The 110,484-nt window shown below is 71.2% G+C and carries 107 protein-coding genes, 2 tRNA genes and 2 pseudogenes (1 of these 111 only partly in view); 55 read left to right on the top strand and 56 right to left on the bottom strand.

Going from position 1 to position 110,484, the window contains the following annotated elements:
- From AC2D8W_RS10765 to AC2D8W_RS10750, 4 genes are all read right to left on the bottom strand, one after another.
- Positions 1-1,420, bottom strand: partial view of a class I adenylate-forming enzyme family protein gene (locus AC2D8W_RS10765; RefSeq protein WP_484671841.1) — the 5' portion only. 308 nt of this gene lie to the left of the window's left edge; the window shows 1,420 of its 1,728 coding nt (coding positions 1-1,420); it begins with the start codon at positions 1,418-1,420; the stop codon falls past the left edge of the window.
- Between the two features lie 101 nt (positions 1,421-1,521).
- Positions 1,522-2,850 (bottom strand): acyl-CoA dehydrogenase family protein, encoded by a 1,329-nt coding sequence (locus AC2D8W_RS10760; protein WP_484671541.1) that lies wholly within the window; start codon positions 2,848-2,850, stop codon positions 1,522-1,524.
- A 128-nt stretch (positions 2,851-2,978) separates the two neighbouring features.
- Positions 2,979-3,434, bottom strand: coding sequence for a DUF488 domain-containing protein (locus AC2D8W_RS10755; protein WP_367118778.1), 456 nt, complete (start codon positions 3,432-3,434; stop codon positions 2,979-2,981).
- Positions 3,427-4,011 carry a TetR/AcrR family transcriptional regulator gene (locus AC2D8W_RS10750; protein ID WP_484671540.1) on the bottom strand — a complete coding sequence of 195 codons (585 nt, stop codon included), beginning with the start codon at positions 4,009-4,011 and terminating at the stop codon, positions 3,427-3,429. Before AC2D8W_RS10750 ends, AC2D8W_RS10755 begins: the two co-directional genes overlap by 8 nt.
- Before the next feature lie 122 nt (positions 4,012-4,133).
- On the opposite strand from AC2D8W_RS10750, the gene AC2D8W_RS10745 reads away from it, so the two are divergent.
- Positions 4,134-5,006 (top strand): alpha/beta fold hydrolase, encoded by an 873-nt coding sequence (locus tag AC2D8W_RS10745; protein ID WP_484671539.1) that lies wholly within the window; start codon positions 4,134-4,136, stop codon positions 5,004-5,006.
- Here AC2D8W_RS10745 and AC2D8W_RS10740 read toward each other — a convergent pair.
- The gene (locus tag AC2D8W_RS10740; RefSeq protein ID WP_484671538.1) at positions 4,995-5,906 is read right to left on the bottom strand and encodes a thioesterase family protein; all 912 of its coding nucleotides are present in this window, start codon (positions 5,904-5,906) and stop codon (positions 4,995-4,997) included. The two genes, AC2D8W_RS10745 and AC2D8W_RS10740, sit on opposite strands and share 12 nt — an antisense overlap.
- 49 nt (positions 5,907-5,955) lie before the next feature.
- A complete protein-coding gene (locus AC2D8W_RS10735; protein ID WP_484671537.1) occupies positions 5,956-6,225 on the bottom strand; it encodes a hypothetical protein in 270 nt (89 codons plus the stop codon).
- 126 nt (positions 6,226-6,351) lie between these two features.
- Between AC2D8W_RS10735 and AC2D8W_RS10730 the strand changes: the two genes are divergently transcribed.
- The gene (locus AC2D8W_RS10730; protein WP_484671536.1) at positions 6,352-7,176 is read left to right on the top strand and encodes a cytochrome b/b6 domain-containing protein; all 825 of its coding nucleotides are present in this window, start codon (positions 6,352-6,354) and stop codon (positions 7,174-7,176) included.
- Positions 7,173-7,967 (top strand): molybdopterin-binding protein, encoded by a 795-nt coding sequence (locus tag AC2D8W_RS10725; RefSeq protein ID WP_484671535.1) that lies wholly within the window; start codon positions 7,173-7,175, stop codon positions 7,965-7,967. The genes AC2D8W_RS10730 and AC2D8W_RS10725 overlap by 4 nt, the downstream gene beginning before the upstream one ends.
- A gap of 722 nt (positions 7,968-8,689) precedes the next feature.
- Here the strand turns inward: AC2D8W_RS10725 and AC2D8W_RS10720 are convergent.
- Positions 8,690-9,745, bottom strand: a complete 1,056-nt coding sequence (locus AC2D8W_RS10720) for a 1,9-bis(guanidino)-5-aza-nonane synthase (protein ID WP_484671534.1) — start codon at positions 9,743-9,745, stop codon at positions 8,690-8,692.
- A 97-nt stretch (positions 9,746-9,842) separates the two neighbouring features.
- A complete protein-coding gene (locus tag AC2D8W_RS10715; RefSeq protein WP_484671533.1) occupies positions 9,843-11,114 on the bottom strand; it encodes a type III PLP-dependent enzyme in 1,272 nt (423 codons plus the stop codon).
- A gap of 326 nt (positions 11,115-11,440) precedes the next feature.
- Between AC2D8W_RS10715 and phnC the strand changes: the two genes are divergently transcribed.
- Genes phnC through phnE form a run of 3 tightly spaced genes read left to right on the top strand, consistent with a single transcriptional unit; the run spans position 11,441 to position 14,051 of the window.
- A complete protein-coding gene (gene phnC, locus AC2D8W_RS10710; protein ID WP_293485881.1) occupies positions 11,441-12,235 on the top strand; it encodes a phosphonate ABC transporter ATP-binding protein in 795 nt (264 codons plus the stop codon).
- A complete protein-coding gene (gene phnD / locus AC2D8W_RS10705; protein ID WP_484671532.1) occupies positions 12,232-13,245 on the top strand; it encodes a phosphate/phosphite/phosphonate ABC transporter substrate-binding protein in 1,014 nt (337 codons plus the stop codon). Before phnC ends, phnD begins: the two co-directional genes overlap by 4 nt.
- Positions 13,242-14,051 (top strand): phosphonate ABC transporter, permease protein PhnE, encoded by an 810-nt coding sequence (gene phnE / locus AC2D8W_RS10700; RefSeq protein WP_293485885.1) that lies wholly within the window; start codon positions 13,242-13,244, stop codon positions 14,049-14,051. The genes phnD and phnE overlap by 4 nt, the downstream gene beginning before the upstream one ends.
- Positions 14,052-14,278: 227 nt before the next feature.
- Here the strand turns inward: phnE and AC2D8W_RS10695 are convergent, their stop codons facing one another.
- From AC2D8W_RS10695 to AC2D8W_RS10680, 4 genes and pseudogenes are all read right to left on the bottom strand, one after another.
- Positions 14,279-14,491, bottom strand: coding sequence for a hypothetical protein (locus AC2D8W_RS10695; protein ID WP_484671531.1), 213 nt, complete (start codon positions 14,489-14,491; stop codon positions 14,279-14,281).
- A 60-nt stretch (positions 14,492-14,551) separates the two neighbouring features.
- Positions 14,552-15,034 carry an NUDIX hydrolase gene (locus AC2D8W_RS10690; RefSeq protein ID WP_484671530.1) on the bottom strand — a complete coding sequence of 161 codons (483 nt, stop codon included), beginning with the start codon at positions 15,032-15,034 and terminating at the stop codon, positions 14,552-14,554.
- 99 nt (positions 15,035-15,133) lie between these two features.
- Positions 15,134-16,231, bottom strand: coding sequence for a glycosyltransferase family 4 protein (locus AC2D8W_RS10685; RefSeq protein ID WP_293482134.1), 1,098 nt, complete (start codon positions 16,229-16,231; stop codon positions 15,134-15,136).
- A 129-nt stretch (positions 16,232-16,360) separates the two neighbouring features.
- A pseudogene (locus tag AC2D8W_RS10680) lies at positions 16,361-16,543 on the bottom strand (TetR/AcrR family transcriptional regulator); the annotation flags it as partial.
- A gap of 179 nt (positions 16,544-16,722) precedes the next feature.
- On the opposite strand from AC2D8W_RS10680, the gene AC2D8W_RS10675 reads away from it, so the two are divergent.
- A complete protein-coding gene (locus AC2D8W_RS10675) occupies positions 16,723-17,358 on the top strand; it encodes a TetR/AcrR family transcriptional regulator (RefSeq protein ID WP_484671529.1) in 636 nt (211 codons plus the stop codon).
- On the opposite strand, the gene AC2D8W_RS10670 is transcribed toward AC2D8W_RS10675, so the two are convergent.
- The 4 genes from AC2D8W_RS10670 to AC2D8W_RS10655 all read right to left on the bottom strand — a co-directional run bounded on the left by AC2D8W_RS10670 (position 17,359) and on the right by AC2D8W_RS10655 (position 22,849).
- Positions 17,359-18,351 (bottom strand): D-2-hydroxyacid dehydrogenase, encoded by a 993-nt coding sequence (locus AC2D8W_RS10670; protein ID WP_484671528.1) that lies wholly within the window; start codon positions 18,349-18,351, stop codon positions 17,359-17,361.
- A gap of 45 nt (positions 18,352-18,396) precedes the next feature.
- Positions 18,397-20,508 (bottom strand): redoxin domain-containing protein, encoded by a 2,112-nt coding sequence (locus tag AC2D8W_RS10665; protein WP_484671527.1) that lies wholly within the window; start codon positions 20,506-20,508, stop codon positions 18,397-18,399.
- A 111-nt stretch (positions 20,509-20,619) separates the two neighbouring features.
- Entirely contained in the window at positions 20,620-21,030 is a 411-nt protein-coding gene (locus AC2D8W_RS10660; RefSeq protein ID WP_484671526.1) for a VOC family protein, read from the bottom strand.
- 70 nt (positions 21,031-21,100) lie between these two features.
- The gene (locus tag AC2D8W_RS10655) at positions 21,101-22,849 is read right to left on the bottom strand and encodes a DUF885 domain-containing protein (protein WP_484671525.1); all 1,749 of its coding nucleotides are present in this window, start codon (positions 22,847-22,849) and stop codon (positions 21,101-21,103) included.
- Here AC2D8W_RS10655 and AC2D8W_RS10650 point away from each other — a divergent pair.
- The 3 genes from AC2D8W_RS10650 (at position 22,848) to AC2D8W_RS10640 (ending at position 24,989) form a co-directional block, all read left to right on the top strand.
- On the top strand, positions 22,848-24,320 hold the full coding sequence (locus AC2D8W_RS10650; protein WP_484671524.1) for an amino acid permease: 1,473 nt from the start codon (positions 22,848-22,850) through the stop codon (positions 24,318-24,320). The two genes, AC2D8W_RS10655 and AC2D8W_RS10650, sit on opposite strands and share 2 nt — an antisense overlap.
- Positions 24,320-24,769 (top strand): hypothetical protein, encoded by a 450-nt coding sequence (locus AC2D8W_RS10645; RefSeq protein WP_484671523.1) that lies wholly within the window; start codon positions 24,320-24,322, stop codon positions 24,767-24,769. The genes AC2D8W_RS10650 and AC2D8W_RS10645 overlap by 1 nt, the downstream gene beginning before the upstream one ends.
- Before the next feature lie 76 nt (positions 24,770-24,845).
- A complete protein-coding gene (locus tag AC2D8W_RS10640; protein WP_484671522.1) occupies positions 24,846-24,989 on the top strand; it encodes a hypothetical protein in 144 nt (47 codons plus the stop codon).
- Positions 24,990-25,097: 108 nt separating this feature from the next.
- On the opposite strand, the gene rfbD is transcribed toward AC2D8W_RS10640, so the two are convergent.
- Positions 25,098-25,985, bottom strand: coding sequence for a dTDP-4-dehydrorhamnose reductase (gene rfbD, locus AC2D8W_RS10635; RefSeq protein ID WP_484671521.1), 888 nt, complete (start codon positions 25,983-25,985; stop codon positions 25,098-25,100).
- Between the two features lie 174 nt (positions 25,986-26,159).
- Here rfbD and AC2D8W_RS10630 point away from each other — a divergent pair, with 174 nt between their 5' ends.
- On the top strand, positions 26,160-27,635 hold the full coding sequence (locus tag AC2D8W_RS10630; protein WP_484671520.1) for an MATE family efflux transporter: 1,476 nt from the start codon (positions 26,160-26,162) through the stop codon (positions 27,633-27,635).
- 16 nt (positions 27,636-27,651) lie between these two features.
- Here the strand turns inward: AC2D8W_RS10630 and AC2D8W_RS10625 are convergent, their stop codons facing one another.
- On the bottom strand, positions 27,652-28,875 hold the full coding sequence (locus AC2D8W_RS10625; RefSeq protein WP_484671519.1) for a serine hydrolase domain-containing protein: 1,224 nt from the start codon (positions 28,873-28,875) through the stop codon (positions 27,652-27,654).
- A gap of 90 nt (positions 28,876-28,965) precedes the next feature.
- Between AC2D8W_RS10625 and AC2D8W_RS10620 the strand changes: the two genes are divergently transcribed.
- Positions 28,966-29,745: a crotonase/enoyl-CoA hydratase family protein gene (locus tag AC2D8W_RS10620; RefSeq protein WP_484671518.1), complete on the top strand. Its 780-nt coding sequence runs from the start codon at positions 28,966-28,968 to the stop codon at positions 29,743-29,745.
- Here AC2D8W_RS10620 and AC2D8W_RS10615 read toward each other — a convergent pair.
- The 3 genes from AC2D8W_RS10615 to AC2D8W_RS10605 form a co-directional block, all read right to left on the bottom strand.
- The gene (locus tag AC2D8W_RS10615) at positions 29,742-30,977 is read right to left on the bottom strand and encodes a pentapeptide repeat-containing protein (protein ID WP_484671517.1); all 1,236 of its coding nucleotides are present in this window, start codon (positions 30,975-30,977) and stop codon (positions 29,742-29,744) included. The two genes, AC2D8W_RS10620 and AC2D8W_RS10615, sit on opposite strands and share 4 nt — an antisense overlap.
- Positions 30,978-31,044: 67 nt before the next feature.
- Positions 31,045-31,998 carry a magnesium transporter CorA family protein gene (locus AC2D8W_RS10610; protein WP_484671516.1) on the bottom strand — a complete coding sequence of 318 codons (954 nt, stop codon included), beginning with the start codon at positions 31,996-31,998 and terminating at the stop codon, positions 31,045-31,047.
- A 62-nt stretch (positions 31,999-32,060) separates the two neighbouring features.
- Complete coding sequence (locus AC2D8W_RS10605) at positions 32,061-32,735, bottom strand: CHAP domain-containing protein (protein ID WP_293482132.1); 675 nt, start codon at positions 32,733-32,735, stop codon at positions 32,061-32,063.
- Between the two features lie 504 nt (positions 32,736-33,239).
- Between AC2D8W_RS10605 and AC2D8W_RS10600 the strand changes: the two genes are divergently transcribed.
- Complete coding sequence (locus tag AC2D8W_RS10600; protein WP_484671515.1) at positions 33,240-34,013, top strand: TerC family protein; 774 nt, start codon at positions 33,240-33,242, stop codon at positions 34,011-34,013.
- A gap of 238 nt (positions 34,014-34,251) precedes the next feature.
- Here the strand turns inward: AC2D8W_RS10600 and AC2D8W_RS10595 are convergent, their stop codons facing one another.
- The gene (locus tag AC2D8W_RS10595) at positions 34,252-36,405 is read right to left on the bottom strand and encodes a primosomal protein N' (protein ID WP_484671514.1); all 2,154 of its coding nucleotides are present in this window, start codon (positions 36,403-36,405) and stop codon (positions 34,252-34,254) included.
- Positions 36,406-36,472: 67 nt separating this feature from the next.
- Here AC2D8W_RS10595 and fsa point away from each other — a divergent pair, with 67 nt between their 5' ends.
- Genes fsa through AC2D8W_RS10580 form a run of 3 tightly spaced genes read left to right on the top strand, consistent with a single transcriptional unit; the run spans position 36,473 to position 38,732 of the window.
- A complete protein-coding gene (gene fsa / locus AC2D8W_RS10590; protein WP_484671513.1) occupies positions 36,473-37,126 on the top strand; it encodes a fructose-6-phosphate aldolase in 654 nt (217 codons plus the stop codon).
- Positions 37,127-37,140: 14 nt separating this feature from the next.
- On the top strand, positions 37,141-37,821 hold the full coding sequence (locus tag AC2D8W_RS10585) for a DUF484 family protein (protein WP_484671512.1): 681 nt from the start codon (positions 37,141-37,143) through the stop codon (positions 37,819-37,821).
- Positions 37,806-38,732, top strand: coding sequence for a tyrosine recombinase XerC (locus AC2D8W_RS10580; protein WP_484671511.1), 927 nt, complete (start codon positions 37,806-37,808; stop codon positions 38,730-38,732). Before AC2D8W_RS10585 ends, AC2D8W_RS10580 begins: the two co-directional genes overlap by 16 nt.
- A 7-nt stretch (positions 38,733-38,739) precedes the next feature.
- Here AC2D8W_RS10580 and AC2D8W_RS10575 read toward each other — a convergent pair whose 3' ends face one another.
- The 10 genes from AC2D8W_RS10575 to AC2D8W_RS10530 all read right to left on the bottom strand — a co-directional run bounded on the left by AC2D8W_RS10575 (position 38,740) and on the right by AC2D8W_RS10530 (position 48,833).
- On the bottom strand, positions 38,740-39,024 hold the full coding sequence (locus AC2D8W_RS10575) for a hypothetical protein (RefSeq protein WP_484671510.1): 285 nt from the start codon (positions 39,022-39,024) through the stop codon (positions 38,740-38,742).
- Complete coding sequence (locus AC2D8W_RS10570) at positions 39,021-39,263, bottom strand: hypothetical protein (protein WP_484671509.1); 243 nt, start codon at positions 39,261-39,263, stop codon at positions 39,021-39,023. Before AC2D8W_RS10570 ends, AC2D8W_RS10575 begins: the two co-directional genes overlap by 4 nt.
- Positions 39,264-39,349: 86 nt before the next feature.
- Positions 39,350-39,790, bottom strand: a complete 441-nt coding sequence (locus tag AC2D8W_RS10565; protein WP_484671508.1) for a GNAT family N-acetyltransferase — start codon at positions 39,788-39,790, stop codon at positions 39,350-39,352.
- Positions 39,772-41,178 (bottom strand): dihydrolipoyl dehydrogenase, encoded by a 1,407-nt coding sequence (gene lpdA, locus AC2D8W_RS10560; RefSeq protein ID WP_484671507.1) that lies wholly within the window; start codon positions 41,176-41,178, stop codon positions 39,772-39,774. Before lpdA ends, AC2D8W_RS10565 begins: the two co-directional genes overlap by 19 nt.
- Before the next feature lie 77 nt (positions 41,179-41,255).
- Positions 41,256-41,618, bottom strand: a complete 363-nt coding sequence (locus AC2D8W_RS10555; protein ID WP_484671506.1) for a hypothetical protein — start codon at positions 41,616-41,618, stop codon at positions 41,256-41,258.
- Between the two features lie 24 nt (positions 41,619-41,642).
- Positions 41,643-42,914 carry a 2-oxoglutarate dehydrogenase complex dihydrolipoyllysine-residue succinyltransferase gene (odhB, locus tag AC2D8W_RS10550; protein WP_484671505.1) on the bottom strand — a complete coding sequence of 424 codons (1,272 nt, stop codon included), beginning with the start codon at positions 42,912-42,914 and terminating at the stop codon, positions 41,643-41,645.
- 62 nt (positions 42,915-42,976) lie between these two features.
- The gene (locus AC2D8W_RS10545) at positions 42,977-45,928 is read right to left on the bottom strand and encodes a 2-oxoglutarate dehydrogenase E1 component (protein WP_484671504.1); all 2,952 of its coding nucleotides are present in this window, start codon (positions 45,926-45,928) and stop codon (positions 42,977-42,979) included.
- 102 nt (positions 45,929-46,030) lie between these two features.
- Positions 46,031-46,909: a succinate--CoA ligase subunit alpha gene (gene sucD, locus AC2D8W_RS10540; RefSeq protein ID WP_484671503.1), complete on the bottom strand. Its 879-nt coding sequence runs from the start codon at positions 46,907-46,909 to the stop codon at positions 46,031-46,033.
- Between the two features lie 2 nt (positions 46,910-46,911).
- The gene (gene sucC, locus AC2D8W_RS10535) at positions 46,912-48,111 is read right to left on the bottom strand and encodes an ADP-forming succinate--CoA ligase subunit beta (protein ID WP_293482979.1); all 1,200 of its coding nucleotides are present in this window, start codon (positions 48,109-48,111) and stop codon (positions 46,912-46,914) included.
- 173 nt (positions 48,112-48,284) lie between these two features.
- Positions 48,285-48,833 carry a DUF2306 domain-containing protein gene (locus tag AC2D8W_RS10530; RefSeq protein ID WP_293482978.1) on the bottom strand — a complete coding sequence of 183 codons (549 nt, stop codon included), beginning with the start codon at positions 48,831-48,833 and terminating at the stop codon, positions 48,285-48,287.
- Between the two features lie 159 nt (positions 48,834-48,992).
- On the opposite strand from AC2D8W_RS10530, the gene AC2D8W_RS10525 reads away from it, so the two are divergent.
- From AC2D8W_RS10525 to AC2D8W_RS10515, 3 genes are all read left to right on the top strand, one after another.
- Entirely contained in the window at positions 48,993-49,748 is a 756-nt protein-coding gene (locus AC2D8W_RS10525; RefSeq protein WP_293482976.1) for a LytTR family DNA-binding domain-containing protein, read from the top strand.
- Positions 49,749-49,967: 219 nt separating this feature from the next.
- Positions 49,968-51,221 (top strand): hypothetical protein, encoded by a 1,254-nt coding sequence (locus AC2D8W_RS10520; protein ID WP_484671502.1) that lies wholly within the window; start codon positions 49,968-49,970, stop codon positions 51,219-51,221.
- A gap of 71 nt (positions 51,222-51,292) precedes the next feature.
- Complete coding sequence (locus tag AC2D8W_RS10515) at positions 51,293-52,075, top strand: lysozyme inhibitor LprI family protein (protein WP_484671501.1); 783 nt, start codon at positions 51,293-51,295, stop codon at positions 52,073-52,075.
- A 102-nt stretch (positions 52,076-52,177) separates the two neighbouring features.
- On the opposite strand, the gene AC2D8W_RS10510 is transcribed toward AC2D8W_RS10515, so the two are convergent.
- On the bottom strand, positions 52,178-52,582 hold the full coding sequence (locus tag AC2D8W_RS10510; RefSeq protein ID WP_484671500.1) for a GFA family protein: 405 nt from the start codon (positions 52,580-52,582) through the stop codon (positions 52,178-52,180).
- Positions 52,583-52,657: 75 nt separating this feature from the next.
- Here AC2D8W_RS10510 and AC2D8W_RS10505 point away from each other — a divergent pair, with 75 nt between their 5' ends.
- Entirely contained in the window at positions 52,658-53,494 is an 837-nt protein-coding gene (locus AC2D8W_RS10505) for an SDR family oxidoreductase (RefSeq protein WP_484671499.1), read from the top strand.
- Between the two features lie 41 nt (positions 53,495-53,535).
- Here AC2D8W_RS10505 and AC2D8W_RS10500 read toward each other — a convergent pair whose 3' ends face one another.
- A complete protein-coding gene (locus AC2D8W_RS10500) occupies positions 53,536-54,081 on the bottom strand; it encodes a GNAT family N-acetyltransferase (protein WP_484671498.1) in 546 nt (181 codons plus the stop codon).
- 79 nt (positions 54,082-54,160) lie between these two features.
- On the opposite strand from AC2D8W_RS10500, the gene mutS reads away from it, so the two are divergent.
- The 7 genes from mutS to AC2D8W_RS10465 all read left to right on the top strand — a co-directional run bounded on the left by mutS (position 54,161) and on the right by AC2D8W_RS10465 (position 62,017).
- Positions 54,161-56,851 carry a DNA mismatch repair protein MutS gene (mutS, locus tag AC2D8W_RS10495; RefSeq protein WP_484671840.1) on the top strand — a complete coding sequence of 897 codons (2,691 nt, stop codon included), beginning with the start codon at positions 54,161-54,163 and terminating at the stop codon, positions 56,849-56,851.
- Between the two features lie 2 nt (positions 56,852-56,853).
- Positions 56,854-57,357, top strand: a complete 504-nt coding sequence (locus AC2D8W_RS10490; RefSeq protein WP_484671497.1) for a YdcF family protein — start codon at positions 56,854-56,856, stop codon at positions 57,355-57,357.
- 28 nt (positions 57,358-57,385) lie between these two features.
- Positions 57,386-57,739: a hypothetical protein gene (locus AC2D8W_RS10485; RefSeq protein WP_293484658.1), complete on the top strand. Its 354-nt coding sequence runs from the start codon at positions 57,386-57,388 to the stop codon at positions 57,737-57,739.
- 2 nt (positions 57,740-57,741) lie between these two features.
- Positions 57,742-59,418, top strand: a complete 1,677-nt coding sequence (locus tag AC2D8W_RS10480) for a hypothetical protein (protein WP_484671496.1) — start codon at positions 57,742-57,744, stop codon at positions 59,416-59,418.
- A 47-nt stretch (positions 59,419-59,465) separates the two neighbouring features.
- Positions 59,466-60,230: a class I SAM-dependent methyltransferase gene (locus AC2D8W_RS10475; RefSeq protein WP_484671495.1), complete on the top strand. Its 765-nt coding sequence runs from the start codon at positions 59,466-59,468 to the stop codon at positions 60,228-60,230.
- The gene (locus tag AC2D8W_RS10470) at positions 60,227-60,826 is read left to right on the top strand and encodes an HAD family hydrolase (protein WP_484671494.1); all 600 of its coding nucleotides are present in this window, start codon (positions 60,227-60,229) and stop codon (positions 60,824-60,826) included. The genes AC2D8W_RS10475 and AC2D8W_RS10470 overlap by 4 nt, the downstream gene beginning before the upstream one ends.
- A 498-nt stretch (positions 60,827-61,324) precedes the next feature.
- Positions 61,325-62,017: a P-loop NTPase family protein gene (locus tag AC2D8W_RS10465; RefSeq protein WP_484671493.1), complete on the top strand. Its 693-nt coding sequence runs from the start codon at positions 61,325-61,327 to the stop codon at positions 62,015-62,017.
- A 197-nt stretch (positions 62,018-62,214) separates the two neighbouring features.
- Here AC2D8W_RS10465 and AC2D8W_RS10460 read toward each other — a convergent pair whose 3' ends face one another.
- Genes AC2D8W_RS10460 through AC2D8W_RS10450 form a run of 3 tightly spaced genes read right to left on the bottom strand, consistent with a single transcriptional unit; the run spans position 62,215 to position 65,315 of the window.
- Positions 62,215-62,613, bottom strand: coding sequence for a Zn-ribbon domain-containing OB-fold protein (locus AC2D8W_RS10460; protein ID WP_484671492.1), 399 nt, complete (start codon positions 62,611-62,613; stop codon positions 62,215-62,217).
- 3 nt (positions 62,614-62,616) lie between these two features.
- Entirely contained in the window at positions 62,617-63,813 is a 1,197-nt protein-coding gene (locus AC2D8W_RS10455) for a thiolase domain-containing protein (protein ID WP_484671491.1), read from the bottom strand.
- Between the two features lie 17 nt (positions 63,814-63,830).
- A complete protein-coding gene (locus tag AC2D8W_RS10450; RefSeq protein WP_484671490.1) occupies positions 63,831-65,315 on the bottom strand; it encodes an AMP-binding protein in 1,485 nt (494 codons plus the stop codon).
- Between the two features lie 180 nt (positions 65,316-65,495).
- Here AC2D8W_RS10450 and AC2D8W_RS10445 point away from each other — a divergent pair.
- From AC2D8W_RS10445 to AC2D8W_RS10435, 3 genes are all read left to right on the top strand, one after another.
- A tRNA-Ser gene (locus AC2D8W_RS10445) sits at positions 65,496-65,585 on the top strand.
- 220 nt (positions 65,586-65,805) lie between these two features.
- Positions 65,806-66,528 (top strand): BLUF domain-containing protein, encoded by a 723-nt coding sequence (locus AC2D8W_RS10440; protein WP_484671489.1) that lies wholly within the window; start codon positions 65,806-65,808, stop codon positions 66,526-66,528.
- Positions 66,525-67,238, top strand: a complete 714-nt coding sequence (locus AC2D8W_RS10435) for a Crp/Fnr family transcriptional regulator (protein ID WP_484671488.1) — start codon at positions 66,525-66,527, stop codon at positions 67,236-67,238. Before AC2D8W_RS10440 ends, AC2D8W_RS10435 begins: the two co-directional genes overlap by 4 nt.
- Positions 67,239-67,272: 34 nt before the next feature.
- Here the strand turns inward: AC2D8W_RS10435 and AC2D8W_RS10430 are convergent, their stop codons facing one another.
- The 4 genes from AC2D8W_RS10430 to AC2D8W_RS10415 are packed head-to-tail and all read right to left on the bottom strand — an operon-like array spanning position 67,273 to position 69,065.
- Positions 67,273-67,737, bottom strand: a complete 465-nt coding sequence (locus tag AC2D8W_RS10430; protein ID WP_484671487.1) for a hypothetical protein — start codon at positions 67,735-67,737, stop codon at positions 67,273-67,275.
- A 9-nt stretch (positions 67,738-67,746) separates the two neighbouring features.
- Entirely contained in the window at positions 67,747-68,313 is a 567-nt protein-coding gene (locus AC2D8W_RS10425; RefSeq protein ID WP_484671486.1) for a response regulator, read from the bottom strand.
- Between the two features lie 21 nt (positions 68,314-68,334).
- Positions 68,335-68,676, bottom strand: a complete 342-nt coding sequence (locus AC2D8W_RS10420; protein ID WP_484671485.1) for a hypothetical protein — start codon at positions 68,674-68,676, stop codon at positions 68,335-68,337.
- Positions 68,677-68,678: 2 nt separating this feature from the next.
- Positions 68,679-69,065: a response regulator gene (locus tag AC2D8W_RS10415; RefSeq protein ID WP_293482401.1), complete on the bottom strand. Its 387-nt coding sequence runs from the start codon at positions 69,063-69,065 to the stop codon at positions 68,679-68,681.
- A 340-nt stretch (positions 69,066-69,405) separates the two neighbouring features.
- Here AC2D8W_RS10415 and AC2D8W_RS10410 point away from each other — a divergent pair, with 340 nt between their 5' ends.
- From AC2D8W_RS10410 to AC2D8W_RS10400, 3 genes are all read left to right on the top strand, one after another.
- Positions 69,406-72,438, top strand: coding sequence for a hybrid sensor histidine kinase/response regulator (locus AC2D8W_RS10410; RefSeq protein ID WP_484671484.1), 3,033 nt, complete (start codon positions 69,406-69,408; stop codon positions 72,436-72,438).
- Complete coding sequence (locus AC2D8W_RS10405; protein WP_293482403.1) at positions 72,435-72,914, top strand: chemotaxis protein CheW; 480 nt, start codon at positions 72,435-72,437, stop codon at positions 72,912-72,914. The genes AC2D8W_RS10410 and AC2D8W_RS10405 overlap by 4 nt, the downstream gene beginning before the upstream one ends.
- 83 nt (positions 72,915-72,997) lie before the next feature.
- Entirely contained in the window at positions 72,998-74,947 is a 1,950-nt protein-coding gene (locus AC2D8W_RS10400; RefSeq protein ID WP_484671483.1) for a methyl-accepting chemotaxis protein, read from the top strand.
- A gap of 95 nt (positions 74,948-75,042) precedes the next feature.
- Here AC2D8W_RS10400 and AC2D8W_RS10395 read toward each other — a convergent pair whose 3' ends face one another.
- The 3 genes from AC2D8W_RS10395 to AC2D8W_RS10385 all read right to left on the bottom strand — a co-directional run bounded on the left by AC2D8W_RS10395 (position 75,043) and on the right by AC2D8W_RS10385 (position 77,502).
- The gene (locus AC2D8W_RS10395; RefSeq protein WP_293482284.1) at positions 75,043-75,636 is read right to left on the bottom strand and encodes a DUF3501 family protein; all 594 of its coding nucleotides are present in this window, start codon (positions 75,634-75,636) and stop codon (positions 75,043-75,045) included.
- Positions 75,636-77,018: a (Fe-S)-binding protein gene (locus AC2D8W_RS10390; RefSeq protein WP_484671482.1), complete on the bottom strand. Its 1,383-nt coding sequence runs from the start codon at positions 77,016-77,018 to the stop codon at positions 75,636-75,638. The genes AC2D8W_RS10395 and AC2D8W_RS10390 overlap by 1 nt, the downstream gene beginning before the upstream one ends.
- Positions 77,019-77,085: 67 nt before the next feature.
- Positions 77,086-77,502, bottom strand: a complete 417-nt coding sequence (locus tag AC2D8W_RS10385) for a rubrerythrin family protein (protein WP_293482286.1) — start codon at positions 77,500-77,502, stop codon at positions 77,086-77,088.
- Positions 77,503-77,648: 146 nt separating this feature from the next.
- On the opposite strand from AC2D8W_RS10385, the gene AC2D8W_RS10380 reads away from it, so the two are divergent.
- Entirely contained in the window at positions 77,649-77,840 is a 192-nt protein-coding gene (locus tag AC2D8W_RS10380) for a hypothetical protein (RefSeq protein ID WP_484671481.1), read from the top strand.
- Here AC2D8W_RS10380 and AC2D8W_RS10375 read toward each other — a convergent pair.
- The 3 genes from AC2D8W_RS10375 to AC2D8W_RS10365 form a co-directional block, all read right to left on the bottom strand.
- Positions 77,837-79,474, bottom strand: coding sequence for an alpha/beta hydrolase family protein (locus AC2D8W_RS10375; protein ID WP_484671480.1), 1,638 nt, complete (start codon positions 79,472-79,474; stop codon positions 77,837-77,839). The genes AC2D8W_RS10380 and AC2D8W_RS10375 overlap by 4 nt on opposite strands.
- A 58-nt stretch (positions 79,475-79,532) precedes the next feature.
- Positions 79,533-80,105 (bottom strand): alpha-ketoglutarate-dependent dioxygenase AlkB, encoded by a 573-nt coding sequence (locus tag AC2D8W_RS10370; RefSeq protein ID WP_484671479.1) that lies wholly within the window; start codon positions 80,103-80,105, stop codon positions 79,533-79,535.
- Positions 80,106-80,187: 82 nt separating this feature from the next.
- Complete coding sequence (locus AC2D8W_RS10365; protein WP_484671478.1) at positions 80,188-80,547, bottom strand: hypothetical protein; 360 nt, start codon at positions 80,545-80,547, stop codon at positions 80,188-80,190.
- Between the two features lie 162 nt (positions 80,548-80,709).
- On the opposite strand from AC2D8W_RS10365, the gene AC2D8W_RS10360 reads away from it, so the two are divergent.
- Positions 80,710-81,240, top strand: coding sequence for an SAM-dependent methyltransferase (locus AC2D8W_RS10360; protein WP_484671839.1), 531 nt, complete (start codon positions 80,710-80,712; stop codon positions 81,238-81,240).
- Here AC2D8W_RS10360 and AC2D8W_RS10355 read toward each other — a convergent pair.
- Both AC2D8W_RS10355 and AC2D8W_RS10350 read right to left on the bottom strand, forming a co-directional pair.
- Positions 81,237-82,016: an alpha/beta fold hydrolase gene (locus tag AC2D8W_RS10355; protein WP_484671477.1), complete on the bottom strand. Its 780-nt coding sequence runs from the start codon at positions 82,014-82,016 to the stop codon at positions 81,237-81,239. The genes AC2D8W_RS10360 and AC2D8W_RS10355 overlap by 4 nt on opposite strands.
- A gap of 11 nt (positions 82,017-82,027) precedes the next feature.
- Positions 82,028-83,290, bottom strand: a complete 1,263-nt coding sequence (locus AC2D8W_RS10350) for an LLM class flavin-dependent oxidoreductase (RefSeq protein WP_484671476.1) — start codon at positions 83,288-83,290, stop codon at positions 82,028-82,030.
- Positions 83,291-83,499: 209 nt separating this feature from the next.
- On the opposite strand from AC2D8W_RS10350, the gene AC2D8W_RS10345 reads away from it, so the two are divergent.
- From AC2D8W_RS10345 to AC2D8W_RS10320, 6 genes and pseudogenes are all read left to right on the top strand, one after another.
- The gene (locus AC2D8W_RS10345) at positions 83,500-83,712 is read left to right on the top strand and encodes a DUF2061 domain-containing protein (protein WP_484671475.1); all 213 of its coding nucleotides are present in this window, start codon (positions 83,500-83,502) and stop codon (positions 83,710-83,712) included.
- 14 nt (positions 83,713-83,726) lie between these two features.
- Positions 83,727-84,158, top strand: coding sequence for a Dps family protein (locus tag AC2D8W_RS10340; RefSeq protein ID WP_293483270.1), 432 nt, complete (start codon positions 83,727-83,729; stop codon positions 84,156-84,158).
- 1,138 nt (positions 84,159-85,296) lie between these two features.
- Positions 85,297-85,410 (top strand): annotated as a pseudogene (locus tag AC2D8W_RS10335) (PEPxxWA-CTERM sorting domain-containing protein); the annotation flags it as partial.
- Between the two features lie 280 nt (positions 85,411-85,690).
- Positions 85,691-86,260, top strand: a complete 570-nt coding sequence (locus AC2D8W_RS10330; protein ID WP_484671474.1) for an NUDIX domain-containing protein — start codon at positions 85,691-85,693, stop codon at positions 86,258-86,260.
- A 135-nt stretch (positions 86,261-86,395) separates the two neighbouring features.
- Complete coding sequence (locus AC2D8W_RS10325; protein ID WP_293483263.1) at positions 86,396-86,668, top strand: usg protein; 273 nt, start codon at positions 86,396-86,398, stop codon at positions 86,666-86,668.
- A 33-nt stretch (positions 86,669-86,701) separates the two neighbouring features.
- Positions 86,702-88,312, top strand: coding sequence for a peptide ABC transporter substrate-binding protein (locus AC2D8W_RS10320; RefSeq protein WP_484671473.1), 1,611 nt, complete (start codon positions 86,702-86,704; stop codon positions 88,310-88,312).
- Here the strand turns inward: AC2D8W_RS10320 and AC2D8W_RS10315 are convergent.
- Positions 88,303-88,599: a glycine zipper 2TM domain-containing protein gene (locus AC2D8W_RS10315; protein WP_484671472.1), complete on the bottom strand. Its 297-nt coding sequence runs from the start codon at positions 88,597-88,599 to the stop codon at positions 88,303-88,305. The genes AC2D8W_RS10320 and AC2D8W_RS10315 overlap by 10 nt on opposite strands.
- 170 nt (positions 88,600-88,769) lie before the next feature.
- On the opposite strand from AC2D8W_RS10315, the gene AC2D8W_RS10310 reads away from it, so the two are divergent.
- The 5 genes from AC2D8W_RS10310 to AC2D8W_RS10290 all read left to right on the top strand — a co-directional run bounded on the left by AC2D8W_RS10310 (position 88,770) and on the right by AC2D8W_RS10290 (position 93,059).
- Positions 88,770-89,963 (top strand): MFS transporter, encoded by a 1,194-nt coding sequence (locus AC2D8W_RS10310; protein WP_484671471.1) that lies wholly within the window; start codon positions 88,770-88,772, stop codon positions 89,961-89,963.
- Positions 89,964-90,042: 79 nt separating this feature from the next.
- Positions 90,043-90,405: a c-type cytochrome gene (locus tag AC2D8W_RS10305; RefSeq protein ID WP_484671470.1), complete on the top strand. Its 363-nt coding sequence runs from the start codon at positions 90,043-90,045 to the stop codon at positions 90,403-90,405.
- Between the two features lie 84 nt (positions 90,406-90,489).
- Positions 90,490-90,669: a hypothetical protein gene (locus tag AC2D8W_RS10300; RefSeq protein WP_484671469.1), complete on the top strand. Its 180-nt coding sequence runs from the start codon at positions 90,490-90,492 to the stop codon at positions 90,667-90,669.
- Positions 90,670-90,680: 11 nt separating this feature from the next.
- A complete protein-coding gene (locus AC2D8W_RS10295; RefSeq protein ID WP_484671468.1) occupies positions 90,681-91,106 on the top strand; it encodes a CBS domain-containing protein in 426 nt (141 codons plus the stop codon).
- Positions 91,107-91,766: 660 nt separating this feature from the next.
- Entirely contained in the window at positions 91,767-93,059 is a 1,293-nt protein-coding gene (locus tag AC2D8W_RS10290; protein ID WP_484671467.1) for a metal-dependent hydrolase family protein, read from the top strand.
- 81 nt (positions 93,060-93,140) lie between these two features.
- Here the strand turns inward: AC2D8W_RS10290 and AC2D8W_RS10285 are convergent, their stop codons facing one another.
- The gene (locus AC2D8W_RS10285; protein WP_484671466.1) at positions 93,141-96,047 is read right to left on the bottom strand and encodes a TonB-dependent receptor domain-containing protein; all 2,907 of its coding nucleotides are present in this window, start codon (positions 96,045-96,047) and stop codon (positions 93,141-93,143) included.
- A 368-nt stretch (positions 96,048-96,415) separates the two neighbouring features.
- On the opposite strand from AC2D8W_RS10285, the gene AC2D8W_RS10280 reads away from it, so the two are divergent.
- From AC2D8W_RS10280 to AC2D8W_RS10270, 3 genes are read left to right on the top strand one after another with little or no spacing between them, the layout of a single operon-like run.
- Positions 96,416-96,751 carry an STAS domain-containing protein gene (locus AC2D8W_RS10280; RefSeq protein ID WP_293480998.1) on the top strand — a complete coding sequence of 112 codons (336 nt, stop codon included), beginning with the start codon at positions 96,416-96,418 and terminating at the stop codon, positions 96,749-96,751.
- Positions 96,751-97,731 carry an MBL fold metallo-hydrolase gene (locus AC2D8W_RS10275; RefSeq protein WP_484671465.1) on the top strand — a complete coding sequence of 327 codons (981 nt, stop codon included), beginning with the start codon at positions 96,751-96,753 and terminating at the stop codon, positions 97,729-97,731. The genes AC2D8W_RS10280 and AC2D8W_RS10275 overlap by 1 nt, the downstream gene beginning before the upstream one ends.
- Positions 97,706-99,850 carry a CHASE2 domain-containing protein gene (locus AC2D8W_RS10270; protein ID WP_484671464.1) on the top strand — a complete coding sequence of 715 codons (2,145 nt, stop codon included), beginning with the start codon at positions 97,706-97,708 and terminating at the stop codon, positions 99,848-99,850. Before AC2D8W_RS10275 ends, AC2D8W_RS10270 begins: the two co-directional genes overlap by 26 nt.
- Before the next feature lie 16 nt (positions 99,851-99,866).
- Here AC2D8W_RS10270 and AC2D8W_RS10265 read toward each other — a convergent pair whose 3' ends face one another.
- Both AC2D8W_RS10265 and AC2D8W_RS10260 read right to left on the bottom strand, forming a co-directional pair.
- A complete protein-coding gene (locus AC2D8W_RS10265) occupies positions 99,867-100,448 on the bottom strand; it encodes an OmpA family protein (protein ID WP_484671463.1) in 582 nt (193 codons plus the stop codon).
- Positions 100,445-100,882 carry a FecR family protein gene (locus AC2D8W_RS10260; RefSeq protein WP_484671462.1) on the bottom strand — a complete coding sequence of 146 codons (438 nt, stop codon included), beginning with the start codon at positions 100,880-100,882 and terminating at the stop codon, positions 100,445-100,447. Before AC2D8W_RS10260 ends, AC2D8W_RS10265 begins: the two co-directional genes overlap by 4 nt.
- Positions 100,883-100,946: 64 nt before the next feature.
- Here AC2D8W_RS10260 and AC2D8W_RS10255 point away from each other — a divergent pair, with 64 nt between their 5' ends.
- The 3 genes from AC2D8W_RS10255 to AC2D8W_RS10245 all read left to right on the top strand — a co-directional run bounded on the left by AC2D8W_RS10255 (position 100,947) and on the right by AC2D8W_RS10245 (position 103,567).
- On the top strand, positions 100,947-101,333 hold the full coding sequence (locus AC2D8W_RS10255; RefSeq protein WP_484671461.1) for an ATP-binding protein: 387 nt from the start codon (positions 100,947-100,949) through the stop codon (positions 101,331-101,333).
- 85 nt (positions 101,334-101,418) lie between these two features.
- Positions 101,419-102,429, top strand: a complete 1,011-nt coding sequence (locus AC2D8W_RS10250) for an HWE histidine kinase domain-containing protein (protein ID WP_484671460.1) — start codon at positions 101,419-101,421, stop codon at positions 102,427-102,429.
- 46 nt (positions 102,430-102,475) lie between these two features.
- Positions 102,476-103,567: an alkene reductase gene (locus AC2D8W_RS10245; RefSeq protein WP_484671459.1), complete on the top strand. Its 1,092-nt coding sequence runs from the start codon at positions 102,476-102,478 to the stop codon at positions 103,565-103,567.
- A gap of 172 nt (positions 103,568-103,739) precedes the next feature.
- Here AC2D8W_RS10245 and AC2D8W_RS10240 read toward each other — a convergent pair.
- Both AC2D8W_RS10240 and cpdR read right to left on the bottom strand, forming a co-directional pair.
- Positions 103,740-103,814 (bottom strand) — tRNA-Val (locus AC2D8W_RS10240).
- 66 nt (positions 103,815-103,880) lie between these two features.
- Positions 103,881-104,237, bottom strand: a complete 357-nt coding sequence (gene cpdR, locus AC2D8W_RS10235) for a cell cycle two-component system response regulator CpdR (protein WP_293481013.1) — start codon at positions 104,235-104,237, stop codon at positions 103,881-103,883.
- A 116-nt stretch (positions 104,238-104,353) separates the two neighbouring features.
- Between cpdR and AC2D8W_RS10230 the strand changes: the two genes are divergently transcribed.
- Positions 104,354-105,259, top strand: coding sequence for an N-formylglutamate amidohydrolase (locus tag AC2D8W_RS10230; protein WP_484671838.1), 906 nt, complete (start codon positions 104,354-104,356; stop codon positions 105,257-105,259).
- A gap of 3 nt (positions 105,260-105,262) precedes the next feature.
- On the opposite strand, the gene AC2D8W_RS10225 is transcribed toward AC2D8W_RS10230, so the two are convergent.
- Positions 105,263-107,464 carry an ATP-binding protein gene (locus AC2D8W_RS10225; RefSeq protein WP_484671458.1) on the bottom strand — a complete coding sequence of 734 codons (2,202 nt, stop codon included), beginning with the start codon at positions 107,462-107,464 and terminating at the stop codon, positions 105,263-105,265.
- A gap of 95 nt (positions 107,465-107,559) precedes the next feature.
- Between AC2D8W_RS10225 and AC2D8W_RS10220 the strand changes: the two genes are divergently transcribed.
- Together AC2D8W_RS10220 and typA are read left to right on the top strand one after the other, a co-directional pair.
- Positions 107,560-108,249 carry a response regulator gene (locus AC2D8W_RS10220; protein ID WP_484671457.1) on the top strand — a complete coding sequence of 230 codons (690 nt, stop codon included), beginning with the start codon at positions 107,560-107,562 and terminating at the stop codon, positions 108,247-108,249.
- Positions 108,250-108,529: 280 nt separating this feature from the next.
- On the top strand, positions 108,530-110,365 hold the full coding sequence (gene typA / locus AC2D8W_RS10215; RefSeq protein ID WP_484671456.1) for a translational GTPase TypA: 1,836 nt from the start codon (positions 108,530-108,532) through the stop codon (positions 110,363-110,365).
- Positions 110,366-110,484 lie beyond the last annotated feature (119 nt).

The raw sequence follows: 110,484 nt of genomic DNA, 5'->3' as shown, positions 1-110,484 counted from the left end.
CGCGGATCAGCATGTCCTTGGCGCGGTCGATGATGAAGAGGAAGCCCTCCTCGTCGATGCGCGCCAGGTCGCCGGTGCGCAGCCAGCCCTCCTGGAAGGTCTCGGCCGTGGCCTCGGGCTTGTTCCAGTAGCCCTTCACGACCTGGGGCCCCTTGACCCACAGCTCGCCCACGCTGCCGGCGGGCAGCACGGTCTTCCCGTCGGCCGGGTCGCGGATCTGCATCTCGCCCACGGGGGCGGCCGGGCCCGCGCTGTCGGGCCGGTTCAGGTAGTCCTGCCCCAGATGGCTGGTGAAGGTGGCGGTGGTCTCGGTCATGCCCCAGCCGTTGCCCGGCTGGCTGCCGGGGAACACCTCGGCGATCCGCCGCACCAGTTCCGGGGCGGACGGTGCGCCGCCGTAGCTGACGGTCAGCAGGGTGGAGAGGTCGTAGTTGGCCCGCGCCGGGTGCTCGATCAGCTGCCAGGCGATCGTCGGCACGCCGCCGGTGGACGAGACCTTCTCGTCCTGGATCAGCCGCATCGCCGGTTCGGCGTCCCAGCGGCGCATGAGGACGATCTTGCCCCCGGCGCTCATCGTCGGCCCCAGCGTCGCCGAGAGGCCGGTGGCGTGGAACATCGGCACGACCAGCAGCGTCACCCGCTGCGGTAGCCTGGTCGCGTCCATCTCGGGGAGCGGCTCGCCGGCGCGGAGGAAGTTGCGGGCCGCCGCGACGCCGCTCGCCCCCAGGTTCGACGTCATGTTGCGGTGCGTGCCCAGCGCGCCCTTGGGCCGGCCGGTGGTGCCCGAGGTGTAGAGGATGGTGGCGTCGTCCTCCGGATCGAGCGGGACGTCGGGGACCGCCTGCTCGGGCAGCCGCCCCCAGTCGTTCACCGGGCCGATGACATCCTCCAGCCGTTCGGTCCGCGGCGTGGCCGGCGCGCCGGCGTGGCGGGTCACATACACCTTCTCCAGCCCGGACAGGCCGGGCAGGAAGTCGGCGATGCGGTCCAGGCGCTCGTCGTCCACGAAGGCGATCTTCGTTCCGGAGTCGGCCAGGCCGTACTCCAGCTCGGGGCCGGTCCACCAGGCGTTCAGCGGGGTCACGATCGCGCCCGCCAGCACGCCGGCCCAGAAGCACACCGGCCACTCCGGCAGGTTGCGCATGATCACGGCGACGCGGTCGCCCTTCTTCACGCCGTCGGCGATCAGCCGGTGGGCCAGCGCGATCGTCGCGCGGCCGAAGCTGTCGTAGGTGGCCCGGTCGTCCTCGTAGACCAGGAACTCGCGGTCCTTGAACCGCTGGCCGTTCAGGAACACGTCGCGCAAGGTCGGCGGGGCGTTCTTCCACGTCCGCGTGGGGACGCCGCGGATCACCCGTTCCTCGATCTCGAACGGCGCGCCCGGGGCGGTGAGGCGGGCGTGCGCCTCCGCGATCGACATCACGGGCCAGGGCTTCTCGGACACAGGGCTACCTCAACAGCGTCATACCGGATCGGCCTGGGGCCGTCCGGGATGACAACTCTATTGTGCCCTTGGGGAAATCAAGCGGTCTCGGCCTCGCGGCGGCGCCCGGCGTAGTGCGCCTTGATCTCCTCCAGCTCCTTGGCGAAGCGCTTCTGGGCTTCGTCGCGCAGCTTCGGGATGTGGTAGCTGGGGAATAGGTCGTTGTCGGGCTGGTAGTCCTTCAGCACCTGCTTGGCGAGCGTCACCTTGTGGACCTCGGTGGGGCCGTCGGCGATGCCCATCACCAGCGCCGAATTGACCATGTGCATGAAGGGCATCTCGTTCGAGACGCCCAGCGCGCCGTGCAGGTGGGCCGCCTTGGTCGCCACGTCGTGGTAGACCTTGGGCATCGCCACCTTGATGGCCGCGATGTCCTTGCGGACCTTGTTGTAGTCCTTGTGCTTGTCGATCAGCCAGGCGGTGCGCAGCACCAACAGGCGGAAGCTCTCGACGGCGATCCAGGAGTCGGCGATCTGCTCCTGCACCATCTGCAGGTCCGAGAGGCGGCCGTCGCGCGTGGTGCGGCTGACGGCCCGGCGGCACATCAGGTCCAGCGCGTGGCGGCAGGCGCCCACCGTCCGCATGGCGTGGTGCACGCGCCCGCCGCCCAGGCGCACCTGGGCGATCACGAACGCCGCGCCGCGGTCGCCCAGCAGGGCGTCATAGGGCAGGCGCACGTTGCTGTAGCGGACATAGCTCTCGTTGCCGCCGCCGATGGTCCCGCCCGCGCCCACGGCGACGTTGCGGATGATCTCCACGCCGGGCGTGTCGGTCGGCACGAGGAAGATCGAGGTGCGGCGGTAGGGATCCTTCGCGTCGGGATCGGTCACCGCATAGAGCACCAGCACCTTGGAATGCTGGGCGTTGGTCGAGAACCACTTCTCGCCGTTGATGACCCACTCGTTCCCGTCCAGGACGGCGCGGGTGCGGAACGTGAGCGGGTCGGAGCCGCCGGTGGGCTCGCTCATGGAGAACGCAGAGCGGATCTCGCCGTTCAGCAGCGGCCAGAGGTACTTCTCCTTCTGCGCCTCGGTGCCGTAGTGGGCGATGATCTCGGCGTTGCCCGAGTCCGGCGCCTGGCAGCCGAAGATCAGCGGGGCCAGGCCGTTGCGCCCCAGCTTTTCGTTCATCAGCGCCAGCTTCAGCTGGCCGAAGCCCTGGCCGCCCAGCTCGGGACCCAGGTGACAGGCCCAGAGCCCGGCGTCCTTCACCTTCTGCTGCAGGGGCTTGATGAACTTCTCACGGCCCTGCGACGACCACGCCGCCATGCCCAGGTGGCTGAGCGGCTCGACCTCCTCGCGCATGAGGTCCTCGATCCAGTCCAGCTTCTTCTGGAACTCGGGATCGGTCTCGAAATCCCACGCCATCGCGCGCCTCCCAGCCGCCTCCGGCTTCGCGCCGGCTTTCGTATATCGGGTACGCTAGGACGGTCTCAGCCGAGAATCAAACGCCGTTCGAATGCCCGTGCGCGCCGGCCTCGCCACGCGGCCGGCCCCTAAAGCGTCGAGGGCTGCAGGTTCTCCACCGCGAAGTCGGCCGCCTCGAGCATGTGCTCAACCAGGATCGAGCGGTGGCAGCCCCGGTGGTCCGCCTCGTAGCAGAGCAGCGCCGCCTTGCGGTCCCGGGCGATCTCGATCGCCTGGGCCAGCTGCAGCCGGGCGGCGGGCTCGGCCATGTGCGCCTCGTAGATCTCGCGCATCTCGGCGGTCCGCCCGCGGCGGGCGGCCATGCGGCCCTCCTTCGGCGTCCCCAGCTCGCGCAGGTGCACATAGGCGATCCCGGCGTCCTGCAGGCTGGCCGAGAGGAGCCCCTTGGAGAAGCCGGCGCGCCGGGAGGCGGCCACGGCGCGCACGTCGATGAGCACCTCCACCCCGGCGGACTTCAACGTCTCGATCACCTTCGCCTGCGGAGCGCTCTCGTAGCCGATCGTGGCCAGCGGGATCCTAGTCATGGCCCTTCATATGGGCCTCGATCAGCGTATCCGCAGCGTGGCCGGCGGCCGCAGCCGGACCCTCCGGTCCGAAGATCTGGTGCGACACCCAGGCGCCTTCGAGCAGCAGCAGCAGGCCGTCGGCCAGCTTCTTCGGCCGCCGCGCGCCCATGGCCTTGGTCATGGCGCGCAGCCGATCGCGCAGCGCGGCCTTCTGCGCCACCGTCACCTGGCGGCCGGGGTGCGCGGCGTCCGGATGCTCCACCGCCGCGTTGCTGAGCGCGCACCCGCGGAAGTCCGGCGCCTCGACCTGCCCGGCCAGCGCCGAGAACACCGCGGCGAGCTGCGCCCGCGGATCGTCGGGAAACCGGGCCGCGGCGGCCTCGAACCGCGCCCACAGCGCCTGGGCCTGCCCCTCCAGGAACGCGGCGATCAGCTGGTCCTTGGAGGCGAAGGCCCGGTACAGCGTCGGCTTCGTCGCGCCCGCGCGGGCCGCGATCTCGTCCACGCCGACCGCGCGCGTGCCCTGCCGGTAGAAGAGCTCGCCCGCCACGGCGAGGATGCGGTCCGAGGCCTTCGGCGCGGGCAGGTCGGGCATGGGCGGCCTCGGGGGCGGGGCGGGTGGATCGCGCGATGTCGCCAGACGGCGCGCCGCTTGCCAAGGCCGTTCGGGCGGCCGCCGCTTTTCTGCCCTCGGGGAAGCAAGCTAAGACCGCCCCCATGAACGCGATCGTCGACTACCAGCCGACGCCGCGCCGCATCGCGCTCCCCGGGCGGGGCGGCGAGATGGCGGTGCTGGACTTCGGGCCCCGCGGCCGTCCCGTGGACGTGGTCTTCTCCCACGCCAACGGCTTCAACGGGCGCACCTACCGGACCATCCTCGCCCCGCTCGCCGGGGACGTCCGGATGCTGGCGCTGGACCTGCGCGGGCACGGCGCCTCGACCCTGCCGGCGGTGACCGAGGGCCGCCAGGGATGGCACGAGTTCCGCGACGACCTGCTGGCACTGCTGGCCGCGGAGGCGGACGGGCCCGTGGTCCTGGCCGGGCACTCGATGGGCGGCACGACCAGCCTGCTGGCCGCCGCGGCCGAGCCGGAGCGCGTCCGGGCGCTGGCGCTGTTCGATCCGGTCATCTTCGACCAGGCGCGCGCCGCCCAGGACATGGTCGGCGACAACCCCCTGGCCAGCGGCGCCGACCGCCGCCGCGCCGTGTTCCCCGACAAGGCCGCCGCCATCGCCGCCTACACCAACAAGGGCGGCTTCCGCACGTGGCGGCCCGAACAGCTGGCGGACTACGTCGAGGCCGGCTTCGCGCCGACGGCCGACGGCCAGGTGACGCTCACCTGCGCCCCGGCGTGGGAGGCGTCCAACTTCCGGATCCACAACTACGACGCCTGGGCCGCCTTCCGCGCGGTGCGCTGTCCCGTGCGGATCCTGCGGGCCGAGCACGGCTCCACCGCGCGCATCGACGACAACCTGGCCGATCTCGCGGCGATCGGGGCCAAGGTCGAGGTCGTCCCCGGCACGACCCATTTCCTGCCCATGGAGCGCCCGGATCTGGTGCGGCAGGTCCTGCGCGAGCTAGTGGGATAGCTCCGGCGTCCACCGGCTCTTCGCCGCCGCCAGTTCCTCGTCGCTCATCGCGATCATCTTGCGGGTGTTGAGGTCGAAGGCCACCGAGATCGCCTCGGCGGTGGCCCACGGCCGGCCGCTCCCGGGGTCCAGCACCCAGTGGAAGATGCGCTGGATGCGCGCGTCGCCGCCCTGGAAGCCGGAGTGCAGCGCCACCCGGTCGCCGGCCCGCGGCCAGGCGTGGTGGATCAGCCGGTACTCCAGCGCCGCGCCGCCGCGGCCGCTCTCGCGCGGGCCCGGCCGCTGGCCGAAGAACAGGTGCGGCATGGCCAGCGACAGGCGCTGCATGACGCCCTCGGTCCGCAGCCGCCCGAAGGGGTCGCAATCCTGGGCCAGCACGGCGCCCAGGCCGGTGCGCGGAAGCCCCAGCGCCTCGGCGCGCGCCAGCGACGCCTGGGGCGCCGCCAACCGATCCAGTGCGATGGACCGGGGTCCGCCGCCCTCGGGGACGACGGCGGCCAGCGCCTCGGCGCGCCGGCGCGTCCGCTCGGGCCACGGAAAAGGGCGGCCTTCCCGCGCGGTCGCATGCGCCACGACCGTCTGGAAGGTGGCCGCCATGTCGCCGGTCGGATGCCGCAGGACGAACAGGAGCCGCGCCTCGTCGTCCGTCATCTCGAGCACGCCGCCGCTCATGGTCAGGGGCGTGTTCATGTGCGCCTCGCGCAGGAAGCGCACGTACTGCTCGCGGACGATCAGCGTGGCCTCGGCGGCCGGGCTGAAGGCCTGCGGCAGGCCCAGTTCGGCCGCCATGACAGCCAGGGCCTCCATCGACTTCGCCACGTAGAAGCCGACGTTTAGGTGGCCCATCGCATCGCATTCCCACGCCGCGACGCTGCCCCGCCAGACCTCGATCTCCGCCACGCCCGCGCTCCCGTGTGGCGGGGAGCTTACGGGCGTGCGGATTGCGCCGCTAGCGTTTGCCTTCGACGGGGTCGCCGCCCCGGCCGAGCCGGCTCTCGTCCGCCGAGGTCCCGGGCCCGCCGTCGCCCGCGCCCTGGCGGGGTTCGGGGTTGTCGCCGCCGCCCTCGAAGCTCCGCGGCTCCACCGAGTCGTCCTTCTTCACCGAGGGATACCGCTCGGCGCCCGCGTTGCCGGGGGCGGCGTTCAGGGGCTGGGCCGCGTTGTCCTTGCGGCCCTGCGTCTGGATGTGGTCCTCGTCGGCCGGCCGTTCGTCGCCCATGGCGCGCTCCCTTTCAGATGGCGGTGTCATCCAAAGCGCGATCCGGCAGGGTATCGTTCCGATGCGCTTTTTCGGCTCGCGGCGGGCGCCGGTGCGAGGCAAGTTGCGCCTGGGCGGGAGGGACGCATGGCGGACAAGACCAAGGTGATGATCCGGCGGCACACCCTGGTGACGCGGATCACCCACTGGCTGAACGTGCTGGCGGTCAGCCTGCTCCTGATGACCGGGCTGCAGATCTTCAACGCGCACCCGGCGCTCTACTGGGGACACGCCTCCACCTTCGCCGATCCCTGGCTGTCCATGAGCAAGCAGGAGATCGGCGGCGAGGCGCGCGGGATCACCCGCATCGGCGACGCGACGTTCGACACGACCGGGGTCCTGGGCTGGTCCGGCAAGCCCGGCGCGCGCGAGGCGCGGGGCTTCCCGGCCTGGGCCACCGTGCCCAGCTGGCGCGACCTGGCGAGCGGCCGGCGCTGGCACTTCTTCTTCGCCTGGCTCTTCGTGATCAACGGCCTGGTCTACTGGCTCTGGGGGCTGCTGGGCGGCCACATCCGCCGGGACGTCCTGCCCACGCGCGCCGAGCTCTCGCCGCGCCACATCCTGCACGAGATCGGCGCGCACGCGCGGCTGAAGTTCCCGAAGGGCGAGGCGGCGCGATCGTACAACGTGATCCAGAAGGCGACCTACCTGGCGATGATCGTGGTCGTGCTGCCGGTCATGGTGCTGAGCGGGCTCTCGATGTCGCCGGGCTTCAACGCCACCGTCCCGGGGCTGATCGACCTCTTCGGAGGCCGGCAGGGGGCGCGGTCGGTCCACTTCATCTCGGCCGGGCTGATCGTCGCCTTCGTGCTGGTGCACGTGGCGCTCGTGGTGCTCTCCGGCTTCTGGAACAACATGCGCTCGATGATCACCGGCCGCTACGCCATCGAGGTCGAGGGAGGCAAGGCATGACCACCAACCGCCGCGGATGGCTGGGCGCCGCCGGCGCCTCGCTGGCGGGCCTCTGGCTCACCGCCTGCGACAAGCTCGCGAACGACCCGAAGGTGAACGGCGTCCTGCAGAAGGCCGAGGGCTGGACGATGCGGGCCCAGCGGGCGCTCACCGACCGCAAGGCCCTGGCGCGCGAGTTCTCGCCCGCCGACATCTCGCCCGACTTCCGCGCCAACGGCACGACGCGCCCCGACAGCTACGAGTACGAGACGCTGCTGGCGGGCAACTTCGCCGACTACCGCCTCGCGATCGGCGGCCTGGTCGAGCGGCCGCTGGAGCTCAGCATGGCCGAGCTGCGGGCGCTGCCGTCGCGCACGCAGATCACGCGCCACGACTGCGTCGAGGGGTGGTCCTCGATCGGCAAGTGGAAGGGCGCCCGCCTGGGACCGCTCCTGGACCGCGCGGGGCTGAAGCCGAACGCGCGCTACATCGTCTTCCACTGCGCCGACAGCCTGGAGCTGACGCTGGACGGGACGGGCCAGTACTACGAGAGCATCGACCTGATCGACGCCTACCACCCGCAGACCATCCTGGCCTACGAGATGAACGACGCCACGCTGCCGGTCAGGCACGGCGCGCCCATCCGCCTGCGCGTCGAGCGCCAGCTCGGGTACAAGCACGCCAAGTACGTGATGCGCGTCGAGGCGGTGGAGCGGCTCGACGCGGTGGACGCCAACGGCCAGACGGTCCTCGGCCGCGGCAAGGGCGGCTACTGGCCCGACCGCGGCTACGAGTGGTACGCGGGCATCTAGGGCGCGCGGCCTCAAACCCTGTCATCCCGGTTTCGCCGCAGGCGAAGACCGGGACCCATAGACTCCGTGGGTCCGGAAGGGGCGCGGCGGCGGCGGTGGCGGGCCGCCTCCGCCATCGGGCGCGTATGGGTCCCGGTGTTCCGCTTCGCGGAAACCGGGATGACAGCTGGGAGGGTGGGGCGCTACCCCAAACACTGTCATCCCGGTTTCGCCGGAGGCGAAGACCGGGACCCATAGACTCCGTGGTTCCGGAAAAGGCGCGGCGGTGGCGGTGGCGGGCCGCCTCCGCCATCGGGCGCGTATGGGTCCCGGTGTTCCGCTTCGCGGAAACCGGGATGACAGCTGGGAGGGTGGGGCGCTACCTCAAACCCTGTCATCCCGGTTTCGCCGCAGGCGAAGACCGGGACCCATACACTCCGTGGGTGCCGAAGGGGGCGCGGCGGTGGCGGTGGCGGGCCGCCTCCGCCATCGGGCGCGTATGGGTCCCGGTGTTCAGCTTTCGCGGAAACCGGGATGACAGCTGGGAGGGTGGGGGCGCTACCCCAAACACTGTCATCCCGGTTTCGCCGGAGGCGAAGACCGGGACCCATAGACTCCGTGGTTCCGGAAAAGGCGCGGCGGTGGCGGTGGCGGGCCGCCTCCGCCATCGGGCGCGTATGGGTCCCGGTGTTCCGCTTCGCGGAAACCGGGATGACAGCTGAGAGGGCGGTTCCGCGAGGTGTCTACGACTTCGCGAAGAGATCCGCCCAGCGCGGCTTCTTCCGGGCCTTGTGGGCGCCGCGGTGGAAGGCGTCCGAGGCGATCAGCGGGACCACCGTGGTGGCCTCGGCGAACACCATCTGCTCCCAGGTCACGTCCACCTTGCCCCAGGAGCAGGCCTCCTTGAGTGTCGAGGACGAGCAGGCGCCGTCACGCACGTCGGCCACCGTGATCTGGACGGCGTACTTGTGCATGTCCACCTCGTGGCCGAGGATCTCGGCGCAGACGACAGTGTCCTGGGCGAAGTTCTTCGGCACGCCGCCGCCCACCATGAAGAGGCCCGTCGCGCCGGCCTTCAGCTTGATCTGGGTCAGCTCGCGGAAATCGGCCACGGCGTCGATGGTCAGGTAGGGCTTGCCCGCCTGCATCCGCTCGACCTGGTGCTTCACCAGCCCGAAGCCCGCCGAGGAGTCCACGAACGCCGGGCAGAAGATCGGCACGCCTTCGCGGTAGGCGGTCTCGACCAGGCTGTCCTTCTTCTTGGCGTTGCCGTCCGCCAGCCACTTGCCCATCTCGTGGATGAACTCGCGGCTGGAGTACGGGCGCGGCTCCAGCATCTCGCAGAGCTGGTAGATCGTGGCGTCGCACGCCTGCAGCTCTTCCTCGTCGATGTAGGTGTCGTAGATGCGGTCGATGTAGAGCTCGCGCAGGTCGCGATCGTCCACGTTCGACTGGGCCTGGTAGTGCTTGAAGCCGAGGGCCTCGAAGAAATCCATGTCGACGATCGAGGCGCCCGTGGCGACCACCACGTCGATCATCCCGTGCTTCACCATGTCCCGATAGATGTGCATGCAGCCGCCCGCCGAGGTGGAGCCGGCGAGCGTGAGCCAGGTCGAGCAGTCCTTGTCTTCCAGGCTCATCGACCAGATGTCGGCGGCGCGCGCAGTGTCGCGGCTGGTGAAGCTCATCTGGCGCATGGCGTCGATCACCGGGCGGGCGTCGTACTGGTCGATCGCCACGTGCTCGACGGTGTTGGCCAGCAGCTCGGCCTTGCGGTTCGTGGTCTGGGGAGCGTTCATCGCTAGGTTTCCCTCTCGAAGGTGACGCCCGTCCAAAATGAAAAGGCGCGGCCGGGACGGAGCGACCGGCCGCGCCTGTAGTCCTTCGGTGGCAGTCCTACCGGCGGCGGCGCTTCTTGCCGGCCGCGCCCTTCGGGCGGCTCAGACGCACAACCTTGCGCTCCTCCGCCTGTTCCTCGCGGGGGCGGCGGATCACGCGGCCGGCGAGGCCGAACATCGAGGCCATGGGGGCGTCGGACACCTCCACGATCTCGGCGTCGCCGAAACCGTTGAAGTTCGTCTTCATCGCCACGCCATAGGCGCCCAGCATGCCGATCTCCACGTAGTCGCCTTCGCGGATGTCCTCGGGCAGCCAGAACGGGCCCGGCATGTGGTCGATGGAGTCGCAGGTCGGCCCGTAGAAACGAAAGGGCCGGAGCGGTCCTTCGACCTCATGCGCCTGCGCGCCCTCGCCGCGGTAGAGCTTCACCGGAAAGGGCCACTTCATGTGCGCCGCATCGAACAGCGAGCCGTAGCTGCCGTCGTTGAGGTACACCGCGTCGCCCTTCTTCAGCTCGACCTTGGTGAGGATGGACGAGGCTTCGGCCACCAGCGCCCGGCCGGGCTCGCACCACAGCTCGGTCTCCTCGTGCACGCTCATCTCGGCGAAGCCGCGCTGGATCGAGTCGACGTAGTCGGCCATGTCCGGCGGAATCATCCCCGGGTAGACGGACGGGAAGCCGCCGCCCACGTCGACGATGTCGACCATGACGCCGGCGCGCACGATGGCGCGCTGGGCCTGGGCCATCGCCGCCTGGTAGGCGGTCGGCCGCATGCACTGGCTGCCCACGTGGAAGCTCACGCCCAGCTTGCCGCTGGTGGCGCGCCGCGCGGCCAGCAGCAGGGCCGGCGCCTCGTGGCCCTCGACGCCGAACTTGCCGGCGAGCGAGTACGTGGCGCCCTCGGCGCTGACCGCCAGCCGGACGACCAGCGTCAGGTCCGGCGCGCCGTCGGTGGCCTCGAGGATCTTCGCCAGCTCCTCATGCGTGTCGAGCGCGAAGGTCTTCACGCCGAAGCGGTGGTACGCCTCGGAGATCGCCTTGCGGCTCTTCACCGGATGCATGAACGCCATGCGCGCGCCGGCGGCGAACTGCGCCACCAGCTCGATCTCGCGGATCGAGGCCACGTCGAACGAATTCACCCCGTTCGCCGCCAGGGTCTCGATGACCCACGGCGAAGGGTTCGCCTTCACGGCGTAGAATACGTCGCCTTGAAAATTGTCCTGGAACCAGCGCGCCGCTACGGCCACCACGCCCGGCCGCGCAAAGGCGACAGGACGCTCCGGGGACCGCTCGCGGACCAGGTCCAGGGGCGTATGGTACGTGTGCACCTCACGCAACCCCCAACGGATTGTTGAACCCAGACCGGCGTTAGCAGCGCTTTTGAGGACATCGGGTCCGCCGGAAGCCGCGCAAATAGGGGCAACGGACCGGGATGTAAAGCCTTCGTGTCGCCGCGGGCCTGAGGGGGTCCGCGCGATCGCCGCCCCGACGCGCCGCCCGGGCGCCGCGCGGCGCGGGCTTTGCGGTCATCCGGCGGCCATTCCTGCGGCCTTTGCGCCGCACGGCCGCCGCTTGCGCGGGGCGCGCTGGACCGCAGCCCGGGAGGCGTGCCATGAAGCCCCGTTTGCCTGACGGGAAAGCTCCGACCGCCTCCATGACCGACGCCGCGGTTCTGTCGATACGGAACGCCTCCAAGACCTTCGGCCAGCGCCGCGCCCTCGATGGCGTGTCGCTCGACGTCCACAAGGGCGAGATGATCGCCCTGATCGGTCCCTCGGGCTCCGGGAAGTCCACCCTGCTGCGCTCGATCAGCGCTTTGCAGACGATCGACGCCGGGCCGGGCGAGATCGTGGCCTTTGACAGCCCCGTCCAGAAGGACGGCCGGATCGCCGGCGACGTGCGCAGGACCCGCACGCGGATCGGCATGATCTTCCAGCAGTTCAACCTTGTGGGCCGGCTGTCGCTGTTCACCAACGTCGCCCTGGGCTCGCTGGGGCGGATCGGGTTCCTGCGCGCCGCCTTCGGCCTCTGGCCTGCCGAGACCAAGCAGGCGGCCATGGCGGCGCTGCATCGTTTCGGGCTGGCCGAGTACGCCGCCCAGCGGGCCAACACGCTGTCCGGCGGCCAGCAGCAGCGCGCCGCCATCGGCCGCGCGCTGGTCCAGAAGGCCAAGATCATCCTGGCCGACGAGCCCGTCGCCTCGCTGGACCCGGTCTCGGCGCGGCGCGTGATGGAGATCCTGCGCGAGCTGAACGACAACGACGGCCTCACCGTCATCGTCACCCTGCACCAGGTGGACTACGCCCTGCGCTACTGCCGCCGGGTGGTCGCGCTGAAGGCCGGCAAGGTCGTCTACGACGGCGCGCCCGCCGGGCTCGACAAGTCCCGCCTCATCGACATCTACGGCCCGGAATTCGAGGACGTCTTCTGGGAAGGAGCGCCGACATGATCCGCCGCACCCTCATGCTCTGCGCGGCCGCCGCGCTCGCCCTGGCGGGCTGCGGCAAGCCCGCCGAGAACGCCGGCGGCGGCAGCGCCCCCGGCGAGCTCACCTTCTCCATCCTCTCGGCCGAGAACCAGGCCTCGATGGAGCCGCTCTGGACGCCGCTCCTGAACGACCTGGCGGCGGCCACGGGCGTGAAGGTGAAGCCCTATTTCGCCACCAACTACACCAGCCTGGTGGAGGCCATGCGCTTCAACCAGGTGCAGATGGGCTGGTTCTCGGCCTCGCCCGCGCTGTCGGCGGTGCGCCGCGCCAACGGCGAGGTCCTGGGCCGCGTCGTCGACGCCGGCGGCGACGCCACCTACAAGTCGGTGATCATCGTCCGCAAGGACAGCGGCATCACGCTCGAGAAGCTGCTCGCCTGCGACAAGACCATCAACTTCGGCATCGGCGACACCCAGTCCACGTCGGGCACGCTGGCGCCGCTGACCTACCTCTTCACGCCGCGCAACATCGAGCCGGCCAAGTGCTTCAAGTCGGTGCGTTCGGCGAGCCACCAGGCCAATGCGTTCTCGGTGGCCAACGGCGTCCTGCAGGCCGCGACCAACAACTCGGTCGGCATGCTCTTCTTCGCCCGGCAGAACCCGGCCCTGGCCGACAGGGTCCAGGTGATCTGGGAGAGCCCGCCGCTGCCCGAGAGCTCGATCGTGGTCCGCAAGGACATGGATCCGGCGCTGAAGGAGAAGATCCGCCAGTTCTTCCTGACCTACGGCACGGGGACCGACGCCAAGGCCGAGAAGCAGCGCGAGGTGCTGAAGGGGCTCGCCTACGGCGGCTTCCGGCCGGCCGACAACAGCTACCTGAACCCGGTGCGCGAGATGGAGGCGGGCGAGGCGCTGGCCGCCGCCCGGCGCTCGGGCGACGCCGGACGGATCGCCAAGGCGCAGGCCGAGTTCGACAAGGTCCGCGCCGAGACCGCCCAGGCCCAGGCCATCGAGCCCGCGACCGCCCCATGAGCGAGACGACGTCGCCCGCCGCCATCCCGCCGCCGCCCCGGCGCACGCTGCGCCAGCGCGTGCCCGACATCGTGATCTGGGGCACGCTGGCGGTCCTGCTGATCATCGCCTTCGGCCCGGCCGAGCTCTACAAGCTGCCGCTCCTGTTCACCCAGTCGTCGAACATGGTGGAGCTGGGCCGCGGCTTCACGTCGCCCGACTTCACTCAGTGGCAGCTCTACGTCTCCAAGATGTGGCAGACGATCCAGATGGCGATCTGGGGCACGTTCCTGGCCATCATCACCGCCACGCCGCTGGGCCTGCTGGCCTCGCGCAACATCACGCCCGCCTGGATCCAGTGGCCGATCCGCCGGGCGCTCGACATCGTGCGCTCCATCCCGGACCTGGTGATCGGGATGATCTTCCTGGTGGCCGTGGGGCCCGGTCCGCTCGCGGGCGTGATGGCGCTGGCCATCGGCACCTCGGGCGTGCTGGCCAAGCTGTTCTCCGAGGCCGTCGAGTCGATCGACCGCGGGCCCGTCGAGGGCGTCCGCGCCACCGGGGCGGCCAAGCTGCACGAGGTGATCTGGGGCGTGATCCCACAGGTGGCCCCGCTGTGGACCAGCTATGCGCTCTACCGGTTCGAGTCCAACAGCCGCAGTGCGACGGTGCTGGGCCTGATCGGCGCCGGCGGCATCGGCCAGGTCCTCTTCGACAGCCTGAACGCCTTCAACTACTCGGCCACCGCGGCCATCGTGGCGGTGATCATCGTCGCCGTGATCGGCATCGACATGCTGAGCCAGGCCATCCGCAGCCGGCTGCTCTAGGGTCCTTCCCGCACGAGCCGGGACCCCTATCAGCACGCCCACCCTCCCAGCTGTCATCCCGGCTTCGGCAAAGCCGAAAGCCGGGACCCATACGCGCCCGATGGTCGTGGCGGCCCGCCGGCGCCACCGCCGCGCCCCCTCCGGAACCACGGAATCTATGGGTCCCGGTCTTCGCCTGCGGCGAAACCGGGATGACAGCCGATGGTCGGACGTTGTTGACGGAGTTCTCAATCCAGAGCGCGTTCCTGGCCCTCGGCGTCCGCCAGCACGCGCAGGCCGGCGGCGCGCGCGATCTCCAGGGCGGCGATGGTCCGGATCGTCGCGTCGTCCGGCTCGTCGCCCCCGTCGAACAGGGTCAGCAGCCGCCGGTCGACGGCCTCGATGAAGCGGCGGATGGCGCCGGCGTCCGGCAGGTGGGTGCGATGGGCTCCGGCGGTCATGGCTGGCCGACTAGACGCCGGGGCCCGGCCCCACCTTGAACTGCGTCAAACCCGGCCGCGTCAGCCGCGGAATTTGGCCAGCAGCGCCTTGAGCTCGGGCTCGTCCACCAGCCGCGCGGCTTCGGCCGGAGTGGTCCAGTTGCGGTCGCGCTCGGCCATCTCGGGCCAGATGTCCCGCTCCTCGGCCACCTCCATGGGGAAGACCTGCACGCGCACGTGCTGGGTGCGGCCCGACCGCAGGCGCTTGTCGTAGTGGTAGACGCCCAGGCTGCGGCGGCGCGGCTCGCCCACGACGCCCGCCTCCTCGAACGCCTCCTGGGCGGCGCAGGGCCCGGGCTCCTTGTCCTTCATGGGCCAGCCCTTGGGGATCACCCAGCGGCGGGTCTCCCGCGAGGTGATGAGCAGGACCTCGACCTCGCCGTCCTCGCGCCGGCGCCACGGCAGCGCGGCGTACTGGGTCCGCGGCTCCCGGTCGGGTTCGGGACGAACTCTGTCCTGCTTCTTGCCCAACGGCGCGCTGAGGCTCCCGTGTGATTCGATCATGAGAACGAGCGTCGAGCGGGCGGGTTTACGCGCGGTTGCCGGGCGCGCCAACCGCATTGTCATAAAAGTGTCACGCGGCCCGGCGCCGGACCCCTGCGATCAGGCGGCCTCGGGCCTGCGGCGGCGCACGCGGGCCAGGCGCCTCAGGCGGCGCCAGAACCGGGTCTTCTCCGGCTCGGGATACGGCTCGAGGTTCTTCACGAAGTCCTCGGCGCAGGCGCGCCAGGAGAACGTCTCGGCGAACGCCCGCACGGCCCGCCGGTCGAGGTCCAGGCACTGCAGGCAGGCCTCGCGCAGGCCTTCGGTGGCGGTGAGGGCCAGGACGCCCGCGCCCGATCCCGGGATCAGGTCGATGGGGCCCGGCGCGGGGTAGGCCGCCACCGGCGTCCCCGACGCCATGGCCTCCAGGATCACCAGCCCGAAGGTGTCGGTGAGCGAGGGGAAGACGAAGACGTCGGCGCACCGGTAGTGCTGCGCGAGCTCCTCGCCCTGCTTCGAGCCGGTGAAGACCACGTCCGGATACTTGGGCTTCAGCTCCTCCAGCTGCGGCCCGGGGCCCACCACGACCTTCGAGCCCGGCAGGTCCAGCGCCAGGAAGGCCTCGATGTTCTTCTCCACCGCCACCCGGCCCACGTAGAGGAACACCGGCTTCGGCAGGTGGGCGAAGATGTCCGCCTCGCCCTCGGCCCGGGGCCGGAAGACCTCGGTGTCCACGCCGCGCGACCAGTTGGAGATGTTGCGGAAGCCGTGGCGCGACAGCTCCTCTCGCATGGTCGGCGTGGCGACCATCAGCCGGCCGGACGGCTTGTGGAACCATTTCATGTACGCATAGCCGGCGGCCAGCGGCAGGGGCAGGCGGGCCGAGACGTACTCCGGGAAGCGGGTGTGGTAGCTGGTCGTGAAGGGCAGCTTCCATTCCACGCAGATGCGCCGCGCGGCCAGGCCGATCGGTCCCTCGGTGGCGATGTGGATGGCCTCGGGCTCGAAGGCCTTGAACAGCTCCTGCACCGGCTCGTAGACGCCGATCGCCACCTTGATCTCGTTGTAGGTGGGCAGCGGGAAGGTCTTGAACTGGCCCGGATGGATCACCTCTACCGTGTGGCCGATCGCCTGCAGCTCGCTCACCACCCGCGTGAGGGTGCGGACCACGCCGTTCACCTGCGGCTCCCAGGCGTCGGTGGCGATCAGGATCCGCAGCGGACGGGTCGGGTCGCGCTGGGCGGTGATCGCCTCGCGCAGGCGCCGGTCGGTGCGAGGGGCGGGCTTGGGCCGCTCGGGCTGGCCGAAGGCCTCGGACTGCATCCAGGCCCAGAACGCCCCCAGGAGGGCTTCCTTGGTCGGGAAATGCCGGTAGACGGTCCGCTCGCCCACGCCCGCGTCGCGGGCGATCTCGGCGAAGCTGAGGTCCTCGAGGCTGCGGGTCTCGAGCTGACGGCCGACGGCGCGCAGGATCTGGTCGCGGGTTTCCGCCCGCTGGCGGTCGCGCAGGTTCGGCAGGGGGGTTTTCATGACAGTCGAACTGTCATCGCTTCTCCGGGCAAGTCAATGCAGCTCGGCAGGCGCCGGGCGGCCCAGGCGCCCGGAATTTGCGCCGCCCTTGCGGGAGAGGGGGGCGAAAGACCACCTAGCCTCTTGGCAGGCGCGCCCGCCGCGTGCCTAGGGAGCGTCAGGTTCCCGACGTGGATTCTATGGACGCCAGCCCTACCACCGCCCGCGCGACGCCCAAGTCCCAGCGCACGCGCACGCGCATCCTGGACGCGGCGATGCGCCTGTTCGCGGAGATCGGCTACCACGCCGCGAGCAATGCGGTGATCGCCGACGCGGCGGGCCTCACGCGCGGCGCCATGCTCTACCACTTCGCCGGCCGCGAGGAGCTGGTCGAGGCGGCCATCGCGCATATCGAGTCGACCCGGGCGCGCCTGTCCGAGGAGGCGGCCGCCCAGCCGGCCCCCGGGGTGGACGCCGCCGAGCACGCCATCGACGTCTACTGGGCGCTCCTGCAGCAGCCGGCGTTCGTCGCCTTCGCCGAGCTGGAGGCCGCCGCACGCACCGATCCGATGGTCCGCGAGCGCCTGGCTGCGGCCCGCAGCGCCTTCGACCACGCCCAGCTGGGCGGCGTCCGGTTCGGGGCGATGGTGCAGGCCGGCGACGACCCGCGCTTCCAGACCAGCCGCGACCTCGGCCGCTTCCTGCTGGAGGGCCTCGCCAAGGGCTCGCTCACCTACGACGAGGCCGCGCGGCGCGAACGCCTGCTGATGGTGGTGAAGCGGGCGGTGCGCATGCTGAACCGCAAGGGCGACCTGCACGACCTCTGGCCCGAGTAGTCAGCCGCCGGCCAGGACGTCCTTCGGGTCGGCCACGCCCTGCAGCGGTTCGCCGGCCAGGAAGCGGCGCAGGTTCTCCAGGAAGGTGGCGTCGTTGCGCACGGGGTTTCCGGCGCTCATGCCCGACGCGTGGGGCGTCAGCGTCACCTGCGGGTGGTCCCAGAACGGGCTGTCGGCGGGGAGCGGCTCGGTCTCGAACACGTCCAGCACCGCGTGCGCCGGGCGCCCCGCCGCCAGCGCCGCCAGCAGCGCGGGTTCGTCCACCAGCGCGCCGCGGCCCACGTTCACCAGGATCGAGCCTGGCTTCATCCGGGCGAACGCCGCCGCGCCGGCCACATGCCGGGTCTCGGCCGTCGCGGGCGCGGCGAGCACCCAGACGTCGGCGTCCGGCAGCAGGTCCGGCAGCGCCGACGGCGGCGCGATGGCGTCGGCGCAGGGCTCGGGCGCGGGATTGCGGCGCACGCCGGTGACATGGGCGCCGAACGCCTGGGCGCGCCGGGCCACGCCCTGGCCGATGGCGCCGAAGCCGAAGATCACCCAGCGCGTGCCGGCGACCTCGCGGAAGGGCCGGCGGGTCCATTCGTGCGCCGCCTGGGCGGCCCGGCGCCGGGCGCCGTCCTGCAGCACGTCCAGCACGCCCCACATGACATAGTCGGCCATGCCCACGGCCTGCCCGTGGCTGGTGGTGAGGCTGGCGCCCTTCTCCACGATCCGCCCGAACACCGGGTTGTCGAACCCGGCCGCGCCGCTCTGCATCCAGCGCAGGCGCGGCGACTTCAGGGCCGCGGCCATGAACGGCCGGCCGGCGCCGGAGAAGAACGTGTCGGGGTTGGCCCAGGCCGCGTCGGGGTGCGCGTCGTCGACGCTCACGGGCGCGCCCGCGAGCCGGATCTGGCCATCGTCGTCGATCAGCAGCAGCTCGAGGGCCGCGCCAAAGGCGTCGAGGGCGGCCCGGTTGCGGGCGTAGGACTTCTCGTGGAGCAGCAGGCGCATGGGTTTCTCCCCGGCCGGTGGTCTAGCCGGGGAGAGGCCGTTCCGCTACCGCCCGCCGCCGCCGCCGCCGCCGCCGCCGGCCGCGGGCTTGGCCACCGGCGCCGGAGCGGCCGGCTGTTCGGCCGACTGCTGCTGGCGACGGCGCATGTTGCCCATCATCTTCAGGGCCGCCTGCAGCTCGCCGTTCTCGACGCCGCCCGACTTGTCCTGGTCCATCTGGGCGAAGAACGGCTTCAGCCGGTCGCCCAGCTCGCCGCGGAACTCGGCGACCTGGATCTTGCCGTCCAGGTTGTCGTCGAACATGCCCATGAGGCGGCTCTGGTCGACGAGCTGGTCGTAGTTCACCTGCTTGGCCGCCGTCTCCTCGGTCCACCGGTAGCGGATGGCCGTGTAGAACATCTCCTCCCAGGACTGGTCGCCCCAGACGATCGTCTTCGTCGGGTCCGGGTTGGCCGGGTTCTGCTTGGAGTTGTCGTACCAGTAGTTCGCGACGAGCCGCGAGCCGGCGGGGATCTTCACCGGCTCGGCGAAGGTGTACTCGCGCTGCCAGTTGAAGTCGTAGCGCGGCATCGCCAGCAGGCGCTTCTTCGTGCCGTCGGGCAGATGCACCCAGAGGTCCGAGGCGTAGCCGCGGTAGTGGGCGTGCGGGAACGCCGAGTACAGCAGCATATCCTTCGGGATCTCGAGGTAGGCCGTCTCCTTGTGACGCGCCGCGCCGGCGGGGATGCGGATCGAATTGTCCACGATCACCGAGTTGCGCATCATCAGCTCGGGCTTCTCGCCGTCCTTGTAGAAGTAGAGGCCCAGCAGGGACTTGTCGGTCGCCTCCTTGCCGAAGGGCGTGTAGTGCGCCTGGAAGCCCACGGCGCCGCCCGGCGGCAGGTAGGTGCCGACGTTCTTGGGCCACAGCGTCGCCTCGGCGCCCACCGCGTAGCCGCCCATCGACGCGCCCCAGCGGCTCTCGTTGCCCTTGCCGTCCTTCGGCACTTCCGTGAGGTAGCCCGACAGGAAGTGGTGCACGCCCTGGCGCGAGCCGACCACATAGCTGGACGCCTTGACCCACTTGCCCTCGGTGAGCGGGTTGGCGACCACCGGCCGCTGGTAGTCCACCACGCCCGAGGCGGGGATGGTGTAGGCCGGGATCTCGAGCACCAGGTCCGGCTTGCCCAGCGGCCACTCGGTCACCTTGCGCTTCTTCGCGTTGGAGGCCAGCACGTCGGGACCGTCGCCGCGCGGCGCGCCCTGCTCGACCCACTTCACCAGCGTCTTGATCTCGGTGGGCGTGAGGCTCTTGTCGTCGTCCCACTTGCCCACGTGGGCGTCCACGTTCCACGGCGGCATGCGGTCGGTGCGGATGACCTCGCGGATCATCGGCGAGAAGCCCTTCACCATCTCGTAGCTGGACATGGCGAACGGGCCGATGCCGCCCTCGGTGTGGCAGCTGGCGCACTTCTTCTCGAGGATCGGCGCGACCTGCTTGACGTACGAGATCTGGGCGACCTTGCCGCGCTCGGGGAAGTCGATCAGGCAGCCGCGGGACTGCTGCGTGGCCTGCACGACCGGCCGGCCGGCCAGCGCCGCCTCGATGGCGTCGGTCGTCCAGGTGTGGTCGGCCTTGGCCTTCTGGGCGCCGTAGTCGAGCCGGTCGTCCAGCGGGCCGCGGTACAGGATCTTCCAGGTCTTGGGATCGACCACGAAGAACTCGCCGGTGCGCGTCACGCCCAGCTGCTCGCCCACCAGCTGGTGGGCGTCCTTCAGGATCGGCACGTCGAACCCGTATTCGGCCTTCTCGGCGGCGATCGCCTCCATGCTGTCCTGGACGGCGGAGTTGACCATCAGGAACTGGACGCCCTGGCCCTCGTACTTCGCCTTCAGCTCCCGGATCGCCGGGGCGAGGTTGCGCACGATGGGGCAGCCGTTCGCGTGGCTGATCAGCACCACCAGCTTGGCGTCGGTGCGGTAGAGCTCGTGGCCCATGTAGTCGGTGTCGGCGAGCATGAAGTTGTCGACCGAGACCGGCGTCGCGACGCCCGCCACGGCCGAGGCCGGAGCCGCGTTCGCGAACGCGTTGGGCGCCTGGCCGTCCGTGGTGCAGCCGACAAGCAGCGCACTGGCCGAGGCGGTCGCCGCCAGCATCGAAAGGCGGGCCTTCGTCATCCGGTATCCTCCCCAGGGATCCCGCCGGGTTGGGTCCTGGCGGGTCCGTTCGAATTTGATTGCTACGTCAGATCATAGTCGAGCAGATGCGCGTTGCATCATTATTTCTAATCAATGTTCAGATGGCGAACGGCGCCGGATCGGGGCGCCCGGCATCGCGTAGGCGCACAGCTTGTTGCCGTCGAGGTCGCGGAAGTACGCGAGGTACAGTCCGCCCCCGCGGACCCCGGGAAGACCTTCGCAGGCGCCGCCCAGTTCGAGACCCTTGGCGTGGAAGCGCTCGACATCCTCGCGGGTGTCGAAGATGAACGCGAACATCGAGCCGTTCCCCACCGTCGCCGGCCGGCCGTCGAACGGGCCCAGGACGCCGAAGTTGGGCCCGGCGGCGGTCCCGTACACGCGACCGCCCGTGGGATGCTCGAAGATCGGCTCCAGTCCCGCCAGGGACAGCAGGGCGTCGTAGAACGCCTTCGCCTCCTCGAGGCGGTTCGAGCCCACCGTGCAGTACGTCAGCGCACCCATGTCCGCCCCCCAGAAGGCCCCAGCTTAGCAGCCGGGCGCGCGGGCGTTCCACCCGGACCCGACGCCGCGGCTAGCGCGCCGCCTCCGCAGCGGTCCAGGCCTCGATGCGCTGTTCCAGCAGGCCGAGGGGCAGGGGGCCGGCCAGCAGGACCGCGTCGTGGAACCGGCGGATGTCGAAGCGGTCCCCGAGCTGCCCGCGCGCCCGCTCGCGCAGCTCCAGGATCTTCATCTGCCCCACCTTGTAGGCCAGCGCCTGCCCCGGCCATCCCACGTAGCGGGCCAGTTCCACGTCGATGTTCAGCGGGGCGAGGGCCGTGTTGTCGGTGAAGCACGTCTTCGCCTGGGCCACCGTCCAGCCCTTCCAGTGGATGCCGGTGTCCGCCACCAGGCGGCAGGCGCGCCACATCTCCATCGAGAGCATGCCGAAGGTCTCGTAGGGGTTCCGGTAGAGGCCCATCTCGCCCGCCAGGCGCTCGGCGTAGAGCCCCCAGCCCTCGGTGAAGGCGGTGACCCCGGCGTTGCGGCGGAACGCGGGCACGCCCTCCAGCTCCTGCGCCAGGGCGATCTGGGTGTGGTGGCCGGGCTGCGCCTCGTGCGCCGCCAGCGCCGGCATCTCGAACAGCGGGCGCTGGTCGAGGTGGCTGGTGTTGACGATGTGGCCGCCCGCGACGCCCTGCTTCGGCGCGCCCTCGAAATAGCGGGCCGAGGTGTAGCCCTCCTCGATTTCGGCCGGCACGGGCCGCACCCCGAAGGGCAGCCGGGGCAGGCGGCCGAACCAGCGCGGCATCTGGTCGTCCACCCGCTTGTCGAACCAGGCGGTCTTCTCGAGCAGCTCCTCGCGGGTGCGGGCGTAGAACCGTGGGTCGGTCCGCAGGAAGCGGATGAAGGCGGACAGGTCGCCCTGGAAACCGGCCTCCGCCTTGACCTCCTCCATCCGGGCGCGGATCCGCGCCACCTCGGCGAGGCCCAGCTCATGGATCTGGTCGGGCGTCATCGCGGTGGTCGTGTGGTCGGCCACGAGCCAGCGGTAGTAGGCTTCGCCGCCCGCCAGCGTCCGCGCCCCCAGCCCCTTGCGGCTCGCGGGGAGGTATTCGCGCTCGAGGAACTCGGCGAACCGGCGCTGGGCGGGCCGGATCCGGTCGCGGATCACCGCCTCGGCGGCGGCCCGGAGTTCGGCGGCCCGCTCGGGGGGCAGCTTCGCGGCGGCGAAGGGCTTCAGCAGCGGATCGGTCCCCACCGGCGCGCCCGCGGCGGCCCGGGCGCGCTTCAGCACCGCCTCGCCGGTGGTCGCGGGCTGGGTGAAGCCCGTGCGCACGCCGCGCCGGGCGTTCTCGATGTTCTGGGCGTAGTAGCCCGGCAGGGCGCGAAGGCGGGCGATCCAGGCCTCGGCGTCGGCCTCGCTGTCGAGCGGCGTGGTCGAGGCGTAGTAGTTCATCTCGATGTCGAAGCCGCTGTCGCTGTTGAACGGCATCCGCGCCTCGTCGAAGGCGAGGCTCTTCAGGCGGCGGTCGAGGGTCCAGGCCAGGAATTCGCGGTTCAGCCGGGCCTCGGGCGACAGGCCGGCCGGGTCGATGGCCGACAGCCGCGCCTGGAACGCCTCGTAGGCGGCGCGGCGCTGCAGGTCCGCGGCGAGCGAGGCGTCGGGCAGCCGCGCCAGCGCCCCCCGGTCGCCCTCCCGGCCGGCGGTCACCGGATCCTGCCCGAGGGCGTAGGCCTCGTAGTCGGCGACCAGCCGGTCGAGCGGCCGGTCCTCGGCGAGGGCGGGCGTGAACGCGGGGACGGCGAACGCGAGGGCGAGCACGAACAGGAGACGGCGCATGGCCGGCAGGCTCGCGCGCATCGCCGCCAGCGGCAAGGCTTGGCACTGCGTCGCGACGCAGGCCAAATGGGCCGGTCGAACAGGGGCGTCCATGAACTTCCTGACGCGGATCAAGCCGCTGGAGCACGCCTCGGCGCACGACGGCCGCCGGCTGAAGGCGACGCTGGGATGGCCGCACCTCATGGCGCTGGGCATCGGCGCCATCATCGGGACCGGCATCTACACGCTCACGGGCGTGGCCGCGGGCCTGGCCGGGCCCGCCGTCATCCTGTCCTTCGCCGCCGCCGGGCTCATCTGCGCGCTGGCCGCGCTCTGCTATTCCGAGATGGCCAGCCTGACCCCCCAGGCCGGAAGCGCCTACACCTACACCTATGTGACCCTGGGCGAGGGCCTCGCCTGGATCGTCGGCTGGAGCCTTATCCTCGAGTACACGCTGGTCTGCAGCGCCGTGTCCGTGGGCTGGTCGGGCTACGCCTCGGGCCTGCTGCGCGGCTGGGGCGTCCCGGAGATGTTCCTCGACAAGGGGGTCATCGACCTGCCCGCCGTGTTCATCGCCCTGGTGGTGACCGGCGTCCTCCTGATCGGCACCCGCGAGAGCGCGCTGATCAACTTCGTCCTGGTGTGCGTGAAGCTCGTCGCCCTGGCGGTGTTCGTGGCCTTCACCCTGCCGCACTTCGACGCGGCGAACTTCGGCGACTTCGCCCCCTTCGGGTACGGCGCGCACGAGATCGACGGCAAGAAGTACGGGGTCATGGGCGCCGCGGCGATCATCTTCTTCGCCTTCTACGGGTTCGACGCCATCTCGACCGCGGCCGAGGAGGCCCGGAACCCGCGCCGCGACCTCACCATCGGCATCGTCGGCTCGATGGCGGTCTGCACCCTGATCTACATGGTGATCGCCGCCTGCGCCCTGGGCGTGGTCCCCTACGAGCCCTTCTCCCGCAGCTCCGAGCCGCTGGCCTATGCGCTGAAGGCCCTCGGGCAGAACACCGCCGCCGAGCTGATCGCGGGCGCGGCGGTCGTCGCGATGCCGACGGTCATCATGGTGTTCATGTTCGGCCAGAGCCGGGTCTTCTTCGCCATGGCGCGGGACGGCCTGCTGCCGGCGCGGCTCGCCACCGTCGATCGCCGCGGCGTCCCGGCGGCGGTGACGATCCTGACCGGCGTCATCGCCGCGGTCATCGCCGGGATCATGCCGCTGGACGAGATCGCGTCCCTGGCCAACGCCGGCACCCTGGCCGCGTTCATCGCCACCGCGTTCGCCGTGATGGTCCTGCGGCGGCGGGATCCGGCGCTGGAGCGCCCGTTCGTGACGCCGCTGGTCTGGATCGTGGCCCCCGCGACGGTGGCGGGCTGCCTCTGGCTCTTCAGCAGCCTGCAGGCGAAGACGATCCTCTTCTTCTTCATCTGGAACGCCGTGGGCGTGGGCGCCTATCTCGCCTACGGCCGGCTGCGGAGCCGCCTGGCCTGATGTCCGCCGCACCTCCAGCCAAGGCCGTGGCCGCCCGGGCGGCGGCCCGCCACAGCGCCGACTACGTCCTGCGGTCGCTGAACCTGCTCGGGCAGCTCTCGGGCGGCCACCTCCTGACGGGCCTGGTGTCCCTGGCCCTCACCCAGGCCAACGTCGCCCACCTGATGACGAAGGGGGGCTACACCGAGATCGACGACATCCCGCCGGACGCCGAGCGTCGGCCGGTCAGCGTCCTCTCGCTGGCGGCGTCCCTGGGGCTGCCCTACGAGACCACGCGCCGGCACGTGGAGATCCTCATCCGCGGCGGCCACTGCGTGCGCGTCAAGGGCGGCGTGATCACCCCCGCGAGCGCCCTCGACACCGACCTCCATCGCGAGTTCCTGGCCGCCAACCTCGCCAACCTGCGCCGCCTCTACCGCGGCCTCCACGCCCTGGGGCTGGAGTTCTAGCGCCTGCCCGTTTCGGGCGCCTGCCGCCCCGCCCGCCGCGAGACAGCCGCTATACTCCGTGCCGGGAGGCTGCGGCATGAGCTGGACGACGATGCTGACGCTGTCCGCGCTGGCGGGGATCTTCGCGGCGGTTGTGGTGTGGCTCCAGGAGGGTCCGCCTGCGGGCCCGGCGGGGCCTGAGGTCGCCGCGACCCGGGCCGCAGGCGCCGGCAGCCGCTAGAGCGCGTTCCGAAAAGTGGGAACCGGTTTTCGGATCCGAACGCGCTCAAGATATTGATCTAGAGCCTCATTTTCCCGTTCAGACGGTTCCGTCTGAACGGGTGAGGCTCTAGGTCGCCGCTCTCAGCTCGGCCAGGATCTCGCGCAGGGCGTCCTGCCACGGGCGCGGGCGCACGCCGTAGACGGCCTCGAGGCGGCCCAGGTCCATGGTGGCGCGCAGCGGCCGCCGGGCCGGGGTGACGTATTCGGCTGTGGTGGTGGGCGCGACCTCGGGCCCGGACTCGCCCAGGGCCGCGGCGAAGATCGCCTGGGCGAAGCCGCGCCAGGTGACCTCGCCTGAGTTCGCGAAATGCACGACGCCGAACGCCGGATCGCCGGCCGGCGCCGCGGCGAGCCGGGGCGCGATCGCCAGGATGAAGCCCGCGAGATCGGCCGCGCTGGTGGGCCGGCCCGACTGGTCGTCCACCACCTTCAGCGGGTTCCCCGCCGCCGCCACCCGCAGCATGGTCTTGATGAAGTTCTTGCCGTGCGGCGAGACCACCCAGGACGTGCGGATGCTGAGCGCGCGCGGGTTCGCCGCCGCCACCGCCCGTTCGCCCGCCAGCTTGGAGGCGCCGTAGACGTTCAGCGGGTTCGTCGCCGCGTCCTCGCGATAGGGCGCGCCGCCCGCCCCGTCGAAGACGTAGTCGGTGGAGACGTTGATCACCGCCGCGCCCACCTCGGCCGCCGCCGCCGCGATGGCGCCGGGGCTCTCGGCGTTCACCGTGAAGGCGAGATCCCGCTCGGACTCGGCCTGGTCCACGGCCGTGTGCGCGGCGGCGATCACCACCAGACCGGGCCTGTGCCGGCGCACGGCCTCGGCCGCCGCGGCGGGGTCGGCGAGGTCGGCGTCGGCCCGGCCCAGCGCGGTGACCGTCACGTCGTGGGCGGGGGCCTGGCGCAGCAGCTCCAGCCCGAGCTGGCCCGTGGTTCCGAACTGCAGGATCTTGAGGCTCATGGGCGCGTCATAGCGGGAACGCCGGCCGGCTCAAACGGCGGTGCGCCGACACGCCGCTTGTGTGCCGCAACGGCGCGCCCGTAGAAGCGGTGCGAGCCAGGAGAGGAATCGGCCGTGGAGGGAAGCGGCGGCGGGGCGATGCGCGGGCCCGGCGGAATGCCGGGCGGCCGGCGCATGCCCGATCTCACCACCGGGCCCATCGGCAAGACGCTGATCCTGTTCGCCCTGCCGGTGATGGGCTCGAACATCCTGCAGTCGCTGAACGGGACGGCGAACGCGGTCTGGGTCAGCCATGTGCTGGGCGAGGCGGCGCTGACGGCCATCTCGAACTCGAACCAGATCTTCTTCCTGATGCTGGGCGCCATGTTCGGGATGAGCATGGCCGCCAACATCATGATCGGCCAGGCGGTGGGCGCGGGCGACCGCGACCTGGCGCGGCGGGTCGTGGGCACCGCCACGCTCTTCTTCCTGGCGCTGTCGACGGTCGTGGGCGCGCTGGGCTACACGCTCACCCCGGCGATCCTCACCGGCATGGCCACGCCGCCCGACGCCAAGCGCGACGCCATCGCCTACCTGCGGGTGATCTTCACCGCGATCCCGATCCTCTACGCCTTCACCTTCCTGATGATGGCCCAGCGCGGCGCCGGCGACTCGCGCACGCCCTTCTTCTTCTCGCTCGTGGCGGTGGGGCTGGAGGTGACGCTGAACCCGCTGCTGATCATGGGGGTCGGCCCGTTCCCCCGCCTCGACATCGTGGGCTCGGCCACCGCCACCCTGATCGCCCAGAGCACCACGCTGGCCGTCATGGTCACGCACCTCTACCGCCGACGGAGCATCCTGGTGCTGACGCCGGCGGAGTGGCGCAGCTTCCGGCCCGACTGGGACGTGGTGAAGAACCTGGTCTTCAAGGGCCTGCCGATGGCGTTCCAGATGATCGTCATCAGCCTGGCGGCCGTCACCATGATGAGCCTGGTGAACGGCTACGGCTCGACCACCGCGGCCGCCTACGGCGCCGCCGTCCAGGTGTGGACCTACGTCCAGATGCCGGCGATGGCGCTGGGCGCCGCGGTCTCGTCCATGGCCGCCCAGAACGTCGGCGCGGGCAACATGGAGCGCGTGGGCAAGATCGCCCGCGTGGGCGTCATGTACGCCGCCATCTTCTCGGCGACGCCCATCGTGATCATCTACCTGCTGGACCCGATCATCCTGCAGGCCTTCCTGCCGGCCGGCAGCCCCTCGCTGCCCATCGCCGTGCACATCAACTCCATCGTGCTCTGGGGCTTCATCCCCTTCGGCATGGCGTTCATCTTCTCGGGCATCGTGCGGGCCACCGGCGCGGTCTGGCCGCCGCTCCTGGCCATGATCATCGCCCTGTGGGGCGTGCGGGTGCCGCTCGCCAACGTGCTGGAGCCGATGCTGGGCGCCGACGCGGTGTGGCTCAGCTTCCCGGCGGGCAGCCTCGTGTCGCTGCTGCTGGCGGCGGCCTACTACCGCTGGGGCGGCTGGCGGAAGTCGCGGATGCTGCCCACGACGCCGCACGGCGAGACGCTGGACACCGGCATGGCCCCGCCGTCCGGCGTCGAGGAGACCGAAGTCGCCGCCGAGGCCGCAGCACGCGCGCCCGAGAAGGAGACCGAGAAGGCCCGCTAGGCATCGCGCCGGAAGGCTATCCCGTGGTCTCCATCAGGGCGGCGTAGGTCAGCGTCCGCAGCTCGCGGCGGATCGGGTAGGTCGAGCTGGGCAGCAACTGGGTCATGAACACCGCGGTGATCTCCTCCACGGGGTCCACCCAGAAGGCGGTCGAGGCCGCGCCGCCCCAGTAGAACTCGCCCACGCTGCACGGAATCAGCGTCTGCGGCGGGTCGAACACCACCGCGAAGCCCAGGCCGAAGCCCACCCCGGCGTTGGTGCTCTCCGAGAACAGCGAGCGCGACAGCTGGGTCAGGTCCCCGCCGCCCGGCAGGTGGTTCGAGGCCATCAGGTCGACGGTCTTCGGCGCCAGGATCCGGGCCCCGTCCAGCTCGCCGCGGTTCAGCAGCATGTTGGCGAACCGCAGGTAGTCGGCCGTGGTGCCCACGAGACCGCCGCCGCCCGACAGCAGGCTGGGCGGCGCGAGATAGGGGCTCTTCTGCGGATCGTCCTGCAGCTTCGTCCCGCCGCCCGGCTGGGCGTCGTAGCAGGCCGCGAAGCGGCTCCGCTGGTCGTCGCGGACGTGGAAGCCGGTGTCGACCATCCCCAGCGGCTCGAAGATCCGCTCGCGGTACACCTCGTCCAGCGGCTTGCCGGCGATCTTCTGCACCAGGTAGCCGCACACGTCGGTCGAGACCGAATAGTTCCAGGCCTCGCCCGGCGAGAACTCCAGCGGGACCTTGGCCATCAGCTGGATCATGGTCTCCAAGTCGTGCCCGCCGTGCATCGCCTCGAGCTTCAGCCGGCGATACGCGGCGTCGATGTTGGTGCGGTTCTGGAAGCCGTACGTCAGCCCCGAGGTGTGGCGCAGCAGGTCCACCACCTGCATCGGCCGGGCGCAGGGCGTCGTGAGGTAGGGGCCCGTTCCAGCCGAGAAGACGGCCAGGTCGCTCCACTCGCAAATGTGCCGGGCCACCGGATCGTCCAGCGCGATCGCGCCTTCCTCGACCAGCTGCATCAGCGCGACCGACGTGACCGGCTTGGTCATGGAGTAGATGCGGTAGACGGTGTCGTCGGCGATCGCGACGCCGCGCTCCGGGTCCTGCTGGCCGAGCAGCGTCTGGTGGACCACCTCGCCGCGGCGGGCGAGGACGAAGTGGGCGCACGGCAGCCTGCCGGGACCGACGTACTTCTCCTGCAGGAACCGGTCGATGCGCGCCAGCCGCGCCGACGAGAACCCCAGCTTCTCGGCCTTGTTCATGCCGCGCCCTCCCTTTGGAGGCGGCATTTGCCCTTGCCTTCCCGCCCCCCGCAAGCGCCACGATGGGGGCCAGCAAGGGAGGATCCGGCGATGACCACCGTGAGCGTCGAGCACGACGGACGCATCTGCATCGTCACCGTCGAGCGCCCGGAGCGGCGCAACGCCTACGACGGCGACACCGCGCGCCGGCTCTACGACGCCTTCAAGGCCTTCGACGCCGACGAGGGCCTGGACGTCGCCGTGCTGACTGGGCGCGGCGGGTACTTCTGCGCCGGCGCCGATCTGAAGGCGATCGCCGGCGACGGGCGGCGGGCCGACGCCAACCCGATCCGCCCGGACGGCGACCTGGGCCCGATGGGCGTCACGCGCCTGCGGCTGGGCAAGCCGGTGATCGCCGCGGTGGAGGGGCCGGCGGTGGCGGGGGGCCTGGAGGTGGCGTGCTGGGCCGACCTGCGCGTGGCGGCCGAGGGCGCGACCTTCGGGGTCTTCTGCCGGCGCTTCGGCGTGCCGCTGATCGACCTGGGCACCGTGCGGCTGCCGCGGCTCATCGGCCACTCGCGGGCGATGGACATGATCCTCACCGGCCGGCCCGTGGGCGCCGCCGAGGCGCTGGCGATGGGACTCGCCAACCGCGTCGTGCCCGACGGCGAGGCGCTCGCCGCTGCGGTGGCGCTGGCCAGGCAGCTCTCGGCCTTCCCGCAGCTCTGCATGCGCAACGACCGGCTCTCGGCGCTCGCCCAGTGGTCCCTGGACTGGGACGAGGCGACGGCCTTCGAGGTCCAGGTCGGCCTCGAGACCCTGCGCACGGGCTCGCACGTCGAAGGCGCGACCCGTTTCGCCGGCGGCCAGGGCCGCGGCGGGGCGTTCTAGATCTCCAGCTCCGCGCCGGCCAGGTCGCAGCCGGCGAGGCGCGCGCCGTCCAGCTCGGCCTCGAGGAAGCGCGCGCGGGGCGCGCTTGCGCCGCGCAGGTCGGCGCCGCGCATCGAGGCGCGGGAGAAGTCGGTGCGGACGAAGCGGTTGTCGCCGATGGCCAGCGGACCCATCTTCGCGCCCCGCAGATCGGCGCGGGCAAGCTGGGCGTGGGTGAACCGCGCGCCGCGCACGTCCGCGTCGCGCAGGTTGGCGCCGCGGAGGTCGCAGCCCGAGAGGTCGGCGCCCTGGAGCTGCACCCCCTCCATGTCGAGGCCGAAGAAGATCGAGCGCGGCGCCGCCAGGCCCGAGAGCCGCCGCTTCTTCAGCGACCTCAGCGGCCGGAAGTCCACGTCGGCGAGCTTGGTCACCTTGCCCTGCCGCCCGCCCGAGTCGCAGAAGGCCTCGTGTTCGGCCACGACCTCGCTCAGCGATTTGTCGTCCACGTAGAAGATGGGCGGCGGCGCGCGCAGCACGCCCGTGAGGTCGGCGTCGTCCAGCCGCGCCTGATTCAGGTTCACGCCGTTCAGCACCGCCCGCTTCATGGACGCGCCGGTGAGGTCCGCCCCGCCCAGGTCGGCGTTCGAGAGGTCCGCGCCGTCCAGGACCGCGCGCATCAGCTTGGCGCCCGTCAGCACCGCGCCCGAGAGGTTCGCGTCGGTGAAGTCCGACGTCATGGCGACCGCGCCGGTCATCTGCGCGCCGGCGAGGTTGGCGCCCGACAGCACGGCGTAGTTCAGCTCGCCCGGGCGGTGCTCATGACGCAGGATGCGGAAACCGTCCAGCTTGTCCTGCAGGGCGATCCGCCCCTCGCGCAGGTCGCAGCCGGCGAGCTCGGCGCCGGCCAGGTTGGCGCCGCGCATGCACGCGCCGCGCAGGTCGGCCCGCTTCAGGTTCACGTGGCGCATGTCGGCTTCGCGCAGGTCTGCGCCGAACAGGATCGCGCGGGAGAAGTTCGAGCGGGCCAGGGTCGCGCCCGAGAGCTTGGCGCCCGTCAGGTCCGCGTCCCTCAGGTCGACGCCTTCGAGGCTGCAGTTGGCCAGGTCCGCATAGTGCAACGCGAGCCGCCGGCCGCCCGATCGGCCGGACAGGTAGCGCTGATGCGCGTCGAGCGCCTCCCGCAGGGCGTGGACGTCGAGCGCCGTATGATGCTGTTGAGGTGCGGACGACATGAAGGCCTTCGCGTTCACCATGCCGCCCGCGCTTTAAGGATGGGTTGCGCGACGTCCTTAAGCGAACCTTGAGCGCAACTTGCGGTGGCTAGAGCCAGCCCCGCTGCTTGAACCAGAGCACTGGGACCACGCCGGCCACGAGCATGAGCAGGAGGGCGAAGGGGTAGCCCGCCATCCAGGCCAGTTCGGGCATGTGGGCGAAGTTCATGCCGTAGATCGAGGCGATCAGCGTCGGGGGCATGAAGGCCACCGCGGCCACCGAGAAGAACTTGATGATCCCGTTCTGCTCGATGGTTATGAGGCCCAGCGCCGCGTCGAGCAGGAAGGCGATGTGGCTCGACTGCTGGCCCGCGTTCTCGGTGAGCGACTGGACGTCGCGCTTCAGCGACTCCAGGTGCGCCCGGCTCTCCTCCTCCCCGGCGATCTCGCTGGAGAGGCTGGCGAAGCTGAGCGCCCGCGAGAGGCTGACCAGCGAGTTCCGGACCAGCGAGGTCACCGACTGGGCCTGGGCGAGGCCGGTCAGGAGCGGCCGGAAATTGCCGGCGGGCGGCCTGTGGAAGATGGCGGTGGAGACGTCCTCGACCCGGTCGCCCATGTCGTCGAGGGTGCGGGCGAGCCGCTCCACGATGGCCTCCCAGAGGCCCATCAGCATCGCGGCGCCGGTGGCCGGATCGCCCTCCGCCGCGCGTTCGCCGAAGACAGTGAAGGCGCGGAGGTTCTCGTAGCGCAGGGTCACCAGCACGCCCTTGGACAGGACGAAGGTGGCCGGCGTGGCGAACGGATGGTCCTCGTGGCTTCGCGCGATCAGCGTCGAGGTCATGAAGGTCGCGCCGTGCTCCTGGTAGAGCCGGCTGGACGGCTCCAGCGCCTGCATCTCCTCGATGGTGGGGAGATCGACCCCCAGGGCCGTCTCGACGGCGACTTCCTCCTCGCGCGTCGGCTTGACGAGGTCGATCCAGACCACGTCCGCCTCGGGCGTCCAGCCCGGCGCGAGCGCGGTGACCTGGCTCTGGCCCTTGCCGCGCTGGAAGACGTAGAGCATGCGCGATTCTCCGCCCGGTCCCTTTCAGACCGTGCGCCCGCGCGGGCGTCAACCGCCGGGGGTCAGCGGGAGGACGAGTCCGAGCGCGTGGCGGCGGCGATGAGCGCGGCGATCCGGTCGGTGGAGTCCGCGGCCTGCGACAGCAGGCTCATCGGGCCCTGGCCGGGCCGCACGGCGCTGGCCATCTGCGAGGCGGCGGACTGGGCCACCGCGATCGCGCCGTTCTGCAGGCGGCTGACGCCCGAGGCGGCCAGGACACGCGCAGAGGCGTCCTGATAGATGAAGCCGTGCGTCGGATAGGTGGAGCCGCCGAGGTCGCGGTTCGGGTCGTACCAGACCTTCACCTCGCTCCAGTCGCCCGCCGGCGACACGTCGATGACCGTGACGTCCTTCTCGACCTTGCCGCGCGAACCCTCGATCGGGCTCCAGTTGGCGTGGGTGATCTGGATCACGCGGTCGGTGAGCACCTGGCTCACCACGGCCACGTGGCCCAGGCGCATCCGCTGGGTCGGCTTGAACGCCAGGACGGCGCCGGTCCGCGGCGTGAAGCCGGTCTCGTACTTGCCGGCGGCCTGCTGCCACCAGGTCCGGGCGTCACCGAAGATCTGGATGCCGGAGATCAGGCGCGCGAAGGGCACGCACTGCCAATAGGTATCGGCCACAGCTCCTGCCGGAGCGAGAGCGACGAACGCCGCGGCGGCCAGGGAACCCCAAAGGGTCCGCGTCCGTTTGCGCATTGATCGGAAACTCCCCGCACTGACAGGTGAAGGGGTAACCGTATCCTGCTTCAGTGAAAAGAGGGTTTACGCATCGCGGCGCGATGTCGCGGCTGGATTATCCACAGCCCGCGGCAGACATGCGCCTGCCGCAGCATCGCGCCCGCTCAATCACATCCCGAATTGGCGCAGTATTTGTCGCTGTTCGAAGAAAACTATTGGCGAACACCGCCTATCGAGTTCGTATTTGAGCTGTAGGCAACTCGAATTCGGACCCTGGGTTAACCGTTGATTTCCTAATATTAGCTTTGTCTCGCGAAAGCGTAACAATGCGAAACAAGAGCTCGCGATCCCTGGCCAAGGCTTCGCGCGAATTCCCCCAAGAGGAGAATCCGCCGCTTCACAAACCCTTGAGCGGAGGCGCCGCTGTGCAAAAAACCGGCGCCGCAAAGGAACTTCGTCCGGGCCCTAGCCGTCGGAAGCGGAGCCACTAGATAGGGCGCTGGGGAATTTTCGGAGAGATCGATGGATATCGCCGCTCTGGTCAGCGACCCGGCCGCTTGGGCTGCGCTCGTCACGCTCATCGTGATGGAGGTGGTGCTGGGGATCGACAACCTCATCTTCATCTCGATCCTCTCGAACAAGCTGCCCGAGCATCAGCGCCAGCGGGCGCGCCGCATCGGGATCGCGCTCGCGCTGATCATGCGCCTGGCCCTGCTCTCCACGCTGGCCTTCATCGTGGGCCTGGTGCAGCCGGTGTTCTCGATCCCCTGGGATCCGCCGGGCGACATCGACCTCACCTTCTCCTGGCGCGACCTGATCCTCATCGCCGGCGGCCTCTTCCTTGTCTGGAAGGCCACCACCGAGATCCACGAGAAGGTGGATCCGCAGGACACCCATGGCCTGCTGAACACCAAGGCGCCGGTCGTGAACGGCCTGGGCGCGGCGATCTTCCAGATCATCCTGCTGGACCTCGTCTTCTCGATCGACTCGATCCTGACGGCCGTGGGCATGACCGAGCACCTGCCGATCATGGTGGCGGCGGTGGTGATCACCGTGGCGATCATGCTGGTGGCGGCCGATCCGCTGGCCAACTTCATCAACAACAACCCCACCGTCGTGATGCTGGCGCTGGGCTTCCTGCTGATGATCGGCGCGGTCCTGATCGCCGACGGCTTCGGGATGCACGTGCCCAAGGGCTACATCTACGCCGCCATGGCCTTCTCGGCGGGGGTCGAGGCCCTCAACATGCTGGCGCGACGGAAGAAGCCCACGGCCGAGGACAAGCTCCTGCACTGACCGCGACCCGGGGGGGGGGGATCGCTGGCGTCTTCTCCTCCCGGCTGTCATCCCGGTTTCCGCGCAGCGGAAGACCGGGACCCATAGACTCCGTGGGTCCGGATAAGGCGCGGCGGCGCCGCCCGCGGGCCGCCACAGCCATCGGGCGCGTGTGGGTCCCGGTTTTCGCCTGCGGCGAAACCGGGGTGACAGGGTTAGGGGGCTCACGCGGACGCGCCTCCCACCGATCCCCCCACCGCTACAGGAAGCTGTAGGGGTCGATGTCGATGGCGACGCGCACCTGGCCCGGCGGCTTCACGCGGGCGCGCCACGCGGCCATGTAGGCCGAAAGGTCGACCCCGCGGTCGGCGCGGACCAGGAACCGCTTGCGCCGCCGGCCGCGCACCAGCCCCAGCGGGGCGTCCGCCGGGCCGTAGACCTCGACGCCCGGCGTGTTGGGGGCGACCTCGGCCATGCCGCGCACGAAGACGTCCAGCTGGGCGGCGTCGGGGCCCGAGGCGATCACCGCCGCCAGCCGGCCGAAGGGCGGCAGGCCCGCCAGCTCCCGCTCGGCCATCTCGGCGGCCACGAAGGCGTCGCGGTCCTGCGCCTTCAGCGCCTGCATCACGGCGTGCTCGGGGGCGTAGGTCTGGAGCAGCGCACGGCCGGGCCGGTCCTTGCGGCCCGCCCGCCCCGTGGCCTGGGCCAGCAGCTGGTAGGTCCGCTCGGCCGCCCGCAGGTCGCCGCCGCGCAGGCCGAGGTCGGCGTCGACCACGCCCACGAGGGTGAGCTTGGGGAAGTTGTGGCCCTTGGCCGCGGCCTGGGTCGCCACCAGGATGTCGATGTCCCCCGCCGCCATCGCCTCCACCAGCCGCCGGGCCTCGCGCGCGTCGAACACCGTGTCCGAGGAGAAGACCGCGATCCGCGCCTCCGGGAACAGCGTCCGCGCCTCCTCCTCCACGCGTTCCACGCCGGGGCCGATGGAGACGAGGCTGTCCTTCGCCCCGCAGTGGGGACAGGCCGCCGGCTTCGGCATGGAGAACCCGGTCAGGTGGCACACCAGCCGGCCCGTGTAGCGGTGCTCCACCAGCCAGGAGTCGGTGTCGGGCGCGGTCATCCGCTCGCCGCAGGCCTTGCAGAGCACCAGCGGCGCGTAGCCCCGGCGGTTCAGGAACAGCAGCGTCTGCTCGCCGCGCTCCCAGGTCTCGGCCATGGCGCGCACCAGCGGCGGGGAGAGCCAGCGGCCGCTCTCGGGCGGAGTCTCGCGCAGGTCGATCAGCTCGATGTCCGGCAGCCGCGCCGTCCCGTGCCGGGCGGACAGCCGCAGCCAGCGGTAGCGGCCCGTCTCGGCGTTGCGCAGGCTCTCCAGCGAGGGGGTGGCCGAAGCGAGCACCACGGCCGCGTCCTCGATCCGGCCGCGCACCACGGCGAGGTCGCGGGCGTGGTAGATGAAGCCGTCCTCCTGCTTGAACGAACCGTCATGCTCCTCGTCGACCACGATCAGCTTCAGGCGGCGGAACGGCAGGAACAGCGCCGAGCGGGCGCCCACCACGATGCGGCAGCCGCCGTCGGCGACGCCTTCCCACACCCGCCGCCGGGCGGGCGGCGCGACGTCCGAGTGCCACTCGCCGGGCGCCGCGCCGAAGCGCGCCGTGACCCGGGCGATCACGGCCTGGGTGAGCGCGATCTCGGGCAGCAGGATCAGCACCTGGGCCTCTGGATCGGCCGCCAGCGCCGCGGCGGCGGCCTCCAGGTAGACCTCGGTCTTGCCCGAGCCCGTGACGCCGTCGAGCAGGGTGACGCCGAAGCCGCCGAGCGACGACGACAGCGCAGAGGCCGCCGCCGCCTGGCTGTCGCTCAGCGCCGCGCCGCGCCGCGTCAGGTCCGGCGGCTGGAAGCCTGCGGCGGGGACCACGTGGTCGAGCGCCAGGACGCCCTCGTCGATCAGCCCCTTCACGACGCCCGCCCCGACGCCGGCCGCCCGCGCCAGGTCCGCCGGGGGCATGGGCGCCGTCGCCGCCTCGAGCACCTTCGCCCGGGCGGGCGTCGGCCGCGCCGGGGCCGCGCCGGTGGCCCGCACCACGCGCTGGGGCCGCGCCTTCGGCGCGCGCGCGCCGCGCAGCGCGATGGCCAGTGGCTGGCCGGGCGCGTCCACGGCGTAGCGCGCGGCCCACTGCACGAACTCCAGCGTCCCCGGCGGCAGCGGCGGCTCGTCCAGCCGCTCGGCCACCGGCTTCAGCGGCCGGTTCCCGCCCGCCGCCTCGCGCAGCTCGGCGACCACGCCGCGGATCAGCCGCGGCCCCAGGGGAACGGCCACCTGGTCCCCCGCCGCCAGGCCCATGCCCTCCGGCTCGGCGTAGTCGAACGCCTCGGGGAGCGGCATCGGGATCAGGACGGAGGCGATTCGGCTCATTGGCGCGGGCGGTTTGATCCCGAGCCCTTCGCAGCTACAAGCGGCCGGAACAAGAGATTGGGACACGATGCAGCTCTTCCTCGACACCACGGACACCGCCGTCCTGAAGGACCTCGCCGCCACGGGCCTCGTGGACGGCGTCACCACCAATCCCTCCCTGATCGCCAAAAGCGGACGCAACATGCTGGAGGTGATCGGCGAGATCTGCGCGATCGTCCCCGGTCCGGTTTCGGCCGAGGTGGCGGCCATGGACACCGCGGGCATGCTCGCCGAGGGCCGCAAGCTGGCGGGCGTCGCCTCCAACGTCGTCGTCAAGGTGCCGCTCACCCGCGAGGGGCTGACCGCCACCGCCGAGTTCGCGGCCGAGGGCATCCAGACGAACGTGACGCTGTGCTTCTCGGCGGCCCAGGCCCTGCTGGCGGCCAAGGCGGGGGCCACCTTCATCAGCCCGTTCATCGGACGGCTCGACGATCACGGCGCCGACGGCATGGACCTGATCACCGAGATCCGCGCCATCTACGACAACTACAGCTTCGACACCGAGATCCTGGCCGCGTCGATCCGCACGCCGGCGCACGTGACCCAGGCGGCCCTGGCCGGCGCCGACTGCGCCACCATCCCGCCCGACGTCTTCCAGGCGCTCTTCAAGCATCCGTTAACCGAACGCGGGCTCCAACAGTTCATGGCTGACTGGACCAAGACCGGTCAGTCCATCCTGTAGAGGCTTGAGGTGACATGGACGGGTCGCAGGGGGAACTGTTCGCAAGCCACCCGGTGGACCCGTCCGCCGTCCGCCGCTTCCTGGCGGACAACCCCGACTTCCTCAAGGCCGACGCCGGCCTGCTGGCCGAGCTGGGCCTGACGGTCGCCACATCCAATGTGGTCGAGTTCGCGCCTCTGGCGCGCGTGCACGCCGCCCACCAGGAAGAGGCCAAGCAGCGCCAGCTTCTCGAGGAGGTGGCGCGGGCCAACTTCAACGCCCAGGCCCAGACCCACGGGGCCGTCGTCGACCTGCTCGACGCGCGCAACAATTCCGACCTCGCGCGCCGGGTGGACGAGCTGGCCCGGGCCCGGTTCGGGCTGGCCGCCGGCGTGATCGCGCTCGAGTGCGAGGGCCTGCCGCCCGCCGGCTGGCGCGGCCTCGTCCCGGGTCAGGTCGACCTCATCCTCGACGGCCCGCACCGCCTCGCCCGCATGGGCTTCGCGCCGACGGCGCTGGGCCTCTTCGGCGACGACGCCGGCGACATCGCCTCCATGGCCATGGTCCGCATGGCGATCTGGGAGCCGGCGCGGCAGGGCCTGCTGGCCTTCGGATCTCACGATCCCGACGGATTCACGCCCGAGATGGGCAGCGAGCTGGTCGCCTTCCTCGCCCGGGTCGTGGAGCGCACGGCCGAGCGATGGCCGCTGCTCTGAGCGCGAGCCAGGCCCGGGACGCCTGGCTGCAGCACCTGGCGCACGAGCGCCGCGCCTCGCCGCGCACGCTGGAGGCCTACGGCTTCGCCGCCGCGCGCTACCTGGCCTTCCTCGAGCGGCACCGCGGCGAGCCGCCCTCGGTCGCCGACATGGCCGGCGTCACCCCCGCGGAGGTCCGCGCCTGGCTCGCTCACCTGCGCAGCGGCGATCGCCCGCTGTCGCCGCGCTCGCTCAGCCAGTCGCTGTCGGCCATCCGGACCTTCCACCGCTTCCTCGACCGCCGCCTCGGCGCGCCCAACGCCGCGATCGCCCTGGTGCGCGGCCCGCGCGTCAAGCCGGGCGCCCCGCGGCCGGTGACCGAGGACCAGGCGGCGGGCCTGCTGGCCGAGCCGGCGCTCGACCCCGACCGCGAGGGCTGGGAGGCCGCGCGCGACGAGGCCGTGCTCACGCTCCTCTACGGCTGCGGCCTGCGGATCTCGGAGGCGCTCGGGCTGAAGCGGTCGGACGCCCCGCTGCCGGAAACCCTGCGCATCACCGGCAAGGGCGGCAAGACGCGGCTGGTCCCGGTGCTGCCCGCGGTTCGCGCGGCGGTGGACAGCTATCTCGCCGCGGTCCCCTTCGTGCTGGACCCGGACGGCCCGCTGTTCCGCGCCCGGCGCGGCGGCGCGCTCAGCCCGCGCCACGTGCAGGCCACGGTCCAGGTCCTGCGCAGCCGTCTCGGCCTGCCGGCCAGCGCCACGCCGCACGCGCTGCGCCACTCGTTCGCCACGCACCTGCTGGGCGCCGGCGCCGACCTGCGCTCGATCCAGGAGCTGCTGGGCCATGCGTCGCTCTCGACGACGCAGCGCTACACCGAGGTCGACGCGGCGGCCCTGTTGGGCGCCTACAACGCCGCTCACCCGCACGCCTGATGGGCCGTCAGTCGGCGATGCGCGCCACGTGGTTCGGGCCCCCGTCCATGGTGCGCATCAGGAGGCAGGGGCGCGTCCGCCTCTCGACCTCGCGCACCGGGATCCGGCTGCCGGTGATCAGGATCCGCTCCGTGCGGGTCCGCTGTTCGGTGTCGGAGACGTAGTAGGGCGCGGGGCGGCAGCGGATGGGGGCGTGGTCCACGTCCCGGGCCGTGGGGCGGACCGGCGGCGGCTGCGGCGGGGGCAGCGGCGCCGGGGTCAGGGCCAGGACGAGGACGGCCAGGATGCTCACCGGCTCCCGCCCAGCAGGCAGGCCTCGCCCATCGGCATCTCGATCAGCTTCTTGACCCGCTCGTTCGGGTCCGGCCGATGCAGCAGCGCGCGCTCGTGCGAAACCTGCAGCCGCCCGGCGTCCGTGCAGAGCCGCTTCGGCGCCCTGGCGCCCGGGTCCAGAAGCGTCTGCGCGGCCACGGCCGGGCGCGCGTCCGGGGCGAAGCTCATGGCGGCGGCGGCGACGATCGTGACGAGCATTGCGGCCTCCCATTACGCAACCTCGCCAAGCTGCCACCGGTCGGCAGATGCGCCAAGTTACGCTTCGGTCACCTAACGCGCGGCCGTCAGCCGATGACGAAACGCAGCCAGGCGACTCCGCCGTCCTCCCCCGCCTCGGTGCATCGGAACCCCTCGCGCACGTAGAACGCCTGGGCGCCGCGGTTGGCGGTCTGGCACTTCAGCTGCAGCCGGCCCCCGGCGGCCGCGATCACGTGGTCCAGCAGCGCCTTGCCTACGCCGCGCCCGCGCGCGTCCACATAGAGCGAGTGCAGGAACGCCTGCGGCCGGTAGAGCGCGGCGAGGCCCAGGAGGCGGCCGTCCTCCACGGCCACGAAGACCTCCTCCTCGCGGGCCGCCGCCAGGAAGTCCTCGGCCCTGTGCCGGTCCCTCGGCAGCCAGGTGAACGTCTCCTGCAGCACGCGCACGTAGAGCTCCGCGCAGGCCGCCAGTTCCTCCGGCCGCGCCCTGCGGATCGTCAGGCCCTGGCTCAGGCCTGCATCGTCCACCCTTCGACTCCCATCGAGGCCTGCCGCACGGCCTCCGAGCGCGTCGGGTGCGGGTGGCAGGTGCGGGCGATGTCCTCGGAAGCGGCGCGGAACTCCATCGCGACGCAGCACTCGCCGATCATCTCGGAAACGCTGGGTCCGATCAGGTGCGCGCCCAGGATCTCGTCGGTCGCCGCGTCGGCGAGGATCTTCGCGAAGCCCTCGGTCTCGTGGTTGATCTTGGCGCGGCTGTTGGCGGTGAAGGGGAACTTGCCGACCTTGTAGGCGCGGCCCTCGGCCTTCAGCTCCTCCTCGGTCTTGCCCACCCAGGCCACCTCGGGGGTGGTGTAGATCACGCCGGGGATGACGCCGTAGCTCACGTGGCCGGCCTTGCCCGCCAGGCGCTCGATGCAGGCCACCGCCTCCTCCTCGGCCTTGTGCGCCAGCATCGGCCCGTGGGTCACGTCGCCGATCGCCCACACGCCCGGCGCCGAGGTCTTCCAGTGGTCGGTGGCGATGAAGCCGCGCTTGTCGGTCTCGATGCCGACGGTCTCCAGCCCCAGGCCCTGGGTGTAGGGGCGGCGGCCGATGGCCAGCAGCACGTAGTCGGCGTCCAGCGTTTCGGCCGCGCCTCCCGCCACCGGCTCGAAGGCGAGGCTCACGCCGGTCTTCGACGCGGTCGCGCCCGTCACCTTCATGCCCAGCTTGAAGGCGATGCCCTGCTTGGTGAGCGCGCGCTGGAAGGTCTTGGCCACCTCGGCGTCCACACCCGGCGTGATGCGGTCGAGGAACTCCACCACCGTCACCTTGGCGCCCAGCCGGCGCCAGACCGAGCCCAGCTCCAGCCCGATGATCCCCGCGCCGATCACCACCAGGTGGCCCGGCACCTCCGGCAGCGCCAGGGCGCCGGTGGAATCCACGATGCGCTTCTGATCCACGGTCACGCCGGGCAGCGACGACGGCTCCGAGCCGGTGGCGACGACGATGTCCTTGGCGCTGAGCGTGGCCGTCACCTTGCCGTCCGCGTCCAGCACCTCGACCTTGCCGGGTCCGGCGATGCGGCCCGCGCCCTTCACCCAGTCCACCTTGTTCTTCTTGAACAGGAACTCGATGCCCTTGGTCAGAGCCGTCACCGACTCGTCCTTCTGGGCCATCATCTGGGGCAGGTTGAGCTTCGGCGTCACCTCGATGCCCAGCTTGGCGAACTCCGAGCCCGCCGCGGCGTACAGTTCGGAGGCGTGCAGCAGCGCCTTCGACGGCATGCAGCCGACGTTCAGGCACGTGCCGCCCAGCGTGCCGCGCATCTCGACGCAGGCGGCCTTCAGGCCCAGCTGGCCGGCGCGGATCGCGGCGTTGTAGCCGCCGGGACCGCCCCCGATGATGACGACGTCGTAGGAGGTCTCAGCCATGGTCTGCCTGTGGGTCTCGAGTGGCCGGGCAACCTAGGCCCGGGCGAGGCGAGGTCAATCGCATAGGAGCGGCGTCCTCAGTCGGAGTCCGGCGGATCGTCCGCCAGGGGGCGGCGGCGGGCGCCCGCCAGGTAACCCAGAGCCGGCGCCAGCAGCCCCAGGAGCACGGCGACACCGAACCCCAGCCCGGCCCGCGTCGCCTCGCTGCGTGCCGGCGTGAACGCCTGGCGCGAGCCGGCGATGAAGGCGCGCGCATCGGCTGCGTCCCGCTCCGGAGCGAAGAGGATGAAGCCGCCCAGCGCCAGGTTCATGTACCACTCGACCTGGCCGAAGTGCTCGTTCTGCAGGAACACGGGCATCCCGGACGCGCGAAGCGCAGCGGCTGCGCTCTGCGCCTCGGTGAGGTCGAGGAAGCGGGCCACTTCGACGAGGTCGGCCATATGGCCAAGGTGGCGGCTCCGGCCTCAGACGTCCAGCAGCAGGCGCTGCGGGTCCTCGATGGCGTCCTTCACGTGTACGAGGAACGTGACCGCGCCCTTCCCGTCGACGATCCGGTGATCGTAGCTGAGCGCCAGGTACATCATCGGGCGGACCACGATCTGGCCGTTCACCACCACCGGCCGCTCCTGGATCTTGTGCATGCCCAGGATGCCGGACTGCGGCGGGTTGAGGATCGGCGTCGACATCAGCGAGCCGTAGATGCCGCCGTTCGAGATGGTGAAGGTGCCGCCCTGGAGGTCGTCCATGGACAGGGCGCCGTCCCGCGCCTTGCGGCCCAGCTCGCCGATGGCCTTCTCGATCTCGGCCAGGCCCATGGCGTCCGCGTCGCGGACCACCGGCGTGACCAGGCCCTTCTCCGTGCCGACGGCGACCGAGATGTCGTAGTGGTTCTTGTAGATGATGTCCGTGCCGTCGATCTCGGCGTTGACGTCCGGGACCTGCTTCAGCGCGTGGATCACCGCCTTCACGAAGAAGGACATGAAGCCCAGCTTCACGCCGTGCTTCTTCTCGAAGACGTCCTTGTACTGGTTGCGCAGCGCCATCACGCCCGACATGTCCACCTCGTTGAAGGTGGTCAGCATGGCGGCGTTGTTCTGGGCCTCCTTCAGCCGGCGCGCGATGGTCTGGCGCAGGCGGGTCATCTTCACCCGCTCCTCGCGGGCGTGGACCTCGCGGGGCGCGGCCGGCGCGGGCGCCGGCGGCGGGGCCTTGGCGCGGGCCTCGAGGGCCGCCAGCGCGTCGCCCTTGGTCACGCGGCCGTCCTTGCCCGAGCCGGGGATCGACGCCGGGTCGAGGTTGTTCTCGGCGGCCACGCGCTGGGCCGACGGCGCGAGCACCTTCTCGGCGGCGGGGGCCGAGGTGTCCGGAATGGGGGCGGAGGTCGGCGGGGCCTTGCCCGGCGTCGGCTCGGGCTGCAGCTCGCCGGCGGGGACCGGCGTGGGCGTGGACGACGGGGCCGCGGCCTTGTCGCCGCCGTTGGCCTTGGCGGGCTGGGCGGCGCCGCCCTCGCTGATCTTGCCCAGGACCGCGCCCGGCTCGACGGTCGCGCCTTCCTCGGCGGTGATCTCGGACAGCACGCCGTCGGACGGCGCGGCCACCTCCAGCGAAACCTTGTCGGTCTCGAGCTCCACCAGGATCTCGTCCTTGCGGACCGCCTCCCCCGCCTTCTTGGTCCAGCGGGCGACCGTCGCCTCGGTGACGGATTCACCCAGCGCTGGGGTCATGATGTCGGCCATGGGGGTGGGGGCTCCTCGGGTCTCGGACACTCAAACGGCGGTGGGGCGGGGTCGGCGCCCTTTTAGGCGAAGGCTTCCGTAAGGAAAGCCTCCAGTTCCTTCAGGTGGCGGCTCATCAGGCCGGCGGCGGTCGACGCGGAGGCGGGGCGGCCGACGTAACGGGCGCGCTTGGCCTTCACGTTCATCCGCTCCAGCGTCAGCTCCAGCCAGGCGTCCACGAACTGCCATCCGCCCATGTTCTTGGGCTCCTCCTGGCACCAGACCAGCTCGGCGTTCCGGAAGCGCTTCAGCTCGTTGGTGAGCGACTTCAGCGGCCACGGATAGAACTGCTCCAGGCGCAGGATGTAGACGTCGTCGCGACCGGTCTTCGCCCGCTGCTCGACGAGATCGAAGTAGACCTTGCCCGAGCAGACGATCACGCGGGTGATGGCGTCGTCCGGCTTCAGGGTCACGCCGCCCACGTCGCAGCCCGCCTCGGCGCCGTCCACCAGCACCCGGTGGAAGCCGGTGCCCGCGACCATGTCCGAGAGGTTCGAGACGGCCCGCTTGTGGCGCAGCAGGCTCTTGGGCGTCATCACCACCAGCGGCTTGCGGTATTCGCGCAGCAGCTGGCGGCGCAGGACGTGGAAGTAGTTCGCGGGGGTCGTGCAGTTGACCACCTGCATGTTGTCCTCGGCGCAGAGCTGCAAGAACCGCTCCAGGCGCGCCGAGCTGTGCTCCGGCCCCTGGCCCTCGTAGCCGTGCGGCAGCAGCATCACGAGGCCGCTCATCCGCAGCCACTTGCGCTCGCCCGAGCTGATGAACTGGTCGATGACCACCTGGGCGCCGTTCACGAAGTCGCCGAACTGGGCCTCCCACATGGTCAGCGTGTCGGGATCGGTCAGCGAGAAGCCGTACTCGAAGCCCAGCACCGCCTCTTCCGAGAGCGCCGAGTCCAGCACCTCGAAGTGCGCCTGGCTGGGCCCGAGGTTGCGCAGCGGGAAGTAGACCTCCTCGGTCTTCTGGTCGATCAGTCCCGAGTGCCGCTGGCTGAAGGTGCCGCGCACGCTGTCCTGGCCCGACAGACGCACCGGGTAACCCTGGTCCAGCAGCGTGGCGAAGGCCAGGTGCTCGGCGGTCGCCCAGTCGATGCCGGCGCCGGTCTCGATCGCCTCGCGCCGGGCGGCGACCACGCGCTCCACGGTCTTGTGGACCGTGATCCGCTCGGGGATCGAGGTCATCTTGCGGCCGAGGTCGAGCAGCTTCTGCTTCGACACGCCCGTGGCGTAGCGTTCGTCGCCGGACGCCAGCTTCACGCTGGACCACTTGCCGTCGAGCCAGTCCGCCTTGTTGGCGTTGTAGGCCTTGCCGCCCTCGAACTCGTTGTCGAGGAAGGTGTCGAACTCCTTCACCCAGCCGTCCACGTCGGCCTGGCTGCAGACGCCCTCGCCGATCAGCCGGCTGGCGTAGAGGTCGCGGACCGAGGGGTGCCCCTTGATCTTCGCGTACATCAGCGGCTGGGTCATCGTCGGGTCGTCGCCCTCGTTGTGACCGAACCGCCGGTAGCAGAACATGTCGACCACCACGTCCTTGCCGAACAGCTGGCGGTACTCGGTGGCCACCTTGGCGGCGAAGGTGACAGCTTCCGGGTCGTCGCCGTTGCAGTGGAAGATCGGGGTCTCGACCATCATCGCCACGTCGGTGGGATAGGGCGAGGACCGGCTGTTCTTCGGGCTGGTGGTGAAGCCGATCTGGTTGTTGACCACGAAGTGCATGGTCCCGCCCACGCCGTAGCCGCGCAGGCCCGACAGCGCGAAGCACTCCGCCACCACGCCCTGGCCCGCGAAGGCCGCGTCGCCGTGCAGCAGCAGCGGCAGCACGTGGCTGCGGCCCGCGCTCGGGGTCTCGCGCAGCGTGAAGGCCTGCTTGGCGCGCGCCTTGCCGATGACGACGGGGTTCACGATCTCCAGGTGCGACGGGTTGGCGGTCAGCGACAGGTGCACCTCGTTGCCGTCGAACTCGCGGTCCGAGCTGGCGCCCAGGTGGTACTTCACGTCGCCCGAGCCCTGCACGTCGCTGGGCAGCGACGAGCCGCCCTGGAACTCGTGGAAAATCACGTGGTACGGCTTGCCCATCACGGCGGCGAGCACGTTCAGGCGGCCGCGGTGCGGCATGCCGATGACGATGTCCTTCACCCCCATCGCGCCGCCGCGCTTGATGATCTGCTCCAGCGCCGGGACCATCGCCTCGCCGCCGTCGAGGCCGAAGCGCTTGGTGCCGGGGAAGCGGCGATGGAGGAAGGCCTCGAAGCCCTGCGCCTCGATCAGCTTCTTCAGGATGGCGACCTTGCCCTCCTTGGTGAAGTTGATCTCCTTGTCGCGGCCCTCGATCCGCTCCTGCAGCCACGCCTTCTCCTTGGGATCGGAGATGTGCATGTACTGGACGCCGAGGTTGCCGCAGTAGGTGCGGCGCAGGATCGCCAGGATTTCCCGCACCGAGGCGGTCTCCAGGCCCAGCACGTAGTCCAGGAAGATCGGACGGTCGAAGTCGGCCTCGGCGAAGCCGTAGGTGGCGGGGTCCAGCTCGGAGGCGTCGCCGGGCGTGGTGGCGATGCCCAGCGGGTCAAGGTTGGCCTTCAGGTGGCCGCGCATCCGGTAGGCCCGGATCATCATGATCGCGCGCAGGCTGTCCAGCGTGGCGGCGCGGACCTCGTCGACCGAGGCGGTCGGCTTGCGCGCCTCGATGGTCTTGCCGAGCTTGGCCTCGACCGCGGGCCAGAGCCCGTCGATGGCGCTCATCCAGTCCGGACGGGCGATGGGAGCGGCGGGCTTGGTCCACGCCGGGGGCTGGGCGGCGCGCTTGACCGCGTCGGTCCCGTCCGAGAGCGAGGCGAAGAACGCCTGCCAGGACGGCTCGACAGAGCCGGGGTCGCTGGCCCACTTTGCGTAGAGGTCCTCCACGAAGGCCGCGTTGCCGCCGTAGAGGAATGAGGTCTCGGCCAGAACGTCGTTGATCAGGCCTGCGTCGTCCGCCATCTCGTTCGCCTTTCGGCCCTTCGTTTCCGCGGGCGGGCCCCACGGACTTCGGAGAGAAGGAGCCGAGCGCGGACCGCCCTAGTACCTATGTCGCAGGCCGCCTCAGCGGCCCTTGAGCACCTCGACCAGCGTGGTTCCGAGCGCCGCCGGCGACGGGGAGACGCGGATGCCCGCGGCCTCCATCGCGGCGATCTTGTCCTCGGCTCCGCCCTTGCCGCCCGAGATGATCGCGCCCGCGTGACCCATGCGCCGCCCAGGCGGCGCGGTGCGTCCCGCGATGAAGCCCACCATTGGCTTCTTCTTTGGTGAATTCTTGATGAACTCCGCCGCGTCTTCTTCGGCCGAACCGCCGATCTCGCCGATCATGATGATCGACTCGGTGTCGTCGTCGTCGAGGAACATGGAGAGCACGTCGATGAACTCGGTGCCCTTGACCGGGTCGCCGCCGATGCCGACGGCCGTCGTCTGGCCAAGGCCTGCCTGGGTGGTCTGGAACACGGCCTCGTAGGTAAGCGTGCCCGAGCGCGAGACAACACCCACCGAGCCCTTCTTGAAGATATTGCCCGGCATGATGCCGATTTTGCACGCATCCGGGGTCAGCACGCCGGGGCAGTTGGGCCCGATCAGCCTGGAATTCGAGCCGGCCAGGGCGCGCTTCACGCGGATCATGTCCACCACCGGGATGCCCTCGGTGATGCAGACGATCAGCGGCACCGCGGCGTCGATGGCCTCGAGGATCGAGTCCGCGGCGAAGGCCGGCGGCACGTAGATCACGCTGGCGTCGGCGCCCGTCTGCCGCACGGCGTCCTCGACGGTGTCGAACACGGGCAGGCCGATGTGGGTGGTCCCGCCTTTGCCGGGGGTGACCCCGCCGACCATCTTGGTCCCGTAGGCGATGGCCTGTTCGGAGTGGAACGTCCCCTGGGCGCCGGTGACGCCCTGGCAGATGACGCGGGTTTCTTTGCCGATGAGGATGGACATTCTTACTTACCGCCCCGCACGGCCTTGACGATCTTCTCGGCGCCGTCGGCCAGGTCGTTGGCCGCGATCACGTTCAGCCCGCTCTCGTTGATGATCTTCTTGCCCAGCTCGGCGTTGGTGCCCTCCAGGCGCACCACCAGGGGCACGTTCAGGCCCACCTGCTTCACCGCGCCGATGACGCCGTTGGCCATCACGTCGCAGCGGGCGATGCCGCCGAAGATGTTGACCAGGATCCCCTTCACGTTGGGGTCGGCCATGATGATCTTGAACGCCGCCGTCACCTTGGCCTCGTCGGCGCCGCCGCCCACGTCCAGGAAGTTCGCCGGCTCGGCGCCGTAGAGCTTGATGATGTCCATGGTGGCCATCGCCAGGCCCGCGCCGTTGACCATGCAGCCGATCTCGCCGTCGAGGGCGATGTAGCTCAGGTCGTACTTGTGGGCCTCGATCTCCTTGGCGTCCTCCTCGGTCTCGTCGCGGAGCGCCTGGACGTCCTTGTGGCGGAAGAGGGCGTTGGAATCGAAGCTGACCTTGGCGTCGAGCACCCGCAGCTGGTCGTCGGCGGTGACGATCAGCGGGTTGATCTCCAGCAGGCTCATGTCCTTCTCGACGAAGGCCTTGTAGAGCTGCTCCAGCAGCACCCGGGCCTGCTTGGCCAGGTCGCCCGAGAGCTTCAGCGCCGCCGCCAGCTTCAGGCCGTGGTAGCCGCGCACGCCGGTCAGTGGGTCGATGGAGAAGGTGACGATCTTCTCGGGCGTCTCGTGGGCGACGTCCTCGATGTTCATCCCGCCCTCGGTGGAGGCGACCACCGAGATCCGGCTCGTCTCGCGGTCCACCAGGAGCGACAGGTAGAACTCCTTGGCGATCGCGGCGCCTTCCTCGATGTAGAGGCGGTTCACCTGCTTGCCCTTGGGCCCGGTCTGGTGCGTCACCAGCACGCGGCCCAGCATCTCCTGGGCGTTGGCCTTGACGTCGTCGACCGACTTGACGACGCGGACGCCGCCCTTGGCGTCGGCCCCCAGGCCCTCAAAGCGGCCCTTGCCGCGCCCGCCGGCGTGGATCTGGCTCTTCACGACGAAGACGGGTCCGCCCAGCTTGTTGGCCGCCTCGACGGCCTCGTCGACCGTGAAGGCGGGATACCCGCGCGGGACCGCGACGCCGAACTCCGCGAGGACGGCTTTGGCTTGGTGTTCGTGGATGTTCATGAGGCCTTGGGACGGCTTGTCATTGCTTCGCCGCAGCGGCGAGTGAACGGGGCTTATAGGCGCCGGTCCTGGCCCTGACAACCGCGCGGACGGCCGAAAAGCCGCCCGCCGCGCACGAGGCTGACGCGAGGTCAGCCCGCCTGCGCGCGGCGGGCGCAAGGCTCGGGCTTGGGTTACCCGAAGAACATCATCCAGAGCGTGCGCCCCGGAAGGAAGGCGATGAAGACGTTGATGGCGAAGCCGCCGTAGAACAGGCCCATCATGTGCCGGCGATGGCGGGCCACCACATGCCGCTTCGCCGCGATGACCGCGATCGGCAGACCCAGCAGCACCCAGGCCGTCAGCAGGTGCAGCAGCGACCAGGTCCCGTTGTTGAGGCTGGTGATGAAGAGCGTCGCCCCGGCGGTGACGCCGACCAGGCTCACCCAGACCCATCCCGCCACCCGGTGGAAGGTCCGCCCCTTGCGCACCGCCATCAGGACCGCGCCCAGGACGAGCGCGGCGAGCGCGGTCAGCAGGTGGATCTTGATCGGCAGCGACAGCCGGTCCCACAGCGCCAGGTCGGGCGCATGCAGCTGCGCCTGGCCCGCCATGCGCAGGATCGCCGGCCCGGCCGGACCCATGGCGGCCCCGACCACCAGGACGGTCGCCGTCATGCTGAGGGCGAACCAGGCGCCGAAGCCCAGCGGCTTGCGGGTCGGCGTTTGCGAAATCGACGACATATTCTATCTCCGGACTTGGCGGGCGGCGCTCTCGTCGCGCCGCCGTCGTTCGGGATTTGCGGCGTTGCGGATCGGGGTGCGAGCGGGGATGCGCAGGCTGACGGAACGGCTTCGCGAACGGACGCCCGGCGCCGTTCACGCATCGCGAGCGGCGGCCCGATGAACCGCCTCCTCGCCCGCTTCACGCCCTACGACCAGCTCCAGGGCTACCTGCGCGGCGCGGCGATCGCGCTGGTCTCGGGCCTCTTCCTCAGTCTCTCGGGGGCGTTCGGCACCGACGATGCGCCGCTCACCCGGCGGCTCGCCTACTGGATGCTCCTGATGGGGCTGGGCTACCTGTGGGGCGCGTTCGTGGCGCGGTTCTTCTTCGGCGGGAAGGCGCGCGAAGGGAACCTGTGGCTCAACGGGCTGATCGCCTCGGTGGTGATAGCGATCCCGTTCACGGCCGTGGTCTGGCTCACCTCGCGGGCGCTGTTCGACAGCACCACCCCGCTCGCCGCCCTGCCGATCCTGTTCGGCTCGGTCTGGATGGTCTCGGTGGCCATCACCTTCATCAACCTCCTCGTCGAGCGGCCGCGCGTCACCCACGCGACGCCCGCGCCGCCGAAGTTCCTCGACCGGCTGCCGCTCAAGCTGCGCGGCGCGGAGGTCTGGGCGGTGGAGGCCGAGGACCACTACCTCCGCCTGCACACCTCCAAGGGCCAGGACCTGATCCTCATGCGCCTGGCCGATGCGGTCACCGAGCTCGAGGGCATCGAGGGCGCCCAGGTCCACCGCAGCTGGTGGGTGGCCAGGAACGCCATCGCCGACGCCCGCCGCAGCGACGGCCGCGCCACCCTGACGCTCCGGGACGGCTCCGAGGTCCCCGTCAGCCGCACCTACGCCGGCCCCCTGCGCGAACGCGGCTGGATCTAGAGTCGGCTGCTCTGGCGCCGCGCGGCCCACATCGCCTGGCTCTGGCCGCCCGCATCCTCAATGAGACCTTGTGTCCCGAGGGTCGGGACTTGGCAGAGGCCAGGTTTGGCCTCAATCTGCGGTTGGGAGAGAGTTCGGGGTGGGGCAAGGCGTTACGCGCGATCTCGCGCGCTGCCGACCATCCTGCGCGTCGAGGGACCCGGGAGTAAGGGGGTCGCCATGACGCAGGAGCATCCATCCATCCAGGCCGCGGGCTCGCCGGCTGCGCCGCGTCGGCGCTCGGGTCCGGGCGCTCTCGTGGTCGCGGGCGCCGTGGGCGCCTGTGTCCTGGGCGTCGGACTGGGCCTGTGGGCGCGTCCGACGGATCCCATGGGCGAGGCGGTCGGACGGCCGGCGCCCGCCGCGCCGCCGCGACCGGCCGCCCTGCAGATCGTGGTCGCCGACGCGCCGGCCCCGATCGGCCCGCCGCTCGAGGTGCTTCCCGGCGACTTCGCCGAGGCCGCGCCGGCCCCGGCGGCGCCCGTGCTGGCGCCCCACCGCTCGGCCTCGGGGCTGGTGAAGGTCGACGCGCCCATCGCCGCCGCGCCGCTGGCGGTCATCGCACTGAAGCCTCCAGCGGAGCCTGCGGCCGCGCCAAGGCTGATCCGCCCGCCCGCGCCGTCCGAAACCGACGCCGACCTGGCCCGGGAACGTCTCGTCAAGGCCCGCGCCGAGAAGGCCCGCCTCGTGAAGGCCAAGGCGGAGGCGGCCAAGGCCGCCGAGACGAAACGCGCCGAAGCCCAGGCGGCGGAGCGCGCCAGGGCGCGCAAGGCCGCCCAGCTCGCAGACGCCAAGGCCGAGAAAGCCGAGAAGGCCCGGGCCGCCCGCGCCGCGAAGGCCAAGGCCGCCGAAGCCCGGCTGGCCGCGGCCAAGTCCGCGGAGCGGAAGCAGGCCCGCGCGGAGGCCGCGAGCCGCAAGGCGGCGGCGGAACGGCGGCTCGCGGCGGCCGCCAAGGCTGCGAAGGCGGCGCCGGCGAAGCTGAAGGCCGATGTCCGTTCGGCGAGCCGCAAGGCTTCCGTCAAGCTCGCGTCCGTCCGATCCGACGCCAAGGCCAAATCCGCGACGGCGAAGCCGGCCAAGGCGAAGGTCAAGGCGCCGGCGCGTGTCGAGACCGCCGCCCGCGCCGCGCCGCCGAAGCGGCGGGTCGTGGTCCCGCGCGGCGAGGGGCCCATGCGGGTGGCGCGGGCCGAACCCTGCGCGGACGCCGGCCGCTGCGGCGACGCACGGCTCACGGCGCGCGAGCGGCAGTTGCAGCAGGCCTACCGCAACGCCGAGGCCGCCGGCGTGCCCGCCTCGGCCCTGCGCCGGCAGCAGGCCCGCTGGCAGCAGGCCCGCGCGGCGGCCAGCCGGGACGCCCCCTGGGCGGTCGAGGACATCTATGTCGCGCGCATCTCGGAACTGAACGACCTGACCCGGGACGCGCGCGAGAACTGACCTGCGCCGTTGCAACCGGCGACGGAGGGGGGAGTTCAGGCCGCGAGGGGCGCAGTTGCAGGATGTCTTGCATGCGCGACGACGACCACGAGGCCTGGTTCGCTGCCGATCCCGGCGATCGGATGGCCTTTCATGGGCGGGTGCGCCAGGCGCCCGATGCGGCGGGTCGCCCGCCGCCCCCCGATCCGGCGCCGCCTGTCCGCCGGGGCGCGCCACGCGGTGTGGTGTTCGGGGGCGTGGCGGTCGCCCTGGCCGGCGGCCTGGCGTTCGGGCTGCTGTCGCGGCCGGAGCTCAATCTCGCCGAAGACCGCCCCATGGCGCCGGTCGCCGCATCGCCCAGCCGGGCCACCCTGCCGGTCGAGGTGGCGCCGCCGGCCCCGATCCGACCGCCGCCCGCGGCCACCAAGCTCGAGGTCCTCCCGCCCGCGCTCGCCGAGCGGGAGGCGCGACCGGTCCAGCGACCGGCGCGTCCCGCCGCCGCCCCGCCGCCCATCGTCGCCGTGGCCCCTCAAGCCCCGCGGCCCGCCCCCATCGTCGCGCCCGTGGAGCGACCGCTCGCCGCCGCGCGGCCGGCGCCGGAACCGGTCGCCGCGCCGCGGCCCAGCTTCGACTGCAGGTTCGCCCGTTCCCCGGCCGAACGCATGGTCTGCGGAGACTCCAACCTCGCCGCCCTGGACCGCAGCCTCGACCGCGCGTTCCGGCGCGCCGTGGACAGCGGCGTCCCCTACCGCGAGCTGCGCGGCGAGCAGGACGATTGGCTGGACATCCGGGAATACGCCGCGCGGCGCTCGCCGCAGGCGGTCGAGAGCATCTACCGGCAGCGCATCGCAGAGCTGGACCAGATGACAAGGTAGCCGCTGTCAGGGGCCGATACTCCCGTGGCCTCGGCGCAGGGCGGGTCCGGTGGCGCCTCCCCCGCACCGGACGCTCCGCCTGCGCGACCCGGGGCGGCCCGGTCAGCCTGGCATGGTCTCGAACTGCGGCGCGCCGGCCGGGATCTCCACCCAGTCGACCTTCGACCGCGTGAAGACGTGCAGGCGGGGCGCGAAGCCGTTCGGGTCGTCGAGCGTGCCGGCCTTCACCGCCTCCATGGCCGGATTGGCGCCCAGCCGCGAGCGGATCGGGGTCCCGCAGCGGCCGCAGAACTCGCGGTAGACCGGCGCGCCGCTGGTCGTGTCGGTGTCCTCGAAGGTGGTCATCTCGCCCTCGACGGCCATGGCGCCAGCGGGGACCAGCAGGTTCACCGAGAAGACGCTGCCCGACTGCCGCCGGCAGCGGGTGCAGTGGCAGGCCGCCACGCCCATCGGGTCGCCCTTGATGCGGTAGCGCACCGCGCCGCAGTTGCATCCGCCCTCGATCATCGTCCTGGCCTCACCTTGGGGACACGCGCCTAGAGACGGCAGGCTAGGCCGCAGGAGGCCCACGAGGAAGCACCCATGAGCGAACATGTGGCCGGCAAGTCCATCGTCATCACCGGCGCGGGCGGCGGCTTCGGCCGCCTCGTGGCGCAGAAGGCCGCCGCGCGGGGCGCGCGGGTGACCTGCGGCGACATCGACGCGACCGCGGCGCAGGACACCGTCGCGGCGATCGTGGCGGCGGGCGGGACCGCCCAGGCCCTGGCCGCGGACGTGACCCGGCTCGAGGAGGTCCAGGCGCTGGTCCAGGCCGCCGTGACCGCCCACGGCGGCGTCGACGTCATGGTCAACAACGCCGGCGTCATGCCGCTGGCCTTCTTCTCGGACCACGCGGCCGCCCACGCCGCCTGGAGCCGCTGCATCGACATCAACATCAAGGGCGTGCTGCACGGCATGATCGCCGCCTACGATCCGATGACGGCGGCCGGCCGCGGCCAGATCGTCAACGTCTCGTCGATCTACGGGAACTTCCCCGTGGCGGGCGCGGCGGTCTACGGCGCCACCAAGGCGGCGGTGAACTTCCTGTCCGAGTCGTTCCGCCTGGAGACGCGCGGCCGGATCAAGGTCACCACCGTGAAGCCCACGGGGGTCCCCGCCACCGGCCTCGCCGGCTCGATCGTCAATCCCGAGGCCGTGATCGGCATCCTGGGCGCCAACGCCCCCCTGTTCACCCAGATGGTGGGCGCCATGCGCGACGGCAGCCTGCCGCCCGCGAACCTCGACCCCGAGCACATGGACTATGTGGCGCTGGCGCCGGAACACATCGCCGACGCCATCCTGCACGCCATCGACCAGCCCTGGGGCGTCTCGATCGGCGAGATCACCGTCCGCGCCGCCGGCGACCACTTCGTGCTGTAGCCGTCATCCCGGCTTCGGCCCGCAGGCGTCGCCGCCGCGCATCAGCCCAACGCCGCGATGTCCGGCCAGCGGTAGGCGACCTCCCAGTAGCGGCCGCCGCCCGGCCCCGGCTCCTCGCGGGCGGGCTCGGCCTCGCCGCCCAGGTGCTCGTAGAAGCCGCGCGCCGCGAAGTTGTCGCGCAGGACCGAGATCACCAGCGACCGCGCGCCCTTGGCCGCCAGCGCCCGCGCCGTCTGGCGCAGCAGCCGCCGGCCCAGGCCCTGGTTCTGCGCCGCGCGCAACAGGTAGAGCGTCGCCACCTCGGCCTCGCCCTCCACGCGCCGGCGCGAGGGCCCGCCCTGGGCGTAGCCGGCGAGGCCCCAGCGGTCCGCGGCCGCCAGCGTCACCTCGTCCGCACCCGGCCGCGTCAGGGCGTGCGCGAACCGCCGCGCGTGCGCCGCCTCCGACATCCTCGCCAGGTAGGCGTCCGGCAGCAGGCCCTTGTAGGTCTCGCGCCACGCGGCGACGTGCACGCGCGCCAGCGCCTCGGCGTCCGCCGGACCGGCGGGGAAGATCACGAACGCCTGCTCGACGCTGCCGTAGGCCATCCATCCACAGCTTGGCGCTCGCACCACGGCGTTCAAGGGGTTCAGGGACTCGATGGCGTCGGCTAGCCTCGGCGGTCCGATGAACGCCCAGGTCTCCGCCGCCGTCCCCGAAGCCGCCGCCGGCGCCACGCCGGTCATGGCGCAGTTCTTCGAGGCCAAGGCGCGCCAGCCCGACGCCCTGGTCTTCTTCCGCATGGGCGACTTCTTCGAGCTGTTCTTCGAGGACGCCCAGAAGGCGCATGCGGTGCTGGGCATCACGCTCACCGCCCGCGGCCAGCACGGCGGCCAGCCGATCCCCATGGCGGGCGTCCCGGCCCACGCCATGGAGGCCTACCTCGCCAAGCTGATCCGCGCGGGCTTCAAGGTGGCGGTCTGCGACCAGCTCGAGGATCCCGCCGAGGCCAAGCGGCGCGGCGGCTCCAAGGCCGTGGTCCGCCGCGAGGTCACCCGCGTCGTCACGCCCGGCACCCTCACCGAGGATGGCCTGCTGGACGCCCGCGGGGCCAACCGCCTGGCCGCCGTGGCCGTGCGCGCCGGCTCGGCGGCCGTGGCCAGCGTCGAGCTCTCCACCGGCGAGGTCGAGTGCCTGGCGGTCACGGTCTCGGGCCTCGCCTCGGCGCTCGCGGCGCTGGGCCCGTCCGAGATCCTGGTCCCTGACCGCCTGTTCGCCGACGAGGCGGTCTCGGCGGCGCTCAAGTCCGCCGGCGGCTTCGTCCAGCCCATGCCCTCGGCTCTGGCCGAGCCCGGCGCCTCCGAGACCCGGCTCAAGCGCCTCTACGGCGTCGAGACCCTGGACGGCTTCGGCCCGCTCGCCGGCGCCGAGGTGTCGGCCCTGGGCCTGATCGCCGCCCACCTCGAGACCACTCAGGCCGGACGCCTGCCCGCTCTCTCCGCGCCGCGCCGCGCGGGCGAGAGCGACGTCATGGTCATCGACCCGGCGACGCGGGCCAGCCTGGAGATCGAGCGCGCCCAGTCCGGCGCCCGCGACGGCTCGCTGCTCGCCGCCATCGACCGCACCGTCACGGCGCCCGGCGCGCGGGCGCTGGCGGCGCGGCTGGCGCGCCCGCTGCTGGACCCCGCCGCCATCGACGCGCGCCTCGACGCCGTCGGCTGGTTTTGCGAGCGGCGCCCGCAGCGCCAGCGCCTGCGCGAGACGCTGAAGAGCCTGCCTGACATGGCCCGGGCGCTCAGCCGCCTGGCCCTGGGCCGCGGCGGCCCGCGCGACCTCGGCGCCCTGCGCGACGGCCTGGCCGCCGCCGGCGCCGTCTGCCGCCTGTTCGCCGACACGAAGCACCCGCTGCTCAGCCTGCCGGCCGAGATCGCCCAGGCGCTGGCCGCCCTGGACCTCGCCGGCCACCCCGACCTGGCGGCCTTCCACGACCTCCTCGCCGCCGGACTCGGCGCCGAGCTGCCGGCGCTGGCCCGCGACGGCGGGTTCGTGGCCCCCGGCGTCCGCCCCGAGCTGGACCAGGCCCGGGCGCTGCGCGATGATTCCCGCCGCGTGATCCTGGCGCTGGAGGCTCAGCTCGCCGGCGAGAGCGGCGTGGCGCTCAAGATCCGCCACAACGCCGTCCTGGGCTACTTCGTCGAGGCCACCGCCAAGGCCGCCGAGCCGCTCTTGAAGCCGCCGCTCAGCGCCACCTTCATCCATCGCCAGACCATGGCCAACCAGGTGCGCTTCACCACGGTGGAGCTGGCGGAGCTGGACGCGAAGATCGCCCAGGCGGCCGAACGCGCGCTGGCCATCGAGCTCGACACCTTCGAGGCCTGGCGCGACGCCGCCACCCAGGTCGCGGCCGAGGTCCAGGCCGCCGCCCAGGCCGCCGCGGCGCTCGACGTGGCCGCCGCGCTGGCCGAATGGGCCGACGACGTGGGCGCCGTCCGCCCCGTGGTCGACCGATCCACCGCCTTCGAGGCCGAGGCCGCGCGCCACCCGGTGGTCGAGGCCGCCGTCCGCCGGGCGGGCGAGGCCTTCACCCCCAACGACTGCCGCCTCGACGGCGCGGGCGTCGGCGGGGCGCGCCTGTCGCTGGTCACCGGTCCCAACATGGCCGGCAAGTCGACCTTCCTGCGCCAGAACGCCCTGCTGGCCGTCCTCGCCCAGGCCGGTTGCTTCGTGCCGGCGAAGCGGCTGCGGCTCGGGGTCGTCGACCGCCTGTTCAGCCGCGTGGGCGCCGGCGACGACCTGGCCCGCGGCCGCTCCACCTTCATGATGGAGATGGTCGAGACCGCCGCGATCCTGTCGCAGGCCACGCCGCGCAGCCTGGTGATCCTGGACGAGATCGGCCGCGGCACCGCCACCTACGACGGTCTCGCCATCGCCTGGGCCTGCGCCGAGGCTCTGCACGAGACCAACCGCTGCCGCGCTCTCTTCGCGACCCACTACCACGAGCTCGCCGTGCTCGAGGGCCGGCTGCCCTACGTCTCCAACCTCAGCCTGAAGGCCAAGGAGTGGAACGGCGAGCTGATCTTCCTGCACGAGGCCGGCCCCGGTCCCGCCGACCGCAGCTACGGCGTCCAGGTGGCCAAGCTGGCCGGCGTGCCCGCGCCCGTCGTGATCCGCGCGCGGCAGGTGCTGGAACGCCTGGAGAAGGAGGCCGCCGGCCCCGCCAACCTCGACGACCTGCCCCTCTTCGCCGCCGTCGCCGAACCCGAGGCGAAGTTCGGCCCCAGCCCCGTGGAGGAGGCGCTGCGCGCCCTCGACCCCGACGGCATGAGCCCCCGCGAAGCCATGGACGCGCTCTACCGGCTGCGAAGCCTGCTCGGCTGACGATGGCCGCCTATCTCGTCATCTTCGGCGCGGCGGTGAAGGCGGACGGACAGCCCAGCGGGACCCTCAGGCGGCGGGTCGAAGGCGCGCTCGCCATCGGGCGGGACCTGCCGGACCCCGTGTACCTGCCCACGGGCGGACAGGGCCGCCACGGTCCCGCGGAGGCGGCGATCATGCGCGACCTTCTGCTCGCCGGCGGCGCGCCCGCGGACCGGATCGTCGTCGAGGACCGCGCGCGCGACACGCTGGAGTCGGTCGAGCGCTGCCACGCGCTGCTCGCGGCCCGGGGCGACGCCCAGGTCGTCATCCCCTGCACCAGCCGCTACCACATCCCGCGCTGCGCGCTCCTCTTCCGGATCCTCGGATATCCCGTGCGGACCTTCCCCATGCCCGCCGACCGGCCGCATGTCGGCTGGCGCAAGTGGCTGACCTACGTGGCCAAGGAATGTCTCGCGCTGCCGTACGACGCGGTTCTCTTGCTCTCTCGACGCCACCGCTCGTCGTGATACCTTCGGCTTCAACCGGGGGTGAGGCATGCAGCAGTCGACGCGGTGGGTGCTGATCGGTGTCGGGGCCGCGCTCCTCGTGGCGGTCGCCGTCTTCGTCTACCAGGCGCTGAGCCGGCCCGAACCGCGCGACGCCGACCTCGTGGCCCAGGCCGAGGCCGCGTGCCTCAGCAACACCCGGGACGCCGACAAGGCCGAGGTGCTGGGCAGCGGCGCGGTGAAGGCCGACAAGGCCGAGGGCAGCGCGGGCGTCGGGACCACGGTGGTGCGCGACCGCGGGTCGAACCGCGACCTGGACGCGGCGTCGCAGCAGGCCGAGAACGACAAGATCCGCGCCTGCATGGAGCGCTACCTCCTGCAGCGCCGCGCCCCGGGGGGCTGACGATGCGGGCGCTCGGCCTCGCCATGGTCGTGGCGCTGTCCGCGCCTCTGGCCTTCGCACAGCCGGCGCCCGGCGCCCGCCAGGGCGCGCGGGTGGACGAGACGGCGATGCGGCTGGCCCGGCAGGTCGATCAGGCCGAGCGGGCGTGCCTGTCCAGCACGACCACCACCCAGCGCACCAGCATCACCGGCCGCCTCCAGGCCCTCACCGACGGCTTCCTGAACGCCCTGGGCTTCGAGCGGAAGGTCGAGGCCATCCGCGGCGCGGCCCGCACCATGCCGGCCGAGCTGGCCCGCATCGAGAACGACGCGATCCGCACCTGCATGACGCGCTACCTGGGGCCCGCCTTCGCCGCCACCCAGGCGGCCTACCAGGCCGCCGACACCACGGCGCCCTACCCCCAGCCCATCGACCTGCAGATCCGCCTGCAGCGGCGCCACAGCACCGATCCGGCGCGGTTCAGCCACAACGTCCGCCTGCTTCTCCAGCCCAGCGGCCGCCGGTCCCCGGTCAACGTCACCCTGGCGCCGCAGGATCCGCGGGGCCTGCCCTACTACCAGTACCCCATCGCCTATCCCGACGCGCAGGCGCCCCTGCGCGGCACGATCGTGGCCGAGCGCAAGGAGGACGCCGCCCTCTCGTCCAGCCCGCCCGTGCGCACCGACATCTGCCTGCAGCGCCCGGCGGCCTACCCGCCGCAGCGGCGGGAGTACGAGGTCCTGGAGTGCGTCGAGGGCGGGCAGTGCCAGAGGGCGCGGGACAGCACCGGCTGGCTGCAGGTCTGCCGGCCCGTGGCCGAGACGGCGCCGGCGCGGGTCTGGCGCGCGGCGTGGCAGCCTCCGGAAGGTCCGCGCCAGCGCTGGGTCGCCCCGTCGGTCCAGAGCCTGTCCACGCGCGAGAGCGAGGGCGTGGGCTACACGATCTTCTCGCTCACCACCGACGCCTTCCGCCGTCCCGACGTGGTGGCGGTCGAGGTCGAGGTGACGGCCAACGGCGTGCCCGTCGAGGAAGAGGGGCTGGCGCCCCAGCTGAGGCCGGTCGCCAACCAGCCCGACGAGCCGTTCGGCTACAGCTTCGCCGTCCAGATGCTGGGGTTCACCGGCGCCTACGCCGGCTGCGACCTGGTCGAGGTGGGCCTCACGGCGGTGCTGGCCGACGGCCGGCGCGAGCCGCAGCGCCGGGCGCGGATGTCCTATGTGGCGCTGCGCGACGTGCCGACCCGGCGCGAGGCCCTGGGCGGCGACGAGCTCGCCTGGACCGCCAGCTACATCACGCCGGCGCGCGAGTGGCGCCACATCACCGAGGTGCAGTCCTACATCTACGACACCCGCAACGCGGCGGCGGCCGAGCGCGCGCGGGAGCGGGCGGCCGCGGACAAGCAGTGGCTCGACGGGGCGGGGTTCACCTACCAGGGCCAGCGCATCGTCGGGGTCGTGCGGCCGCCCCGCACGATCCAGCCGAACGGCTCGGCGGCCTTCGGGCTCGCGGTCGGCCTGATCCAGCCGAACGGCCAGGTCCGCTTCACCTTCTCGGAAGGCGAGACGCGGCGGATGATGGCGCACATGGCCTCGCTGCGGCAGACGCCCCGCGCCCGCCAGGTGATCCACGCCGAGCCCTTCCTCTTCCAGGCCCGCGGCGGCGCGCGCACCGCCCCCGGCGTCTGCGAACGCATCGGCTGACGCGCCGCAAGGGCGGCTCGGCTATGCTGGACCGCAAAGGAGCGGACATGCCGAGCGCCGAGCGGGACTCGTTCAATGCGGTCGCGAAGGAATATGACGCCGTACGGCCGACGTATCCGGCCCAGCTGTTCGCGGATCTGGCGGCCGTAGTCGGAGGGCCTGGCCGGCGTGTGCTGGAGGTGGGCTGCGGCAGCGGCCAGGCCACCCGGGGCCTGCTGGAGCGCCAGTGGGATGTCGTCGCCCTCGACCCGGGCGCAGAGCTGATCGCCCTGGCCAAGGCGCAGCTGAAGGGGTCGCTCGAACTGCACGTCGCACGGTTCGAGGACTTCGACCCTCGGGCCGGCGCGTTTCGGCTCGTGACCTCGGCGCAGGCTTGGCACTGGGTCGACCCCTACCTCGGCTTCCCGAAGGTGCGCGAAGCCCTGGAGCCCGGCGGGGTGTTCGCGATCTTCGGGCACGTCCCCATGGCCTCGCCAGAGGTCCTGGAGCGGCTCGAGCCCGTCTACGCCGCGATCGCGCCGGACCTCTGGGGACCGCCGCCCGAAGCGTGGTACCTGCCGCAGGGTCCCGTGCGGGCGATGTTCGACGCCACCGGGATGTTCGGGGCCGTGACGCATCGGGCGTACGCCTGGACCGAAGTGGGATCGGCGGAGTCGTTCGTCCGCCAGCTCGCGACCCGCTCCTACGTCAATGCCATCGAGGCGTCGAAGCGCGACCACCTCCTGGCCGGGATCAGGACGGCGCTGGCGCCCCTGGGCGACCTGGCGCTGCAGAACGAGACCCATCTCTACTGGGCGGCGCTGAAGCCGTGACCGCGCTTCGCGTGCTCATGGTCGACGTCGATGGCGTGGTGATCCGGCCGCGGCCGGGGGGCTGGGGCGCCGAGATGGAGGCCGACCTCGGCCTGCCGGTCGCCACCCTGCAGGCCCACTTCTTCAGACCGCACTGGGCTGACGTGGTGCTGGGGCGCGCCGGCCTGCACGAACGCCTGGCCCCCGTCCTCGCCGAGCACGCCCCGCACCTCACAAGCCGCGCCGTGGCCGACTACTGGTTCGCCCGCGACGCCCAGCTGGACGAGGCGCTGCTGGCCGACCTCGCCGCCCTGCGCGCCACCGGCGTCGGGCTGCACCTCGCCACCGTGCAGGAGCACGAGCGCGCGGCCTACATCTGGAACCGGCTGGGCCTGCGCGACCGCTTCGACGCCATGCACTACGCCGCCGACCTCGGCTGCGCGAAGCCGGACCCGGCGTTCTTCGCCGCCGTCCAGGCGCGCACCGGCCACGCGCCGGCCGACCTCGTCCTCCTCGACGACCGCCACGACAACGTCGAGGCCGCCCGCGCCGCCGGCTGGGGCGGCGTGCTCTGGGACGGGACGCGCCGGCTTACCGAAGCACTGGCCGACGGCTGAGCTCCGCCCGGCGTCCAGGGATGTCCGCGCTCGCGGAGACCCGGGATCCAGCCCCAGCGCCCGGAAAGCTGCGCCATGACGGGCGAGACGGCACACGGGCCTCGCATAGCGCCGCGCCATGGGCGGCTGAGCCCCCCAATCGCGGTCTGCAGGGAGGCGAGCGGGCGCAACGGCACGGGGGGTCGATTCTCGGGGGAGGCAGTCGTCCCGGAGCCGCGTGGAAGGCCGCGCGAAGGCGGTTGCGGCGCCTTACCTCCCCCGCGAAGCGGCGGGAGGGGGACCGCCCGCCGAAGCCGGCGCGAGCCGGCTGGAGAGCGGGGGGTGGAGGGGGCGAGCAGCGCCCGCTGAGCGAGAAACAGCCTGAACGCTCGCCCCTGCCAGCGGCCCGCCCCCTCCACCACTCGCTCTTCGGCTGCGCCTCGGCGAGCGGTCCCCCTCCCGCCGTCGCTGCCGCGACGGGGGAGGCAAGGTCCCTTACGGGTCGAACGCGGCCCTCAGGTGCTGGACGCACTGGCGCTGTCGCGCGAGCCCGCCGAGGGCGGGACCCACCTGCCGCCGGCCGAGGACATCCCCGACCCCGCGCGAAACGCCCCTGGCGCCTTGCGGCCGGGCGGGCGTCCCGGCATCTGGGGCGGCGACAGGCAGGGCGAAGGCATGCGGATCGGCGTCATCGGCACCTCCGGATCGGGCAAGACCACCTTCGCCAGGCGGCTGGCGGCGACCATGGGCGTGCGCCATATCGACCTCGACGCGATCACCTGGCAGCCGGGCTGGGTCGCCCTGCACGAGACCGACCCGGCCGAGTTCGTCCGCCGCTGCGAGGCGGCCATGGCGGCCGACGCCTGGGTGAGCTGCGGCAACTACATCGCCTCGCGGCCGTCGCTGCTGGCGCGGGCGACCGACCTGGTCTGGCTGGACTATCCGAAGCCCCTGGTAATGGCCCGAGTAATCCGTCGCTCGTTCGACCGCGCCGCTGGGGGCCGCGAGCTCTGGCCCGGCACCGGCAACGTCGAGACGTTCGCCGACTGGCTCGACAAGGGCCATCCCATCCGCTGGGCCTGGGACACCTACCGGCGCCGGAAGCGCCAGTACGAGGCCCTGTTCGCCCACGCGCCGCCGGGTGTGCGCCTGCATCGCGTGACCCGCCCCTGGGAGGCCGAGCGCCTGCTGGCCCGGCTGGCGGCCGGATAGAACCCCCTCTCGCTTCGCGAGCTCCCTGTCGCATATGAAGGTCCGGCGCGCGTGAGGGGGCGGAGCCGGCCGACTTGACCGCAGAGATCGCGGAGGCGGCGCAGAGGGCGCGGAGACCTCTGCGCTCTCTGCGTTCTTCTCTGCGTCCTCCGCGGTTCAATCGCGCGCCTGCGGCGTCGCAAAGAAGGCAGCGGCGCTCAGGCCGGGACGAACACCGGCACGGGCGGGCCGCCTTCGGTGGGCTGGAACTTGACCTTCACGCGCATTCCGATCCGGAGATCCTCGGGCGCCATGTCGACGAAGTTGGTCATCAGCGAGACGCCCTCGTCCAGGGTGACGTAGCCGATGGCGTAGGGGCCGGTGGGCGAGCGGCGCATCACCGAGAAGGTGTAGACCACGCCCGTGCCCGGGCTCTCCTCCCAGACCGTGCGGTCCGAGTGGCAGAACGGGCAGATGCGGCGCGGGTACCAGTGGACCTCGCCGCAGGCCTGGCAGCGCTTGACCAGGAAGCGGCCTTCGCGGGCGGCGTCGAAGAAGGGTTTCGACTCCAGCGAGACGGCCGGGGCGGGGATGTCGCGGGTCATGTGTTCGGCCACGGCTCAGCCCTCCCGTTCCATGATCACGGTCGCAGAGGCGTGCCGCACGCCCAGCGACCCGCCCGTGCCGTGCGCCAGCGCCAGGTCGCAGTTCGGCACCTGCACCTTCGGGTGCGCCTCGCCGCGCAGCTGGCGGACGGTCTCGATCACCTTGGTGATGCCGCCGCGGTTGGTGGGGTGGTTGTTGCAGAGGCCGCCGCCGTCGGTGTTGAACGGCAGCTTGCCGACGCCCGAGATCAGGTTGCCGTCAGCCACGAAACGGCCGCCCTGGCCCTTCTCGCAGAAGCCCAGGTCCTCGAGCGTCATCAGCACGGTGATCGTGAAGCTGTCGTAGATCGAGGCGTACTTCATGTCGGCCGGCGTCACGCCCGCCTCGGCGAAGGCCTTCGGCCCGGTCCACACCGCCGCGCAGGTGGTGAGGTCCAGGTCCTTGCCGCCCATCGGCGCCTTGGGGGCCTCGGCAGCGCCCAGCACCTTCACGCGCGGCCGGTTCAGGCTCTTGGCCACCTCGGGCGAGGTGACGATCACCGCGCCGCCGCCGTCGGTGACGACGCAGCAGTCCAGCAGGTGCAGGGGGTCGGCGATCATCCGGCTGTTGACCACGTCCTCCACCGTGACGACGTCGCGCAGGAAGGCGTGCTCGTTCCACTGGGCGTGGTGGCTGGCCGCCACCTTGATCCAGGCCAGCTGCTCGGAGGTGGTGCCGTACTCGTACATGTGGCGCATGGCGCACATGCCGTAGGTGTTGTGCGTCGAGCCGCCGTAGATGCTCTCGAAGCCCTGCTCGGGGGCGCCGTCGACGAGACGGCCGTCCTTCGGCGCGCCGCCGCCGGGGATGCCGGGCCGCCCGCCGCCGTTGCGGGGCCGCCCGGCGAGCGTGATCAGCGCCACGTTGACCTTGCCCTCGGCGATGGCCTGGCAGGCGTGGTTGAGGTGCACCAGGTAGGACGACCCGCCGGTCTCGGTGGTGTCCATGTGGCGGGCGTTCTTCAGGCCCATGTAGTCGATCATCGACATGGCGCCGAAGCCCGGCGCGTCGCCGGCGCAGAAGTAGGCGTCGACGTCGTCGAACGAGAGCCCGGCGTCGTCCAGGGCGCCCTTGGCCGACTCCAGGTGGAGCTGGGCCGTCGTCTTGTCGGGCGCGTCGCGCGTCGGATGCTCGAACGCGCCCATCACATAGGCCTTGCCCTTGATGCTCATGCCCCCTCCGTCCTCGTCTATGCGGCTTGCGTCTTGGCCGCGATCCGCGCGTCGCGCAACGCGGTGCGGCGCACCTTGCCCGCGTCGTCGCGCACGGGATCGTCGACGAACTCGTACGACCGCGGCTGCTTGTAGGTGACCAGCCGGTCCTTCAGGTGCGCCCGCAGCGCGGCCTCGGTGACGGCGTCGCGGGCGTTGACGATGGCGTGGACCTGCTGGCCCAGGTCGTCGTCGGGCAGGCCGATGACCGCGCAGGACTGCACCGCCGGATGCTCCTCCAGCGCCGCCTCGATCTCGACGGGATAGACGTTCGAGCCGCCTACGAGGATCATGTCGGTCCGCCGGTCGGCCAGGTAGAGATACCCCTCGGCGTCGAACCAGCCCAGGTCGCCCAGGCTCTCCCAGCCGTCCTTCAGCACCTTGGGCGTCGCGCCCACGTAGCGGTAGGTCTCGGGGGTTCCCGCGGGCCGGCGCATGTAGATCTCGCCCACTTCGCCGGGCGGCAGCTCTGCGCCGTCCTCGCCGAACACCTTCATCTCGCCGATCGTGACCTTGCCCACCGAGCCCCGGTGGGTGAGCCATTCCGAGCCGGTGATGATGGTGACGGCCTGCGCCTCGGTGCCGGCGTAGAGCTCCATCACCTCGCCCGGCGCGATCCAGTGGATGAAGGCCTCCTTCAGCCAGGGCGGGCAGGGCGCGGCCATGTGCCAGAGCGTCTCCACCGACGAGAGGTCGTAGCCGGCGCGCACCGCCTCGGGCAGCCGCCAGATGCGCGTCATCATGGTGGGCACGAGGTAGACCCAGTCCGGTCGGCGACGCTGGATCTCGGCCAGCGTCTGCTCGGGGTCGAACCGTGGCGTCAGCACCACGTGGCAGCCCAGCGACGTGGCGCTGGTCAGCATGCCGAACGGGGCGTTGTGGTAGAGCGGCGCCGGGATCAGGCAGACGCCGCCGCGCCGGATCCGGAAGCCGCCGACCTCGGGGTCGTCCTTCGCCGCGACCGCGGGCTGTCCCGCCAGGATCAGCTTCGGACGGCCCGTCGAGCCGCCGCTCGTCGGGGCCTTCAGGATCGGGGCGGTGACGTCGGGCAGGTCGCTGTCGTCGTCGCCCAGCGCCTCCAGCTCGGCCAGGGTCAGCACGGGGCGGTCCAGCTCGTTCTCGAAGTCAGCGATCACCAGCGGCGCGCGCGCCAGCTCCACGATGGCCTGCAGCTCGGCGCGGGGCAGGCGGAACGACACCGGCTGGGGGGTCGCCCCGAGTTTCCAGACCGCGTAGGCCGCGACCGCGAACCCCACGCTGTTGGGCAGGCCAATGGTGACCAGGTCGCCGTACTTGACGCCCTTCGCCGCCAGCGCCCGGGCCAGCCGGTTGGAGCGGCGGTGCAGCTCGCCGTAGGTCAGCGTCTCCTCGCCGCACGTCACCGCGGGGCGGTCACCCCGGGCGGCGGCGTGGCGGGCGAGCTTTGCGCCCAGGGAGATCATCTCGGGCAGGGCTTCGGACATCGGCGGCTCCGCGGCGACGACGACACTCTCCGGGGTTGGCGCAGCGGCAGGCAAGCCGGCGTTGCGGCCTGAAGCCGGGTTCGCGCCCGCGATGACGCCGCGCTTGCGTGAGCCGGGCCGGATGAGTATCAGTCGCGCCTCGCTCAGCCGGCGGTCTCCGCGACCGCCGTGCAGCCCGTCGGAGAGGTGGCTGAGTGGTTGAAAGCACCGCACTCGAAATGCGGCATACGGGTAACCGTATCGAGGGTTCGAATCCCTCCCTCTCCGCCACCGCCGCCCGTTCCGAGCCGTCCCTCCCGCCTCCCGGACAACTCAGGGAGTACAACGCAGGCGTGCTTTCCGGCCTCGAGACGCGCGGGCGGCCGAATCCCAACTTCTTTGTATTCCGCGCGCGCCCAACTCGCATAACACTGGTGTCGCACACTGTGAGTTCCGGCGGATTCCGGCTGGTCGGCCGCCGCACGAGGTCGCGAAGCGGGGATCATGTCTCTTGCACGGAAGAGTTGAGAGGTTTCCTGGAGGCGCGATCACGGGCGAGCAGCTGCGGGCGGCGCGGTCGCTCGGCAGGATCGAGCAGCTGGAGCTCGCGCGTCTGGCGCGCGTCAGCGTCGAGACCATCAAGCGGCTTGAACGAATCCGGGGTCCGGTGGACGCCAACGCCCGGACGCTGAAGGCCATCGTCGAGGCGTTCGAGGGCCTGGGAATCGGAATGGGCAGCGGCGGCGGGGTCGAAGGCGTCTGGTTCCTGGCCCGCCGGCCTGTCGCGCCGCCGCCGGCCCCCAGCGGCGCGCACCGCCTGCTGGTCCACGGGGCGCTGGCGTCCGGCCTGGAGCGGGGCCGAGGCTATCGCGCGTTGACGGCGATGCTCGAGGACGAGGGCCTGACCGGCATGCTGATCCTGCGCCAGGGCCGGTTCCTCCAGGCGCTCGAAGGCGCCGAGCGCGACGTGAGGCGTGCGTATGCGGCTCTGGCCGAGAGCCCGCTGGTGCGCGAGCTCGAGACCCTTGACGACCGGCCGGTCGCGAAGCGGCTCTTCAGCGGCCGCCGCGGGTGGGAAGCCTCCGATGCGACGTCCCTGGCCGAACTCGGTCTCGACGAGGCGCTGGTCCACGCTTTCCACCCGGGCCGCCTCTCGGTCGCGGCCGCGCTCGGCCTCCTGGTCCAGGCGAGCGAGCGCCGGCGTGCGAGGCCGGTGGCCGAAGCCGCTTCGTGACGGCCCGCTCTGCAGGCGGGGAGACGGACCCGCGCCGACTGGATCCGCTGGACTACGGCGTGACGCCCCTGTCCGCGCGGCTGACGCCGGAGGACGCGGCCGAACTCGCCGCCCGCGCGTCGCGAGCCCATTTTCCGGACCGGCAGTCGATCTTTGCCCGTGGCGAGCGCCGCCCGCACTTCTGCCTGGTCGTCGAGGGCGGCGTCCGGCTCAGCCGCACGAGCCTCGCGGGAAAGCGGGTGTCCGGAGGACTCCTCGGCCCCGGCCAGCATTTCGGCTACGCGCCGGCGGCCCTGGGCCGGGAGCGGATCTACGACGTGATCGCCATCGGGGACACCGTGATCGACCGGATCGCGGCCGACGACATGACCCGACTGGTCGAGCGATCGCCGCGGCTCGCGCTCGCCCTGCTCAGGAGCACGACGGATCGCGCGGCCCTGCTGATGCAGCTGCTCGACGACGTCCGCCTCCTCCCGCCGGCCGCACGCATCGCCCGGCTGCTCGGCGACAGCCTACGCACCCAGGGCGGCAATCAGCTCATACGGTGCCTGCATGAGGACATCGCCGCCATCATCGGGGTCTCGAGCATGACCGTGGCCAAGGCATTGGGCGAACTGGCGGCGCTGGGGCTGGTCGAAACCGCGTACCGATGCGTGCGTCTGCCCGACCCGCCGCGGCTGCGGGCGTGGCTCAGGACGTGGGACGCCTAGGGAAGCGGGCTTCGCCTCGCCGGCCCCAGGGGCCCTATTCGACGACGCCGATCCTCTGGCGCATGGTCAGAAGGCGGTTCAGCACCAGGGCCTGCTCGCCGCGCGGCACGCCCTTGCTGGTGAGCAGCAGCAGGGAATCCAGGTGCAGCTTCAGCGCGTCCGTGTGCCACAGCCCGCTGCTGCCGAGGTTGTCGATCATGCAGCTGATGCCGCGCGCCACCTCGCCGATACCCTCCATGCCCGCGGCGCCGGCCACCTCGGCGATGTTGCGCGCGTGCTTGCCGATCGTGCGGCTCTCCGCGAACAGCACGTCCTCGCCCTTGCCGGCGTAGGTCAGCAGGGGGGCGAGGTTCTCCTTCACGAACTCGCGGATCTGGTCGCCCATGTCCTCGACGTTCTGGTCCGCGTCGCGGACGAGCTCGTTGGTCGACGCGCCGCCAAGCCCGCTGAGGATCTTGGCGAGCCGATTTTCCACCTCGATGATGCGAACTTCGCCCACGTCGCTCTCCTAGCCAAACAATGCATCCACCTCGTCCTGAGACATCTCGCGTTCAGGTGAGGCGGTGAGGGCGAGCGCTTCGGCTCGCCGTTCTCCCGTCCCCTCGGGGGGCGGGAGCTTCTTGAATCTCCGGTCCGGGCCGCAGTAGCCGTCCGAACTGACGAAGGGTCGGCCGTTGCGCGCCAGCCAGACGATCCGGTTCAGCAGGGTCGCCGGCGCGATGGGCGTCTTGACCACCAGGTTCGCCCCGGCGTCGCGCGCGCTCTGCACCTTGCCCACGGGCGTGTGGCTGCTGATCAGGATGACCGGCGTCGTGTAGTTGATCTTGTCGGTCTGGGTGCGCAGGTCGCGGGTGAAGGTGATGCCGTCCACCCCCTGCATGTCGGCGTCGATGATCAGCAGGTCGTAGCGCCGCGCGGCGATGGTCTCGGCGCCTTCCTGCGGCGTCCGGCACACCTCGACCTTGCCCACCCGGAAGCCCATCAGCATCTGCGCGATGAGTTCCGCCGACTGGGTGTTGTCGTCGATGACGAGCATCCGCGCGCTGCGGAGGTCGAGGCGGGTCTGGGAATGCACGGCGGCGCGCTCCCCGACGTCCTATCGAGAGGCCTCGCCCATCAGGGCGTCGATGGCGGACTGATCCAGCCCCTGGCCGTGCAGCGCAGGCCCGTTGAGCAGGGGATCGCTCCCGCTGCGCAGGTCTCCGTCGATGCAGCCCTCCAGCTTGCTGAGGCGCTGGCCCGCCAGATCCTGGAAGGCGCAGGCCTCGAGCAGGGCGCAGAGCACCGCTTCCAGCCGGTCGAGGGCGCCGGGCTGTCCCTCGCGCGCCGCCTGGACGTCGCGCAGGCCCTTCTCGGCGGCGGACAGCAGGCTGTCGGCCGCCAGGCTGATGTCGGCGCGGATCGCCGTCAGCAGCTCGCGGGCGGTTTCGCCGCTCAAGTTCAGAGCTCCCCGAAGACGGCGCCGAGCTTCTGCTTGAGCACCGCAAGGTTGAACGGCTTGATGATGTAGTTGTTGACCCCGGCCTTGCGCGCCGCGATCACGTTCTCGGTCTTGGCTTCCGCCGTCACCATCACGAACGGCACCGATTCCGTGCGCGGATCCGCGCGCACGGCCTGGAGCAGCTCCAGACCGGTCATCGGCTGCATGTTCCAATCCGACAGGATCAGGCCATAGGGCTTGGAGCGGATGAGCTCCAGCGCGGTGGGGCCGTCAGTCGCGTCGTCGATGTTCCGGAAGCCGAGTTGCTCCAGGAGCCCCCGCACGATCCGCACCATGGTCTTGTAGTCGTCGACCACAAGGACGTTCATCGTCTTGTCGACCGCCATATGGATCCCCAGTCGCTGGCCGAACCCCGGCCCGTTCACGATGAGGAAATCGCGGCAGAAACGATAACAATGCGTAACCTGAAGTGTTGTCTTCAGGTGTAAAAGTACCCCTGGAGTGCAAACTCAAAGGCTAGGCGGTTAAAAGCTTGTCCGGTGGGCGGACCAAATTTGTCGAAGAATTTGCAGTTAACTTTGAAGGGTAACCTAAACGCGTCCAAGTTGCACAAAAATTCATGCATCAACCATGGAAGTTATTGTTGTCATTAGAGACGCGTTAACTCTCGCCGGTCCACATCCCCCATGAACACACGCCGTCGATTCGAGTGTCTTGGGGGGCCTGTTGGACGACCTGGTCAGCGACTTCATCGCCGAGAGCCGCGAGGGCCTGGAGGCGCTCGACAGCGAACTCGTGCGGTTCGAGCAGAGCCCGAACGATCCCGAGACACTGGGCGGCATCTTCCGTCTCGTGCACACGATCAAGGGAACGTGCGGCTTCCTGGGCCTCATGCGCCTGCAGACGGTGGCGCACGCCGCCGAGAACGTCCTGGGCGCCTTCCGTGACGGCGATCTCGCCGTCACGCCCGACGCCGTCTCCACCATCCTCGAGGCGGTCGACCTCATCCGCACCCTGATCGACGGCCTCGCCGCCACGGGGGCCGAGCCGGCCGGGGACGACGCCGACCTGATCGCGCGCCTTGAAGCCGTTCTCACGCCGGCCGCCCCGGCGGCCGAAGCGCTCACGCCTCAACCGGACGATTCCGCCGAGACGGCGTCCGAGGCGCCGCAGCGGCCGCTGATCGAACGCATCGGCAACGACTCCACCCTGGACGCCGCTGTCGAGGGCGCGATCTGCGTGCTCGCGTCCGACGAGCGCGTCGCCGCCCACTTCGGCATCGACCAGCGCGACGCGATGCACGCCGCGCTACGGGACACCCTGGCCATCCATTCGCGCAAGCCCGAGGCCGTCGGCGACTTCCAGGCGGTCTTCGAAAAGGACCCCGCCGCCGCCGAGGTCGTGTTCGACGCCATCGCGCGGGCGCTGCACGAACTGGACGTGGACGGCGCGGCGATCGACATGCTCCGGCAGCGCGCGCTTCCCGCCGCGGCCGCCGTCGACCCGCAGGAGTCCGCGCCGGCCCCGCAGCCGGAGCCGGCCGCCCCGCCGGAGCCCGCGCCCGTGACCGTGGCCGAGGAAACCCCCGCGGCGATCGATCCCGAGCCTGAAGCCGCGCCCGTGGCGACGCCTCCCGCCGTTACGGCCACGGCTCCGGCCCCGGCCACGCCGGCTCAGGCCGGCGCCGCCGCCGTCCCCGCCGCCGCGCCGGATGGCGGCGTGCCGCAGACCATCCGCGTCACCGTCGACGCGCTCGAGCATCTGATGACCGTGGTGAGCGAGCTGGTGCTCATCCGTAACCAGCTGATCCAGACCCTGCGGACCCAGCCGGAAAGCCCGTTCGCCGCCCCGCTCAATCGTCTCAACCAGGTGACCAGCGAGCTGCAGGAAGGCGTGATGACCACGCGCATGCAGCCCATCAGCGGCGCCTGGGCGAAGCTGCCGCGGCTGGTGCGCGATCTGGCGCACGACCTGGGCAAGAGCATCGACCTGGCGATGTACGGCCAGGAGACCGAGCTCGACCGGCAGGTCCTGGAGATGATCCGCGACCCGCTGACGCACATGATCCGCAACGCCGCGGACCACGGGCTGGAGCGGCCGGAGGAACGCCGCGCCGCCGGCAAGTCGGAAACCGGCCGGATCACCCTGCAGGCCCGCCACGAAGGCGGCGCCATCCTCATCGAGGTGGCGGACGACGGGCGCGGGCTTCCCGCCGAGCGGATCCGCGCCAAGGCGGTCTCGTCCGGCCTGATCACCACGGCCCAGGCCGAGCAGCTCAGCGACTCCGACGCGCGGCAGCTCATCTTCCTCCCCGGCTTCTCCACCGCCGCCGAGGTCACGAGCGTGTCCGGCCGCGGGGTCGGCATGGACGTCGTGCGCACCAACATCGAGAAGATCGGCGGCACGATCGAGGTGACGTCGGCCGAGGGCGAGGGCACGCGGTTCCTGATCCGCATCCCGCTCACGCTGACCATCGTGTCGGCGCTGATCGTCGAGTGCTGCGGCGAGCGTTTCGCCCTGCCGCAGTCGTCCGTCGTGGAGCTGGTGAGCGCCAGCGGCGCCAGCGGACGCGCGGTCGAGTACGTGGACGGCGCGGCCGTCCTGCGCCTCCGCGACCGTCTCCTGCCGCTCGTCTCGCTGCAGCAGCTCCTGCAGCTGGAGCCGTCGGACGAGCCGTCGGCGGAAACCTGCATCGTCGTCGCCAAGGTGGGCGGCTTCACCTTCGGCGTGATCGTCGACCGCGTCTTCGACACCGAGGAGATCGTGGTGAAGCCGGTGGCCACGGTCCTGCGGCATCTCAAGCTCTACTCGGGCGCGACCATCCTCGGCGACGGCTCGGTCATCCTGATCCTCGACCTCAAGGGCGTGTCGGTGGAGGCCGGCGCCTCGCAGGCTTCGGCCAGCCAGGCCGCGGAGATCGAGAGCGCGGATGCGCGCCGCGAGGAGCGGACGGCGATGCTGGTGTTCCGCGCCTCGGACGAGGCGCTGAAGGCGACGCCGCTGTCGCTCGTCTCGCGCATCGAGGAGCTTTCGCCCAGCCAGATCGAGAAGGTCGATGGCCGCACGGTCATCCAGTATCGCGGCCGCCTGATGCCCATCGTCGGGACGAATGCGGCGCCTGCCGAGACGTGGGATACCGACGAGGCGCGGCCGCTGCTGGTCTTCGCCCGCGGCGAGCGCGCCGTGGGCCTCCTGGCGCACGAGATCGTCGACATCGTCGAGAGCACCGTGAGGACGGACCTGGAGTCCGTGGGCCAGGCCGCGTCGGGCAGCCTGATCATCGAGGGCGCCGCGACCGAGCTCATCGACGTAGACCACTACTGGCGTCGCGCCCTGAACGAGGGCGACCTCGCCCCCGCCGCCGCGCCGGCCGCGCCTGTGGCTCCGCGCGCCGAAGCGGCGCCGGCCCAGAAGGCGCCGGCGGGCGCGCGCCGGCTGCTCGTCATCGACGGCAGCGCCTTCGCCCAGCTCCTGCTGGCCCCGCTGCTGGGCCAGGCGGGCTACGAGGTGAAGGTCGCGTCGGATCCGGAAGCCGCCATGGCGCTGTACGACGCCGGCGAGACCTTCCAGCTCATCATGGCCGACACGTCCAACCCCGCGGAGGCCCGCGCCTTCGCCGGAGCCTTCGCGCGCGCCGAGGCGTGGCACCGGACGCCGCTGCTCAGCCTGTCGCTCGAGAACGGCCTGCAGACCAAGCAGCGCGCCAGCCTGCTCGACGCCGTCTCCGAAGCCCTTGGTGAACTGAAAGGCGCCGCATGAATCCGTCGACCGACGCCAGTCATTCCAACGCGACCGAACCCGAAGGGCTCGTCTCGATCCGGGTCGGCGAGCAGACGTTCGGCGTTCCCGTCCTGAAGGTGCAGGACGTGATCGCCCAGACCGCGATCAACCGCGTGCCGATGGGTCCGCCCGAGGTCGCCGGTTCGCTCAACCTGCGCGGCCGCATCGTCACGGCGATCGACATGCGCCGCCGTCTCCGGATGGCCGACCGCGCCCCCGGCGACAGCTTCATGAGCGTGATCGTCGAGCGGACGGGCGAACTCTACGCCCTGATCGTCGACGACGTGGGCGACGTGCTCTGGCTGGCGCCCACCGAGCACGAACCCACGCCGGTCACGCTGTCGGCTCACTGGCGCTCGGTCTGCTCCGGCCTCTACCGGCTGGAGGGCGAGCTGCTGCTGGTGGTCGACGTCGACCAGCTCCTCAATCTCGGGTCGGTCGCCCATGCGGCCTGACCCCTGCACCCGGCGACCCCGCCTCGTTTCCCGTCCCAACCCGCGCCAATACCGCCTGACGGCGGCCTAGAAGGAAGATGACCATGTCCCGATCTGCGGCAGCCCGCGCGATCACCCCCGACGAGCCCGAGTTCGACCTGCCGGCGGCCATCCGCACGGCCGTCGACGGCGCCACCTCCGCGGTGATGATGATCGACCTCGATTTCAACATCACCTACGTGAACCAGGCCACGCGCGACCTGATCGTCAACAACGCCGCGGCCTTCCGCGCGGCGTATCCGACGCTGGACGTGAACAACATCATCGGCGCCAACATCGACGGGTTCCACAAGAACCCGGCGCATCAGCGCCGGCTCCTGGCCCAGCCGCTGGCCGCGCCGCACAAGGCCGAGATCACGATCGGCGAGCTGCGCTTCGCCCTGAACATCAGCTCGGTGATCGACGAGTCCGGCGCGTACGTGGGCAACGTGCTGGAGTGGGCCAACGTCACCGAGCAGCGCCGCGCCAGCGGGATGCTTTCGGCCATCGACAAGTCGCAGGCGGTCATCGAGTTCAACCTCGACGGCACGATCCTGAACGCCAACGAGAACTTCCTGAACGCCCTCGGCTACTCGCTGTCCGAGATCCAGGGTCAGCATCACCGGATGTTCGTCGACCCGGCGGAGGCCAGCGCCCCGGCCTACCGCGCGTTTTGGGAGAAGCTGGGCCGCGGCGAGTTCGACGCCGCCGTCTACAAGCGCATCGCCAAGGGCGGCCGCGAGATCTGGATCCAGGCCAGCTACAACCCGGTGCTGGACGGCAACGGCAAGCCCTTCCGCGTCGTGAAGTACGCCACCGACATCACCGAACAGCGGATGCAGACGGCCGACTTCGAGGGCCAGATCGACGCCATCAGCAAGGCGATGGCCGTGATCGAGTTCAGCCTCGAGGGCAAGATCCAGAACGCAAACCCCAACTTCCTCGCCACGGTCGGCTACTCGATCGACGAAATCCGCGGCCAGCACCACAGCATGTTCGTCAGCCCCGACGAGCGCCAGACGTCCGAATATCGCGGGATGTGGGACCGCCTGGCGCACGGTGAACTGGTCAGCGGCAAGTTCCAGCGCTTCGGCAAGGGCGGGAAGGAGATCTGGCTGCAGGCCAGCTACAACCCGATCCTCGACCTGAACGGCCGCCCCTACAAGGTCGTGAAGTACGCCACCGACATCACCGAGATCACCGAGCAGCGCCGCGCCGCCGAGCGTGTCCGCGAGGTGGCCGAGATCGTGTCGTCGGCGGCCGCCGAGATGCGCGCCACCGCCGAGTCGATGTCGCAGACCGCGCAGGAAGCCTCGGACCAGGCGACGTCCGTGTCCAACGCCGCCCAGGTGGCGTCCACGAACGTCCAGACGGTGTCGGCCGCGGGCGAGGAGCTGTCGGCGTCGATCGCCGAGATCGCCCGCCAGGTCGCCGAGTCCACCAACATCACCCAGCAGGCGGTGGCCGAGACCGACAAGACCAGCGCGGCGATCCAGTCCCTGGCCGAGGCGGCGCAGAAGATCGGCAACGTGGTCACGCTGATCAACAACATCGCCGGCCAGACCAAGCTGCTGGCGCTGAACGCGACCATCGAGGCGGCCCGCGCCGGCGACGCCGGCAAGGGCTTCGCGGTGGTGGCCTCGGAGGTGAAGAGCCTCTCGGACCAGACCGCCAAGGCCACCCACGAGATTTCGTCGGAAGTGGCGGCGATGCAGCAGGCGACGGCCACCTCGGTGACCGCGATCCACGGCATCGCCGAGACCATCGGCAAGGTGGCCGAGATCGCCTCGGCGATTGCGAGCGCCGTCGAGGAGCAGTCGGCGGCCACGGGCGAGATCTCGTCCAACGTCGTGGAAGCGGCGGAAAGCACCCGCGAGGTGTCGTCGAACATCGAGCGGCTGCGCGAAGGCGTGGTCCAGACCGGCGAGGCCTCGGCCGAGCTGCTGGCCGCGTCGGACGAGCTGGCCGCCCAGGCGGTCACGCTCACCAGCCAGGTGGACACGCTGCTGAAGTAGGACTTCGGGTTCCGGCGCCCCTCGGGGCGCCCGGCGTCAGGAAGGGGGTCGGCCCGTCAAGGGCCGGCCCCTTTTCGCGTCGGCCCGTTCCTGCGTCAGGCGAAGTCGCGAGACAGTTCGGCGCGCGTGGCGGGCGACAGCCCGGCGAGGTGGCTGTAGCGCTCGTGGCCGCAGCCCACGAGGATCTCCGTGGCCGGGTCGCGGAAGCGGGCGATGTGTTCGGGCTTCAGCGGGAAGCGCAGGAAGTGGACCGAGCTGGTCTTGCCGTCCTCGCGGGTGCGCTCGACGTCGCCCTCGGGCACGCCGGCGATCCGTTCGCCGCCGACCTGCAGGAAGAAGCAGTCCTCGACGCCGCCGAGCCGCGACAGGATCGTCTGGCGGCGCAGCGGGTCGTCGATCTCGAACATGACCGTGGCGACCAGCTCGGACCCCTGAGGGATGAGCGGATTGTAGGCGGCCAGCTCGTCCGGCGCCTGCTCGGCCCCGCCCTTCTCGATCAGGAGCATCTCCTGGATCTGGAAGAGCATGGTGTCGAAGCACTCGAAGTAGAACGTGCAGTGCGGGCCGAGCTCGATCCGGCGCAGCCGCTTCACCGGCAGGAGCTCGCTCCGCCAGGCCTTGCGGCGCTGGGCGAACTCGGCGTCGGGCAACAGATCCTGAAGCGTGACCCTGCGTTCCGAAATCGGCATCACATCACTCCGTACGCGCGCGCCATGACCTCGATCGGGTGCGCCTCGACCGGGGCCGGCGTCTCGACCTTGGTGTCGTCCGCGATCAGCTGAACCATGTGCTTGCAGGCGAGGGGGCAGTCCGAGCAGAGGGTCTCGTTGCCCTTGGCGATCACCTGCCGGGCGGCGGGGCGGCCCACCTTGTTGGCGACCTCATGGGTGCCCTTCATCACGCCGAACGTGCCGCCATGGCCCGAGCAGCGCTCGACGATGTCGACCTTCAGGCCGGGGATCAGCTTCAGCATCTCCACCGACTTGGCGCCCATGTTCTGGGCGCGCGCATGGCAGGCGTGGTGGACGGTGACGCCGCCGCTCTGCGGTTGGATGCCCTCGGCGAGGCCATAGGCCTTGGAGAGCTCCACCACGTACTCGCAGATGTCCTTGGTCGCCCGCGAGAGGTGCGCCACGTCCTTATTCTCGGGCAACATCAGCGGCCATTCGAACTTCATCATCAGGCCGCACGACGCGGTGAGCGCCACCACGTCCCAGCCGTCGGCGACCAGGGGTGCGAAGACCTTCGACACCCGCTCGGCCGCGCCGGCGACGGTCTTGAGGTCGCCGGCCTCGAGCTGGGGCATCCGGCAGCACTCGGGGTAGACCAGCTTCACCTCGCAGCCCTGGTGCGCCAGCACCCGGGCGGCGGCCACGGCCGTGTCGGGCTTGTTGTAGTCGACGAAGCAGGTCGCGTAGATCGCCACCTTGCGCTTGCCGAAGGCGGGCCCGTTCGGGTTGGGCGCCATGGGCCCCTTCAGCCGGTCGCTCGCCGTCTTGCTGACATACCTCGGCAGCTCGGCCTCGGCGTCGATGTGGGCGATGGACTCCAGCAGCTTGCGGAGCGGCGTGTTGCTGCGCGCGCTGGCCCAGTTGGCGATGGGCGCGACCGGCTTGGCCAGCTTGCCGTTGCGGTCGGTCTCGCCCAGCTGCTCGCGCACCCACTCCTTGTGGCCCTCCCGCCGCTTGGCGGCCCGGTAGCGCAGGATCAGGTGCGGAATGTCGATGTCGAACGGGTGCGGCGGGACGTAGGGGCACTTCGTCAGGAAGCACATGTCGCAGAGGGTGCAGGCCTCCGCGATGTGCGCGTGCTCCTTGGGCCCGATGCCGTCGATCTCGCCCGTCGGGCCCTCGTCGATGGCGTCGAACATGCGCGGGAAGCTGTCGCACAGGTTGAAGCAGCGCCGGCACGTGTGACAGACGTCGAACTGCCGCTGCAGTTCGGCGTGGACCTTCTCAAGGTCGTAGTAGTCCGGGTCCTGCCAGGCGATCGGCCGGCGGAACGGCGCATCGAGGCTGCCCTCGCGCGGAGGCCCGCCGGACGCCTCGGGTGCGGTGCGGTCTTCGCTCAAGCCTCAGCCCTCGAAACACAGTGTCATCCCGGCCTGGCGCGGCCGGGATGACACGCCTTGGAACGGATCAGTCCAGAGTGTCGAGCGCGCGCTGGAAGCGGCCGGCGTGGCTCTTCTCGGCCTTGGCGAGGGTCTCGAACCAGTCGGCGATCTCGTCGAAGCCTTCCTCGCGCGCCGTGCGCGCCATGCCCGGGTACATGTCGGTGTACTCGTGCGTCTCGCCGGCGATGGCGGCCTTCAGATTGTCGGCGGTGCCGCCGATCGGCAGACCCGTGGCGGGATCGCCGACGCCTTCCATGAACTCCAGGTGCCCGTGCGCGTGGCCGGTCTCGCCTTCCGCCGTCGAGCGGAACACGGCGGCGACGTCGTTGTAGCCTTCCACGTCGGCCTTCTGCGCGAAGTAGAGGTAGCGGCGGTTCGCCTGGCTCTCGCCGGCGAAGGCGGCCTTGAGGTTCTCGATCGTCTTGCTGCTCGCGAGCGACATTTGTTCATCTCCCTGAACGTCAGGCGGGACTATGACCCTGCGGCGCGCGGGATCAACATGATTGGTTCTATGCCGCCCATCGACGCGATCTATGGAGCCGTATCTCGGCTTCGGGGTTCCTCGCCGGGTAGCGAGGAGTTCCTGCAATGGCTGACAACAAGATCCAGGGTGAAGGCGACTACGTCTCGGGCAAGAAGTACCAGGAGATGCAGCACGACTTCGCCGAGAACGGTCCTGTCGAGGAGAAGGCCCGCGAGGCCGAGGCCGCCCTCGACGGTCCGGAAGGCGAAGACCTCGAGAAGGCCCGTCGCGAGACCGGCGAAGGCCGGACGGCCTAAGGCGTAGGCGCGGCCCGGGCCTTTTCGATCCGGGCCAGGATGCCGGCCTGCTCTTCCGCAGGCTTGGCCGCCCACCAGGCGCGCACGGCGTCCACCCTCAGCGGCGTGACCCACCGCTGGTAGCGGGCCAGTTGCGGCTGCGGGAAGCGGTTGTCCGCGCCGCGAAGGTGGCGATCGAAGAACGCGCGCACGAAGTCGTTCTGCGCCCCGACCATCACCGTCGCCGGCGCGGAGCCGAACAGCGGGTCGCGCACAGGACGGCGTACGAACAGCGAGAAGTCCGACAGCCCCAGGTGCTGCGAGCCCTTCAGCTGGACGCGGTACACATCGGCGCGCCGTCCGGCCGTGGCGAACGGCTCGTAGCTGAACTCGTTGAAGCTCCGCGGCTGGACGGGCGGCGGCGCGCCCACGCGCTTGCTGATGTTGGCCACGTCGGAGTGGAACATCAGGAACGGCGCAGGCACGTCGGCGGCGAAGGCCGCGAAGGGGAAGTCCCCGCCGTCCAGGTTCACGCCGGCCGCGCACCGGCGGTCGCGCATGCACACCGTGCCGGTGGTGGCGCCGCCGAACGACATGCCCATCTCGCCGACGCGGGACAGGTCGGCGGCGGCCAGGATCTCGCGGATCGCCGGCGGCGCGGCGCCGCGCTGAAGCTGGTCGTGCACGAAGATGCGGTCAGCCGCCCAGATCTCGCCGCTGCGGGCCAGCCGGTCGTTCTGGCCGGACAGCGCCATCTCGCGGAGCGCCAGGTAGCCTTCCAGCCGCTCGTCGAGCGTGGCGCCTCCGATGGCCTGGTTCTGCGCCCTGGCGACCGGGCCGTCGGTCTCCTGCGCCATGTCGGCGAGCTTCGGATCTGCCGGCGCCACGTCCCCGTTCGGGAACACGGTCGAGGACGAGTCGTAGGTGTGCTGGACCGAGACGACGACGTAGCCGTGGCTCGCCAGCTCCTCCATCAGCACCGTGTTCTGGGACAGGAACGAGGTGTAGCCATGGCTGTAGAAGACCACGGGCAGTCCTGTCGCGCCGGCCAGCAGCGGCGCCGCCTCGTACGAATTGGTCCGCACGTGCTTCACGTAGGTGAAGAACGGACCGAAACCGACCAGCTCGCCCAGCGTCCGCGCCGTCGTATCCGCCTCGGCCTCGGAAAAGTACCGGCGCGGCTTGAGCCCGGCCACCGATCCCGCCGGGTACCAGACCCGGACCAGCAGGCGGCGCAGTTCCTCGGGCCTGGCCGCGATGAGGCCCGGGCGGGCGGCGTCGACCAGCTCGAAGCTCCGCACGCCGACCGGATGGCGGCCGGACGGCTTGGGGAGCGGATCGACCGGGAACAGCACGATCGCCGCCACGGCGACGGCCGCGAGGATGCCGAACAGCGGGCCGGAAACGTAGGGCCGGCCCTCGCGCCGGGGGGCGCGGCGCAGCCGGTTGATCCCCAGCACCAGCAGGAACACCACACCCACGGCGGCGCCGACGCCATTCTGCCAGCGGTCGTCGATCAGCCCGTAGAGGCCCAGCAGCACGACAAGCGCGGCGAGGGTCCACAGGATGGCCAGGCGCCCCGGCAGCGGGCGGAACCACCAGGCCAGGACGAACGCGACCAGCGCGCCGATCAGCGCCAGATCCACATGGGTCATGCTTCGCCCTCCCGCGCGTCATCCGACACGGTCTGAGCACCCGCTGCAACGCCCTTGGTCAGGCGGGGGCGCGCAGATTGCGGAAGGTGATCGAGAAGCGGTGCGCCTTGGCCTCCGGAAGGCTGTGCTCCCAGGTCCATCTCGCCTCGCCGCCGAGCAGGTAGGCCGAGCGCGGAGCGAGGGGGGCGTTCAGCCGCTCGAACCGCGATCCCACCCGGCGGCGGAAGCGCATGACCGCCGCCGCGTTCAGCGACACGCCGACGACCTTGTCGAACTGCGGCCGGTCCCGATGCCAGCCGATGGGCGCGCCTTCGCGATACTCGTTGATCAGCACGTGCACGAAGTCGTCGGCGGGCGCGCCCGCGAAGGCCGCCGCGCGGTCGCGCAGCGGCAAGAGCCAATCGGGCAGGGGCGACGCCTCGACCAGGGCGCCCGCGCCGCTGAACTCGTAGCGCCACCCAAACGACACAACGCGTCGCCGCGCCTCGTAGCCCTGAAACTGGAACGGCTGGAAGTCGAGCTCGCCCAGGCGCGCGAGTAGTCCGGCTTCCTCGTCTTGCGTGACGAATGCGGGGCGGTAGGCGAAGCCTGGAGGGCCCTGCGGCGGCAGGTCGAACAGGTCGGCGGCCATGGTCCATCCCGTGCCCGGAAACGACGGCGGCGGGAAGGATGATCCTTCCCGCCGCCGCAACGTCGGACTGGTCGTCGGGCCCTTAGTACATGGGCCGCTGGTCGTTATAGCCGTAGCGGCGACGGTCGTCGTCGCGGCGGGCCATGCGGACGCTGTGCTGCAGGTTGTCCAGCCGCTGCATCAGGTCGTTGGCTTCCCAGCGGGACAGGCCGTTGTAGCGATAGCGGGCCTCGAGCCGGGCGATGGCGTTGAACTCCATCTTCAGCCGGTACGCCTCGCGCCGGGTCAGCTGGCCGGTGGCCTCGCCGCGGTCGATGCGGTGCATCAGCATGTCCTGGCGCTCGTCGAGCGAGCGTGCGGAGCCCCAGCCGTAGGGTTGCGCCGTGGCGGCGCCGGCGGTCAGCGCCGTGGCGACGGCGAGGGGAAGGATCAGGGTCTTCATCGTGTTCTCTCCTCAAAGGCGTGGGATGTGTCGGTCCCTCGTCTTGCGGCGGCGGCCAGAGCGTCTTGACGCCGATGGCCTCCGACGGTTTGCGAAAACCCGGTTCGGCTGGTTTGGTTCACGCCAGATCACGCAGGCGTGAAAGGAGCGGTCGTCGTGAAGATGCTCGTCGCAGCCCTCGCGGCGCTGGTCCTGGCGGCCTGCCAGAGCGTGCCCTCTGACCGCGGGATCGACGTCATCTACGTGCCCACGCCGCAGTCGACGGTGTCCGCCATGCTTGAGCTGGGCGAGGTGCGCGCGGGCGACGTGGTCTACGACCTGGGCTCCGGCGACGGGCGGATCCCGATCGAGGCGGCGCGGCGGTTCGGCGCGCGCGGCCTGGGGGTCGAGCTGAGCGCCGAGCGGGTGCGCGAGGCCCGCGCCAACGCCCGGGCCGCGGGCGTCGGCCATCTGGTCGAGTTCCGGCGGCAGGACCTGTTCGCGACGGACCTGTCGGAGGCGACGGTGGTCACGCTCTACCTGCTGCCCGACCTGAACCTGCGCCTGCGGCCGAAGCTGCTGGCGCTGAAGCCGGGCACGCGGATCGTCAGCCACGCCTGGGACATGGGCGACTGGCGGCCGGAGGCCACCCGGGAGATGGCCGACGGCTCGGAGATCTACCTCTGGCGCGTGCCCGAGCGCCCTACGCCCTAGCCCAACCGCGCGATGGCCTCGGCCACGGCCTTCGGCCGCTCCAGGGTGACCATGTGGCCGGCTTCGGGGATCGAGACCAGCTCGGCGCCGGCGATGCCCTTCTTGAAGCCATGGGCGTAGACCGGCGGGATCAGCCGGTCGGAGTCGCCCCAGACGATGACCGTCTTCGCGCGGATGCGGTGCATCCGGCCGGACAGCCCGCGCTCAGGGATGGGGAACAGGATGCGCCCCGCCATGCCGAGCTGCCGGGCGTTGGTCACCAGGTAGGTCTGCAGGAAGTTGGGGTCGGTCACGTTCCGCCCCGCGGTCAGCATCGCCGCGCCGGCTTCCGCGTCGTGGAACAGGAGCGCCGGCATCTCGTAGGGCATGGTGGCGAAGAGGTCGGCGATGGGGTGGTCGTCGTCCCAGAGGCCGGCGGGGGCGATCAGGGCCAGCCGCGAGACGTCGTTGGGCTGCACCGCCGCCATCTCGGCCGCGATCATGCCGCCCATGGAGTGGCCCACCAGGATCGGGTCCTTCAGGCCCAGGGCCTGGACCACGTCCCAGGTGTGGAGCGTGAAATCCAGCATGTCGCGGATCTCGGGCGCCTCCTCCGAGTCGCCGTAGCCGGGGACCAGCGGAGCGTAGACGCGATGGCTCTTCGCCAGCTCGGCCAGCAGCGGATCCTCGGCCGCGATCCCCCCCGCGCCATGCAGGTAGACGAGGTCGGGGCCGGCGCCGCCGACCAGGTAGCGGACCGGCGCGTAGTGGGTCTGGACGGTCTTCAGTTCGAACATCTGGCGCTCCCTCACTCGGCCGGGATCGGCGCGCGCGCCGGGGCGGCCGGCAGGTCGCCGGCGGTGGCGATCTTCGACAGCGGCTTGCACCAGAAGCGGTCGTCGTCCGCATAGTCCGGGAACATGTTCCGCAGGTGCGGCATCACCTTCTCGGCGAACAGCCTCGTCGAGTACATGCACTTGTCGGCCGGCATGTTCCCCACGTGCATGAGGCAGAAGATGTTGCCCACGTGCAGGCCCTTGATCAGGTCCTCCATCCGCTGGCGCACCGTCTCGGGCGAGCCCGCGATCACGTGGCCCTGCTCGGTCAGCTCCTCCCAGGAGAGCTGGGAATAGCCGCCCACGGGCGGGGCGTATTGTGACAGCGCGCCGGTCTGGATGGTCTTGATGGTGCGGTAGCCGGGCGCGTCCGCGAAGCCCGGATAGACGTGCAGGCAGCGGTTGTAGAAATAGCTGACGTGCTCCTCGTACAGCTTCTTGGCCTCGGCGTCGGTCTCGGCCACGCAGATCGTCTGGGCGAAGCCGGCCCGGTAGGGGCTCTTGTCGGGCGCGCCGCGCTCCTCGACCCGGTTCCAGTAGCCCTGCATCAGCGCCTTGGCGCGCAGGTAGCCCGAGAAGCTGAGGTAGGAGTAGCTGTAGGTGTTGTCGATGCAGAAGTCGTAGGTCTCGACCGAGCCGCCGCCCGGGATATGCACCGGCGGATGCGGCTGCTGGATCGGCCGCGGCCAGATGTTCACGTGGCGCAGCTTGTTGTAGCGGCCGTTGAAGGCGAACGGGTCGCGCTCGGTCCAGGCCTTGATGATCAGGTCGTGCGCCTCGTTGTACTTCTCGCGCGTCAGGCTGGGGATCTGGCCGTAGCAGTAGTTGGTGTCCATCGAGGTGCCGACCGGGAAGCCGGCCACCAGGCGCCCGCCCGAGATGCAGTCCAGCATCGCGAACTCCTCGGCCACCCGGACCGGCGGATTGTAGAGCGCGATGGAATTGCCCAGCACCACAATGGCCGGCTCCTTCGTGCGGCGCGCCAGGCCGGCGGCGATGATGTTGGGCGACGGCATGATGCCGTAGCCGTTCTGGTGGTGCTCATTGACCCCGATGCCGTCGAAGCCCAGCGTGCCGGCGTACTCCAGGAGGTCCATGTAGGTGTTGTAGACCTCATGGCTCTTCACGGGATCGAACAGGCGCTGGTCGATGTCGACCCAGACGGACCGGTGGGTCTCCCGGAAATCGTCCGGCAGATACGGCCACGGCATCAGGTTGAACCATGTGAACTTCATGGGCGCGTCTCCCTGCAGCTCGCATCTGTTCTTGGGCGCCGTCCCGGTGACCGGCCGGCTGGAGCTGTCTGATCGACGATAACCGAAGGCGGGCAGGCGCCAAGCGGCGATCGCTCGTCATAGGTACGATCTATTCCAAATGACGGAACGATCGATTGGATTTTAGGCGCGCGGGCGCCTATCTCTGCCGTCACTGGAAGGAAGTCCCGATGCGCCTCGCCGCCAAGACCGTCAGCTGGTCGGTCGTCCACATGACCGTCGCCATCGCGGTGGCCTACGCGCTGACGCGCAACTGGCAGGCGGCGCTGGCCGTCGGCCTGATCGAGCCGGTGTTCCAGACCATCGCCTACGCGCTGCACGAGCGCGCCTGGCGGCCCCGCGCCGTGCCTGTCCGGGTCGGCGCCCACCCCCATTCCCGTTGAGGAGGACGAACGCCATGGAAACCCAGGACAAGGTCGCGGGCGAGCTGTCGAAGCTGCTGGCCGACACCTACGCCGTCTACCTCAAGACCCACGGCTACCACTGGAACGTCCGCGGCATGAACTTCCATGCGCTGCACGGCATGTTCATGGAGCAGTACACCGAGATGTGGACCGCCATCGACCTGGTGGCCGAGCGGATCCGCGCGCTGGGCCAGCTGGCGCCGCAGGGCTACGCCGCCTTCGCCCGGCTGTCGTCGATCAAGGACGGCGACCCGCACCAGGACGCCGCCGGCATGCTGCGCGAGCTGGTCGCCGACCACGAGGCGCTGATCGCCGCCGCCAAGGCCGCCCGCGAGGGCGCCGACGACGTCACCGCCGCGGTCATCGACGCCCGCATCGACGCACACCAGAAACACGCCTGGATGCTGCGCGCGACGCTGGGCTGAGGGCCGCGCGCCGCAGGCGCCGTTTGGCTTGAACCGCAAACCATCGCCAACCATCGCGAACGTGTTCGCGACGTGCAGGGGTGTTCCGTATAATTCCGCGTGTTCCGCGGTTCTTGTGGGCGCTTCGCGCCTATGGCGCCGGCTCACGCCGAGCGGGTCGGGCAGGTGCGCCAGCGGGCGATGGGCTTCAGGCCGAAGGCGCGTGTGATCGACCACGAATGAACACGAAGAACACGAATGGTCGCGGGGCGGCCCGGGCCCCATTATTCGTGTGCATTCGTGTTCATTCTTGGTGCGCATGAGCGACGGCTGCGCAGTCGCGGGCGCGGCTCGATTGAACCGCGAACCATCGCCAACCATCGCGAACAGCGTCCATGAGGCGTCGGCGGGGCCGCTCGGGCTGGTTGGCGTGGGTTCGCGATGGTTTGCGGTTCTCTTCCCGGCCTGGTTGGCGGCGGCCGCCAGGTCGCGCTTCAGCCGCGCCTTCAGAGCCGGGGTCCCCCTCCCGCCGCCGCGGCCGCGACGCATTCCCGTGCAGAATTTGCGGCGAAATCGCGGCGGAGCTGGAACATCGCTCGCTGGCTCTGGTTGGAGCTACGTCAACCTTTTGACGTGTGGAAGCCCCTTCATGAAAAAGCTCCTCTTCGCTGCCGCGGCCACCTTGGTGCTGGCCGGGAGCGCGCACGCGGCCGGCGTCACTCCGACGCTGGACGCGGTCACGCCCTCCGGATCCAACTTCGAGTTCCTCTACAACCTCACGCTCGACAGCGACGCCGGCGTCCGCCCCGGCGACGGGCTGATCATCTACGACTTCGCCGGCTTCGTCGGCTTCGGCGCACTGCCGAACCCGTTCATCGAGGCGACGACCGAGTTCACGAGCACGGTGTCCACCGATCCCGACGCGTTCCAGCCGGTGCCCGGCTTCACCGACGATCCGACCGTGGAGAACCTCGTGTTCACATGGACGGGTCCGCTGACGTTCACGCAGGGCGAACACCCGCCCATCCAGTTCTTCCTGTCCGCGATCTCCACATTCTCGGGGGTCCGGTCGGACGGCTTCACCAGCCTCACCGTGAAGAACAACGGCGCGACCGCCGGGCAATCGCTGTACGCACAAGGGGCTGTCGGCGTGCCGGCGAGCGCCGCGATCCCCGAGCCCGCCTCCTGGGCCCTGATGATCATCGGCTTCGGTGGGCTGGGCGCCATGCTGCGCCGGCGCAACAGCCGCGCGGCCGCCCTCACGCCGGCCTGACGGCCGAAGAGGCGTCGCGGCGCGGAGCGCGCAAGCTGAATCGCCTCCACGACGCTTGCAGCAGACGACAGGGCGGCCCGCCGCGCACCCGCCGGTGGGCCGCCTTCGCGTCTGCAGGACCTCTGCCGATCGCGGCGTCGCCGAAGCGGCGGCCAGGGGCGCGCGCCGGCTCGACCTGACCGCCGATGTCGGGCATGGCGGGTGACCCCGTGACGGACGCCGACACCGGCGCGACGCTGCGCGCCGTGCCCGGCCCAGAGCGGGGTGGGAGCATGGCGAAATGTCGACGGTCGAACTCCGCAAGGTCGAGACGGCCTACCAGGGCTACCTGACGCTGCTGGTGGCCACGCTGGCCGGGCCGGACGGGACGACCTTCCGGCGCGAGATCGAGCACCACGGCCGGGCGGCCTGCGTGCTGCCCTACGATCCGGAGCGGCGGACGGCGCTGATGGTGAACCTGCCGCGGGCGCCGGTGATCTGGGCGGGCGGCACGCCGGCGCTCCTGGAGGCGCCGGCGGGGATGGTCGACAACGAGGACGCCGAGGACACCGCCGTCCGCGAGGCGCTGGAGGAGTGCGGGGTGCGTCTGGGGCGGCTGGAGGCCGTGGGGTCGCCGTTCTCGACGCCCGGCGTGTCGTCCGAGCGGATCGACCTGTTCCTGGCCGAGTACCGGGCCGCAGACCGCGTGGCCGCCGGCGGCGGGGTCGAGGGCGAGAACGAGCTGATCGCCGTGGAGGAGGTCCCGCTGTCGCTGCTCTGGACCTGGGTGGAGCAGCGCCGGATCGAGGACCTGAAGTCGCTGGCGCTGATCCTGGCCCTGCGGGTGCGGCGGCCCGAGCTGTTCGGCTAGCAGCAGCCTTGCCGTATGAGTGCTAACATATTGGAATCTTGAAACTTTTGTTCAGAATCGTGCGTACTGTCAGGGTGTGCGGCCCCGCCCGTGCGGCGTGGCCCCTGCGGTCCAACGCGTGCGAGGTGGAACTGAATGAAAGCGTCGCCCGAATTCCGGAAGCAGCTGGCCGGCTATGGCCTGACGACGGCCGAGATCCTGTACCGGCTGCCCGACCATCCTTCGCTCCTGCAGAGCTACATCTGGCAGGATTACGACATCTTCCCGGAGTTCCCCACGCTGCGGAAGTTCCTGGACTTCTGGCATCGCACCCTGGAGGGGCCGCTGTTCAAGGTGACGGTGGGCCACTGCAAGCTGATCAAGCCGGCGGAGCTGCGGGCCGTCGGGGCGGACTTCCGGCTGAACTAGACAGGACGCGGGTCTGCGTAGACTGATGCGGGCGTGATCCGCCGCGCCGTGCTTCTCCTCGCCCTGCTCCTGGCCGCCTGCCAGGGTGAGCCCCAGCGGGCGGCCTGCCCGGCCGGCAAGGTCTGCCTGGAGTACGGCAACAACTCCGAGCCGCAGACGCTCGACCCGCAGAAGGCCAACCTGCTCGACGAGGCCGCGATCATCGGCGACCTTATGATGGGGCTGACCACCGACAGCCCGGACGCCAAGCCGATCCCGGGCGCGGCCGAGCGCTGGACGACCAGCGCCGACGGCCTCACCTGGACCTTCCACCTGCGCCCGGCGCGCTGGTCGGACGGGCGGCCCGTGACCGCGGACGACTTCGTGTTCGGCCTGCGGCGCACGCTCGATCCGAAGACGGCCTCCATCTACGCCTACCTGCTCTACGTGATCGAGAACGGCCAGGCGGTGAACGAGGGCAAGGCGCCGCTCACCGCGCTCGGCGTCCGCGCGCCCGATCCCCGCACGGTGGAGATCCGGCTGGCGCATCCAGCGCCCTATCTGCCCGAACTGCTCAAGCACCAGAGCTTCTTCCCCGCGCCGCGGCACGTGGTGGAGCGGTACGGCGACGGCTGGGTGCAGCCGGGGCGCTATGTGGGCAACGGGCCGTTCCGGCTGACGGGATGGCGGCTGGGCGACCGGATCTCGGTGGAGAAGAACCCCTACTTCTGGGACGCCGCCAATGTCTGCCTCGACCGAGTGAACTACTATCCGACGCCCGACGTGGTCTCGGCCGAGCGGCGGGTGGCGCGCGGCGAGCTGGACCTGAACACCCGCTTCCAGTCGAACCGCTACGAGCGGCTGCAGAAGACCATGCCGGGCGTGGCCCGCACCGGGGTCTCGCTGGCCACGGCCTACCTGTCGTTCAACACCCGCGACGTGGCGGCCTTCCGCGACGTCCGCGTGCGCCGGGCGCTGTCGATGGCGGTGGACCGCGACTTCATCACCGCGAAGCTGCTGCGCGCGGGGCAGCAGCCGGCCTACGCCTTCACGCCGCCGATCACCGCAGGCTACGTGGGCGCGGGCGAGGGGCCCAGGTTGCGCTGGGCGGGCCTGCCGTTCGCCGAGCGGCAGGCGCAGGCGCGGCGGCTGCTGGCCGAGGCGGGCTACACCGCGGCGCGGCCGCTGAAGCTCACCATCACCACGCCCAACAACACCGACACACTCCTGCTGATGGAGGCGGTGCAGGCCGACTGGCGGGCGATCGGCGTCGAACCCCGGATCGAGCAGAACGAGGCGGGCGTCGCGTTCGCCGCCTACCGCAACCGCGCCTTCGAGATCGGCTCGATGAGCTGGTACGGCGACTTCAACGATCCCGTGACCTTCCTGGGGCTCTTCAAGAGCGACACCGGGGCGCAGAACTACGGGGACTACAAGAACCCGGCCTACGACGCGCTACTCGCCGCGGCCGACCAGGAGCCGGACCTCGCCGCACGGGCGCGCATCCTCGCCCGCGCCGAGCAGCTGATGCTGGACGAGGAGGCCATGATCCCGGTCTACTTCGTGGTGAACCGCAACCTGGTGAGCCGCCGGGTCACGGGCTGGGTGGACAACGCCCCCAACTTCCACCGCACCCGCTGGCTCTGCCTGAAGCCTCAGCGATAGACGTAGCGGCAGCGCTTCTTCTTGGCGTTCGACTTGGCGATCTGGTGGCCGGCCACCGCGCCGACGCCGGCGCCCAGCAGCGTGCCCTCCGTGCGCGCGCCGTTGCCGGCCAGCTGGTTGCCCAGGACGCCGCCGGCCACCGCGCCGATCACCGTGCCCTTGTTGGCGGACTTCTTGACGCTCTTGCAGACGAGCACCCGCTTGGCCGCCTCGGCCGGGGCGGGAACGGCCGCCAGCGAAAGTCCGACGGCGCCGAACACCGCGGCGGCGAGAATCCTGTTGCGCATCGTGGCCTCCTTCGAGCTTGGCGCGCCTCGCGGTTCGAGGCGGGTCACCTAACTCCCAAGGCAGCGCCGGGTTTCAGGCGGGGGTGTGACGCAGCTTGGCCACAAGCATGGCGTCGGGCCCGTGTTCGCGCGATGGTGGGGCGGGTGCGTGAGTCGGGGAGACGCACGACATGACTACGGCCACGGGCGGACGCGCAGGCGCGCGGCTCATCGTCCTCATCTGCTTCCTGATCGCCGCCGTCGAGGGCTACGACATCCAGGCCTTCGGCGTGGCCGCGCCGCTGATGGCGCCCGAGCTGGGGCTGGATCCGGCCCAGCTGGGCTGGGCGGGCAGCGCCGCCATGATGGGTCTCGTCGTGGGCGCCCTGATCGGCGGCTGGGCGGCCGACCGCACCGGGCGCAAGCCGGTGCTCGTGGCCTCGGTCGCCGCCTTCGGGCTCTTCTCGCTCGTCACCGCCATGGCGGGATCGTACGAGACCATGCTCCTGGCGCGCTTCGCCACCGGCCTGGGATTCGGCGGGGCCATGCCCAACCTGATCGCGGTCGCGGTCGAGATCAGCCGGCCCGAGCGGCGCTCGGCCACGGTGGCCGCCATGTTCTGCGGCATGCCCGTGGGCGGGGCGACGGCGGCGCTGATCGCGCGGCTGGCCGGGCCCGAGCTGGACTGGCGCGCGATCTTCGTGGCGGGGGGACTGGCGCCGCTGGTCCTCGTGCCCGTGCTGGTCTTCCTGCTGCCGGAGACGCGCCCCCAGCCCGACCCGTCGGCCGACCGCAACCTGATGCGGGCCCTGTTCGGCGAACGGCGCGCCGCGCCCACGCTGCTGGTCTGGGCGGCCTTCATGCTCACCCTCGTGGTGCTCTACCTGGCGCTCAACTGGCTGCCGACGCTCGTGGTCGACAAGGGCCACGCCGCCTCGGAGGGCTTCGCCGCGGCGATGGCGTTCAACGTCGCGGGCGTCGTGGGGTCGCTGGCCGTGGCGGCGGTGGCCGACCGGTTCGGGTGGCGCTGGCCCCTGGCTGTGGTCTACCTCGCGCTGGCGGCCGCCATGGCCGGGTTCGCCCTGGCCGACGCCTCGCCCGCCATCCTGGCCCTCAGCGCCGCGGCGGGCTTCCTGGTGATGGGCGCCCAGTTCACGCTCTACGCCGTCGCGCCGCTCATCTACCCGGTCCACCTGCGCGCTGCGGGGGCCGGCGCCGCCGTGGGCGTCGGGCGTCTCGGCTCGATCTTCGGGCCGCTGATCGCCGGAGAGCTGCGCAACGCCGGCGCGACGCCCGAACAGGTCTTCCTCACCATCGCCCCGGCGGGCCTCGCCGCCGCGGTGATCGTGGCGGCCCTGGGACGCGTGACCCGAAGCGCGGCTTGATCGCCGTCAAGGCCGAACCCTGCGGACCCGGGGATCGTGGGCCGATGGAGGCGCGGCCATGCCGATGGAGCTTCGAGCGATGACAAGGGCGCATGCGGCCTGGCTGCTGGGCGGCATGCTGGCGCTGGCCGCCGCCGCCGGCGCCTGCCAGCCTGCCCCGCAGGCTGCGCCCGGCGACGTCGACCTGGCCCGCGGCGAGACGCTGGTGCGCCGCCACTGCGCGGGCTGCCACGCCGTGGAGCAACAGGACACGAGCCCGCTGCGCGGCGCGCCGCCCCTGCGCGACCTGCACAGGCGCTACGAGCCCGAGATGCTGGCCGAGGCCCTGGCCGAGGGCATCCTGACCGGCCATCCGGCCATGCCGGCCTTCAGCTTCCCGCCTTCGGACGTCCAGGCCATCATCCGCTATCTCGACAGCGTCCAGTCGCGGCAGAAGAGCTGAGGCGCAGGCCCGGGGTCGGCCTGCGGAACGACCTGCCCCGTTCGGACCTTTCCCCTCGCTGACAGACACAGCGAGGAGAACCCGATGCCCCGCGAGACCATCGATACCGGCAATTCCAAGCGCTACGTGCGAAGGGACGCCGAGGGCCAGTTCACGCAGGACCAGGTAAGCGTCGGCAAGTCGCTGGCGGCCGACCGCCGGCAGAAGGCCAAGACCGTCGCCAAGAAGGGCGACGGCGACCGCGGCGACCGCAAGAGCAGCTAGGAGGGACGGCCATGAACGTCAGCGAAGTGATGACCGCCCAGGTCGTGACCGCCACGCCGCGCACGACCGTGCGCGAGGTGGCCCAGACGATGGCGCGGATCGAGACGGGCGCGGTGCCGGTCGTCGACGACGGCAAGGTCGTCGGCCTGATCACCGACCGCGACATCGTGCTCCGGATCGTCGCCGAGGCGGGCAGCCTGGACACGCCGGTCTCCGAGGTGATGACCGAGGGCGTCGAGACCTGCGCCGAGGACGACAACGTGGCGGACGCCGCGGCCAAGATGGGGTCGCGGCAGATCCGGCGCCTGGTGGTGCTGGGCGAGGGGGGCCGGCTCTGCGGCATCCTCTCCCTGGGCGACATCGCCGTGGACTATGGCGCGAAGGCCGTGGGCCGCACCCTGGAGGAGATCTCGGAAAATTCCCCCGCGGCGCAGTGAGGCGGCGCTACCGCGGACGGCAGGACGGGGGCAGGCCGAAGATTCCGACGGCTGTCATCCCGGTTTCGCCGCAGGCGAAGACCGGGACCCATACGCGCCCGATGGCCGTGGCGGCCCGCGGGCGGCGCCGTTGCGCTTCGTCCGGAAAGGCGGAGTCTATGGGTCCCGGTGTTCCGCTGCGCGGAAACCGGGATGACAGCGGTTGGCCCCCCGGTCCTCCCCTGCGCAGCAGGGTGGAGGGCGCGCCGGCGTCGCGGCCAGACCCCCTCTCGCTTCGCGAGCTCCTCCAGGGGGGGAGCATGGCCCGACTTGATCGCAGAGATCGCGGGGGAGGCGCGGCGGTCGCGGTGCGCGCTCTGCGTCCTCCCACCCCACGGCTGTCATCCCGGTTTCGCCGCAGGCGAAGACCGGGACCCATACGCGCCCGATGGCCGTGGCGGCCCGCGGGCACCGACGCCGCGCTTCGTCCGGAAAGGCGGAGTCCGGTGTTCCGCTGCGCGGAAACCGGGATGACAGCGGTTGGCGACCCCGGTCCTCCCCTGCACGCCAGCAGGGTGGAGGGGCGCCAGCGCTGCGGGCAGGCCTCCTCTCGGAACTAGCGGCGGCGGGCGCAAACGACGTAAGGTCCGGCGGGCTGTTCAACCCCCGGGGGCTCTACCGTTGCGATCCTTCCTCCTGGCCGCCGCGGCGGCCGCCGCGCTGGCGACGCCGGCCGCGGCCCAGACCCAGGCCACGACCGTCGTCCATGCCGGACGGGTGCTGGTCGATCCCGCTTCGGGCAAGGTCGAGACGCAGAAGTCCCTGGTGATCCGCGGGGGCAAGGTCGTCCGGATCGCCGACGGCTACATCTCCGAGCCGGGCGCGGCGGTGATCGACCTGAAGACCCGCTTCGTCCTGCCCGGCCTGATCGACAGCCACGTCCACCTGACGGGCGAGCAGAACCCCAATGCGCGCCTGGAGGAGGTGACCCAGTCGTCGGCCGAGCAGGCGCTGGTCGGCGCCCGCTACGCCCGGCGCACGCTGATGGCGGGCTTCACCACGGTCGCCGACCTGGGGGCCGACACCAATGCGATCCTGGCGCTGCGCAAGGCCACGGCGGCGGGGGACGTCCCGGGCCCGCGCATCGTCGCCTCGGGCTCGGCCATCTCGGTGCACGGCGGCCACGGCGACGTGAACGGGTTCCGCGACGACATCATGCACCTGCTGCGGCCCAACTCGGTGTGCTCGGGCGCCGACGACTGCGCGCGCGCCGTACGCCAGCAGGTCCAGCAGGGCGTCGACGTCATCAAGATCACGGCCACCGGCGGGGTGCTGTCGAACACCGCCGCGGGACTGGCCCAGCAGTTCAGCCAGGACGAGCTGAACGCCATCGTCGAGACCGCCCACCGCATGGGCCGCCGCGTGACCGCCCACGCCCACGGCGGCGACGGCATCGTGAGCTTCATGAAGGCCGGCGGCGACTCCATCGAGCACGGCACCTTCCTGGACGCCGAGGGCGTCGCGGCCATGAAGAAGAACGGCGCCTACCTGGTGCCGACGCTCATGGCGGGCGACTTCGTCTACCGGGTGGCCACGGGCCCGAACAACTTCCTCACGCCGGCCCAGTCGGCCAAGGCGATCGAGGCCGGTCCCAGGATGATCGAGATGGTGCGGCGCGCGCACCAGGGCGGGGTCAAGATCGCCTTCGGCACCGACACCGGCGTCTCGGCGCACGGCGACAACGCCGGCGAGTTCGCGCTGCTGGTCCGCGCGGGGCTGAGCCCGCTCGAGGCGATTCAGGCGGCCACGGTCCATGCGGCGGACCACCTGCAGGTGTCGGCCGAGGCGGGCTCGCTGACGCCGGGCCACGCCGCCGACCTCATCGCCGTGGACGGCGACCCGCTGAAGGACGTGGGCGTGCTGACGAAGGTGGGCTTCGTGATGAAGGCCGGGGTGGTCCACAAGGGACCGTGAGGACCGTGCGCCACCGGCCTCGCTCCCCTCCCGACGCAGGGCGGCGGGAGAGGCCGGCGAGGGCCGGTGGAGCCGATCGGCCTAGAACGTCTTCTTCGCGGTGATCTTGAAGGTCCGCTCCAGGGGGTTGCCGATAAAGGGATCGTAGCTGAGCTCGAGGCGGGCCTTGGACGGCTCGCGGTCGAGCAGGTTCAGCACCGACGCGGTGATCACCACGTCGTCGCCCCACTCCAGCCGGTAGGTCAGGTCGTGCGTGATGAACTTGCGCACGCGCAGGCCCAGGGTGGTGAGCTGGCAGTTGGTCGCCGTGCCGGCCCGGGCGTTGGCCACCGTGCAGTTGGTGGACGGGCCGGTCTGGACGGTGGTGGGGCCGCGGTTGTCCGTGGCGCCGTCCACGTAGTTGATCGTCCAGCGCAGGCTGTGCCGGTCGCGGTGGTAGTCGGCGTAGAACTGGCCGCGCCAGTCAGGGATGGTGCCCGGCAGGCGGTCGTAGTTCGTGAAGCCGGCCGCCTCGTAGGCCGGCGAGACCGTCACGCCGCCGAACACGAAGGCGGCCTGCTTGAAGTCGAAGACGTAGCTGACCGTCCCGCCCACATCGAGCGAGCCGCCCATCAGGTCGTCGAACCGGTAGTTCACCTCCACGTCGAGGCCGGTGGTCTTGATGGTCGGACCGTTGGTGGTGTCCGACCGGACGCGCGCGATGTCGTTGCCGACCGTCACGCCCTGGATGCAGGCGTTGTTGTTGTTGAAGGTGATCAGGTTGCGGAGCGCGCTGGCGCAGTTGACCGCCTGGCTGCCGTTGCCGATGCCGGCCACGGCGGTGGCCACGATGTTGGCCGGCACCGTCGTGATCTGGTCCTTCAGGCGGTAGTACCAGTAGTCCACCGTCGCGGTGAGGTTGCCCCACTGCACGATGGCGCCCACCGAGTAGGTCAGCGCCTTCTCAGGTCCCGTGTTCGGGTTGCCGAAGAAGTCCACGGACTTGAAGTTGTTGCCCGCGGCGGTGATGCCGGAGAGGCCGGTGACGCCGGTAGGCGCGACGTTGCCCGCGGTCGGGCCGCGGAAGGACGTGCCGACGGAGCCCCGCAACGCCAGGGCGTCCAGGACCTGCCACTTCACCCGCGCCTGGGGATTGGTGGTGGAGCCGGTGGCGCCGCCGTAGTCCTCGTAGCGCAGCGCGAGCTGGGCGTTGAGGGCCTCGGTGATGGGCACGTTCAGCTCGGTGAACAGCGCGTAGACGTCCTGCTCCAGATCGAGCGGGATGTTCTGCCCGAGGAAGATGTAGGGCCCCGTCCGGAACGTGCACGACGTGCTGCCCGCCACCGGACACGGCGTGACCTGGGCGTTGTAGAACGGGCTGCCGATCCGCTGGTTGTAGTCGATCTTGCGGTACTGATAGCCGGCGGCCCAGCCGATCTCGCCGCCCGGCAGGGTGATGGGCAGCGTCCCGTTCAGGACGACGTCGAGGACGAAGGTGTCCTGCGTGGCCAGGAACTTCTGCCGGTCGAACAGCGAGGCCACCAGTTCGCGGCTGTTGGCGTTGGCCGAGACGAACCCGGGGTTCGTCAGCCCCAGCGCCGGGTTGCCGGGGTAGGCGTTGGAGAACGGGTTGAAGTACTGGCAGCCGTTGGCGCCGGGCGTGTTGCCCGTGCAGTTCGGCCCGCCGAGCCCGTTCAGCGCGCGCTGCAGGCGGTCGATCAGGATGTCGGTCGTCTGCTGGTCCTGCTTCTCCTTGATGTAGGTGAGGCCGATGTCGTAGCCGATGCCGAAGAAGCCCGTCTCGCCGCGGAGATAGGAGGAGATCCGCCACTCCTCGTACTTGCGGCTGCCCTTCTGGCCGCCCAGGCCGCCGGTCGAGTTGTTGCCGCCGTTGGCGAACGGCCGCCAGAGCGTGGCCAGCGCGCTCTGCGCCGTCCCGATCAGGGCCGTGTTGCCGGTCTGCTGCAGGAAGGTGTTGAAGCCCGGGTTCGAGGCCGGGATCGAATAGACGTTGACGCTGCCCGGCCCGTTCGGACCGGAGGTGGGCGGATAGCCCGGCGAGAAGCGGATGCCGGGGATGCTGGTCTGGGCGTACAGCGCCTCGACGTGGAATTTCCCCGTCTCACCCACGTCGGCGTTGAACTCGGCGTAGGCCTGGTAGCGGTCCTCCTCCTCGACCAGGTTGTCGAAGGGCAGGTAGCTGAAGTAGCAGGCCGGCGTCGCGCCGGTGAACCCGGCGAAGCCGCCGACGGCGTTGCAGTTGGCGTCCACCGCGAAGCCGATCGTCCCACCCGCGCCGTTGCGGATGGTGTAGGCGCCCGGGTTGCCCAGCACCGACCAGCCCGACGGATTGCGAAGGTAGGGCTGCAGCACCCAGTCGCGGTCGGGAATGGCAAGTTCGGAGCGGTGCTGGTAGGCGAGGCTGACCAGCAGGTTCGAGGTCTCGCTGCGCCAGCCGTAGAGAGCGCTGGCGCCGTAGTCCCCCTTGGAGCCGTCCACGAAGCGATAGTCGCCCTGCAGCTCGAGCCCCTCGAAGTTGGTGCGGGTGATGAAGTTCGCCACCCCGCCGATGGCGTCCGAGCCGTAGGTGGCCGCGGCGCCGTCCTTCAGGATCTCCACCCGCCCGATCGCCGCGACCGGCAGCAGGTTGGTGTCGGAGACGTAGCCCGAGAAGCGCCGGCCGTTCATCAGCACCAGGGTGCGCTGGGCGCCCAGCCCGCGGATGTTGATCGTGCCGCCGCCCGAGCGGCCCTGCGCCGCCACCGAGAACTGGTTGGAATCACCCAGCACCGGGCCGCTGACCGGCAGGGTCTTGATGATCTCGAGCACCGAGGGCGAGCCCCGCCGCTCCAGTTCCTCCTGCCCGATCACGGCCACCGGAATCGCGGTGTCCTTCGGCGTTCCGGCGATGAACGAGCCGGTGACGACGACCTCGGTGACCTCCGTGGAGGCCTGGCCCGAGGGCGCGGAGCTTTGCGCAAATGCGGAGCCCGAGGCCCCGAACGCCACTGATGCGGCTATGACAGAAACGCCGCACAGGAACCTGTGTTTTCCCATATGACTTCCTCCCGCGGCGGCCTCAGTTTTGCGGGCCGACCTGCACAGGCAATTGAGGGCAAGAAGTTTCGCGCCGTCACGGGAATTCGTTACACGAGCGCAATATTTGTTCACGAATCTGGGTGAGCGGCCGGTGCAGGTCCCCCGCAGCGAGGGCGGCCCGCGGGCCCGGAGCGCAACTGCGACCCCGCCCACGCGCCCCTGCCGCGCGAATCCAGTTGCGAAGGCGACTTCGGCGCGTTCACCTTGCGCGATTGGCGGGCGGGGGCGGGACGGGGCTGTTCCCCGCAACGACGCCTGTTCGACGTCGGGGGCTTGGTATGAGCTTGAGTTGGCGGCTTACGAATGCGGGCGACAGGCTGGTCGGCTCGCCGGACGGCCGCGTCGACGAGACGACCTGGGAGGCGTTCTCCGGTCACCTGACGGCGGCGGTGCGCGACGCCGCGGCGGCCGGCCTGCCCCTGGTCGTGGACCTCACCGCGCTCGACTACATGTCCTCGCGGGGTCTGCGGGCCCTGACGATCGCGCGGCGCGAGGCCGGCGAGGCCGTGTCGATCACCCTGGCGGCGCCGAACGACCGGATGCGGGAGATCCTGGCCATCAGCCGCTACGACAAGCTGTTCACGATCACCGACAGCGTCGGGTCCGCAGGCTGATGCCGCGCGACAACGGAATGCTCGTCCGCTTCTGGGGCACGCGGGGTTCGCTCCCCGTGGCGCGGCCGGCCCTCGCCATCCAGGGCAAGATCGCCCGCGCCCTGGTGGCGGCGGGGGGACGCAAGTTCAACGACGAGCTCGAGGCGCACGCCTGGGCCCGCAGCAACCTCGAGTTCTCCACCTACGGCAGCTATGGCGGCGCCAGTTCCTGCGTCGAGATCGAGGGCGGCAAGGACTGCTTCCTCGTGTGCGACATGGGATCGGGCCTGCGCGAGTTCGGCATCGACGCCTTCCGCCGCTGCGCCGAAGGCCACGCGCGCGTTTACCACTTCTTCCTGTCCCACCTGCACTGGGACCACATCATGGGCTTCCCGTTCTTCGGGCCGGCCTTCGATCCCGGCGCGAAGATCTACATCCACTCGGGCCACGCCGACGCCGAGGAGGCGCTGCGGCGGCAGCAGGAGGAGATCAGCTTCCCGGTGCCGTTCGACTGGCTGAAGGCCCGGTTCGAGTTCATCACCCACAAGCCCGGCGAGCCCTTCAAGGTGGCCGGCGTCACGGTGACGCTGGCCAGCCAGCACCACAGCCACGACAGCTACGGGTACCGGTTCGAGAAGAACGGCAAGGCCGTGATCTATTCCACCGACTCCGAGCACAAGCTCGACAACATGGAGGACGAGGCGTTTTTCGAGGCGTTCTTCCGCGACGCCGATCTCGTGATCTTCGACAGCATGTACTCGCTGGGCGACACGGTGAGCCTGAAGCAGGACTGGGGACACTCGTCCAACGTGGTGGCCGTCGACCTCTGCCACGCCGCGCACGCCAAGCGGCTCGCGCTGTTCCACCACGAGCCGACGTACTCGGACCGAGACATCCAGCGCATGCACGGCGAGACCATGCGCTACGAGGAACTCGTCCGGGCCGACCGGCCCGCCCTGGAGGTGCTGTGCGCCTATGACGGCCTCGAGGTCCGCATCTGACGACGCCCTCCAGGGGCTCGATCGCTGGGCGAGGATCCGGGTCCGGGTCCTGGGGCTCGCGGCCGCGATCGCCGTTGGGCTCCTGCTGCTGGCCGCCGGCTCGACGCTGCGGCAGCCGCTGTTCGACCTGTTCCAGCGCGTGACGCCGCCGCCCGCGACCACCTCGGCGGTGCAGGTGGTGGCGATCGACGGCGAGAGCATCGACGCCGTGGGCGGCTGGCCCTGGTCCCGCTACACCATGGCGCGGCTCACCGAGCAGATCGCCGGCCGCGGGGCGAAGGTGATCGGCTTCGACTTCCTCTTCCCCGAACGCGACCGCCAGGCGCCCGAGGACTTCATCAAACTCTACCCCGAGCTGTCGCCCGGCGCGGCCTCGGAGGTCGCCGACCTGCCGTCCATGGACGCCGTGTTCGCACGCGTCATCGGACGCAGTCCCGTGGTGCTGGCCCGCGCGGGCGTGGGCGGCGACACCTTCGACAAGCTGGAAGGCGACGCGGAGCGAGGCGCCCTGCCTCCGGACGTGCGCTTCGAAGGCCCGACCCCGGCGGCGATCCCCAGCTACCCCGGCGTGGTCGCCAACCTGGACATCCTCGACGGGGCGGCGCTCGGCCACGGACTGGCGAACGGGCCGCCGGACTCCGACGGGGTCATCCGCCGCGTGCCGCTGCTCGGCAAGGCCGCCGGCGCGCTGACGCCCAGCCTGGCGCTGGACCTCGTCCGGGTCGCCGAGGGCGCGGACGTGATCCGCCTGGAGGGCGACCGCGACGGCCTCGTCGCCATCCGCGTGGGAGAGCATCGCGTGCCGGTCGATGCCGGAGGGCGGGTCGAGCTTCGCCTCGCCGCCCCGTCCGGCGCGCGCGGCGAGCGGCGGGCCGAGTTCGTGACGATCTCCGCGGCTGACCTCCTGCGCCGGGGCGTGCCGGACGACGCCTTCAGGGACAAGATCGTCCTGGTGGGCCTCACCGCGGCGGGCACCTCGGACGTGGTGACGACGCCGCGCGAAACGGTCACCTACGGGGTGTTCGTGCAGGCCCAGGCGGTCGACGCCATCCTGCGGGGCGCCGCCCTGCGCCGGCCCGCCTGGGCGCCCGCCGTGGAGTGGGGGATCGGCTTCGCCCTGGTGATGCTGGCCTGGCTGACCGTGCCGCGGGTGCAGCTTGCGCCGATCACCATCGGCGCCGTGGTCGAGATCGTCGCCGCGTTCGTGGCCAGCTGGGTGGCCTTCCAGAACAACGTGCTGGTCGACCCCCTGCCGATGCTGGCGCCGGGCGCGGCCACCTCGGCCGTCATGGTGGCGCTGCTGTTCGTGGAAGGCCGGCGCGTGCAGGCGCGGCTCCGCGGCCAGATCGAGGACCAGAAGGTGTCGGCCGCGCGCATCGCCGGCGAGCTGGCGGCCGCGAGCGAGATCCAGTCCGGCATGCTGATGCCGAGGGTCGAGCTGGCCCAGGTCTCGCCCCTGGTGGAGATCGACGCGTTGCTGAAGCCGGCCAAGACCGTCGGCGGCGACCTCTACGACGCGTTCTTGTTCGACGACGGCCGCGTCTGCTTCCTCGTGGGCGACGTCACCGGCAAGGGCGTGCCCGCGTCGCTCTTCATGGCGCTGTCGAAGGCCCTGTCGCGCAGCCTGCTGATGCGCCCGGCGACGCCGCTGGACGTGGCCGTCGGGGAGATCAACCGGGAACTCTCGCGCGACAACCGCGAGGCCATGGCCGTCTCGCTGCTGGTGGGCGTCCTGCACCCGGCCGACGGCAGGCTGGAGCTCATCAGCGCCGGGCACGAGAACCCGCTGGTGGTGGGCGCGGACCGGTCGGTGCGCGAGCTGACGCTGGATGGCGGGCCGCCCCTGTGCGTCGCGGACGACTTCCCCTACCCGATCGAGACCCACCGCCTCGTCCGGGGCGAGACGCTGCTGCTGTTCACGGACGGGCTGACCGAGGCCCAGGCGCCGGACGGGACGCTCTTCCAGCGCAGCGACCTGATCGCCGCCGTGGCGGATGCGGCCAGGGCCGTGACGCTCACCGGCATGCTGGACGCCCTGGTGGCGCGGGTCCGCGACTTCGAGGCCGGCGGCGATCCCAGCGACGACCTGACGGTGCTGGCGGTGCGCCTGCGCAGCTGAGCGCGGGGCGCGCGGCTCAGTAGCGGATCACCACCTCGACCCGCCGGTTGGCCTGTTCGTCGACCCCGTCGCCGGTGGCCACGAGCAGCTCGCGCTCGCCGCGGCCGGTGACCTTCCAGCCGTCGGTCGGCAGGCCCGAGGCGGCGAGCAGGGTGCGGATCTGCTGGGCGCGCTCCACCGACAGCCGGTCGTTCACGGCCGCGTCGCCCACCGTGTCGGTGTGGCCGGTGATCTGGACCTCGGAGTCCGGCTTCAGCGCCTCGCGCAGGGCCGCGAGGACCGACTCGGACTCGGCGGTGATGTCGGTGGTGCCTTCGTAAAAGTAGAGCACGTAGGTCTCGGGCGCGTAGGGCACCCGGGCCACGAGGTCGCCGAACCAGGGCTTCCTGTCCTTGCGGAGCGCCTTCGCCTCGACAGACCCGCGACCGAGGCTCGCCTCGGTGTCGGCCGTCGTCACCTGGCCCAGCTCGCGCCCCGTCTCCGGGTCGAGCACGGCGACGGCGCCCTGACCGCCGGCCTCGTTGTTCAGGAGCGTCACGGACTGGCTCGCGCACCCGGCGACGAGCGCCGCGGCCGCGGCGGCGACCACCGCCCTCACGGGACCTTCACCACGAAGCGCGTGCCGCGCGCCGCCAGCAGCGAGGTGGGGGTCCGGACGCGCATGGCGTCCTTGTTCTCCTTGGCGATCTGACCCGACACCACGCCCAGCGAGCCGCGATCCACGGTGGTCAGCGACTTGCCGCGATGGGTGGTGTCGTCGAACTCGAACTGGGTGAGGGACACCCGGCTGTTCGGCCCGATGGAGAAGCGGGAGTTGTCGACGAAGGTCACGCCGATGCGTCCGTCCTTGCCGGTCTGCAGTACATCCGACACCTGCAACTGGAGGCCGGGGGTCGCCGGCGTCGTCGCCTTGCCGCGCAACACCGAAGCCGCGCCCACCACCGTCTTGATGCGGCCGATCTCGGCCAACGCCACGGTTGGCGTCGACAGCATCGCCGCCATCAGCAATCCTGCCACCCATGCCCGACGCATGCAGTCCTCCCGAAGACAGGCCCTAGACATAGCCCAGCTTGACGCCCTTTCCCAATCCCCCGCGGTGGCGCGCCTGCCGGCCGACCCGAGCGCGGTCGCGCGGGCCCTGGGCGTCGCGCGGCGGTTCTCGGAGGCCGCGGGGCTGGGGTCAATGTGCGCCGACAAGCTGGCCATCATCGTCGAGGAGTGGATCGCCAACATCATCGAGCACGGCGCGCCGCCCAAGGGCAGCCACATCGGCGTGAGCCTCGTGCGCGAACCCGGGCTGGTGCGGCTGACCATCACCGACGCGGGCGCGTTCTTCGATCCGCGGACCGCCGCCTTCGCCGGACCCGACCTCGAGCGGGGCGGCGGCGCGGGGCTGGAGCTGATCCGGGCCTGGAGCCGGATCGCCGCCTACGGCCGCCGGGCCGGCCGCAACCGGATCGTCCTGGAACTGCCCACCGCATGACGCAGGGGCGTTGACAGGAGGGCGCGGTACGGGGCCACCTGCAGCGCGCTTTCGCAGGAGCCCCCCGCTGCCGAACGCCCCAACCTTGCCCGCGCCCGACTTCGGCGCAGCGTTCGACGCGTCGCCACGCCCGTTGCTGGTGATCGCGGCGGACGCGCCCCGATACACCATGCTGGCCGCCAATCCGGCGCACGCGCGCGCCTTCGCCACGAGCCGCGAGGCGCTGGTGGGCCGGGGACTGTTCGAGGTGTTCCCGGCGGCGCCCGATCCGTCCACCGCATCGCTCATGGCCGCGATCCGGGCCTCGCTGGACAAGGTGCTGGCCACCGGGAAGCCCGATCAGATGCCGATGCGGCCGTACATGGCGCGCGGCGCGGACGGCGCCGAGGTGGAGCGGTTCGTCAGCGCCACCAACACGCCGATCCTGGCGGAGGGGCGCGTGATCCAGATCCTGAGCTCGACCCAGGACGTGACGGGCGAGGTGATGGAGCGCCGCGGCGAGGAGGCGCGCCGGCTGCTGATGCGCGAGGTGGACCATCGCGCGCGCAACGCGCTCACCATCGTGCAGTCCTTCCTGCGCCTCACCACCGCCGACACCCTGGAGCAGTTCCGCCGGGTCGTGGACGGCCGGGTCGAGGCCCTGGCCCGCGCCCAGACCTCGCTGGCCGCCCGCCGCTGGGAGGGCGCCGATCTGGCCGAGATCATCCGCGCCGAGCTGGCCGCGCTGTCGCCGACGGGTCGCTACGAGGCGGCGGGTCCCGCCATCACCCTGCCGCCCGAGCATGTCCAGGCCATGAGCATGGCGATCCATGAGCTGGCCACCAACGCCTGCAAGTACGGCGCGCTCTCGGCGCCCGGCGGCGCGCTCGCGATCAGCTGGACCCGCCAGCGCGGCGGCCGGGCCCTGCTGACGTGGTCAGAGGCGGGCGGCCCGCCGGTGACGGCTCCGGTCGAGGGGGGCTTCGGCTCGCGCCTCATCGCCAGCCTCGCGCGGCAGCTGGGCGGCGAGATCGTCTGCGCGTGGCGGCCCGAGGGCCTGCAGGCGACGCTGACGTTCGAGGTGGCCGCGCGCGCCTACGGGAAGCCGCTGGACTGACGCTGGGTCGGCGCGCGCAGGGTCGCCGCGCAACGGAGGCCCCTTCATGACCGCGACCGACCTCTTCGATCCGTGCGAGTTCAACGGGCTTCGCCTGCAGAACCGCATCGCCCTGTCGCCGCTCACGCGGACCCGGTCGAACGACGCCGGCGAAGCGGGGCCGCTGCAGGCCCTCTACTATGCCCAGCGCGCCTCGGCGGGGCTGCTCATCACCGAGGCGACGCCGGTCACGCCCGGCGGGCGCGGCGGGCCCAACATCCCCGGCCTGTGGAGCGACGACCAGATCGCCGGCTGGCGGCAGGTGACCGACGCCGTCCACGCGAAGGGCGGGGTGATCTTCAGCCAGCTCTGGCACGCCGGGCGCCTCAGCCATTCGGGCTTCAACGGCGGACACGCGCCGATCGCCCCGTCCGTCTACCGCCAGCCGGGCCAGGTCTTCACGCCCCAGGGGCCCCAGGACTACGAGGAAGCCCGCGCCCTCTCGCCGGACGAGATCGCCGAGATGGTGGGCTTCTTCCGCGCGGCGGCCGTCCGGGCCAAGGCGGCCGGCTTCGACGGCGTCGAGCTGCACGCCGCCCACAGCTATCTGGTCGACGCGTTCCTGCGCGACATGACCAACAAGCGGACCGACGGCTACGGCGGCTCCATCGAGAACCGCGCGCGGTTCATGGTGGAGATCCTGCAGGCGATCATCGAGGTCTGGGGTCCCGAGCGGACGGCCATCCGCATCGCGCCCATCGGCCACGCCTACCAGGCCTGGGACAGCGATCCCGAGCCCCTGTTCACCCACGTGGTGGAGCGGCTGAACGACCTGAAGGTGGGCTGGATGGACATGGTGGAAGGCGACACCGGCGTCTCGCGCACCGCCGAGCCCAGCTTCGACCTGCAGAAGCTGCGCCGCCTGTTCAAGGGCGTGACCATCGCCAACAACCTCTACGACCGGGACCTGGCCCTGCAGGCGCGCGCCGACGACACGGCCGACATGATCGCCTTCGGGCGGCCCTTCATCGGCAACCCCGACCTGGTCGAGCGCCTGCGCCGCAACGCGCCCCTCACCGTCGCCGACCCCCGCGCCTACTACGGCGGCGGCGCCCGCGGCTACACGGACTTCCCGACGCTGGAGGAGGAGACGGCCTAGGGGGTCGGGCTCAGTCCGAGATCAGCGGTTTCAACGGCGTCCGATCGTCCGGGCGAACGCCGGGATGCAGGGCCTTGGCGGCGGCCCGCCTTCGCCAAGGCTTCGGAGGGCATCCTGCTTCGCCGGATATGTCGAGGACTTGTCCTGCGAAGCCCGTCAGGGCGAAGCAGGATGGTGGACGCAGCTGGGATTGAACCAGCGACCCCTACGATGTCAACGTAGTGCTCTCCCGCTGAGCTATGCGTCCGCTCCATTCGGGGAAGGCGGGGATATACAGACGGCTTTTGGCGTTAGCAAGGCGCCTGGGGCGGCGTCAGGCCGCGATCATCCGCTCCACTTCCGAGACGATCTCGCGCAGGTGGATCGGCTTGGAGAGGACCTTGGCGCCCGCGGGCGCCTTCTCGCCGGCGGCGAGGGCGACGGCGGCGAAGCCGGTGATGAACATGATCCGCAGGCCCGGGTGGCGGGCGGCCGCCTGGCGGGCGACCTCGATCCCGTCGAGGCCCGGCATGACGATGTCGGTGAGCAGGAGGTCCCAGGGCTCGTCCAGGAAGGTCACCGCCTCGTCGCCGTCGGCGCAGGCGGTCACCTCGTGGCCGGCGCGTTCGAGCGCGCGCGCGAGGAAGCCGCGCAGGGAATCGTCGTCTTCGGCGAGGAGGATTCTGGACATGGGGCCAAACGAACTGTTGATCGCGCAGCTTACTTTCGAACCGGTAAAGGGGCCATGAAGGGAAACGCCGCAGGTCCGTTTGACGCTTACCCCGTCCGCGGCGTTGTATGCCCGTGATGAACGCCGTCGATCCGCGACTTTCCGAGCCCGCCGAAGCCACGGCCGCGTTCGTGCTGCGCCGCGCGGCGCCCGAGGGCCAGCCGCCGCCCACGCCGCTGATCTTCGCCTCGCCGCATTCCGGCCGGCTCTACCCCGACGACATGATGGACGCCGCGGCCCTGGACGCGGTCTCGATCCGGCGCTCGGAAGACGCGTTCGTCGATGACCTGATCGCGCATGCGCCCGCCTACGGCGCGACCGTGATCACCGCCTGCTTCGCCCGCGCCTATATCGACCTCAACCGCGAGCCCTTCGAGCTGGACCCCGCGATGTTCGCCGACGAGCTGCCCGAGTTCGCCCGCTCGCGCACGGCGCGCGTGGCGGCGGGGCTGGGCGCCATCGCCCGCGTGGTGTCGGAAGGCCAGGAGATCTACCGCCGCAAGCTGACCTATGCCGAGGCGCGCGCCCGGATCGAAGGGGCGCACCGGCCGTATCACCAGGCGCTGGAGGCCCTGATCGCCGAGGTCCGCAGGGCGCACGGCTTCGCGATCCTCATCGACTGGCATTCGATGCCGGCCGCGGCGGCCCGGTCGAGCGGGCGCGAGCGGCCGTGCGACATCGTCCTGGGCGACCGCTTCGGCGCCGCCTGCGCGGGCGTGCTGCCCACCCGGGTGGAGCGCGAGCTCGAGGCCCTGGGCTACCGCGTCGCGCGCAACACGCCCTATGCCGGCGGGTACACCACCGAGCACTACGGCCAGCCCGGCCGCCGGGCGCATGCGCTGCAGATCGAGATCAACCGCGCGCTCTATCTCGACGAAGCGACCCTGGCGCCGACCTCGGGGTTCGAGACCCTTCGCGCCCACATCGAACAGCTCACCCAGAGGCTCACCGCGGCCGACTGGTCGGCGCTTCGGGCCGGTTGAGGGTCAGGCCCGCGGCAGCCGCACGGTCACCAGCGTCCCGCGCCCGCCCTCGCCCGGCGACCACGCCACCGAGCCGCCGTGACGGGCCGCGCGCTCGGAGAGGCCGTCCAGGCCGGCGCCGCGCGCGATCGTCGCCGGGTCGAAGCCGACGCCGTCGTCCTCGACATCGAGGATGAGGTCGCCGTCCCCGGCCGCCAGGGACACGCGCACGGTCTGGGCGTCCGCGTGCTTGACGACATTGTTGGTGATCTCGCGGAGCATGGCGCGCAGCGACTGCGCCACCTTGGACTCGACCTCGACCTGGGGTGCGTCTTCCAGGGACCAGAGCAGGGTCGCGCCGCGGGCGGCCAGGCGCTCGGCCATCTCCTTGCGGCTGCGCGACAGCGTCTCGGCAAGGCCCGCGGCCGCCCCGGCCGGCTCGGTGACGATGCTGCGCAGGTCGGCCAGGGTCTCGCGGATGTAGCGGTCCTTGCGCTCGCCGTCGCGGCTGTGCAGGGCGCTCAGCAGCGTCGCGCCGAGGTTGTCGTGGATGTCGCCGGCGATGCGCCTGCGCTCGACCGTCACCCCGCGCGCGTAGGCGTCGCGGCTGTCGACCACGAAGCGGACCATGTCGCAGAGCGCCTGCGCCTGGGCGGCGTCGGCCGGCGAGAAGAGGGCGCGCCCGCCGTGCGCGTATTCCAGCCGCAGCGACGGCAGCCCCGCCACCGGCGGCGTCACCAGCGCCAGCCCGTCGTCGTCCAGCCGCGGCGCATCGGCGGGATCCGGGGCGATGTCGAGCCGCAGCGGATCGAAGCGCGCCTTCAGCACCTGGGTCCATTCGGCAAGCTGGTCCGCGGCGTCGGCCGTGAGCCCGATCTGGACCACGCCCTCGAACAGCGCGCGCTCGTCGGCCCGGCCGCGGCGCAGGATCTTCTCGGCGATGAAGCCGCGCAGGGGCAGCCAGACCAGCCCGGACACCAGGAGGGCGAGCGAGAGGCTGAGCCCCGCCGAGAGCTGCAGTCCCACCAGGAACAGCATGTCCAGCGCCGCCAGCAGGACCAGGGCCAGGGTCCAGGCCATGATCCGCGCCCACCAGTCGCCCAGCTCGAAGAGCCGGTAGCGCATGATCCCGACCGCGAGGCCGCCATAGGTCAGCAGGAAGAGAAGGAAGGCGTAGGGCTCGGCCGCGCCGGTATCCACGCCGAACATCTGCGGCGCGAGGATGACGAGCCCGAACGCCGAGACCACCACCAGCCACGACAGCAGGAACCAGCTGAGCGCCGCGCGCGCCACGGGATCGCGGCGCGTCCGCACCCAGTGGACGGCGCCGAGGCCGAACGCGCCCCAGAGCGCCGCCAGCACCAGGGCCCGGCGCGCGAAGGTGAGGTCGGCGAACAGCCCGGCCGCCTGGGCGACGTACCAGGCGAGGAAGACCGCCACGACCGCCCAGCCCACCCAGCGCGGCGCGAGCTTCGACGGGTAGTAGAGCAGGAGCGCGAAGGTCGCCGCGGCGTAGAGGCTGCCGCCCAGGAAGTTCATGCCGTTGATGACGTAGAAGAGGGTCTCGGGCAGCCCCAGCTCGCGGCTCGTGTAGATCGGCCCGATCGGCACGAAGAGCAGCGCGGCCACGCCGCTCAGGAGGACGTAGCGGGCGCTGGTCTCGTTGGGGCGGAACACGAAGATGGCCGCCGCGATCAGCCACGAGAAGGCGCCCACCACCATGCCGATCCAGAAGTCGGGGCCGAGCGAGGTGATCGGCCGCCCGGCGGCGTCGGGGCGGACCGTGTAGCTGCGCCCGGCGACGTCGGTGAAGGTGATCTCGGGCTGCCGCATCATCCCGGCGTAGCGGCCCTGGCGCGCCATGAACCGCTGGTACTCGGCGAACGGGCCGAAGCTGCCGTCCACCTGGCCCGTGAGGTCCTTGGGCTCGATCGTCAGGAGGTCGCCGCCCGCCGCCACCGACCGGATGACCGTCCCCCGCGGGATGGCGCGGGACGGACCGGCCGACGATGCCACGACGGCGCCGCCGGCGCGCGCGTCGAATCGCAGGTCGAGGCCCAGCCAGGGCTGGGTCACCGCCGTGGCGACGGCGCCGCCCAGCACGAGGGCCACGACCACGAGCGCGGCGGCCAGCAGCCGCACGGGCGTCGTCCGCACGCCCGCGCCCCGCGCCGCTCGGCCCGCCGTGGCGACGCCCTCCCCCATGAACTCCCCCCACGCGCACATGCCCCGGCGCGAGACGCCGATCTTTAAGGGAATCGGCTTCCAGCGTCAGCGCAGCAGACTATTGTTCCGCCGTTTTCAGCAGGCGTTGCGTGCCGATGTCCCACCCGGATGCCCCCGACGAAGCCGCGATGGCGCGCGGCTGCCTAGTGGTCGAGGACCGGCCCGACACGCGCGAGTGGCTGCAGAGCGTCGTCGCCGAGGCCTTCCCCGGCATCCGCGTGGCGGGCGCCGGGTCGCTCCGGGACGCCCGGCGCATCCTGGCCGAACTCGCCGCCCGGCCGGCCTTCGAACTGTCCCTGGCGCTGGTGGACCTGGGGCTGCCCGACGGTTCCGGCGTGGACCTCGTGCGCGAGATCGCCCGGGACTTCCCGCAGGCCGCGCCGGTCGTCGCCACCATCTACGACGACGACACCCACCTCTTCGACAGTCTCGCCGCCGGCGCGCAGGGCTACATCCTGAAGCAGGAGCACCCGCAGGCGGTGGCCGAGACCCTGCGCCGCATCGAGGCCGGGGAGCCGCCGCTGTCGCCTTCGATCGCCCGGCGGATGCTGGAGCGCCTGCGCCCGCCAGCGCCCAAGCCCGAGCCCGACGACGCCGGCCTATCGCCGCGCGAGACCGAGGTGCTGGCCCTGATCGGCCGTGGGCTGTCCTCGCCCGAGGCCGCGCGCGTTCTCGGGCTGAAGCCCCAGACGGTCGCGGGCTACGTGAAGGTGATCTACCAGAAGCTGCACATCACCAGCCGCGCCGAGGCGGCGCTGGCGGCCGCGCAGCGCGGCCTGACCTAGGGCCCGGCGCAAAAAAATAGCCGCGCACGAGGCGCGGCCAGTTCATAGGGAGGAAACGCCCCGAAGGGCAGGATCAAGCTAGGGTGCAATGCACAAACTGGCAATAGGCCCAGAAATCTTTTTTTCGCCTGGATCGCCCCGCCGGGCTGATTTTCCTTCAAAATCAGGAAATCACGTTACGTCAGGCGCACGCTCGAAGTAGGTGCGGCGCACAACATGCTGGCGGTTGGCGGCGGCTTCCCGTACAAGCGCGCGCCCTCGAAAGAACCTCCGCCGCCTCATGTCCCTCCGCAACATCGCCATCATCGCCCACGTCGACCACGGCAAGACCACGCTCGTCGACCAGCTTCTCGCCCAGTCGGGCGTCTTCCGCGCCAACGAGGCGACGGTCGAGCGCGCCATGGATTCCAACGACCAGGAGCGCGAGCGCGGCATCACCATCCTCGCCAAGTGCACGTCGGTCCTCTGGAACGGCAAGGCCGGCGAGACCCGCATCAACATCATCGACACGCCCGGTCACGCCGACTTCGGCGGCGAGGTGGAGCGGATCCTGGGCATGGTGGACGGCTGCGTCCTGCTGGTGGACGCCGAGGAAGGCGTCATGCCGCAGACCAAGTTCGTGCTGGGCAAGGCGCTGAAGATGGGGCTGCGCCCGATCCTATGCCTCAACAAGGTGGACCGGCCGCACGCCGACCCGGACCGCGTGCACAATGACGCCTTCGACCTGTTCGCCGCCATGGGCGCGACCGACGAGCAGCTCGACTTCCCGCACATCTACGCCTCGGGCAAGGCCGGCTGGGCCACGCTCGACCTGAGCCAGCCGAACGACAACCTGGCGCCGCTGTTCGACCTCATCGTCGACCACGTGCCGCCGCCCAAGGCCGAGGCCCGCAAGGCCGAGCCCTTCCAGATGCTGTCGGTGCTGATCGAGAGCGATCCGTTCCTGGGCCGCCTGCTCACGGGGCGGATCGAGGCGGGCAAGGCCGTGCCCGGCCTGCCGATCAAGGCGCTGAGCCGCGACGGCAAGGAGATCGAGCGGGGCCGGATCACCAAGGTCCTCGCCTTCCGCGGCCTGAAGCGCCAGCCGATCGACGACGGCGTCGAGGCCGGCGACATCGTCGCCATCGCCGGGCTCTCCAAGGCCACCGTCGCCGACACGCTGTGCGCGCTCGACGTCAACGAGGCGCTGCCGGCCCAGCCCATCGACCCGCCCACCATCTCCATGACCGTCAGCGTCAACGACAGCCCGCTGGCGGGCCGCGAGGGCGACAAGGTGCAGAGCCGCGTCATCGCCGCGCGTCTCCAGAAGGAGGCGGAGTCGAACGTCGCCATCCGGGTCACCGAGACGAGCGAAAAGGACGCCTACGAGGTCGCCGGCCGCGGCGAGCTGCAGCTGGGCGTGCTGATCGAGAGCATGCGCCGCGAAGGCTTCGAGGTCTCGATCAGCCGTCCGCGGGTGGTCTACCAGACCGATCCCGAGACGGGCGAACGGCTGGAACCCATCGAGGACGTCATGATCGACGTCGACGACGAGTTCACCGGCATCGTCATCGAGAAGCTCTCGGCGCGGAAGGCGGAACTGAAGGACATGGGTCCGTCCGGCGCCGGCAAGACCCGCATCAGCCTATCGTCGCCGTCGCGCTCCCTGATCGGTTACCAGGGCGAGTTCCTGACCGACACCCGCGGCTCGGGCGTGCTGAACCGCGTCTTCAGCCACTACGAGCCCTACAAGGGCCCCATCGACGCCGGGCGCAAGGGCGTCCTGGTCTCCAACTCCGACGGCGAGACCGCGGCCTATGCGCTGTGGAACCTGGAGGAGCGCGGGACCATGTTCGTGGGCGCGGGCGAGAAGACCTACCAGGGCATGATCATCGGCGAGAACTCGCGGTCCGACGACCTCGACGTCAACCCGATGAAGGCCAAGCAGCTGACCAACGTCCGCGCCTCGGGCAAGGACGAGGCCGTCCGCCTGACCCCGCCGCGCCGCCTCACCCTCGAGCAGGCCATCGCCTACATCGAGGAGGACGAACTGGTGGAGGTGACGCCCAAGTCCATCCGCCTGCGCAAGAAGGTCCTGAACCCCAGCTTCCGCAAGAAGCGGGTGCGCGAGGACTAGGGTGAAAACTCGATCAGCTTGTTGATGGTGTTTGCCAAATCGTGATTCAAGCTCTGCGGAGGTGGATCATGAGCAACGAATTCTGGTTCAGCGACGAGCAGTGGGCGAAGATCGAGCCG

The organism is Phenylobacterium sp. T106 (assembly GCF_057219735.1).
The sequence above is the reverse complement of the archived record's forward strand: the minus strand, read 5'-3'. Positions and strand labels throughout refer to the sequence as shown.

Coding starts and splice junctions, on each gene's coding strand:
- AC2D8W_RS10245 (WP_484671459.1), top strand. CDS start 102,476: ATGACCGCGACCGACCTCTTCGATCCGTGCGAGTTCAACGGGCTTCGC.
- AC2D8W_RS10555 (WP_484671506.1), bottom strand. CDS start 41,618: ATGGCCGACCTCGTCGAAGTGGCCCGCTTCCTCGACCTCACCGAGGCG.
- AC2D8W_RS10330 (WP_484671474.1), top strand. CDS start 85,691: ATGTCGACGGTCGAACTCCGCAAGGTCGAGACGGCCTACCAGGGCTAC.
- AC2D8W_RS10695 (WP_484671531.1), bottom strand. CDS start 14,491: ATGACCGCCGGAGCCCATCGCACCCACCTGCCGGACGCCGGCGCCATC.
- AC2D8W_RS10615 (WP_484671517.1), bottom strand. CDS start 30,977: ATGGTGAACGCGAAGGCCTTCATGTCGTCCGCACCTCAACAGCATCAT.
- AC2D8W_RS10640 (WP_484671522.1), top strand. CDS start 24,846: ATGAGCTGGACGACGATGCTGACGCTGTCCGCGCTGGCGGGGATCTTC.
- AC2D8W_RS10355 (WP_484671477.1), bottom strand. CDS start 82,016: ATGTTCGAACTGAAGACCGTCCAGACCCACTACGCGCCGGTCCGCTAC.
- AC2D8W_RS10380 (WP_484671481.1), top strand. CDS start 77,649: ATGGCTGACAACAAGATCCAGGGTGAAGGCGACTACGTCTCGGGCAAG.
- AC2D8W_RS10275 (WP_484671465.1), top strand. CDS start 96,751: ATGCCGCGCGACAACGGAATGCTCGTCCGCTTCTGGGGCACGCGGGGT.
- AC2D8W_RS10305 (WP_484671470.1), top strand. CDS start 90,043: ATGACAAGGGCGCATGCGGCCTGGCTGCTGGGCGGCATGCTGGCGCTG.
- AC2D8W_RS10475 (WP_484671495.1), top strand. CDS start 59,466: ATGCCGAGCGCCGAGCGGGACTCGTTCAATGCGGTCGCGAAGGAATAT.
- AC2D8W_RS10530 (WP_293482978.1), bottom strand. CDS start 48,833: ATGTCGTCGATTTCGCAAACGCCGACCCGCAAGCCGCTGGGCTTCGGC.
- AC2D8W_RS10655 (WP_484671525.1), bottom strand. CDS start 22,849: ATGCGCCGTCTCCTGTTCGTGCTCGCCCTCGCGTTCGCCGTCCCCGCG.
- odhB (WP_484671505.1), bottom strand. CDS start 42,914: ATGGCCGACATCATGACCCCAGCGCTGGGTGAATCCGTCACCGAGGCG.
- AC2D8W_RS10510 (WP_484671500.1), bottom strand. CDS start 52,582: ATGATCGAGGGCGGATGCAACTGCGGCGCGGTGCGCTACCGCATCAAG.
- AC2D8W_RS10595 (WP_484671514.1), bottom strand. CDS start 36,405: ATGAGCCGAATCGCCTCCGTCCTGATCCCGATGCCGCTCCCCGAGGCG.
- AC2D8W_RS10585 (WP_484671512.1), top strand. CDS start 37,141: ATGGACGGGTCGCAGGGGGAACTGTTCGCAAGCCACCCGGTGGACCCG.
- phnC (WP_293485881.1), top strand. CDS start 11,441: ATGACCGACGCCGCGGTTCTGTCGATACGGAACGCCTCCAAGACCTTC.
- AC2D8W_RS10725 (WP_484671535.1), top strand. CDS start 7,173: ATGACCACCAACCGCCGCGGATGGCTGGGCGCCGCCGGCGCCTCGCTG.
- AC2D8W_RS10260 (WP_484671462.1), bottom strand. CDS start 100,882: ATGCGTCGGGCATGGGTGGCAGGATTGCTGATGGCGGCGATGCTGTCG.
- AC2D8W_RS10760 (WP_484671541.1), bottom strand. CDS start 2,850: ATGGCGTGGGATTTCGAGACCGATCCCGAGTTCCAGAAGAAGCTGGAC.
- AC2D8W_RS10625 (WP_484671519.1), bottom strand. CDS start 28,875: ATGAACAAGGCCGAGAAGCTGGGGTTCTCGTCGGCGCGGCTGGCGCGC.
- AC2D8W_RS10570 (WP_484671509.1), bottom strand. CDS start 39,263: ATGCTCGTCACGATCGTCGCCGCCGCCGCCATGAGCTTCGCCCCGGAC.
- AC2D8W_RS10350 (WP_484671476.1), bottom strand. CDS start 83,290: ATGAAGTTCACATGGTTCAACCTGATGCCGTGGCCGTATCTGCCGGAC.
- AC2D8W_RS10230 (WP_484671838.1), top strand. CDS start 104,354: ATGAACGCCGTCGATCCGCGACTTTCCGAGCCCGCCGAAGCCACGGCC.
- AC2D8W_RS10455 (WP_484671491.1), bottom strand. CDS start 63,813: ATGAGCATCAAGGGCAAGGCCTATGTGATGGGCGCGTTCGAGCATCCG.
- phnE (WP_293485885.1), top strand. CDS start 13,242: ATGAGCGAGACGACGTCGCCCGCCGCCATCCCGCCGCCGCCCCGGCGC.
- AC2D8W_RS10690 (WP_484671530.1), bottom strand. CDS start 15,034: ATGATCGAATCACACGGGAGCCTCAGCGCGCCGTTGGGCAAGAAGCAG.
- AC2D8W_RS10580 (WP_484671511.1), top strand. CDS start 37,806: ATGGCCGCTGCTCTGAGCGCGAGCCAGGCCCGGGACGCCTGGCTGCAG.
- cpdR (WP_293481013.1), bottom strand. CDS start 104,237: ATGTCCAGAATCCTCCTCGCCGAAGACGACGATTCCCTGCGCGGCTTC.
- AC2D8W_RS10745 (WP_484671539.1), top strand. CDS start 4,134: ATGAACGCGATCGTCGACTACCAGCCGACGCCGCGCCGCATCGCGCTC.
- fsa (WP_484671513.1), top strand. CDS start 36,473: ATGCAGCTCTTCCTCGACACCACGGACACCGCCGTCCTGAAGGACCTC.
- mutS (WP_484671840.1), top strand. CDS start 54,161: ATGAACGCCCAGGTCTCCGCCGCCGTCCCCGAAGCCGCCGCCGGCGCC.
- AC2D8W_RS10545 (WP_484671504.1), bottom strand. CDS start 45,928: ATGGCGGACGACGCAGGCCTGATCAACGACGTTCTGGCCGAGACCTCA.
- AC2D8W_RS10225 (WP_484671458.1), bottom strand. CDS start 107,464: ATGTGCGCGTGGGGGGAGTTCATGGGGGAGGGCGTCGCCACGGCGGGC.
- AC2D8W_RS10720 (WP_484671534.1), bottom strand. CDS start 9,745: ATGAACGCTCCCCAGACCACGAACCGCAAGGCCGAGCTGCTGGCCAAC.
- rfbD (WP_484671521.1), bottom strand. CDS start 25,985: ATGAGCCTCAAGATCCTGCAGTTCGGAACCACGGGCCAGCTCGGGCTG.
- AC2D8W_RS10280 (WP_293480998.1), top strand. CDS start 96,416: ATGAGCTTGAGTTGGCGGCTTACGAATGCGGGCGACAGGCTGGTCGGC.
- AC2D8W_RS10485 (WP_293484658.1), top strand. CDS start 57,386: ATGCAGCAGTCGACGCGGTGGGTGCTGATCGGTGTCGGGGCCGCGCTC.
- AC2D8W_RS10325 (WP_293483263.1), top strand. CDS start 86,396: ATGAAAGCGTCGCCCGAATTCCGGAAGCAGCTGGCCGGCTATGGCCTG.
- AC2D8W_RS10525 (WP_293482976.1), top strand. CDS start 48,993: ATGAACCGCCTCCTCGCCCGCTTCACGCCCTACGACCAGCTCCAGGGC.
- AC2D8W_RS10310 (WP_484671471.1), top strand. CDS start 88,770: ATGACTACGGCCACGGGCGGACGCGCAGGCGCGCGGCTCATCGTCCTC.
- AC2D8W_RS10405 (WP_293482403.1), top strand. CDS start 72,435: ATGAATCCGTCGACCGACGCCAGTCATTCCAACGCGACCGAACCCGAA.
- AC2D8W_RS10750 (WP_484671540.1), bottom strand. CDS start 4,011: ATGCCCGACCTGCCCGCGCCGAAGGCCTCGGACCGCATCCTCGCCGTG.
- AC2D8W_RS10755 (WP_367118778.1), bottom strand. CDS start 3,434: ATGACTAGGATCCCGCTGGCCACGATCGGCTACGAGAGCGCTCCGCAG.
- AC2D8W_RS10370 (WP_484671479.1), bottom strand. CDS start 80,105: ATGGCCGCCGACCTGTTCGACCTGCCGCCGCAGGGCCCTCCAGGCTTC.
- AC2D8W_RS10385 (WP_293482286.1), bottom strand. CDS start 77,502: ATGTCGCTCGCGAGCAGCAAGACGATCGAGAACCTCAAGGCCGCCTTC.
- AC2D8W_RS10670 (WP_484671528.1), bottom strand. CDS start 18,351: ATGCGCCTGCTGCTCCACGAGAAGTCCTACGCCCGCAACCGGGCCGCC.
- AC2D8W_RS10650 (WP_484671524.1), top strand. CDS start 22,848: ATGGCCGGCAGGCTCGCGCGCATCGCCGCCAGCGGCAAGGCTTGGCAC.
- AC2D8W_RS10600 (WP_484671515.1), top strand. CDS start 33,240: ATGGATATCGCCGCTCTGGTCAGCGACCCGGCCGCTTGGGCTGCGCTC.
- AC2D8W_RS10660 (WP_484671526.1), bottom strand. CDS start 21,030: ATGGGTGCGCTGACGTACTGCACGGTGGGCTCGAACCGCCTCGAGGAG.
- AC2D8W_RS10295 (WP_484671468.1), top strand. CDS start 90,681: ATGAACGTCAGCGAAGTGATGACCGCCCAGGTCGTGACCGCCACGCCG.
- AC2D8W_RS10490 (WP_484671497.1), top strand. CDS start 56,854: ATGGCCGCCTATCTCGTCATCTTCGGCGCGGCGGTGAAGGCGGACGGA.
- AC2D8W_RS10315 (WP_484671472.1), bottom strand. CDS start 88,599: ATGCGCAACAGGATTCTCGCCGCCGCGGTGTTCGGCGCCGTCGGACTT.
- AC2D8W_RS10270 (WP_484671464.1), top strand. CDS start 97,706: ATGACGGCCTCGAGGTCCGCATCTGACGACGCCCTCCAGGGGCTCGAT.
- AC2D8W_RS10665 (WP_484671527.1), bottom strand. CDS start 20,508: ATGACGAAGGCCCGCCTTTCGATGCTGGCGGCGACCGCCTCGGCCAGT.
- AC2D8W_RS10520 (WP_484671502.1), top strand. CDS start 49,968: ATGACGCAGGAGCATCCATCCATCCAGGCCGCGGGCTCGCCGGCTGCG.
- phnD (WP_484671532.1), top strand. CDS start 12,232: ATGATCCGCCGCACCCTCATGCTCTGCGCGGCCGCCGCGCTCGCCCTG.
- AC2D8W_RS10515 (WP_484671501.1), top strand. CDS start 51,293: ATGCGCGACGACGACCACGAGGCCTGGTTCGCTGCCGATCCCGGCGAT.
- AC2D8W_RS10220 (WP_484671457.1), top strand. CDS start 107,560: ATGTCCCACCCGGATGCCCCCGACGAAGCCGCGATGGCGCGCGGCTGC.
- AC2D8W_RS10620 (WP_484671518.1), top strand. CDS start 28,966: ATGACCACCGTGAGCGTCGAGCACGACGGACGCATCTGCATCGTCACC.
- AC2D8W_RS10365 (WP_484671478.1), bottom strand. CDS start 80,547: ATGAAGACCCTGATCCTTCCCCTCGCCGTCGCCACGGCGCTGACCGCC.
- AC2D8W_RS10400 (WP_484671483.1), top strand. CDS start 72,998: ATGTCCCGATCTGCGGCAGCCCGCGCGATCACCCCCGACGAGCCCGAG.
- AC2D8W_RS10300 (WP_484671469.1), top strand. CDS start 90,490: ATGCCCCGCGAGACCATCGATACCGGCAATTCCAAGCGCTACGTGCGA.
- AC2D8W_RS10735 (WP_484671537.1), bottom strand. CDS start 6,225: ATGGGCGACGAACGGCCGGCCGACGAGGACCACATCCAGACGCAGGGC.
- AC2D8W_RS10505 (WP_484671499.1), top strand. CDS start 52,658: ATGAGCGAACATGTGGCCGGCAAGTCCATCGTCATCACCGGCGCGGGC.
- AC2D8W_RS10605 (WP_293482132.1), bottom strand. CDS start 32,735: ATGCGCAAACGGACGCGGACCCTTTGGGGTTCCCTGGCCGCCGCGGCG.
- typA (WP_484671456.1), top strand. CDS start 108,530: ATGTCCCTCCGCAACATCGCCATCATCGCCCACGTCGACCACGGCAAG.
- AC2D8W_RS10675 (WP_484671529.1), top strand. CDS start 16,723: ATGGACGCCAGCCCTACCACCGCCCGCGCGACGCCCAAGTCCCAGCGC.
- sucD (WP_484671503.1), bottom strand. CDS start 46,909: ATGTCCATCCTCATCGGCAAAGAAACCCGCGTCATCTGCCAGGGCGTC.
- AC2D8W_RS10345 (WP_484671475.1), top strand. CDS start 83,500: ATGCGCCTCGCCGCCAAGACCGTCAGCTGGTCGGTCGTCCACATGACC.
- AC2D8W_RS10340 (WP_293483270.1), top strand. CDS start 83,727: ATGGAAACCCAGGACAAGGTCGCGGGCGAGCTGTCGAAGCTGCTGGCC.
- lpdA (WP_484671507.1), bottom strand. CDS start 41,178: ATGGCTGAGACCTCCTACGACGTCGTCATCATCGGGGGCGGTCCCGGC.
- AC2D8W_RS10450 (WP_484671490.1), bottom strand. CDS start 65,315: ATGTCCGAAGCCCTGCCCGAGATGATCTCCCTGGGCGCAAAGCTCGCC.
- AC2D8W_RS10360 (WP_484671839.1), top strand. CDS start 80,710: ATGCTCGTCGCAGCCCTCGCGGCGCTGGTCCTGGCGGCCTGCCAGAGC.
- AC2D8W_RS10500 (WP_484671498.1), bottom strand. CDS start 54,081: ATGGCCTACGGCAGCGTCGAGCAGGCGTTCGTGATCTTCCCCGCCGGT.
- AC2D8W_RS10375 (WP_484671480.1), bottom strand. CDS start 79,474: ATGACCCATGTGGATCTGGCGCTGATCGGCGCGCTGGTCGCGTTCGTC.
- AC2D8W_RS10480 (WP_484671496.1), top strand. CDS start 57,742: ATGCGGGCGCTCGGCCTCGCCATGGTCGTGGCGCTGTCCGCGCCTCTG.
- AC2D8W_RS10645 (WP_484671523.1), top strand. CDS start 24,320: ATGTCCGCCGCACCTCCAGCCAAGGCCGTGGCCGCCCGGGCGGCGGCC.
- sucC (WP_293482979.1), bottom strand. CDS start 48,111: ATGAACATCCACGAACACCAAGCCAAAGCCGTCCTCGCGGAGTTCGGC.
- AC2D8W_RS10415 (WP_293482401.1), bottom strand. CDS start 69,065: ATGGCGGTCGACAAGACGATGAACGTCCTTGTGGTCGACGACTACAAG.
- AC2D8W_RS10630 (WP_484671520.1), top strand. CDS start 26,160: ATGCCCGATCTCACCACCGGGCCCATCGGCAAGACGCTGATCCTGTTC.
- AC2D8W_RS10730 (WP_484671536.1), top strand. CDS start 6,352: ATGGCGGACAAGACCAAGGTGATGATCCGGCGGCACACCCTGGTGACG.
- AC2D8W_RS10395 (WP_293482284.1), bottom strand. CDS start 75,636: ATGCCGATTTCGGAACGCAGGGTCACGCTTCAGGATCTGTTGCCCGAC.
- AC2D8W_RS10610 (WP_484671516.1), bottom strand. CDS start 31,998: ATGCTCTACGTCTTCCAGCGCGGCAAGGGCCAGAGCCAGGTCACCGCG.